Below are 115343 nucleotides of genomic sequence, written 5' to 3' on the forward strand. Positions count from 1 at the left end.
TCGGCGGCCTGCCCGGCAGCCTTGGCCGCTTCCTCGACCGCCTTCTGCTTCTCCTCGGCCGCCTTCGACGCCGTGTCGGTCGTGTCCTTCACGGTGTCCTCGACCGTGCCGGTGACCTTCTCGGTGGTCTCCTTGACGGCGTCGGACGACGAGGACTTCGCGCTCTCGGAGGCCGACGCCGACGGGGTGGCCGACGGCGACGGGCTCGCGCTCGCCGACGCGCCCTGACCGCCGGTGAAGATGCCGGAGATCGCGTCGCCTATGTCCTCCAGCAGACCGCCGCCGCTCTCCGACGGCGAGGGGCTCGGCGTGGCGGTGTCGTTGCCCGACTCCGAGCCGCCCGAGCCGCTCGCGGGGGCCGACGGCGTCGGCGTGGGCTCGTCGTCGGAACCTGAATCCGACGAAGAGTCGTTGCCGCCCGAGGAGTTGCCCGCCGTGGAGTCCGAAGTGCCGGTGTCCCCGGTCGAGGACTCCGACGGCGACGGCTCCGCCTCCTCGGACTCGCTCGCCGAGGCGGACGGTGACGGGCTCGCGCTCGCCGACGCCTCGCCATCGAGGGCCGCAACACATTCCTTGTACTCGTCCGCCGTCAGGCTCTTGGACGTCGGCTGGTCCTCGGCGAGCGCCAGCTTCGGTGTGAACCCCATCCCCATGAGGACAGCCGTCGGCATCGCCGCCAGGGCTATCGCCTTCCCGGCCGGCATCTGAATCCTGGTGAACAGCGGCTTCTTGGGTGCCGCATGGCGCGGCCCGGTTCTCACACGGGACTCGTCCACCCCAGTCCCGTGGGTCACCTCGTCAGCCGGCACTGTGCCTCCCGTTCGCCCCGTTCGCCGGGCTCGTTCCTGACAGATCGATCGGCTCACCCAGCGGATCGGCGCTCGGCCCGGTCAGGCCCTCGGGCGCGCCGCCCTCGCCCTTGCCGGTCTCCTCCGCCTCCGGTGCCGGCGGCTCACCCGGCACCCAGGCCACGGCCATCGCACCGCCGACCATCGCCAGCAGGAAGCCGATGAGGAAGCCACCCAGGTTGGACACCGGGATGGAGACCAGGGCCAGCAGGATCGCCGCTACGCCCGCGAAGGTGCGTACGTGCTTCTGAAACCAGAGGCTAATGCCGAGCACGACGAGCAGCACGCCGATGATCAGGGACCCGGCGCCCGCGGTGGTCGCCATCGCCAGCGTCAGGTGCCCGATCTTCAGATGGGCGTACGGGAAGTAAGCGATAGGGATTCCGCCGAGGAGGACGAACAGCCCGGCCCAGAACGGCCGGGTGCCCCGCCAGGCGCGGAACTGCAGCCTCCGGCGGCTGAACTGGCCGGTAGCGGCAGGAGTCTCGGCGCTCATGGAAAACAGCTCCCTGGTGCGGCTTTGCTGTGGTGGTGAGTTGTACTGGGTGTGAAGATTCCGCTTCTACGGTGGACGGGCGGGGGCGCCACCGGCTCCCCCGCCCGTCATCGAGTGCTTAGTAGCACTCCTTGACACCCGTCGACAGCGACATCTTCAGGCCGCTGAGCTTGAAGGTTCCGGCGGTGGTCGCCCACGCCGTCTGCTTCACGTCGGTCAGCGTGGCCTCGTCGGCCTGCTGCGCGAACCCGAACGGGTTCGAGGTCTCGTTCTCCTTCATGCCAGGACCCTTGTTGGCGTCCTTGGCGGCAACGCCGATGTCGATGTTCTTGAAGACGGCGTTCGCCTCAAGCTCCGCGACGTCGATGTACAGGTTCTCGGCCTTGACCGGCGTACCGCCGCCGCCCGCCTTCAGCGTCAGGCTGACGGAACCGAGCAGCGGGATGTTCGGCGTGACCACGGACTGGCACATGTTCGTGATCGTGGCGTCCCTGAAGGCCGAGACCGCGACGGGGTGAGCCGTCTTCTTGCCGTCGAGGGTGGTCCCCGCGTCAATGGCCCCGTACTGGGAGAAGCCTGTGCCGACGAGCTTGTCGGCCGTGACCTTGAACGACTGCCCCGACACGCTGAACGACGCGGCGAGGGCGCCCTGGCCGAGAGCGATACCTATACACGCCGTGGCGGCGACGCTGGGCACCATCACCACAGCGAACCGCTTCCATCTGGTCCCGCCACGCACCTGGGACTCCATATTTCCTCCTTCTCGGACGTACATCTCCTGGCCCTGACTGCCCCTGTCGAGTCGACGGCTCAGCCGGGCAGGGATGGGAGAAGTGCTACGTCCTCGGGAAGGGGAGCGCCCGCGCCCGGAAGCGCGAAACGCGCCTCGATCACCGGCGATCACCCCCGAGCGACAACCACTGGTCGCGCCTGACACGCATCACGCACAACCTTGCTGGACAGGCTTCGCCGGTAGGCGAAGACCCCCCTGCCCAAGAGCCGGCGCCACTGCCGCCGGCTCTACTCGGTGGGGACCCTTGACTCCCGTCGACCCAACCGGCTGTCGGGGTACGGGAATGGACCGAGCGTCGCCGATCGTGGTGCATTCTCGCCGCCCGCACAAGGGGGTTCGTTACTCACTAGTAACGGCCGGATAACCGAACAACGACCCTCGGGTCTCGGGTGGCGACGCTGGGTGGCTCCTGGGGGGTGGACAAAGCCGTTGATCGCTGGACAGATTCCGACAGATCAACGGCTCTGACTTACTCGCAGTAACAGCGGCCGCGATTACCAAGATTTGGTAAAGCGCGGCCGCACTGGTCCTCTGTGGGCGAATCTTTCACTCGGGCATCACATGCCCCGGCGTTTAGTGACTGGTCAGAACCGGGCCCTCGCCCCGGTCAGAACAGGGCGCGCGCCAGCGCCCTGCGCGCCGCCATGACTCGCGGATCCTCGGCGCCGACCACCTCGAAGAGTTCGAGCAGCCGCACCCGTACGCCCTCCCGCTCCTCGCCCGCCGTGCGCTGCACGGTGTCGATGAGCCGCCCGAACGCGTCCTCGACATGTCCGCCCACCAGATCCAGGTCGGCGGCGGCGATCTGCGCCTGTGCATCACCCGGCTTCTCGGCGGCGTCCTTGCGCACCTGCGCCGGGTCGAGCCCCTGCACCCGCTGGAGCAACTCGGCCTGGGCGAGGCCGAGTTTGGCCTCCATGTTGCCCGGGTCGTCGCTCAGCACGTTCTTGTACGCCTGTACGGCACCGCCCAAGTCGCCCGCGTCCAGGGCCTGTACGGCGGCTTCGAGCAGGGCGTCGTACGGCCCCGCCGGTACCGCGGGAGCCTGCTGCTCGGGGGCGCCGGGCTCGGCCTCGGCGTCGACGGCCAGGCCGGTGAGGCCGAAGCGCTGCTCGGCGACCTGGACGAGCTGGTCGAGCGTCTGCCGGATCTGCGCCTCGCCTGCGGCCCCCTGGAAGAGCGGCAGCGCCTGTCCCGCCACCACGGCGAAGACAGCGGGAATCCCCTGGATCCCGAACTGCTGCATCAGCATCTGATTGGCGTCGACGTCGATCTTGGCAAGGACGAAGCGCCCGTTGTACTCGACGGCCAGCCGCTCCAGGACCGGGCTCAGCTGCTTGCAGGGCTGACACCACTCGGCCCAGAAGTCGATGACGACGGGTACCTCGGTGGACCGCTGGAGGGCATCGCGCTCGAATCCGGCCTCGTCGACGTCGATGACGAGGTCGGCCGGGGAGACGGCTCCTCCCCCGCCGCCCTGCCGTGCCGCTTCGGCCCGCGCCTGCTCCGCCTTCGCCTTGGCCTCCTGGGCCGCCTTCACCGCGGCGAGGTCGACGACTCCGCTCATGGACATGTTCCGTGGCTGCATGAGTACATCCTCCCCGTTCTCGCGCGTGTGTGAAAAGCGTTGTGAAAGCCGGTCGCGCAGTGTTCGTTTCGGCGTCGGGTCCCCACCCCACACCAGTGGTTTCGCTACGACCCGTAGCGTAATGGCACCGGGTGCCTCCGTGCCCCCCCGGACCCGGTGATCTCCCTCACCGCCTCACAGGAACCGCCGGTTATGGTCATGGGATGCAGAGCCCCACTTCCGCCCCACGCGCCACAGGACGCCCGCGCAGCGCCGCCGCGGACACCGCGATCCTCGCGGCCACGCGGGAGGCCCTGGTTGAGCTGGGCTGGTCGAAGCTCACCCTGGGAGACGTGGCGACGCGGGCCGGGGTTGCGAAAACGACCCTGTACCGCCGCTGGGCGGGCAAGAATGCGCTCGTGGTCGATGCCGTCGCGGCGCTCTTCGACGAGCTTGAGCTACCGGATCGGGGAAGCCTCGCCGCCGACGTCGAAGGCGTGGTGCTGCAATTCGCCGCCCTCCTGGACCGCCCGGAGACCAAGACGGCGTTGATGGCGCTGATCGCCGAGTCGACGACGGACAACGCCCTCAGGGCTCGCATCCGCTCATCGATCGTCGACCGCCAGAAGCGGCTCGTCCTGGAGGGGCGCGCCCGCGCCCAGGGGCGCGGGGAACTACCGACGGAGAGTGACCCCGAGGCCGCGGCCCGTACGGCAGACCTGATCTTCGACGTGATCGCGGGCGCGGTGGTGCACCGGGCCTTGGTGAGTGCCGAACTAGTTGACGCGGAATGGGCCCAAGGCTTCACGAAGCTCCTGCTCAACGGCCTGACCGCATCGGCAACGGCCTGACCTCGACGTCCCTCCCCACGCCCCTCTTCGCTGTCCGCACCGCATGGCCGTGGCGTTCGGGGCGGCTCGCCGCGAAAGACGCAGCCACTTCCCCGATCGCCTTACACGGAGACAAAAGGGGCCGGGCGCGTGCACGTGCGCGTTGGTGACCAACTCGGAGACCAACTCTCTGAAAGTTCGAGGAACTTCGCGAACGCCATGACCTGACCGGGATGACGCCACCTACACCTGGATGTTCGACCCGTCCGGCAGGAGTTTCGTGGTCTCCGGCGTCCCCTCCTGGCGGGAGGCGGCCCGCACGTTCGAGGACCCGTCCTTGTTCGAGGTCTCCCAGCCCTGGCCCTCCGACTTCGCTGCAGGGTCGCACCGTAGGTTGAAACCCAGCAGGACGACCGGGGGCACCTGCTGCTGGAATGGGAGGGAGGACTGTGGACATGCCAGATTTCATCCGCCCGGGCCGACTGTTCCGGGTCGTCGGCTTCAACCCCTCGCACCGGCAGCTCTACCTTGCCAGCGAGGCGCTCGCCGTCGATGGGACCACGACACACGTCGAGGCTTACTTCGGTCACGTGGAGCTCATGCTGTTGCGGCCCTACTACCGGGACGGCGTGCACATCCGCCGGGCCACCGCCGAGGAGTTCGCCGTCCTGCGGGAACGGCACCGGCTTGGGCCGGAGGACCCCGAGTACACCTGGATGCTGGAGCCGGACGGCGACAGCTTCGTCGTCAGTGGCAAGCCGAGCTGGCGGGAGGCCGAGTACGAGCTGATGGGCGACCGGGAAGCCCTGTACGACGCCTCCAAGCCCTGGCCGCCGGACTTCCCCGCGGAGTCGGGCACCGTCGGCTGACGCCCCGACAACAGCTGAGAGCGCCCCCTGGCCACAGGGGGACGCCCTCAGCGCCGTACAAGAGCCTCACCGCCCCGCTCAAAGGCCTTACAGGCCCGAGTTACTTCGCCTCGCCCCCAGATGATGCTCCCGCACCATGTTCGTCGTCCCCGGCGCCCCAGGAGACGAGCCCACTGAGCGCCGCCCTGTCAGCCATCTCCGGAAGTTGCAGAGGACTGTGCCCCCGACCAGGTGTCGACCCGGCGAGCACAGCCGTGTCACGGGCGGCTACCGCCGCTGGAGCGCCTCCGTTGCGGCCCGCCTGATCGCCTTGGTCCTGCCCATCTGGGAGACGACGTGCAGCACCTCCTTGTCGGAGGTCGCACGGACGGCTCTCAACTGAAGCCAGTCGGACCAGCCGCCGATGAGTTCTCCGACGGCATCGGCCGGCACGCCGCCCTCTTCCAGCGAGGCCAGGACCCCGAGTTCGCGTGCCCGGCGTGCCGAGAAGGCGCGCACGTTCGGCGGGAGGATCTGCACCCATTGCTCGCGCTCGTCCTCGGGAACCCGTTCCAGGACGTTGCCGACGACCCCGGACGCCAGCGGCCCGTCCGGCTCCAGCGACACCGCATCAAACAGCAGCGGCAGCACGGCCGGAGTGTCCAGGGCAGCACGGTAGAGGGACCAGCGGTCATGCCCGTCGGTGAACGGGGCTTCGGCTTCGTACTGCCCGACAACCTCGGCGAGTTGCCGCAGCACCTCGCTCAGGGCCGGGGCGGGATCAGCAGCCATGCGTCGGTCCTCTCTACAAGCTGAGGGCGCCCCCTGCCAAAGGAGGCGCCCTCACCGCCGTACAAGCCCCTTGCCGGGCACGTGCGTTACTTCGCCGCGCCGCCCAAGTGGTGCACCCGCACCATGTTCGTGGTGCCCGGCACCCCAGGAGGCGACCCCGCCGTGATGATGAGGGTGTCGCCGGCATTGAAGCGGCCGAGTTTGAGGACTTCGCCGTCGACCAGGTCGACCATCTCGTCGGTGCTGTTGACGAAGGGGACGACGTGGGACTCGACGCCCCAGCTGAGGGTGAGCTGGTTGCGGGTGGACTCGTCCGTCGTGAAGGCGAGGATCGGCTGGGAGGCCCGGTAGCGGCACAGGCGGCGGGCCGTGTCGCCGGACTTGGTGAAGGCGATCAGGCCCCTGCCGCCGAGGAAGTCGGCGATCTCGCAGGCGGCGCGGGCGACCGAACCGCCCTGCGTGCGCGGCTTCTTGCCGGGGACCAGGGGCTGGAGGCCCTTCGACATCAGCTCCTGCTCGGCCGCGACGACGATCTTCGACATCGTCTTGACCGTCTCGATCGGGTAGGCGCCGACGGAAGACTCCGCCGACAGCATCACCGCGTCCGCGCCGTCCAGGATCGCGTTGGCCACGTCGGAGGCCTCTGCGCGGGTCGGGCGGGAGTTGGTGATCATCGACTCCATCATCTGGGTCGCCACGATCACCGGCTTGGCGTTGCGCCGGCACAGCTCGATCAGGCGCTTCTGCACCATCGGGACCTTCTCGAGCGGGTACTCGACGGCCAGGTCACCGCGGGCCACCATGACGGCGTCGAACGCCATCACGACGCCCTCCATGTTCTCCACCGCCTGGGGCTTCTCCACCTTGGCGATGACGGGGACGCGGCGGCCCTCCTCGTCCATCACCTTGTGGACGTCCTCGACGTCCTTGGCGTCCCGCACGAAGGACAGGGCGACCATGTCGCAGCCCATGCGGAGGGCGAAGCGGAGGTCCTCGACGTCCTTGTCGGACAGCGCCGGGACGTTGACGGCCGCACCGGGCAGGTTGATGCCCTTGTGGTCGGAGACGACACCGCCCTCGATGACGATCGACTTGACCCGCTGGCCCTCGACGTCCAGCACCTTCAGCTCGACGTTGCCGTCGTTGATCAGGATCTGGTCGCCGCGGGAGACGTCACCGGGCAGGCCCTTGTAGGTCGTCCCGCAGATCTGCTTGTCGCCCGGGACGTCCTCGGTGGTGATGACGAACTCGTCACCGCGCTCCAACTCCACCGGGCCCTCGGTGAAGGTCTCCAGCCGGATCTTGGGGCCCTGCAGGTCGGCGAGGACGCCGATCGCGCGGCCGGTCTCCTTGGAGGCGGCGCGGACACGGTCGTACCGTCCCTGGTGCTCGGCGTGGGTGCCGTGGCTGAAGTTGAAGCGGGCCACGTTCATGCCGGCCTCGATCAGCGCGACGAGTTGCTCGTGGGAGTCGACCGCGGGGCCGAGAGTACAGACGATTTTCGAACGGCGCATGGGGGCGATCCTATCGGTTTGTTTCGCTGCGGAATATTCCGTCTGGCGGAAAATGCAAAGGGGCGGGATGCCGCTCAGGTGAGATTCCGAGAACCATTCACGAGCGCATACGTCTGTGTCGCAATCTCCAGTTCCTCATCGGTCGGCACCACGGCGACGGCGACCCGCGCGGACTCCGGCGAGATCAGCCGCGGCCCGTCACTCCGTACGGCGTTCAGCTCGCTGTCGACGGCCAGGCCCAGCGCCTCCAGGCCCGCCACGGCAGCTTCCCGCACTGGGCTCGCGTTTTCCCCGACTCCCGCTGTGAAGGCGACCGCGTCCACCCGTCCGAGTACGGCGTAATAGGCGCCGATGTACTTCTTCAGCCGGTGAATGTAGATGTCGAAGGCCAGCTTCGCCTGTTCGTCACCCTCGTCGATCCGGCGGCGGATCTCCCGCATGTCGTTGTCCCCGCACAGACCGATCAGGCCACTCTTCTTGTTGAGGAGAGTGTCGATCTCGTCCGTGGACATTCCGCCAACGCGCATCAAATGGAAGATGACGGCAGGATCCATGTCCCCGGACCGCGTACCCATCACCAGCCCCTCCAAAGGCGTCAGCCCCATGGAGGTGTCGACACATCGACCGCCCTCGACCGCCGAGGCGGACGCACCGTTCCCGAGGTGCAGGACGATCACATTGACGTCGGCAGGGTCCTTGCCCAGCAGCTCGGCGGTCGCCCGGGAGACGTACGCGTGCGACGTCCCGTGGAAGCCGTACCGGCGGATCCGGTGCTCGTCGGCGGTCTTCACGTCGATCGCGTAGCGCGCCGCGGACTCCGGCATCGTCGTGTGGAACGCGGTGTCGAAGACGGCGACCTGGGGCAGGTCGGGGCGCAGCGCCTGGGCGGTGCGGATGCCGGTGAGGTTGGCGGGGTTGTGCAGCGGGGCGACCGGGATCAGCCGCTCGATCTCGGCGAGTACGGCGTCGTCGATCACGGTCGGCTCGGTGAAGTGCAGGCCGCCGTGCACCACCCGGTGGCCGATCGCGGCCAGCTCGGGCGAGTCCAGGCCGAGCCCGTCTCTCGTCAGTTCTTCCGATACGGCCTTCAGCGCGGCCTCGTGGTCGGAGATCGGGCCGGTCCACTCACGGGACTCGCCGGTGGTAAGAGGGGTGTGCTTGAGCCGGGAGGTCTCCTCACCGATCCGCTCGACCAGGCCCACCGCCAGCCGGCTGCCGTCGCGCATGTCGAGCAGCTGGTACTTCACTGACGAGGAGCCGGAGTTCAGGACGAGGACGCGGGACGAGCTCACTGTGCGGTTGCCTTCTCGCTCGGGGTCTGGGCCTGGATCGCCGTGATGGCGACGGTGTTGACGATGTCCTGGACGAGGGCGCCGCGGGAGAGGTCGTTGACCGGCTTGCGCAGACCCTGAAGGACCGGGCCGACGGCGATCGCGCCGGCCGAACGCTGCACGGCCTTGTAGGTGTTGTTGCCGGTGTTCAGGTCGGGGAAGATCAATACGCTTGCCTGACCGGCGACTTCGGACTCCGGCAGCTTGGTGCGGGCGACGGTCGGTTCCACGGCGGCGTCGTACTGGATCGGCCCCTCGATCTTCAGGTCGGGCCTGCGCAGCCGCACCAGCTCGGTCGCCTCGCGCACCTTGTCGACGTCGGCGCCAGAGCCGGACGTACCGGTCGAGTACGACAGCATCGCGATCCGCGGCTCCACGCCGAACTGCTGGGCGGTCGCGGCGGACTGGATGGCGATGTCGGCGAGCTGCTCGGCGTTCGGGTCGGGGTTGACCGCGCAGTCGCCGTAGACGAGGACCTTGTCGGCGAGGCACATGAAGAAGACGGAGGACACGATGGACGCGTCCGGCTTCGTCTTGATGATTTCGAAGCCGGGGCGGATCGTCGCGGCCGTGGAGTGCACCGACCCGGACACCATGCCGTCGGCCAGGCCCTCCTGCACCATCAGCGTGCCGAAGTAGTTCACGTCGGAGACCACGTCGTACGCCAGCTCCACCGTCACGCCCTTGTGGGCGCGCAGGGCGGCGTACTGCTCGGCGAAGCCGTCGCGCAGCTCGCTGGTGGCCGGGTCGATCAGCTGGGAGTCGCCGAGGTCGATGCCGAGGTCGGCGGCCTTCTTGCGGATCTGGTCGACCGGGCCGAGGAGGGTGAGGTCGCAGACGCCGCGGCGCAGCAGGACCTCGGCGGCGTGCAGGACGCGGGGCTCGGTGCCCTCCGGGAGGACGACCCGGCGCATGTCGGAGCGGGCCTGTTCGAGGAGCTTGTGCTCGAACATCATCGGGGTGACGCGGTCGCTGCTGGGGGCGCTGACCCGCTTCAGCAGGTCCCCGGTGTCGGCGTACCGCTCGAACAGGCCGAGCGCGGTCTCCGCCTTGCGCGGGGTGGCCGCGTTCAACTTCCCTTCCATGCCGAAGAGTTCGGCGGCCGTCGGGAAGCTGTTGCCGGAGACCGAGAGGACCGGGGTGCCGGGGGCCAGGCGGGCGGCGAGCGTGAGGATCTCGTCGCTGGGCACCTCGTTGAGCGTCAGCAGTACGCCCGCTATCGGCGGGGTGCCGGCGCTGTGCGCGGCGAGCGAGCCGACGACCAGGTCGGCGCGGTCGCCCGGCGTGACGACCAGGCAGCCCGGGGTCAGGGCGCTCAGGAAGTTGGGCAGCATCGCGCCGCCGAAGACGAAGTCCAGCGCGTCCCGGGCGAGCCCGGAGTCGTCGCCGAGCACCACCTTGGCGCCGAGGGCGTGGCTGATCTGGGAGACGGTCGGCGCGGAGAGGGCGGGCTCGTCCGGCACGACGTAGCAGGGCACCGGCAGCCGGTCGGTGAGCCGCTCGGCGATGCGGTCGCGGTCCTCGCGGGCGACCCGGTTGGTGACCATGGCGAGGACGTCGCAGCCGAGGCCGTCGTAGGCGCGGTAGGCGTTGCGGGTCTCGGCGAGCACGGACTCGGCGGTCTGCCCCCGGCCGCCGACCACCGGGATCACGGACGCGCCGAACTCGTTCGCCAGCCGTGCGTTGAGGGCCAGCTCGTCCGGGAACTGGGTGTCGGCGTAGTCGGTGCCGAGGACGAGGACGACGTCGTAGTCCCGGGCGACGAGATGGAAGCGGTCGACGAGGGTGGAGACCAGCTCGTCCGCGCCCTGCTCGGCCTGGAGCGCGGACGCCTCGTGGTAGTCCATGCCGTAGACCGTCGCCGGGTCCTGCGAGAGCCGGTACCGGGCGCGCAGCAGCTCGAACAGCCGGTCGGGTCCGTCGTGGACGAGCGGGCGGAAGACGCCCACCCGGTCGACCTGCCGGGTCAGCAGTTCCATGACCCCCAGCTCGACGACCTGGCGGCCGTCGCCGCGGTCGATACCGGTCACGTACACGCTGCGGGTCACGCGTGCTCTCCGTTTCGTCTGCTGGTTCGTCTGGGGGGTCCGTCTGGGGGTCCGTCTGCCGGGCTGTGGTCAGTCGGTTTTTCGGCTCGCGAAGATCGCCCACCGGGGTGAGCAGAACCCTCTTGACAATACCCTTGCCGGTGGATAAGGCGCCCGTCAGCTTCGGGGTAGGCACCTCACTCTGAGCGACGTGAAACAATCGGACTGGCTCACCGGTGTCAACAGCGAGCAGGAGACACAGCACGATGCGTATCGGAGTTCTCACCGCAGGCGGCGACTGCCCCGGCCTGAACGCCGTGATCCGGTCGGTCGTGCACCGAGCGGTCGCACACTACGGCGACGAGGTGATCGGCTTCGAGGACGGCTACGCGGGTCTGCTCGACGGCCGCTACCGCAACCTCGACCTTGACGACGTCAGCGGCATCCTCGCCCGTGGTGGCACCATCCTCGGCTCCTCCCGCCTCCAGCGCGACCGACTGCGCGAGGCCTGTGAGGGGGCCCAGGACGAGATGCGCGAGTTCGGTATCGACGCGCTCATCCCGATCGGCGGCGAGGGCACGCTGACGGCGGCACGCATGCTGTCGGACGTGGGCCTGCCGGTCGTCGGCGTACCGAAGACGATCGACAACGACATCTCGTCCACGGACCGCACCTTCGGCTTCGACACGGCGGTGGGCGTGGCCACGGAGGCGATGGACCGCCTCAAGACCACCGCCGAGTCGCACCAGCGCGTCATGGTCGTCGAGGTCATGGGCCGCCACGCCGGCTGGATCGCGCTGGAGTCCGGCATGGCCGCCGGCGCCCACGGCATCTGCCTGCCCGAGCGGGCCTTCGACCCGGGCGACCTGGTCAAGATGGTCGAGGAGCGCTTCGCCCGCGGGAAGAAGTTCGCGGTCCTGTGCGTGGCCGAGGGCGCCCACCCCGCCGAGGGCACCATGGACTACGGCCACGGCGAGATCGACCAGTTCGGCCACGAGCGCTTCCAGGGCATCGGCACGGCACTCGCGTACGAACTGGAGCGGCGGCTCGGCAAGGAGGCCAAGCCGGTCATCCTCGGTCACGTCCAGCGTGGCGGCGTACCGACCGCGTACGACCGTGTCCTCGCCACCCGCTTCGGCTGGCACGCGGTCGAGGCCGCGCACCGGGGCGAGTTCGGCAAGATGACCGCGCTGCGCGGCACGGACATCATGATGGTGCCGCTGGCCGAAGCGGTGACCGAGCTGAAGACCGTGCCGAAGGACCGTATGGACGAGGCGGAGTCGGTGTTCTAAGACTTGATCCGTGGTTCACCAGAGGGTGAGCTGTGGATTGCAGCCGGGGCGGTGTCCGGGCTTTCCGGCGTGGTCACGCATGGGGCGTGTCTCATCCGGGGTCGCTCGGGACCGCCGTCCGGCGGTTCGGGGAGCAGAGGTCGCACGGCGTTGCCGTGGGACTGCCGCATGGCCAGCACCGCGAACGGTGGTCTGGCTCGGTGCGGTTGACTCCCGCAGGGCTTCTTCCAGCCCTTCTCCGAAAGTGATCTGCGCGTGCCGGGACGCGGTCGTGTCCAGGTACGCGGTCTTGGGGTCGTCCACGTCGACGAAGCGGACGAACGCGGCCAGGGCGGCGGAGACCATGTCGCGCTTGCCGACGAGGCCGCACGCGGTGCACTTGTGCTCACGGTCGCGCAGAGTCTTGGAGACCCGTTCGCCGCACAGGCAGTGCTGCGACAAGGCCGTTGACCAGGTGGACGCCCGCACCAGTCTTCCGCCCGCAGCCCGGCATTCGCGGTCGAGCGCCGAGATCAGCATGCCGGGTGTGGTCTGTGATAGCCGCTTGCCCCACAGCCGGTACCAGGCGCGAATGTCGCAGTCCTCCACTACGAGCACAGCGCCGTGCGCGGCGATGATCTGCCGGGCTACCTGGCGGGCACGATGGCGTCGGTACTCGGCGGCCGAGGTGGCGTGTTCGGCCTGTCGGGCGCGCAGATCCCGGTAACCGACAGAGATCCGGTCGCGGCGGAACGCCTGCTTCGGCACCCGTCCGACCGGGCATCACGTGCCCCGCCGGGCACGGTGACCTGCTTGGGTGTCAGCCCCTTGGCGTCCCGGAGCTCAGCGCGTTTGGCTTGCTTCTTCGACAGGCCGTACTGCACGGTGTTGGTCGCACGGCGGGAGCGCTCCAGCGCCCGAGCACGGCCGCGCCGCTTTTTCGCCCCATTCTCCAACCGCGCCAATTCTTCGTCCGTGAGGATGATCTCGGAGGACTCCGGACGGCCTTCGGCGGGGTTGAGGCCGACGGGCAGGGAGACGACGGAGATGTTGGAGACGTTGCCGTCCACCCCGCCGATCCGGTCCATGGTGGCGGCCTGTTCACGCATCTGCTGTACGGCGGGGGCGGTGTATCCGGGGCCGAGGATCATCAAGTGCGCCTCGTACACCCAGCCGCCCGGCGCGGACGCCTTGCGGCGGCGTACGAGATCAACCTTGTGCCAGCGGCCGGGATTCGACAGGAAGTGCTCGACCCGCGCCCATTGGCCGGGCTGCTGCGGCACGCGCACCGGGAGCACCAGGTCACCCCGGCTGCCGTCCGGGCCGCCCGTGAAGACCATGGCGAGGGGGCCGGTGTGGTCCCACCATGTCGCCTTCCGCGTCGCGGGCTTGCCCGACACGGTGGTCTTGCCCGTGGGGACGCTGTCGGACGGCGCGGCCGGGGTGGGCATACGACGGGGCTGCATCAGGGTGCGCCGGCCGCCGTCGGTGTAGGCCATGACGTGGCCGTGCAGTGAGCCGACGAGGCGGAAGGTCTCCCACTTGTTGGCGGTGGTGTGGGAGCGGGCGCGGCCGGGGATACGGGTGAAGTCGTGCCCGCGGCCGGTCTTGGGGCGGCCGTGCCGGTGGCCGGTGTTGTCGGGGAACAGGTGGCGCTGGACGCCGTTCCACACCTCGTCGGCCATGTGCATGGCCAAGGCCTTGCTGGCGTGGTGCTTGAGGTGCCCGGCGTCTTCCAGGTGCTTGTACGCGCAGCGCTCCAGGGCCTCACGGGACAGGCCGAGGCGCTGCCGTACGGCCTTCGCCCCGGGCTCGTCACGCTCGTGGAGTGCTGCCCAGTAGGCATCGACCTTGGCGCGGGCGTCGCGCTGGACGGTCCGCTTGATCGACCACATCGCCCCGAACAGCTTCTCCAGCCGGGCGAGTTCGGCGGGATCGGTGACGGCCAGCGGTAGCACTATCACCGACACGATCCCGTCGTCGGGCTTGGTCCACTTCGGGGCCTTGTTCTTCCCCCGGGATTTCCGTTCCTTCTGGGCAGTCTGCGTCATGTCACCTCCCGTCACTGATTAGCTGACCTAAGAACTAATACTTGATTAGTCGAGCTAAGGCAAACCGAGGTAGTTTGGGATCCATGACCATCACGATTCCTGGATATGAAGACGCCCGGCAGGCGGCTGAACGGCTCAAGGTCACCGTCCAGCACGTCTACAACCTCAACAGCAGCCGCGCCGACTTTCCTGCCCCTGTCTACGTTGGCCGCACCCCCCTTTGGCCCGTCGACCGGCTCGACGCCTGGCGCGCAGCGCACCCGAAGCGCGGAGATTAGGGCCTGTCCGGCGGACCTTTCTGGGCCCGGCGCCCCTGGCACGGCTAGGTTGTCGAACTATCCACGTGCGCCCACGGCTGACCCCAGGCTCCCGCCCCCAGTACTGGCACCAAGGTCGGCCCGACGGTCACGCGAGCGACGGCCACCGATCGGTAGCCCACTCCAGCCAGCCTGACCACCCAGGAGGCGGAACTCCAACCCCATGGCCCTCGAGTTCCGCGACATCGGGCTCCTCGAACAGCGTCCTCCAGCGCACGAGGTCTGTCTCGCTCATCGCGAAGGTCTGATCAGGGGCGGTCGACTGGCGATGGGCGACCCGAGCGCGTTGGGTCTCGTGGTCCACCGGCACATACACAAGCTGACAGGACGCGCCCACAGACATCACCAACCAGCGGATCGCGGATCTCTCGTCACGAGACCAGCATCCGAAATCCAGGACCACGTTGGTTCCCAACCTCAGCGCCTCCAGACCAAGCCAGAGCAGCCGTCCTTCCAGCACATCGCGCTTCCCCTCCGGCTGCGGGTCGCCGAACAGCGGGATCATCCACTCATCCGGCGTCAGCCGCAGAGCGCTGTGCTCCTTGGCCAGCTGCCGAGCTCTCGTGGTCTTTCCGGCCCCTGGCAGGCCGACCGTCAGGAACAACGTCGTCACACCCAGATCCTTCACGAAGGCCAAGTGGGAGGATGACTGCTCTTGCTGCCGAGATCGCCGGGCCACGACGCGGCCCAGCAGCGCGATGACGTCCAGGGGCGGTGACACGATGGCAGGCACGCGCCACAAGACCACGCAGGAACCGCCCGTAGTGCTGCCGATCGGCTTCAACGCATGGCTGCTGGACTGCGCGCACCCGTGAAGGACTGTGACATCTGCCAGACCGAGTGGTGTCGTCTGAACGCGTGCAAGAAGTCCCAGAGCCTTCTACTACCGCGTGCACAGCCCGGTCGTCCTCATCGAGTACGACGCCCAGCCCCCCTGGCCTACGGCAACAAGGACAGCCAAGGTGACGGCGGCGGCATGGGCGGCCCGAACGGAACGCCCACCCAGCAGCACATCCACACCATCATCCGCACGCCGAACGGCGGCGACTACGGCGTGGACCTGCTCAGACGGTACCTGGAGAACGATCACTGAGCCGGGTCCAGAAATGGTCCAGGATCCGGTCGAGGAAGTCGCGGCCGAACCGGTCCGAGCTCCCTGAGCCGCCGCCCCAGCTGAGCGTGGCGACCATCCGCCCCTGATACTCCTGGTACAGCTCCTGGAGGGTGACCTCCAGAAGGTGCCGGTCCAGGGGCACCATCTTCCCGACCGGCCGGACGTACGCCTGCCAGCGCGTCGTCACAGCGCCGCGCAGCAGATCCGCCAGCTTCGGGTCGCGGCCGGTGACGGTGACGAAGTCGGGCAGCGACAGGCCGAGCAGGTCGGCGAGGGCGGAGGACTGGCGGTCGGTGCCGCGCCAGTCGTCGGTCTCCTCCATCCGGAGATATGCGACGAGTTCGACCCCGACGGTACGGGCGACGTCCTCGGGTGCCATCCCACGGGCGATGCGGTGCTCGCGCAAGGTCCGCGGCTGACCGATCAGTTCGCCCGGCGAGCACCACAACACACCCGCGAGTGCGGTGAGTTCGGGGCTGGTGGGGGTGAGGGCGCCGCGTTCCCAGGCGACGACGAGATCCAGGGTGACGTACGGCATGCCGTACAACGCCCGCAGGTCGTGGGCGACATGTTCGGGCCCCATGCCGAGCGCGGTACGGAGTCTGCGGGCGGCGGGGGCGTTGAAGGGGGGACCTGGCTGGTTCGGCAGAGCTTGGGGTCGGCGCACGCGCCACAAGCTAGGGGCGCGGGAGTGTGGTGACTACGGTCAGTTCGGCCAGGATCACGGATTGTAGGAACGTACGGTTTCGGCCACGGGTTCGGGTGTCCGGAGATCATCTGTCGGTGGTGCGCGGGCGATGGTGAGGATGGCTCCCGGGCGCCCGGACGGGCGCCCGGGAGGAGTGTGACGATCATGTACGAAGTGAATGGCAAGGTAGAGGGGCATATTCGCGAGCGGCTGCTGGCGCCCAACTTCTGGCACCTCGCGACGGTCGGCCCGGACGGGACGCCGCAGATCTCGCCCATGTGGGCGGATGTCGAAGATGAGTTCGTGATGGTCAACACGGCAATCGGACGTGTGAAGGAGGAGAACCTGCGGCGCAATCCGAACGTCTCCCTGTCCCACCACGACCCCGACAACCCCTACGACCGGGTGGAGATCCGGGGCAGGGTCGTACGGTTCGTCGAGGGCGAGGAGGCCGAGCGGTCGATGGACCGGCTCACGCAGAAGTACATCGGTCAGGAGCGGTATCCCTGGCTGCTGCCGGGGGAGCGGCGTGTGATGCTGCTGATCGAGCCGGTGCGGGTGCGGAGGGTCGTGGGAGTGGAGCCGTTCCGTCCAGGGGTGCTGCCTCAGGGGTGAGCGGGATCAGCCCTTGACCGCCCCGCCCAGCGCGAACCCTCCCCCCAGCCGCCGGGCGATCAGTACGTACAGCAGGATCACCGGCGTCGAGTAGACGATCGAGAACGCCGCCAGCTGCCCGTACACGACCGCCCCCCGGTTCCCGAAGAACTCGTTGATGCTCACCGCCGCCGGCATCTGGTCCGGCGTCAGCAGCAGCATGAACGGGACGAAGAAGTTCCCCCACATCATCACGAACGAGAACACGGTCACCACCGCCACCCCGGGTCCCATCAGCGGCAGCACGATCCGGATCAGCAACTGGAAGGACGACGCCCCGTCCGTCCATGCCGCCTCCTCCAGCTCCTTCGGCACGCCGTCCATGAAGTTCTTCATCAGCCAGATGGCGAAGGGGAGTTGGGAGGCCGCGAAGAAGAAGATCGTGCCCTGCATGGTGTCGATGAGATCGACCTGTACGAACAGCGCGTACACCGGCACCATGATCGCGGTGACCGGCAGGCACGTCGCGAAGAGGATCGTCAGCAGGAACGGGCGGTTCAGGCGGGAGCGGAAGCGGGACAAGGGGTACGCCGCCAGTGCCGCGCAGACCACCGTCAGCAGGGTCCCGCCGCCGCACAGGATCAGACTGTTCAGCAGCGGGGTGAAGGTGATGTCCTGGGTCAGGATCGCATCGAAGTTGTCGAACGTGAGGCCGTCGGGGGCCTTCACCTGAAGGTTCGCATCCGGGTCCACGGCGGACAGGACCACCCAGGCCAGCGGCAGGCAGAAGGCCGCGGCGACCACCAGCAGACCCGCGTCGGCGGCCAGCCTGTGCCGCTTGCGCCGGGACGTGAGCGTGAGTGCCATGGCGTCAGACCTCCGTCCGCAGCAGGCGCATGTACACGAGGGAGAAGACGGAGCCGACCAGCAGCAGGAGCAGGGCGACCGCGGTGCCGTAGCCGATCAGGCTGTTCTGGAAGGCCTGCTCGTACATGAACAGCGGGAGTGTCTGGCTCTTGCCGCCCGGACCGCCCCGGGTCATCACCCAGATCAGGCCGAACACGGACAGCGTCTGGAGGGTGTTGAGCATCAGGGTCGTGCCGATCGAACGGCGGATCATCGGCAGCGTGATGTGCCACATACGGCGCCAGCCACTCGCGCCGTCCACCTCGGCGGCCTCGGTGATCTCCTTGGGGATCTCGTTCAGCGCCGCCGAGTAGACCAGCATCGAAAACGCCGTGCCGCGCCATACGTTGGCGAAGGACACCGCGAGGATCGGCAGTGTGAACAGCCAGTTCTGGGACGGGAGATGGAGGAGGTCCAGGACGGCGTTCAGCGTGCCCTCGCGGCGGAAGAACGCGTACAGCAGAAAGCCGGCGACCACCTCCGGCAGCACCCATGCCGTGATCACGATCCCGCCGACCAGAGTGCGGACGGGTTTGGAAGCGCGCTGCATCAGTGCCGCCAGCGCCAGCCCCAGCGTGTTCTGGCCGACCAGCGACGACAGTACCGTGAACACCAGCGTCAGCCATACGGCGTTGAGGAACGCCTCGTCCTGGAATGCCTTACGGAAGTTCTCGAATCCGACGAAGGACGACTCGGCCTGTCCGGTGAGCTGGAGGTCGGTGAAGGCGATGTAGGCGCAGTAGGCGATCGGGCCCGCGAGGAAGAGGATCAGCAGGACGAGGGCGGGGGAGACAGGGAGAGCGCGGGTCAGGGCCCGGCCCGGGTGCCGTGTGGCGGCTGTCATGTACGGTCGCCGCCGTTCACTTCTCGACGACCTGGTCGCCGGCGGCCGCCTTGAGCGCTTCGTCGTAGCCGCCGGCCGCTTCGTCCACCGACATGTCACCCGTCGTCACGCCCTCCATCGCCTCCTGGATGGCCGTGGACACCTGCGGATACGCCTTGAAGGCGGGCCGGTAGTGCGTGCTGGAGACGAGGTCGGTGAAGAACTTGATGCCGGGCTGCGCCCTGACGTACTCGGGGTCGGCGGCGACGTCCTTGCGTACGGCGATACCGGAGTTGGCGATGTACCACTTCTGGGCGTTCGCCTTGGTCTGCATCGTCTCGATGAACTTGAAGGCGAGGTCGGGGTTGGCCGCCTTGTCCGGGATCGACCAGGTCCAGCCGCCGGACATGCTGACCTTGCCGGGAGCCTGGCCGTTCTGTGTGGGCATGGCGGCGAGTCCGAGTTTCTCCGACCACTCGGGCCATTCGTGCCCGCTGCCCTCCAGCCAGTCCTGCGGAAGCCAGGAGCCATCGAGGTTGATGCCGAGCTTGCCCTCGGGGAGCAGCTCGCCGCGGACGCGGGTGGCGAAGTTGGGGTCGAGGGCGTCGGCGACGTCCGGGCCGAGCTTCTCCTTGTAGACGGTCTCCACGAACGTCAGCGCGTCCTTGAAGCCCTGGCTGCCCGCGATCCACTTCTTCGACGACTCGTCGTACAGCGGGTCGGTCTTGCCGTCGTTCGTGCCGTACAGCAGCATCTCGAAGCCCTGCATCGTCGCGGTCTCACCGGCGGGCTTGCCCGTGTAGACGTTGAGCGGGGTGACGCCGGGGACCTTCTCCTTGATGGTGCGGGCGGCTGTGAGGACGTCGTCCCAGCTCTTCGGCTGCCAGTCGGCGGGCAGACCCGCCTTCGCGAAGATCGCCTTGTCGAACCAGAGTCCGCGGGTGTCCGTACCGTCCGGGACGCCGTACGTCTTCCCGTCCTCGCCCTGGGCCGCGGCCTTCGCCGTGTCGATGAACTGGTTCCAGTCCGGCCACTTGGCGAGATAGTCGTCCAGGGGTTTCAAGTACCCGCTGATGATGTCGGAGTTGATGAGGAAGGTGTCCTCATAGACCAGGTCGGGGGCCGTCTTCGGGGAGCGGAGCATCTGCTGGACCTTGGTGTAGTACTCCGAGTCCGGGGCCTTGATCGGGACGAGCTCGATCTTCTTGCCGGGGTTCTCCTTCTCGAACTGCTTCTTGATGTCCGCGAGGAACGTGTCCAGAACTTTGATGTTGTTGTCCGTGGACTGCTTGAAGGAGACCTTCACGGTGTCGGGGTCGCTGCCGGGTCCTCCGCCGCAGGCTGTGAGGGCGGTGGCGGACAGGGCGGCTGCGACAAGGGTGGGGAGAACGGCGGTGGGGCGCATGGGCACGACCTCCTACGGGCTCACTTCGTTGTGGCCGGGATGGCTGCCCGGTGAACGTAGGAGGAATGGTCTAGTCAGGTCAATGGCCCTGCAGCAGCTCTACTGGCCCTTCACCCACCGGTACTGCAACTCGGGCCGTCCCACGGTCCCGTACTGCGGGCTGCGGGCCGCTCGTCCCGCGTCCACCAGGTGTTCCAGATAGCGGCGGGCGGTGATCCGTGAGATGCCCACCGCCTCCGCGACGCCCGTCGCCGTCAGGCCGTCGCCGCAGTCCCGCAGGACCACCGAGACCCGCTCCAGTGTCGGGGCGCTCAACCCCTTGGGCAGGGCGGCCGGGCTCGGGGCGCGCAGGGTCGCCAGGGCGCGGTCGACCTCGTCCTGGCCGCTCGCCTCGCCCGCCGCCGCGTGGAACTCGGCGTATCTGACGAGCCGGTCCCGCAGGGTGGCGAAGGTGAAGGGCTTGAGGACGTACTGCACGACGCCCAGTGAGACGCCCTCGCGGACGACCGTCAGATCCCGTGCCGACGTCACCGCTATCACGTCCGCGTGATGGCCGGCCGCCCGCAGCGAGCGGGCCAGCTGCAGCCCGTGCACATCCGGCAGGTGCAGGTCCAGCAGCAGCAGATCGACCGGCGTACGGTCCAGCGCGCGCCGCGCCTCCGCGCCGGTGTGCGCCTTGCCGACCGCGACGAACCCGGGGACGCGGCCGACGTACATGACATGCGCGTCGGCGGCGACCGGGTCGTCCTCCACGACCAGGACCCGGATGGGCTGCTGGGCCGCTGTCATCCGCCACCTCCGGTCACCGCACGCTCGGACACCGGGCTATTCAACGGCAACCGCACCTGGAACTGGGCGCCGCCCCCGGCCGCCTCCGTCACCGTCAGCTCTCCCTCGTGCCGGGTGACCGCCTGCCGTACCAGGGCCAGGCCAAGACCCCGCCCGCCCGGCCCCGCCGGCTTGGTCGAGAAGCCGCGCTGGAAGACGTCCTCCGCGTGCGCGGGATCGACGCCCGCACCCGTGTCGCACACCCGCAGCACCAGCTCCGAGCCGCCTTCCGTGTACGCCGTCACCGTCACCCGCGCCCGCACGCTGCCCTGCGCCGCGTCCACCGCGTTGTCGATGAGGTTGCCCAGGATGGTCACCAGGTCCCGCGCGGGCAGAGACTCGGGGAGCAGCCCGTCGTCCAGACGGCTGTCCTCCGACACCACCAGCTCCACACCCCGCTCGTTCGCCTGGGCCGTCTTGCCGAGCAGCAGGGCCGCGAGGACCGGCTCGCTCACCGCGGCCACCACCTGGTCGGTCAGCGCCTGCGCCAGCTCCAGCTCGGCCGTCGCGAAGTCCACGGCCTCCTGCGCGCGGCCCAGCTCGATCAGCGAGACCACCGTGTGGAGCCGGTTCGCCGCCTCGTGGGCCTGCGAGCGCAGCGCCTGGGTGAAGCCGCGTTCGGAGTTCAACTCGCCCATGAGGGACTGGAGTTCGGTGACGTCGCGCAAGGTCACCACGGTTCCGCGGCGCTCGCCGCCCGACACCGGTGAGGTGTTCACCACGAGCACCCGGTCCGCCGTCAGATGCACCTCGTCCACCCGGGGCTCCGACGCGAGCAGCGCGCCGGTGAGCGGTGCGGGCAGACCCAGCTCGGCGACCGAGCGGCCGATCACCTCCTCGCTCACCCCGAGCAGCTCCCGCGCCCCGTCGTTGATCAGCGCGACACGGTATTGCCCGTCGAGCATCAGCAGGCCTTCGCGTACGGCGTGCAGGGCGGCCTGGTGGTAGTCGTGCATATTGCTCAGCTCGGCCGCGTTCATGCCGTGGGTGTGGCGTCGCAGCCGGGCATTGACGACGAACGTGCCGATCGCGCCCAGGGCGAGCGCGCCGGCCGCGACACCGATGAGCGCGGTCAGCTGGCCCTGGACCCGCCTGCTGATCGCCTCGACCCTGATGCCCGCGCTGACCAGGCCGACGACCTTCCCGCCGTCCCACACCGGGGTGACGGCCCGGACCGACGGGCCGAGCGTGCCCGTGTAGGTCTCGGTGAAGGACTCGCCCCTCAGTGCGCGGGCGATGTGACCGAGGAACGGCTGGCCGATCTGGGCCGGGTCGGGGTGGGTCCAGCGGATGCCTTTCGTGTTCATGATCGTCACGAAGTCGACGTCGGCGTCCTTTATGACCTGCAGCGCGTACGGCTGGAGCCGGGCGCTGGGGTCGGGGGTGCGGATCGCCTCCCGTACGGAGGGGGAGTCGGCCACCGAGCGGGCCACCGCCGTGGCCTGGCGCCGCGCCGCGTCCTCGGCCTGGTCGCGGTCGCTGACGTAGGTGAACAGTGCGTACCCGAGCACGACGATCGTGAGCAGCACGGCCTGCACGGCGAAGAGCTGGCCGGCCAGGCTGCGGGGTCTCGGGAAGCGCACGTGCATGTCGTCAGTGTGCCTCTCACGTTAAGCATGAACTAAATGAACGGAAGGGTGACCGCCCTCACAGGGCGGGAGATAGTCACGGCAGTCCGCGAAGCACCACTCCCGGGCAGATCCCCAAAAATCCCCGCAATCCCCCGGACGTGAGCCGCACGCCGGTGATGTCGACGACGTCGTCAAGGAGGGCCGCCGTGACCAGCGCAGCCGATACGGCACCTGCCGCACCCCGAGCCAAACGGGACCGCACCCACTACCTCTACATCGCGGTGATCGTCGCGGTCGCCGCAGGCATCGCCGTCGGTATGGCCGCGCCCGACTTCGCCGTCGAGCTGAAGCCGATCGGCACCGGGTTCGTGAACCTGATCAAGATGATGATCTCGCCGATCATCTTCTGCACGATCGTGCTGGGCATCGGCTCGGTACGGAAGGCCGCGAAGGTCGGCGCGGTCGGCGGTATCGCGCTGGCCTACTTCACGATCATGTCGCTGGTCGCCCTGGGCATCGGCCTGGTCGTCGGCAACCTGCTCGACCCGGGCACCGGCCTCGCGGTGACCGACGCGGTCAAGGAGGCCGGTCACGCCCAGGTCGACGCGGAGGCCAAGGGCACCACCGAGTTCCTGCTCGGCATCATCCCGACCACGATCGTCTCCGCCTTCACCTCGGAATCGGTGCTCCAGACCCTGCTCATCGCCCTGCTCGCCGGCTTCGCGCTGCAGGCCATGGGCCCGACAGGACAGCCGATCCTGCGCGGTATCGAGCACATCCAGCGGCTTGTCTTCCGCATCCTGGCGATGGTGATGTGGGCGGCCCCGATCGGCGCCTTCGGTGCCATGGCGGCCGTGGTCGGATCGGCAGGCGTGGGCGCGCTGAAGGATCTCGCCCTCTTGATGCTCGGCTTCTACACCACGTGCTTCCTGTTCGTCTTCATCGTGCTCGCCGCACTGCTGCGAGTGGTGGCGGGCCTGAACATCCTCTCCCTCTTCAAGTACCTGGGCCGCGAGTTCCTGCTGATCCTGTCGACCTCGTCGTCCGAGTCCGCGCTGCCGCGGCTCATCGCGAAGATGGAGCACCTGGGTGTCAGCAAGCCGGTGGTCGGCATCACCGTCCCGACCGGCTACTCCTTCAACCTCGACGGCACCATGATCTACATGACCATGGCGTCGCTGTTCATCGCCGACGCGATGGGTACGCCGATGTCGATCGGCGAGCAGATCCCGCTGCTGCTCTTCCTCTTCGTCGCCTCGAAGGGTGCGGCGGGTGTCACCGGCGCCGGTCTCGCGACCCTCGCGGGCGGGCTCCAGTCCCACAAGCCCGCGCTGGTCGACGGCATCGGACTCATCGTCGGCATCGACCGCTTCATGAGCGAGGCCCGCGCCCTGACGAACTTCGCGGGCAACGCGGTCGCCACGGTGCTGATCGGTACGTGGACGAAGGAGATCGACCGGGAGCGGGTGGACCAGGTCCTCGCCGGCCACGCCCCGTTCGACGAGCAGACCCTGCTGGACGACGGCGACGGGACGCCTGCGGAGGCGCCTGAGCAGGGTGGCGACAAGGAGCTGGCGAAGGCATAGCAGAAAGCTCCACATACCCCGAGCGGCCAGGTGCTCCCCCGTAGCCTGGCCGCTCGGCCCATTTCCTCCGGGCATGGGGGAGTCGCACGAGGTGGAGATCTCCATCGACGGAGCTCGTACGACGCTCCGTGCTGATCGCGGCCGAGCGGGAATCGGCGTCCACCGACGCCCGAGGACGTCCGCGCCGCTCTCGACGAACTCCTCTCCGACCGCGACCAGCTGACCCGCCGCCTGCTCGGTGCAGGAGGCGTGGGTGGTGTCGGCGAGTGACCGGACGGGCAGAGGCCCTTGCCCTTTCAGGCATGGCCTGTTGCCCTGGAGGGCGGAGCCCGTTGCCCTAGCCGACCCCGTCCAGCCGGGCCAGCTCCTCCGCGCTCAGCACCAGGTCCGCCGCTGCCGCCGAGTCCCTGATCGTCTCCGGCCGGCTCGCGCCCGGGATCGGGATCACCGTCGGGGATGCGGCCAACAGCCAGGCCAGGCACACCTGTTGGGGACTGACCCCGCGCTCCTTCGCCACGGCGTGGAACGCGCCGAAGCGGTCGGTCCCCTCCAGCCGGGACGGCCCGTCCAGCGAACTGCGGGAGATACCGCCGAGCGGGCTCCACGGCAGGAACGCCAGCCCCAGCTCGGCACAGAGCCGTAGCTCCGCCTCGCTGTCGCACACGGCAGGCGAGTACTGGTTCTGCACCGAGACCAGCCGGTCCCCGAGGATCGCGTGGGCCCGGCGGATCTGACCCGCGTCCGCGTTGGATACTCCCGCCAGCCGGATCTTGCCCTCGTCGAGCAGTTCGCGCAGCGCGCCGACGGACTCCTCGAACGGGACGGTGGGGTCCGGCTTGTGCAGCTGATAGAGGCCGATCGCCGCCACCCCGAGCCGCTTCAGCGAGGCCTCGGCGGCGGCCTTGAGATGCCGCGCGGAGCCCGTCACCGTCCAGCTGCCGTCGCCGGGGCGACCACGCCCGCCCTTCGTGGTCACCAGCACGTCCGCGGTGTCACCGCCGTAGGTCGCGAGGGCCCGGGCGACCAGCTGCTCGTTGTGGCCGGGTGCGTCGCCGGGCAGGTGATAGGAGTCCGCCGTGTCCACCAGCGTCACGCCCGCGTCGAGCGCGGCGTGCACCGTGGCCAGGGCGCGCGTCTCGTCCGGCCGGCCCTCGATGGACAGCGGCATGGCCCCGAGCCCGATCGCGCTCACGTGCAGGCCGCCAAGTGTGCGGTACCGCATGTTCAGTCACCCTTTCCCAGCGTTTCGGCGACCGCCTTCGGCAGCCACTGCCGTACATCGCCGAAGGTGAAACCGAGCCGGGTCGCCCGGGAGTTGTCCATGCCGTAGGAGCGGAAGAAGGAGAGCGGCGAGACCTCGCCGACCTCCACCCACTGGAGGACGACCTTGCCCTCGGGCAGCTGCGCGCTCACCGCCTTGCACAGCTCCTCGGTGGTCAGTACGCCGTGGGAGGCGGCGTTCACCGGACCGGTGAAGTCCTCACCGGCCGCCCACGCCAGGAAGTCGGCGATCTCCTCGACGTGGATGTAGGTGGCGGGCTGGTTCGCGGCGGGCACGGCGATCGGCTCACCGCCCCGGATGCGGGAGGCGTAGTGCTCCAGTCTTCCCGTGAAGTCGTCACCGCCCAGCACATGGGCCACCCGGACGGCCGTGTACGGGAACTCCGGGGCGGCGGCGAACACGGCCTCGGCCTGCCGCTTGCCCTCGCCGTAGTGGCGGTCGAGGAACTCCGGGTCGTTCCAGGGGAGTCCGAGATCGACGGGTATCTCGCGAGCGTCGACGGCGCCTTCCCGTACGAGCGCGATCGAGTCCTCGTACTCGTACACCTCGGCCGTGGACGTCATCACATAGCGCCCGGTGCGGCCGGCGAAGACCCGGCGGGCGAGCGCCGCCTGCCGTGGGGTGTAGCAGACCTGGTCGACGACCACGTCGAAGGTGCGCGAACCGAGCGCGTCCGTCAGGGACTTCTCGTCGTTCCGGTCGGCGACGAGGTGCAGCGCGCCGGGCGGAGGCGCCGACGAGCCGCGGCTGAGGACCGTCACCCGGTCCCCGGCGGCCAGCAACCGCGCGACGAGCCGCTTGCCGAAATAGCGGCTCCCGCCGATGACCAGTACCTCTCGGGCGTTTTCCATGACCATAATTCTCCCGGCGTATCCGCACCTCCTGAAGGGGGAAGCATGGGAGTTCCGGCCGCAGCGCCGAAAGAACCTCGGCATCTGCGCACGACAGCCGACGAAACATCGGTGGCCTTCGACGCGCTGGACCGGCAGATCCTGGAACTCCTCCAGACCGACGGCCGGATCAAGCTCAGCGAACTGGGCCGCCGGGTTCGGCTCAGCCCGGCGGCGGTCACCGAGCGGGTACGACGGCTGGAAGCGGCGGGTGTGATCAGCGGCTACGGCGCCCATGTCGCCCCGGCCCGCCTCGGCTACGGCATCCAGGCGTTCATCCGCGTGAACCCGCACGGCGGCTACAACCTCAAGCACCCCAGGACCCTGGAGCTGATGGAGCGTCCCGAGATCACCGAGGTGCACCATGTGATCGGTGAGGACTGCTGGATCCTCAAGGTCGCCGTCCGGGACACGGTTCACCTGGAGGAGGTCCTCGAAGCGGTCTCCGCCCTGGGCCGCACGACGACGTCGATCGTCCTGACCTCCCCGGTGCAGCGGAAACCGCTGTTGCCTTGACGTCGGCGTCAAGGACTACGTTCGTAGACATGCGAATCGGCGAGCTGGCCGCACGGGCCGGGACCACGACGCGGACGCTGCGGTACTACGAGTCGCGGGGTCTGCTGACCGCGCGGCGCGGGAGCAACGGATACCGGACGTACGACGAGGACGACCTGAAGCTGCTCCGGCAGATCCGGACGCTGCAGGACTTCGGGTTCGACCTGGAGGAGACACGGCCCTTCGTGGAGTGCCTGCGTGCCGGGCACTCCGAGGGCGACCAGTGCCCTGCCTCCCTCGCGGTCTACCGGCGCAAGCTGGACGAGCTGGACGCGTTGATCGGCGAGTTGCGGGCGGTGCGGGCGAAGATCGGCGTACGGCTGGCCCTGGCCGAGGGTGAATCACCGTTGTGCGAAATGGGAGGGCAGGGCCTGTGATCAAGGTGGAAGGCGTGGCCGAGGTGACCAACGCGGACTTCGGGGCGGAGGTGATCGAATCCGATCTGCCGGTGCTCGTGCAGTTCACCGCCGACTGGTGCGGGCCGTGCCGGCAGCTCGCGCCGGTGCTGAAGGACATCGCCTTCGAGGAGGGCGACCGGCTGCGGATCGTCCAGCTCGACGTGGACCGCAATCCGCAGACCACGATCGCGTACGGCGTGCTGTCGACGCCCACGCTCATGGTGTTCCGCGGCGGTGAGCCCGTGCGGTCGATGGTGGGCGCGCGGCCCAAGCGGCGGCTGCTGGAGGAACTCGCCGACGTGCTGTAGTGCTGTAACCGGCCGAAGACGAAAGAAATGCCCCGGACGCAATTGCGTCCGGGGCATTTCTTTGCGTATATTCAATGGTTCGCGACTTCAGGGCAATAGGGTCGCGGAGAAGTTCAACGAGCACAGTATATCCGGGCGGGAGTGGAATTGTCAAACAGCGAATTTCCAGACGATGAAATGCGCCGCGAGCAGGAATTCATCGACGGCCTGTACGCGCGCGTGGACGCGCTGCGCGGCGACACCGAGCACTCCGTCACGGACGCGCTGGCCCAGGGCAACACGCCCATGCAGGCCCGCCTGGAGCGGGACATCCTGGTCGCCGAACGCTCGGGTCTGCTCGCCGCGCTGAACGCGGTGGACGGCTCGCTCTGCTTCGGCCGGATCGACCTCACCTCCGGCGTCAGCCACCACATCGGCCGGATCGGCCTGCGCACCGACGACGCCGAACGCACCCCGGTCCTGATCGACTGGCGTGCCGATGTCGCCCGCCCCTTCTATCTGGCCACCGGCCACACCCCGATGGGCCTGCGCCGCCGCCGGCACATCAGCACCGACGGCCGCCGGGTCACCGACCTGCACGACGAATTCCTCGACGTCGGCGACGCCACCCGCACCGGCCACGAGGACCCGGCCGGCGACGCGGTCCTGCTCGCCGCGCTCAACTCGGCTCGCACCGGCCGGATGACCGACATCGTGCAGACCATCCAGGCCGAGCAGGACGAGATCATCCGCGCACCGCACCGCGGGGTGCTGGTGGTGGAAGGCGGCCCGGGCACCGGCAAGACGGCGGTGGCCCTGCACCGGGCGGCCTATCTCCTCTACGAGCACCGCGAACTGCTCGCCAAGCGGGCCGTCCTGATCGTCGGCCCCAACCCCGCCTTCCTCGGTTACATCGGCGAGGTGCTGCCCTCGCTGGGCGAGACCGGCGTGCTCCTGGCAACGGTCGGCGAGCTGTTCCCCGGCGTGAAGGCGACGGCGACGGACACGCCCGAGGCGGCTGCGGTGAAGGGCCGCGCGGAGATGTCCGACGTACTGGCAAGGGTCGTACGCGACCGCCAAGCCCTCCCCGACCCGGTGATCGCCATCGAGCACGACCGCGAGATCCTGATGCTCGACGACGGCCTGGTCGGCGTCGCCCGCGAGCGCACCCGCGCCGCGGGGCTCCCGCACAACGCGGCCCGCGAGCACTTCGAGGGCCATGTCCTCAACACGCTCACCGAGCTGTACGCCGAACGCGTCGGCACCGACCCGTACGACGGTACGAGCCTCCTCGACGCCGCCGACATCACCCAGATCCGCGACGAACTCGCCGAGAACCCCGAAGTCTGGTCCGCCATCGACCAGCTGTGGCCCAGGATCACCCCGCGCCGCCTGGTCGCGGACTTCCTGGCCGAGCCCGAGGGGTACGTCTGCGACGCCGACGCGGCCGCCATCCGCCGCCCGGTCACGCGCGCGTGGACGGTGGCGGACGTACCGCTGCTCGACGAGGCAGCCGAACTGCTGGGCGAGGACGACCGGTTGGCGCGGCTTCGGGCGGAACGCGAGCGGGAGAGGCAGGTGTCGTACGCGCAGGGCGTGCTGGACGTGTCGTACGCGTCCCGTACCTACGAGTTCGAGGACAAGCAGGAATCTGACCCTGATGCCTCCGAAGTCCTGTCCGCGCACGACATCATCGACGCCGAGCGGTTCGCCGAACGCCAGGAGGAGGACGACCACCGCAGCGCCGCCGAGCGCGCGGCGGCCGACCGGACCTGGGCGTTCGGGCACATCATCGTCGACGAGGCGCAGGAGCTGTCGCCGATGGCGTGGCGGCTGCTGATGCGGCGCAGCCCGACCCGGTCGATGACTCTGGTGGGCGATCCGGCGCAGACGGCGGAGGCGGCGGGGGTGGGTTCCTGGGCGAAGATCCTGGAGCCCTATGTCGAGGATCGCTGGGAGCACACCCGCCTCGGCGTCAACTACCGCACACCCGCCGAGATCATGGAACTCGCGGCTGCCGTGGTGCGCGCCGAGAACCCCGGCTTCGAGCCGCCGAGTTCGGTGCGCTCGACCGGGGTACGGCCCTGGGTGCGGGCCACCGACGACCTGCCCGGCGCGGTCGCCAAGGCGGTCGAGGAGCTGACCCCCGCCGAGGGCCGCCTCGCGGTCATCGCCCCCCGCCCCCTGCACCGCAGACTGGCGGCGCAGTTGGACGGGGTGACAGCGGGCACCGAGCCCGACCTGACGCGGACCGTCGTACTCCTCGACCCGCGTCAGGCGAAGGGGCTCGAATTCGACTCGGTGCTGGTGGTCGAGCCGGGTTCGTACGGCACAAGCGACCTGTATGTAGCCCTGACCCGGGCCACACAGCGGCTCGGGGTGCTGCACACAGGGCGGTTGCCGAATGCGCTAGGCCGGGCGTAGCCACACGGTGGCCAGCGGTGGCAGGGTCACGCGGATGCTTGCCGCGCGGCCGTGCCACCCCTGTGGCTCCGGTTTGACCGGGTCGGGGTTCGTCACGTCGCTGCCGCCGTACTTCGCGGCGTCCGTGTTGAGGGTTTCGTGCCAGGCGGGGACGGTGTCGGGGACGCCGAGTCGGTAGTCGTGGCGGACGACGGGGGAGAAGTTGGAGACGGACAGGAGGGGGGTGCCCTCCGTGTCGTACCTCAGGAAGGCGAAGACGTTGTCCTCGGCGGCGTCCCCGACCACCCACTGGAAGCCGGACGGTTCGGTGTCGAGCTGCCAGAGGGGCGGGGTGGCCCGGTAGACGGTGTTGAGGTCGCGGACCAGGTCCCGGACGCCGCGGTGGTCGGCCTCCGCGCCGTAGGCGGAGTCCAGTAGCCACCAGTCCGGGCCGTGTGCCTCGGACCATTCCGCGCCCTGGGCGAACTCCTGGCCCATGAAGAGGAGTTGTTTGCCGGGGTGGGCCCACATGAAGCCCAAGTACGCACGGTGGTTGGCGCGCTGCTGCCACCAGTCGCCGGGCATTTTCGACACGAGGGCTCGTTTGCCGTGGACGACTTCGTCGTGGGAGATCGGCAGGACGTAGTTCTCGCTGTAGGCGTAGACCATCGAGAAGGTCATCTCGTGGTGGTGGTATTTGCGGTGGACCGGCTCATTGGCCATGTAGTCCAGCGAGTCGTGCATCCAGCCCATGTTCCACTTCAGGCCGAAGCCGAGGCCCCCGAAGCCGCCCGGGCCCATGTGGTGCGTGGCGCGGGTGACGCCGTCCCAGGCCGTCGACTCCTCCGCGATCGTCACCACGCCCGGCACCCGCCGGTAGACCGTGGCGTTCATCTCCTGGAGGAAGCCGACCGCGTCCAGGTTCTCCCGGCCGCCGTGCTCGTTCGGCAGCCACTGGCCCGGCTCGCGCGAGTAGTCGAGGTAGAGCATGGAGGCGACGGCGTCCACCCGCAGCCCGTCGATGTGGAACTCCTCGCACCAGTAGATGGCGTTGGCGACGAGGAAGTTGCGCACCTCGCGCCGGCCGTAGTCGAACTCGAGGGTGCCCCAGTCGGGGTGGGCGGCCCGCAGCGGGTCCTCGTGCTCGTACAGCGTGCGGCCGTCGAACTCGGCCAGCGCCCAGTCGTCACGCGGGAAGTGTGCCGGGACCCAGTCCATCAGGACGCCGATGCCGGCCTGGTGCAGGGCGTCCACCAGGTACTTGAAGTCGTCGGGCGTGCCCAGGCGGGCGGTCGGTGCGTAGAAGCCGGTGACCTGGTAGCCCCAGGAGCCGCCGAAGGGGTGCTCGGCGACCGGCATCAGCTCGACGTGGGTGAAGCCGAGGTCCTTGACGTACGCCGGCAGCTGCTCCGCCAGTTGACGGTATGTCAGGCCGGGGCGCCAGGACGGCAGATGGATCTCGTAGACGGAGAAGGGCGCCTCGTGCGCGGGGACCTGACCGCGCCTGGCCAGCCACTCCTCGTCGCCCCACTCGTGGTGCGAGGCGTCCACGATGGAGGACGTGTTCGGCGGGATCTCCGTGCGGCGGGCCATCGGGTCGGCGCGCAGGGTCCGGGAACCGTCGGGGCGGGTGATCTCGAACTTGTACAGCTCACCCTCTCCTGTGCCGGGCACGAACAGCTCCCAGATCCCGGACGAGCCGAGCGAGCGCATCGGGTACCCGGTGCCGTCCCAGAAGTTGAAGGTGCCGGCCAGGCTGACGCCCCGCGCGTTCGGCGCCCAGACCGTGAAGCGGGTCCCGGCCACGCCCTGGTGAGTCATCGGCTGCGCGCCGAGCGCCGTCCACAGCTGCTCGTGCCGGCCCTCGCCGATCAGATACAGATCGAGATCGCCCAGCGCGGGCAGGAAGCGGTACGCGTCCTCGGTGTCCTGGACCGTCCCCTCGTACGCCACCAGCAGCCGGTACACCGGCACGTCCCGCAGCGGCAGCAGCCCCGAGAAGAACCCGTCCCCGTCGTCGTGCAGCTCCGCCCGCAGCTCACCGGCGACGACCGTCACGGACAGCGCATACGGCCGGAAGGCACGGAACGCGACACCGCCGGAGACCGGGTGGGCGCCGAGCACGGAGTGCGGGGAGTGGTGCGTGCCGCTCAGCAGGCGCTCGCGGTCACCGGCGTCGACGGCGGGGGAGACGGGTGCCTCCGGCGGTGGAGCGGAGTTCGGCGCGGGGTCCTTCCTGGCGGTGACCTTCGTCGGTGTGGCCTTCCGGACGGCCGCTTTCTGCGCCGGGATCTTCTTGGCAGCAGCCTTCCTCGTGGTGGTCCGCTGTGCCGGGGGCTGCTGCGCGGCAGCTTTCTGTGCGAGGGCCTTCTTCGCCGAAGTCTTCTTGGTCTCCGCGGTCTTCTTGGAGTCCGCCTTCTTCGCAGCGTTCTTCGTCGCCGCGGTCTTCTTCCCCGCGGTCTTCTTGACAGCCGCCTTCTGTGCCGTGGCCTTGGCGGTCGTGGCCTTCTTTGCCGCTTTCTTGGCCGCCTTCTTCGCAGGCGAAGCCGTCTTCGTCTCCTTCGCGGCGCTGTTCTCCTCTGCCGTCTTCTTCGAATCGTCGGACGGGGTGCGGGCGGTCACGGGCGGCGCCTCCTCGGCGAAGGTCAAGTGAGGTGGGTCTGGTGTGTCTGGTCTGGTCGGGTCAGCCGGACGCGGCGAGGCGGCGTACCGCGGACATCGGTACCGGGAGCCAGTCGGGGCGGTGCCGGGCCTCGTAGACGACTTCGTAGATCGCCTTGTCGGTCTCGTAGGCGCGCAGCAGCACCGCGTCGGTGCGCGGATCGCCGCCGCCGGCCTCGGCGTACCCGGAGCAGTACGCGGCCCGGCACGTCTGCGCCCAGTCCGGTGCGGGCGGGTCGGCTGAGTGGGCGGCGTAGTCGAAGGAGCGGAGCATCCCCGCGATGTCCCGCACGGGCGGCTGCGGCATCCGGCGTTCGGCGAGCGGCTTGGACGGCTCGCCCTCGAAGTCGATCAGCCGCCACTGACCGGCGGGCGAGCGCAGGCACTGGCCGAGATGGAGGTCGCCGTGGATGCGCTGGGCGGTCCAGGTGCGGCCCTCGGCGGCCAGGTCGGCCAGCGCCTCGAACGCGGAGAGCAGCCCGGGCGCGTAAGGACGCAGCGTGGGCACCGCCTGCGCGGCCGCGTCGAGCCGCTCGACCATGCCGTCGACCAGCAGATGCAGCTGCGTATGGCCGAGTGTCACCGTGGGCAGCGCTCGGGCCAGCGCGGTGTGCACCTCGGCCGTGGCACGCCCCAGCGCCCGGGCCTCGGCGGCGAAGTCCTCGCCCTTCGCCAGCTCACGCAGCGCCAGCTCCCAGCCGTCCGCCGCGCCCTGTATGAACGGCTGGAGCACGCCCAGCACATACGTCTGGTCGGCGAGGTCCGCCAGCATCCACGCGGTGGGCGCGGGCACCCGGGGGCAGTCCTCGCGGGCCAGCGCCAGCGGGAGCTCCAGGTCGGGATTGACGCCCGGCACGATCCGGCGCAACAGCTTCAGAATGAACGTATCTCCGTAGACGACCGACGAGTTGGACTGCTCGGCGGTCACCAGCCGGGGCACCAGTCCGGAGCGGATCTCCTGCTGCACATCCCGTTCGAAGCGCAGGGTGCCGACGCGGGCGCGGGTGCGCAGCGCCTCCAGGAGCACGTCGCCCGGCCGGGGGTCGTAGAGGGCGTCGTACACCGTCCGTCCGGCGAGCGGGCCCTCGGTCACATGCCCGATCAGCGCGGGCGCAAGCCGCGGCGGAAGCGCCTCGCGCTCGCCTATCAGCAGCTGGTAGCAGTCTCCGGGGTGGGGCGGGGCGCCCAGTGTGAGCGGCTGGTGGGCGCGCACCAGCAGATGGTGCAGGCCCAGCTTTCCGCCGGCCGGCAGCAGCTCGGTGGCCGCCACCGGCGAGAACCCGGTGACCGGGCGTCCCTTCCCCGCGAACCAGCGCTGTCGCGGCAGCCACTCCCTGAGCAGGGGATCCAGTGACGCAAGGAGACCTGACTCGGTCGTGACGGAACGGGTGACGGCTTCCGACATGGCGTCGCGTCCTTTCCCCGGAGTGGTCGGGGTGTTACTGATGCGTGCCCCGGGCGGGACGGGAGAAACCGCCCCGCCCGGGTTGACCGGCGGTGGCTACGCGGGGTCCTTGCGCAGGCGGAACCAGTAGAAGCCGTGACCCCCGAGGGTCAGCAGGTACGGCAGTTCACCGACGGCCGGGAAGCGTACGCCGCCGAACAGCTCGACCGGGTGGCGTCCCTTGAACCGGCTGAGGTCCAGCTCGGTGGGCTGGGCGAACCGGGAGAAGTTGTTCACGCACAGGACGAGGTCGTCCTCGTACTCACGCAGGAACGCGATCACCGCCGGGTTGGAGGACGGCAGCTCGGTGTACGAGCCGAGGCCGAACGCCAGGTTCTGCTTGCGGATCTCGATCATGCGGCGGGTCCAGTGCAGCAGCGACGACGGGGACGACATCGACGCCTCGACGTTCGTGACCTGGTAGCCGTAGACCGGATCCATGATCGTCGGCAGGAACAGCCGGCCCGGGTCGCACGACGAGAAGCCCGCGTTGCGGTCCGGGGTCCACTGCATCGGGGTGCGCACGGCGTCACGGTCGCCGAGCCAGATGTTGTCGCCCATGCCGATCTCGTCGCCGTAGTAGAGGATCGGCGAGCCCGGGAGGGAGAGCAGCAGGGCCGTGAACAGCTCGATCTGGTTGCGGTCGTTGTCCAGCAGCGGCGCGAGGCGGCGGCGGATCCCGATGTTGGCGCGCATACGCGGGTCCTTCGCGTACTCCGCCCACATGTAGTCGCGTTCCTCGTCGGTGACCATTTCCAGGGTCAGCTCGTCGTGGTTGCGCAGGAAGACGCCCCACTGGCAGTTGGAGGGAATCGCCGGGGTCTTGGCGAGGATTTCCGAGACCGGGTAGCGGGATTCCCGGCGTACGGCCATGAAGATCCGCGGCATCACCGGGAAATGGAACGCCATATGGCATTCGTCCCCGCCCGACGCATAGTCGCCGAAGTAGTCGACGACGTCCTCCGGCCACTGGTTCGCCTCCGCCAGCAGCACCGTGTCCGGGTAGTGGGCGTCGATCTCCTTCCGGACCCGCTTGAGGAAATCATGGGTCGCCGGAAGGTTCTCGCAGTTGGTGCCCTCCTGCTGGTACAGATACGGCACCGCGTCAAGCCGGAAGCCGTCGATACCGAGGTCCAGCCAGAACCGCAGGGCGGAGATCATCTCCTCCTGCACATTGGGGTTCTCGTAGTTCAGGTCCGGCTGGTGGGAGAAGAACCGGTGCCAGTAGTACTGCTTGCGGACCGGGTCGAAGGTCCAGTTGGAGGCCTCGGTGTCGACGAAGATGATCCGGGCGTCCTGGAACTGCTTGTCGTCGTCGGCCCAGACGTAGTAGTCGCCGTAGGGGCCGTCGGGGTTGGCGCGGGACTCCTGGAACCACGGGTGCTGGTCGCTGGTGTGGTTCATGACGAAGTCGATGATGACGCGCATACCGCGCTGATGGGCGGCGTCGACGAATTCCACGAAGTCGGCGAGATCACCGAATTCCGGCAGGACGGCCGTGTAGTCGGAGACGTCGTAGCCGCCGTCTCTGAGCGGTGACTTGAAGAACGGCGGCAGCCACAGGCAGTCCACGCCCAGCCACTGGAGATAGTCCAGCTTGGCCGTGATGCCCTTCAGGTCACCGACGCCGTCGCCGTTGCTGTCCTGGAAGGAGCGGACGAGGACCTCGTAGAAGACGGCTCGCTTGAACCAGTCCGGGTCGCGGTCCCTGGCCGGAGTGTCCTCGAAGGTGTCCGGGACGGGCTCGTTGACGATCATTATGTGGGTGACCCTCCGATCTGCGGGGTGGACGGTCGCAGGACGGTCAGGATGTGCGCGGGCCTCCTGCCCGGCTCGAGACGCACATAGTTGGCCCTGCCCCAGTGATAGGTCTCGCCGGTGAGCTCGTCGCGCACCGGCACGGACTCGTGCCAGTCCAGGCCGAGTTGCGGCATGTCCAACGAGACCGTGGCCTCCTGGGTGTGGTGAGGGTCGAGGTTCGCGACCACCAGAACCGTGTTCGATCCGCTCCGCTTCGAGTAGGCGATCACCGAATCCTGGTCGGCGTGGTGGAAATGGAGATCACGCAACTGCCGCAGCGCCGGATTCGCCCGGCGGATGGTGTTGAGTTGGGTGATCAGTGGGGTGATGGTGGCCCCCGCGCGTTCGGCCGCTTCCCAGTCGCGGGGCTTGAGCTGGTACTTCTCCGAGTCGAGGTACTCCTCGCTGCCCTCGCGCAGCGGAACCCTCTCGCACAGCTCGTAGCCGCTGTACACGCCCCAGGTCGGCGACAGGGTGGCCGCCAGCACCGCCCGCACCTCGAACGCCGGCCGCCCGCCCTGCTGCAGATACGCGTGCAGAATGTCCGGCGTATTGACGAAGAAGTTCGGCCGCATGTACGCCGCCGCCTCACCCGACAGCTCCGTCAGATACTCCGTCAGCTCCTGCTTGCCGTTACGCCAGGTGAAATACGTGTACGACTGCTGGAACCCGATCTGCGCCAGCGTGTGCATCATCGCCGGACGGGTGAACGCCTCCGCCAGGAAGATCACATCCGGGTCGGTGCGCCCGATGTCCGCCAGCACCCGCTGCCAGAACACCACCGGCTTGGTGTGCGGATTGTCCACCCTGAAGATCCGCACCCCATGGCCCATCCACAACCGCAGCACCCGCAGCGTCTCCGCGACCAGCCCGTCCATGTCCGCGTCGAACGCGATCGGATAGATGTCCTGGTACTTCTTCGGCGGATTCTCCGCATACGCGATCGACCCGTCCGGGCGGTGATGGAACCACTCCGGATGCTTGTGCACCCACGGATGATCCGGCGAACACTGCAACGCGAAGTCCAGCGCCACCTCCATCCCCAGCGAACGCGCCTGGGCCACGAACCAGTCGAAGTCCTCGAACGTCCCCAGCTCCGGATGGACCGCGTCGTGCCCGCCCTCCGGCGACCCGATCGCCCACGGCACCCCCACATCCTGAGCACTCGGGTCGAGGGTGTTGTTGCGGCCCTTGCGGAACGTCCTGCCGATCGGATGGACGGGCGGCAGATACACCACGTCGAAGCCCATGGACGCGATCACCGGCAGCCGCCGCGCCGCCGACCGGAACGTCCCATGCGGATACTCCGGCGTGCCCTCCGAACGCGGGAAGAACTCGTACCACGACCCGAACAGCGCCCGCTCCCGCTCCACCAGCAACGGCAACGCCTCCGACGCCGTCACCAACTCCCGCAGCGGATACCGCGACAGCACCCCGTCCACCTCGGGCGTCAGGGCCGCCGCCAGCCGGGAGGAGGCCGGACGGGTCTCGTCCCTGAGGGCGTCGACGGCGGCGAGGACGACCTCGCGCTCGCCGCCGGCCCGGGGCACACCGGTGGCCGCACGTTCGTACAGCCGGGCGCCCTCCTCCAGGACCAGGTCGGTGTCGATCCCGGCCGGGATCTTGATGTGGGCGTGGTGCCGCCAGGTGTTGACGGGATCGCCCCAGGCCTCCACGGTGAACGACCACAGGCCGGTCCGGTCGGCGACGACCTCGGCTCCCCAGCGGTCGGTGCCCGGCGCGAGCTCCCGCATCGGGGTCCACGGTCCCAGGCGGCCGTCCGGATCCTTCAGTACGACATTGGCGGCGACCGCGTCATGTCCCTCACGGAACACGGTGGCCGAGACCTCGAACGGCTCACCGGTGACGGCCTTCGCGGGCCGGCGCCCGAGCTGGACGATCGGGCGGACGTCGAGGACGGGTATGCGCCCGACGCCGGCCGTGCCGCCCGCGGAGGGTGGCTCCGGGGCCGGTGCGGCGGCGCCGTCGGGGCGCACGGCAAGTGATTCGGTGCTGGATGTCGGGGGTGATGACCAGTGGTGCGTGGCGGGCATGACCGCTCCTGTCCGCGTCAACGTGGGTGCGGGCGGATGGGGGTGGGGAGGTGGGTCCTGCGGACGTCTTCAAGGGTGCAGCTGTGGCGTGACTGTGGGGTGTACCGCAGGAGCCTTCCCACCCTATTCGGGTGGGCAATCCGGCACTTTGTTAACTACTCACGCGTATGTCTACACACAAGTCCGGCCCCGTTCGAGAGGAACGGAGCCGGTCTGGGCAATCTGTCGCAATCAGCGCGGTACTTGCAGGAGTTTGTTCGGCGAACCGAGGCCCCGCCCGGAGACCTTGCCGGACACCGCCCCGGAGACCAGCGCCCTGGCGACCTGCGAAGGCGGCGCCTTCCGGTGGTCCGCGAGATACAGCGCGGCCACGCCCGCGGCGTGCGGCGACGCCATCGACGTACCGGAGTAGGTCGCCCTGCCGGTGTTGCTCGCGATGGACGCCGAGGTGATCGACACGCCCGGGGCGAACAGGTCGAGGGCGGAGCCGAAGTTGGAGAAGCCCGCCCGTGCGTCCTTCTTGTCACTCGCGCCGACCGTGATCGCCTCCCGTACACCCGCGGGGGAGTACAGGGAGGCCGGCAGCCCGTCGTTGCCGGCCGCGACGGTGTACGTCACGCCGGACCTGATGGAGTTGCGTACGGCCGCGTCGAGCTGGGTGTTGTAGGAGCCGCCCAGGCTGAGGTTGGCGACCGCGGGCTTCCTCGCGTGTTTCGTCACCCAGTCGATGCCCGCGATGACCTGGGCCGTCGTGCCCGCGCCCGCGTTGTCGAGGACGCGTACGGCGACGACCTTGGCCTTCTTGGCGACGCCGTAGGTCTTGCCCGCGGCGATGCCGGCGACATGCGTGCCGTGTCCGTTGCCGTCCCCGGCGGACCTGTCGTTGCCGACGAAGTCCCAGCCGTGGCTCGCCCGTCCGCCGAAGTCCTTGTGGCCGATCCGGATGCCGGTGTCGATGACGTACACGGTCACACCGCTGCCCGCGGAATCCGGCCAGGTGTACGACTTGTTCAGCGGCAGGTTCTTCTGGTCGATGCGGTCGAGCCCCCAGGACGGCGGGTTCTTCTGCGTGTGGTCCAGGGTCACTCGGGTGTCCTGGACGACCGACGCGACGCGGGAGTCCGCCGCGAGCCGCTTCGCCTGTCTCTCGTCGGCCTGTACCGCGTAGCCGTTGAGTACCGTGCCGTAGGTGTGGTTTATTTTCGCCCCGTACTTCTCGGCCAGGCTCTTTCCGGCCGCCGACGGCGCCGTTGTTCCCCCCTTGAGCGTGACCAGATAACTTCCTCCCACGGAGCCGGGTGCACCGGCGCCGAGTATGTGCCCCTCTGGTGCGGCCTGCGCGGGCAGGGTCGTGGCCGAAATCGCCGCGGCACAGGTCACCGCGGTCAGGCCCCCCACCCAGCGCAGACGCCGAGTTCGCGTCCGTGTCATGTTCGGGCCCCCTCCTCAACTCCACTGGGCAGCCTCTCGTGCGGTGTGAAGCACCACAAGGTGGCCTGCGGGGGCGGAATCGGCCAGATCGGTCATGGGGTACCTGTGAAGTTCGGGGTGAGATGATCCGGCCCGTCCGGCGATTGCCCCCAGCGAGGGCGACACCATCACCGGTACCGTCGTCGGGGACGCTGACGCACACCGCCGTGCGTCATCCAGCGAAGCGTTGAGGTGGAATGTGAAGGCGATCCGTCGATTCACCGTCCGACCCGTTCTCCCCGAATCCCTCCAGCCGCTCAGCGATCTCGCGCGGAATCTCCGCTGGTCCTGGCATACGGAGACGCGCGACCTCTTCCAGTCCGTCGATCCGGAGCGCTGGGCCGCCTCCGACGGCGACCCGGTACGTCTCCTCGGCAGTGTGCCGCCCGGCCGGCTCGCCGAACTCGCCGAGGACCGCCCCTTTCTGCGCCGCCTCACCGCGGTCGCCGACGACCTGAACGACTATGTGACCGGCGACCGCTGGTACCAGACCCAGTCCGCCGAACTGCCCACCGCCGTCGCCTACTTCTCCCCGGAGTTCGGCATCACGGCCGCCCTGCCCCAGTACTCCGGCGGTCTCGGCATCCTCGCCGGCGACCATCTCAAGGCGGCCAGCGACCTGGGCGTCCCGCTGATCGGCGTGGGCCTCCTCTACCGCCATGGCTACTTCCGCCAGACCCTCTCCCGGGACGGCTGGCAGCAGGAGCACTACCCCGTCCTCGACCCCAACGAGCTGCCGGTCGCCCTTCTCAACGAGTCCGACGGAACCCCGGCCCAGGTCTCCATCGCCCTCCCCGGCGGCCGCTCGATGCACGCCCGCATCTGGCTGGCCCAGGTGGGCCGCGTCCCCCTGCTGATGCTCGACTCGGACGTCGAGGAGAACGACTTCGGCGAACGCGGCGTGACCGACCGGCTCTACGGCGGCGGCAGCGAGCACCGGCTGCTCCAGGAGATGCTGCTGGGTATAGGAGGTGTCCGGGCGGTACGGACGTACTGCCGCCTGACCGGCCATCCGGCGCCCGAGGTCTTCCACACCAACGAGGGCCACGCGGGCTTCCTCGGCCTGGAGCGCATCGCGGAACTCGTCGACGAGGGGCTGGACTTCGACGCGGCCCTGGAGGCGGTCCGCGCGGGCACCGTCTTCACCACCCACACCCCCGTCCCGGCCGGAATCGACCGCTTCGACCGCGAACTGGTCGCAGGCCACTTCGGCCCCGACGCCGAACTCCCGCGCATCGACGTCGAACGCATCCTCCACCTCGGCATGGAGACCTACCCGGGCGGCGAACCGAACCTCTTCAACATGGCCGTGATGGGCCTGCGCCTCGGCCAGCGCGCCAACGGCGTCTCCCTGCTGCACGGCAACGTCAGCCGGGAGATGTTCTCCGGGCTGTGGCCGGGATTCGACCCCGACGAGGTGCCGATCACCTCGGTGACGAACGGCGTGCACGCCCCGACCTGGGTCGCCCCCGAGGTCTTCCGGCTGGGCGCCCGGCAGATCGGCGCCCAGCGCACCGAGGACGCGCTGACCGTCGGCGGTTCGGACCGCTGGGACGCGGTGGCGGAGATCCCGGACCAGGACATCTTCGAGCTGCGGCGGGTCCTGCGCGAACAACTCGTCGTGGAGGTACGGCAGCGGCTGCGGGCCTCCTGGCGGCAACGCGGGGCCGGGAGCGCCGAGCTGGGGTGGATCGACGGCGTGCTGGATCCGGACGTGCTGACGATCGGGTTCGCGCGGCGCGTCCCGTCGTACAAGCGGCTGACGCTGATGCTGCGCGACCGCGACCGGCTGATGGACCTGCTGCTGCACCCCGAGCGGCCCATCCAGATCGTGGTCGCCGGAAAGGCACATCCGGCGGACGACGGCGGAAAGCGGCTGGTGCAGGAGCTGGTCCGGTTCGCGGACGACCCGCGGGTGCGCCACCGCATCGTCTTCCTGCCCGACTACGGCATGGCGATGGCTCAGAAGCTCTACCCCGGCTGCGACATCTGGCTGAACAACCCGCTCCGGCCGCTGGAGGCCTGCGGCACCAGCGGCATGAAGGCGGCGCTCAACGGCTGCCTCAACCTGTCCGTGCTGGACGGCTGGTGGGACGAATGGTTCCAGCCGGACTTCGGCTGGGCCATCCCGACGGCGGACGGCACGGGCACGGACCCGGACCGGCGCGACGACATAGAGGCCGCGGCGCTGTACGACCTGCTGGAACAGCGGGTGACGCCGCGCTTCTACGAGCGCGGACAGGGCGGGCTGCCCGACCGGTGGATCGAGATGGTCCGCCAGACCCTCACCCTGCTCGGGCCGAAGGTGCTGGCCGGGCGCATGGTGCGGGAGTACGTCGAGCGGCTCTACACGCCCGCCGCGCACGCGCACCGCGCGATGACGCCGGACTCGGCCCGGGAACTGGCGCTGTGGAAGGGCCGGGTGCGGTCGGCCTGGCATGCGGTGACCGTCGACCACGTGGAGACGTCCGCCGCCTCGGCCACCGCGCAACTCGGTACGACCCTCGGTCTGCGGGTCCGGGTCGGTCTCGGCGACCTCGCGCCCGACGACGTGGAGGTGCAGGCGGTTTCGGGGCGCGTCGACCCCGAGGACCGGATCACCGATGCGGCGACGGTGCCGCTGAAGCCGGTCGGCGGGCCGGATCTGGACGGGCGGTGGGTGTACGAGGGTCCGCTCTCCCTCGACCGGACCGGGCCGTACGGGTACACGGTGCGGATTCTGCCCGCGCATCGGTTGCTGGCGTCGAGCGCGGAGCTGGGACTGCTGGCGGTGCCTTCAGAGGACGTCGTGGAGGGGGCGGGGGTGCTGATGAGGTGAGCCTCAGAACTCCTCGTGCGGTGCGCACAGCCTGCGCAGGGTCGCGCCGAGGCGGCGGGCGTACGCATGCTGCAGTCCCCGTGTCGCCGGACCCCCCGCCCGCGCGTACCACTTCGCGCCCCGGCTGAAGGCGGACACCGTCAGCCAGACGGTGCCGTCGCCGGTGCGTTCGACGAGGAAGGCCTCCTCGCCGCACTCGGGGTGGCCGGTGAGGGTGCCGTACGCCCAGCCGGCCCTGCGGTGTTCCTCCACCGTCCAGACCACGCGGCAGGGGGCCTTGATGAGGCCGGCGAGGGTGACGGTGACGTCCACGCCGGGTTCCGCGCGGTCGGCGCTCGCGTCGATGCCCACGCCCATCGCGCGGTGCATCTCCCAGGTCAGGACCGCTTCGGACGCCCGGCGGAAGACCGGCTCGCCCTCGCCGATGCGGGTGCGGACGTTCATGGGGTGGAAGCCGGGCGGGCAGAAGCCGCGCTCCCGGGTCGCGCCGACGTCGTCGTACGTGAAGGACATGGAAGACAAGCGTAGGGCGGCACCCGGGAATGCCTTCGTTCCGGGTGCCGCCCGTCAACTTCGTGTCAGCTAGCCGACATTGACCGCGCTCCAGGCGGCGGCCACCGCCTTGTACTCGGCGCTGCCGGATCCGTACAGGTCGGAAGCGGCGCTCAGGGTCGCCGTGCGGGCGCCCGCGTACTTGGTCGTCGAGGTCATGTACTCGGTCAGCGCCTTGTACCAGATCTGGACGGCCTTGTCCCGGCCGATGCCGGTGACCGTGGAGCCGTTGGAGGTCGGGGAGTCGTAGCTCACACCGTTGATCGTCTTCGCTCCGCTGCCCTCGCTCAGCAGGTAGAAGAAGTGGTTCGCGGGGCCCGAGGAGTAGTGGACGTCCAGGCCGCCCAGCGAGGACGACCAGCTGTCGGCCGAGTTGCCGTCCTTGCTCGGCTTGTCCATGTGGCGCAGCGGGGAGCCGTCGCCGTTGATGTCGATCTTCTCGCCGATGAGGTAGTCGCCGACGTCGGAGGAGTTGGCGGCGTAGAACTCCACCGCCGTGCCGAAGATGTCGGACGTGGCCTCGTTCAGGCCGCCGGACTCGCCGCTGTAGTTCAGGCCGGCGGTGTTGGAGGTGACGCCGTGGGTCATCTCGTGGCCGGCCACGTCCAGCGAGGTGAGTGGCTTGACGTTGCCCTCGCCGTCGCCGTACGTCATGCAGAAGCAGCTGTCCGACCAGAAGGCGTTGACGTACGCGTTGCCGTAGTGGACGCGCGAGTAGGCGGCCTTGCCGTCGTTCTTGATGCCGCTGCGGCCGAACGTGCTCTTGTAGAAGTCCCAGGTCTCCTGCGCGCCGTAGGCAGCGTCGACGGCGGCCGTCTGGTCGCTGGACGCGCTGCCGAAGGTGCCGGTGCCCCAGGTGTCGTCGGCGTCGGTGAACAGCGTGCCGGTGCCGGAGGTGCCGCGGGCCAGGTTGTACGTCTTGTGGCTGCCGCGCGAGGTGTCGTTCATCTGGTACGTCGAACCCGACAGGGCCGTGCCGAGGGTGACCGTGCCCGAGTAGCCGCTCTTGCCGGTGCCGGTCTCGATGCCCTGGTACTCGTACAGCTTCTCGCCGGTGGCCGCGTCCGTGATGACGTGCAGCTCGTTCGGGGTGCCGTCCTCCTGGAGGCCGCCGACGACCGTCTCGTAGGCGAGGGTCGGCTTGCCGTCCGCCGCCCAGACGACCTTGCGGGGCGCGTTCTTCGCCTCCGACTTGGTGGAGCCCGCGGCCTTGGCGAGCTTCACGGCCTGCGTCTCGGCGGCCGTCTTGGTGATCTCGGGGGACAGGTCGGCGACCTTGATGGCCGCCTTCGTCGCCTTGGTGATGCCCTTGGTATTGCCGGACGCCGACTCGTGGACGACCAGGTCGCCGCCGAGGACCGGCAGGCCGGCGTAGGTGCGCTCGTAGCGCGTGTGGACAGTGCCGTCGGCGTCCTTCATGACGTCTCTGACGACCAGCTTCTCCTTGGCGCCGAGGCCTGTCTCGTCGGCCGTCTCGGTCGTCGCCGCGTCCGCCTGCTTGATCAGGGCGGTGCGGTCGGCCGGGGTGAGGGCCATCGGGACGGCGGCGACCTTGTCGGTGCCCGACGACTCGGGCTCGGCGGAGGCACCGGTGGTCAGACCGGTGGTGAGGAGGGCTCCGGCCGCGACCGCGGTGGCGATGGCCAGAGTGGTGCGCCTGTGACGCGCGTAGTGGGGGGTCTGGCGGGGCACACAAGCTCCTTATGTGGGGGGTTGCTCGGGAAGTTGTGCGGCGGTGGGGGAAGAGTGACACCAGGGGCGCGTACATGTCAGGATCCCGAAGTGATGTTGGCTGAAAGTCGACTGTCCGGTAAACATTTCCGGAATATGAACGCGGGTGCCGTCCCGGGGAGTTGAACCACCGGGACGGCACCCTGACTGTGAGCGTGCGCTTTCTGTTCTACGGTCTTACGGGAACGTCAGTTTCCAGCTGCTGATGTGTCCGGTGTCCACGGCCGCGTTGTCCTGGACCCGCAACTGCCAGGTGCCGTTGGCGACTTCGGAGGAGGCGTTCACCGTGTACGTGGTGTTGAGGTTGTCCGTGCTCCCGCCGGTGCCGTACGCCTTCAGCGTGTAGGCCGTGCCGTCGGGGGCGACCAGCTGCACCTGGAGGTCACCGATGTAGGTGTGGACGATGTCCACGGCGACCGCGAGGTTCGACGGCGCGTTGCCCGTCCGCCCGGACACGGTGATCGACGACGTCACCGCGGCCCCGTTGTCCGGAATCGCTACGTCCGCCGCGTTCTCGAAGGACGTACCGCCGCCCCCGCCACCACCGTCGGAGCGCGCGCCGACCGCGACGCCGGCCCACGCGTCCTGCACCGCCTTGTACTCGGCGCTCGTCGTGCCGTACAGCTCACCGGTCGCCGCGAGGGTGCCGGTGCGGGCGCCCGAGTAGTTGGTCGTGGACGTGAACTTGGTGGTCAGCGCCCGGAACCAGATCTTCTCCGCCTTGTCGCGGCCGATGCCGGTGACCGGAAGGCCGTCCGCGGTGGGCGAGTCGTAGGTGACACCGTTGATGGTCTTGGTGCCGCTGCCCTCCGACAGGAGGTAGAAGAAGTGGTTCGCGGGGCCCGACGAGTAGTGCACGTCGATCGAGCCGATGCCCGAGTACCACGCGTCCTTCGACGAGCCGTCCTTGCTCGGCTTGTCCATGTAGCGCAGCGGGGTGCCGTCGCCGCGGATGTTGATCTCCTCGCCGATGAGGTAGTCGCCGACGTCGGAGGCGTTGTTGGCGTAGAACTCGACGGTCGAGCCGAAGATGTCGGAGGTGGCCTCGTTCAGGCCGCCGGACTCGCCGCTGTAGTTGAGTCCGGCCGTGTTCGAGGTGAGCCCGTGGGTCATCTCGTGCGCGGCCACGTCGATCGACACCAGCGGGTTGGCGTTGCCCGAGCCGTCGCCGTACGTCATGCAGAAGCAGCTGTTGGACCAGAACGCGTTGACGTAGTTGTTGCCGTAGTGGACGCGCGAGTACGCGCCTACGCCGTCACCGCGGATGCCGCTGCGCCCGTGCACGTTCTTGTAGTAGTCCCAGGTCAGCGCCGCGCCGTAGTGCGCGTCAGCGGCTGCGGACTCCAGGTTGGACGGGCTGCCGTTGCCCCAGATGTCGTCGGGGCCGGAGAAGAGGGTGCCGGTGCCGGAGGTGCCGCGGTTGAGGTTGTACGTCTTGTGGTTGCCGCGCGCGCCGTCGGTGAGGTTGTACGTCGAACCGGACTGCGTGGTGGTCAGGTTGACCGTGCCGGAGTACACCGTGTTGCCGGTGCCGGTCTCGATCGCCTCCCACTCGTACAGCTTCTCGCCGGTGGTGGCGTCGGTGATGACGTGCAGTTCCTGCGGGGTGCCGTCGTGCTGGAAGCCGCCGACGACCGTCTCGTACGCCACGGTCGGTGTGCCGTTCGCGGCCCAGATCACCTTGCGGGGCGCCCGGTTGACGTCGGGGCTCTTGGCGTCCTCCGCCTTGGCGGCGGCCAGCGCCTGGTTCTCCGCCTTGGCGGCGGGGACGGCGGCGGTCGTGGTGGCCGGCTTGATGGCGGCGCGGGTGGCCTTGACGACGGCCTCGGTCGCGCCGGACTTCGCGGTCTCGACGACGAGGTCGCCGCCGAGGACGGGGAGGCCGTCGTACGTCCGCTCGTAGCGGGTGTGGACCGTGCCGTTGCCGTCCTTGAGGACATCGCGGACGACCAGCTTCTCCTTGGCGCCGAGGTCCAGGTCCTTGGCGGCCTCCGCCTTGCCGGCATCGGCCTCGCGGATCAGCTGCGCACGCTGGGCGGGGGTGAGCTTGACGGACTCTGCGCCCGGTATGACCTTGCCCGCAGCCGACGGTGCCTTCTCCGGGGCGGCGGTCGCGGCGCCCGACTGGACGGCCGCGGCGATCAGGGCGGCGGCGCCGACGAACACGACGGCGGCCGTTCGGGGAGTGGGTCTGTGGGGGGTGCGTCTGTCTGAGGAATTGCGTCTCAACACGGACTCCTTCTGGCAGGGGTGGGGCATTGCGCGGAACCACGTGCGGGAGCCGGTCGCCACAGCTGTGAGGTTGCTGTGACGTGGTGGTGGGAAGAGTGGCAGGTGAACGGCGGGTGTGTCAGGGGCGCGTCAAGAGATTGACTGGAAATCATCCGTTGTCCGGGAATTGCTGTTCGCTATACGGACGTGGTGCGGCTACGTCGTCCCGCGGTCCCCGTGCCACGTCCGCCACAGCCGCGCATACGCCCCGTCCGCCGTCACCAGCTCCTCGTGCGTGCCGAGTTCGGTGAGCCGGCCGTCCTCCATCACGGCCACCCGGTCGGCGTCGTGGGCCGTATGCAGACGGTGGGCGATGGCGATGACCGTGCGGCCCTCGAGTACGGCGGCCAGTGCGCGCTCGGTGTGGCGGGCGGTCGTCGGATCGAGCAGGGCCGTGGCCTCGTCGAGGATCAGGGTGTGCGGATCGGCCAGCACGACCCGGGCGAGGGCGAGTTGCTGGGCCTGCGGGCCGTCCGTACGGCAACCTCCGTCGCCGAGCGGGGTGTCCATGCCCTCGGGCAGGTCCCGCACCCAGGTGTCCGCGCCGACCGCGGTGAGCGCGGCCCACAACTCCTCGTCCGTGGCCGTCGGTTCGGCGATGCGGAGATTGTCGCGGACCGTGCCCAGGAACACATGGTGCTCCTGGGTGACCAGGACGACCTGGCGGCGGAGCTCCTCCGGGCCGAGGGCGACTACGGGTACTCCGCCCACGGTCACGGTGCCCGCGCTGGGTGCGTCGACGCCCGCCAGGAGTCTGCTGAGCGTCGTCTTGCCGGCGCCGGACGGGCCGACCACGGCCAGTCGCTCACCGGGACGGACGGTCAGGTCGACGCCGCCGAGCACCTCTCCGCCGCGGTCGTAGGAGTAGCGCACGCCGGTCACGTCGATCCGGTCGTCCACCGGGACGGGAGAGCCGGCGTCCTTCGTCCGCGGGGCCCGGGCCAGGCCCTCCACGCGGGCGAACGAGGCGCCGCTGCTCTGCAGTTGCTCGACCCGCATCAGGATCTCGTCCAGCGGATTGCTGAGCTGCTGCAGATACAGCGCCGCGGCGACCACCGCGCCCAGGCTCATCGCGCCCCGCTCGTGCAGCACCCCGCCGACCAGCAGCACCGCCGCCACGGGGACGAAGTACGACACCTCCACCGACGGGAAGAACACGGTGCGCAGGAACAGCGTGTGGAACCGGGCGCGACGGGACGTCTCCAGCGCCTCCCGGCTCGCCGTCACCCGCCGTCGCTCCAGCCGTAGCGCCTCCACTGTGCGGGCGCCGGACGCGGTTGCCGCGAGGATCTCCGCGACCTCCGAGTTGGCCGCGCCCTCGGCGAGATAGCCGTCGCGCGCCCGGCGCAGATACCAGCGCAGCGCGAACCGGATGCCGGTCAGGCCGACCAGCCCGCAGACGCCGAGCAGCGGGTCCAGTACGAACACCGCGCCCATCAGGAACAGCGCCTGCACGGAGCTGATGAGCAGTTCCGGCCCGGCGTCCCGCAGGGTGGTGCCGACGGTGGTGACGTCGGCCGTGCCGCGCGCCGTCAGATCACCGGTCCCGGCCCGCTCCACGACGGACGCGGGCAGCGCCAGCGTCCGGTCCACGAACTCCTCGCGCACCCGCGCCAGCGTCCGCTCCCCGAACCGGTGCCCGACGTACCGTGCCCAGCGCGCCAGTACCAGCTGCACGAGCGCACACACCACGATGGCCGACGCCAGCCGGTCCACGGCCGACACACCGGCCCCGTCCCGCACCTCGTCGATGATCCGCCCGACCAGCCACGGTCCGGCCAACCCGGCAATGGCGGCAAGGGAGTTGAGGGCCAGTACGGCGGCGAAGGCCCGCGCGTCAGCCCGTACGAGCCGTCCCATGGCCCGCCGGACGTCGGCGCGTTCGGCGACGGGAAGGTGTCCGGAAGAACCAGCGGTCACCGTACGGCCTCCTCGGCGGTGGTCTCGTCCTCGTCCCGGGCCACCAGCGCCCGGTAACCCGGCACCCCGTCCAGCAGTTCCCGGTGGCCGCCGACCGCCGCGACCTTCCCGTCGACCAGATAGCAGACGGTGTCCGCCCGGTCGAGGACGAGCGGCGACGTGGTCGTGACGACCGTCGTACGGCCGCTCCGCCCGGCGTGCAGCCGCTGCGCGACCCGTGCCTCGGTGTGGGCGTCCAGCGCGGACGTCGGCTCGATCGCCAGCAGTACCTCGGGGTCGGCCAGCAGTGCCCGGACCAGCCGGACGCGCTGCCGCTGTCCGCCGGAGAGGTCGCGGCCCCGCGCCTCGATCGGGGTGTCGAGCCCGTCCGGCAGGCCCCGCACGATGTCCTCGGCGACAGCCGTGCGCACGGCCCGCTCGATCACCTTCGCGTCCCCGCCCCCGACCAGCTCCCGCAGCGTCCCCGCGAACAGGTCCGCCTCGTGGTCGGCGACCAGGATCCGCTGCCGCACCTGCGCCAGCACGATCTCGTCGAGGCGTACGCCGCCCCAGGTCGCCGCCGACGGGACGTACCGGCCGAGCCGGTCCACCACGGCCTCGGCGTCGGCGGGCCGGGCGCCTGCCAGCGCGGTCAGCCGCCCCGGCAGCACCCGCACCCCGGACTCGGGATCGTGCAGCACCGACGGGTCGGCCGGGGCGTCGAGGGTGCCGGTGTCAGCCATCGGCTCCAGCCGCAGGAACCGTACGACGCGCCGCGCCGCCACCACACCGCGGCTCACCTGGTACCCCCACTCCACGAAGAACGCCACCGGCCGCACCAACACCGCGACATAGCCGTACACCGACACCAACTCGCCCACGGAGATAGTCCCTTGGGCGGCCAGCCGCGCCGCCAGCCAGGTCACCACGGCGAGGAACAGCGTCGGCAGCCCCACCCCGAGCGCCTGCACCCAGCTGGTCACCGCCCCGACCCGGTAGCCCTGCGCCCGCAGCCGCTGCGAGTCCCGCTGGAACGCGTCGGCGAACAGCCCCTTGCCGCCCAGGCCGTTGAGAACGCGCAGACCGCCCGCGAGGTCGGCGATCCGGGCGGTCAGCACGCTCTGCCGCTCCCGGTACTCCGTCTCCGCGCGCTGCAGCCGTCGCAGCAGCGGCCCGACGAGCAGACCGATCGTCGGCATGCCCAGCAGCACCACCACGGCGATCGGCACCGACACCGACAGCAACAGTCCCGCGACCACCAGATAGGCGACCAGCGCACCGAACCCGGGCCCGATCACGGTCAGCGAGTTGCTGATCGTGTTGACGTCGCCCACGCCGATCGTCATGACCTCCCCGGCCCCGACCCGGCGAGGCAGCGCGGCCCCCAGCCGGACCGCCTGCCCGACCAGAACCTTGACCGTGCGGAAGTTGGCGTCCATCCGCAGCCGGGTCATCGTGCGGTGCCGCATGATGCTCAGCCAGGCGTTGAACGCTCCCACCCCGACCAGCGCCGCCGTCCACCAGGCCAGCGCTCCGTAGTCACCCGGCTCCAGCCCTTCGTCGACGGCCCGGGACAGCAGATACGGCGACGCCGCCAGCAGCACCATCCACACGCTGGAGATCAGTGCCCCGGCGGCGGACCGCACCGGCTGCTGCCTGACCAGCCACCACAAGTACCGTCCGCCGCCCCGGCAGTCGGGCGTGCCGGGATCCTCGTACGCGTCGATCATTCGCTCATCCTCTGCCGGTGCATCAAGCCAGGCTGTCCCGCCAGGCCTGGTGCAGATCCGCGAACCGGCCCGTCCCCGCGATGAGTTCGCCGGGGCTGCCGTCCTCGACGATCCGGCCGTGCTCCATCACCAGCACCCGGTCGGCGATCTCGACGGTGGACAGCCGGTGGGCGATGACGACCGCCGTACGGCCGTGCAGGACCGTCGACATGGCGCGCTGCACGGCCCGTTCGCCCGGTACGTCCAGCGAGCTGGTCGCCTCGTCGAGGATCAGTACGGCCGGGTCGGCGAGCAACGCGCGGGCGAAGGCGACGAGTTGGCGCTGTCCGGCGGAGATACGGCCGCCGCGTTTGCGTACGTCGGTGTCGTAGCCGTCGGGCAGCGCGGCGATGAACTCGTGCGCGCCGATCGCCTTCGCGGCCCGCTCGATCTCCTCGCGCGTGGCGTCGGGACGGCCGATCGCGATGTTCTCGGCGACCGTGCCGGAGAACAGGAACGCCTCCTGCGTCACCATGACCACCCCGCGCCGCAGTTCGGGCACGTCGAGGTCGCGCAGATCGACGCCGTCGAGCAGGACCCGCCCGGCGGAGGGGTCGTAGAACCGGGCGAGCAGCTTCGCCAGCGTCGACTTGCCCGCGCCGGTCGAGCCGACCACGGCGACCGTCTGCCCGGCGGGGATGGTGAGGTCGAAGCGGGGGAGGACCTCGCCGCCGGTGCGGTACGGGGTGCTCGGTCTCAAGTGCTGGAAGCCGCTGGGGAGTCGACGGCTCGGGCACGGACGGCGTCTGGGCGAGCAGCCCGGCGATCTTCTCCAGCGAGGCGGCGGCCGACTGGTACGAGTTGAGGAACATGCCGAGCCGGTCGATCGGGTCGTACAGCCGCCGCAGATAGAGCACGGCGGCGGCGAGCACGCCGAGGGCCAGAGTGCCGCCCGCCACCCGGTACGCACCCCACAGCACGATGCCCGCGACCGCGGTGTTCGCGACCAGCCGGGACCCGACGACATAGCGGGCCATCTCCAGCAGCGCGTCGCCGTTGGTGCGCTCGTGCCGCGCGTTCAGGACGCCGAAGTCACGGTCGTTGACGGCCTCACGGCGGAACGCGCGCACCGGGCGGATGCCGTTCATCGTCTCCACGAACTTCACGATGACGGCCGCGATCGCGGTGGAGCGGATCCGGTACACCCGTCCCGCGCGCCGCTGATAGACCCGTACGAGCAGATACAGCGGCACGAACGACGCCACGGCGACCGCGCCCAGGCCCAGATCCAGCCAGAGCAGCATCACCGAGATGTAGACGAAGGACAGCACGACGGTCACCAGCTCCTGAAGCCCCTCGTTGAGGAGCTCACGCAGCGACTCGACGTCCGTCGTGGAACGGGAGATGAGCCGGCCCGAGGTGTACCGCTCGTGGAAGTCGATGCTCAGCGCCTGCGCATGCCGGAAGATGCGGCCGCGCAGGTCGAGCAGCACGTCCTGGTTGACGCGGGCGGCGGCGATGATGAACCAGTACTGCAGCCCGCCGGACGCCAGCGAGCACAGCAGACAGCCGGCGCCCACGGCGATCAGCGGCCCGTAGTCGTCGGCGCGGATCGCCGGTACGGCACTGTCGATGGCGTACGCCACCAGCAGCGGGCCCGCCTGCACGGCCGCCTGCTGGAGCAGCAGCAGGAACGTCGTGAGGGCGACCCTGGCCTTCATCGGGGCGAGCAGAGAACGCAGCAGCGTGGCCGTCGCGCCCGCAGGAGTGGGCAGGACGTCCCGGTCGAAGGGGTCGCCGGGGCCCGCCTTCCGAGGGAGGTCCTGCTGGTCGTCGTCTGCCGTGGGCACGGAGGTCGAGGGCGCGGTCACCGGTTGTCCTCCTCTTCCCCGGACGCTTCTCCGGACATCAGATGGGCGTACTCCGCGTTCGTCCGCAGCAGTTCGTAGTGCGTGCCCACGGCGGTGATACGGCCGCCGGAGAGCAGGGCGACGCGGTCGGCCAGCAGCACGGTGGACGGGCGGTGCGCCACGATGAGCGCGGTCGTGTCGGCGAGCACCTCCCGCAGGGCGGCCTCGACGGCGGCCTCCGTATGCACGTCCAGAGCCGACAACGGGTCGTCCAGGACGAGGAATCTGGGGCTGCCGACGACGGCCCGCGCGAGCGCGAGGCGCTGCCGTTGTCCTCCGGAGAGGCTGAGGCCCTGCTCGCCGACCTGGGTGTCCGTGCCCTGGGGGAGGGCGTGCGCGAACTCGGCCTGCGCGACGGAGAGCGCGCGGCGCAGTTCCTCGGCGCCGGCCTCGTCGTCGGCGCCCATGAGGACGTTGTCCCCGACGCTCGCGGAGAAGAGGGTGGGCTCCTCGAAGGCGACGGCGACGAGGGCGCGCAGCGAATCCCGGGGTATCTCGGTGATGTCGGTGCCGTCGAGTGTGATGCGGCCGGAGGTGACCTCGTGGAGGCGGGGGACGAGGGCGGTGAGGGTCGTCTTGCCGCTTCCGGTGGCGCCGACGAGGGCCATGGACTCGCCGGGGCGTATGTGGAGGTCTATGCGGTCGAGGGTGGGTGGGGAGTCGGCGGGGGCGTCGGGGTAGCGGAAGGTGACGGCGGAGAAGTGGATTCCTTCGTTGTTGGCTGCGGGTTTGTGGGGGCTTGTCGCGCCCACGCGGCGGAGCCGCATATGTGACAGCCCCGCGCCCCTTGGGGGCGCTTCTGCCTCCGGCGATTCGTCCATCACCTCGAAGTACCGCTCCGTAGCGGTCGCCGCCTCCTGACTCATCGCCAGCAGGAACCCGATCGACTCCACCGGCCACCGAATCGCAAGCGCCGTCGACAGAAACGCCACCAACGTCCCCGCCGACAACGCCCCGTCAGCCACCTGCACGGCCCCCAGCACCAGCGCCGCCCCGATCGCCACCTCCGGGAGGGTCACGATGATGGCCCAGATCGTCGCCAGCAGGCGAGCCTTCCGCAGCTCCGTCCCCCGCAGGGTCCGGGACAGTTCACGGAACGCTCGGGCCTGGCTCCGATGCCGCCCGAAGCCCTTGATGATCCGGATGCCGAGGACGCTCTCCTCGACGACGGTCGTCAGGTCGCCGACCTGGTCCTGCGCCCGCCGCGCGACCTCGGCGTAGCGCCGCTCGAAGATCACGCAGGTGATCAGTACGGGCACGGCGGGACCGAGTATGACCAGTCCCAGCGTCCAGTCCTGCGCCAGCATGATGGCCACGCCGACCAGGATCGTCACCCCGTTGACCAGCAGGAACGTCAGCGGAAAGGCCAGGAACATGCGCAGCAGCATCAGGTCTGTGGTGCCCCGGGAGAGGAGCTGGCCGGATGCCCAGCGGTCGTGGAAGGCGACCGGCAGCCGCTGCAGATGCCGGTACAGATCCGCCCGCATCTCCGCCTCGACATGCGACAGCGGCCGTGCCACCAGCCACCGCCGCAGCCCGAACAGCAGCGCCTCCGCGAACCCGAGCAGCAGCAGATACAGCGCCCCGAGCCAGACGCCCGCCGGATCCCGCTCCGCGACCGGCCCGTCCACCATCCACTTCAGGACGAGCGGAATCACCAGCCCCACGCACGAGGCGAGTACGGCGACGAACGCGGCGGTGAACAGCCGCACCCGGACGGGCCGCACATAGGGCCACAACCGCAACAGGGTTTTGACGGCGGAGCGTTCCTTGGTGGTGGCACGTGTCGTGGACATCAGCAGCGAGCCTACGGACCGGCACTGACAACGCCCACCGAGTTTTGGCCGGACCGGGATCGGCCGCTGGTCCTACGACCTGCGCGTTCGGCACATCGAACCAAGGGGGCCCGGGATGGTCGTACCCCCGCATCAACCGATCGGCCGATGCGCCTTCGAGCGCGACGGCCGATGCGGCGGACCCCGCCCCGCCGGGACCCTCGAAGCATGCCAGCCACATCTGTCATCGAAGTCAGTGGACTACGCAAGTCCTACGGCGGCCGGGCCGTCGTCGACGGGGTCTCCTTCACCGTCGGGGAGGGCGAGATCTTCGGGATCCTCGGCCCGAACGGCGCCGGCAAGACCACCACCGTCGAGTGCGTCGAGGGCCTGCGCGTCCCCGACGCGGGCCGCGTCCGGGTCGCCGGGCTCGATCCGGTCGCCGACCACGACAAGGTCACCCGCGTCCTGGGCGCCCAGCTCCAGGAGAGCGAACTCCAGGGGAAGCTCACCGTCCGCGAGGCGCTGGAGCTGTACACCGCCTTCTACCCGACCCCGGCCGACTGGCGCCCGCTCGCCGAACGCCTCGGTCTCACCGACAAGTTGACCACCCGGTTCGGCCGCCTCAGCGGCGGCCAGAAACAGCGCCTGTTCATCGCGCTCGCCCTGATCGGCAACCCCCGCATCGTCGTCCTCGACGAGCTGACCACCGGCCTCGACCCGCGCGCCCGCCGCGACACCTGGCAGCTCATCGAGGAGGTCCGGGACAGCGGGGTCACCGTCCTGCTCGTCACCCACTTCATGGAGGAGGCGCAGCGGCTGTGTGACCGGATCGCCGTGATCGACAAGGGGCGGATCGCCGCGCTGGACACCCCGGACGGGCTGATCCGCCGCTCCGCCGGTGCCACGGTGATCACCTTCACGCCGTCCGCGCCGCTGGACGAACAGGAGCTGAGCGCCCTGCCCGCGCTCGCCTCCGTCGAGCACAAGGACGGCCGGATCACCCTGTCCGGCAGTGACGAGACGGTCAACGCCGTGATCACGCTGCTCGCCCGCCACCGCATCACCGCCCACCAACTGCGCGTCAGCGACGCCACGCTGGACGACGCGTTCCTGGACCTCACGAAGACCACGACGGAGACCACACGATGAACACCGCCGTACTGCGCACCGAGGCCCGCCTGCTCGCCCGCGAACCCAGCAGCCTCTTCTGGATCGTGATCTTCCCGCCCCTGCTGGTGGCCATCCTGGGCGCCGTCCCGGCGTTCCGTGAGACCCAGGACGAGCTCGGCGGCCTGCGCATCGTCGACACCTACGTCCCCGTGGCCGTGCTGGCCGGCATGATCGTGGCCGGCGTGCAGTCGATGCCGATCGGCCTCACCGGCTACCGGGAGCAGGGCATCCTGCGCCGGATGTCCACCACGCCGGTCAAACCGTCGGCGCTGCTCTCAGCGCAGATGCTGGTGCACGCCCTGGCCGCCGTGCTCTCGGCGCTGCTCGCGCTCGCCGTCGGCCGCTTCGGCTACGACGTACGACTGCCCCAGCAGCCGTTCGGCTATCTGCTCGCGCTTGTGCTCGCGGTCCTCGTCGCGATCGCCCTGGGATCGGTGATCTCGGCCGTGTCCCGGACGGTGAAGATCGCGGGCACCGTCGGGACGGTGGTGTTCTTCCCGATGCTGTTCTGCGCGGGAGTGTGGCTGCCGGTGCAGGCGATGCCCGACGTCATGGCCGACATCGTCGGGTTCACGCCGTTCGGCGCCGCCGCACAGGCGCTGGGCGAGGCCATGGTGGGCGACTGGCCCGGCTGGACCCACCTGGGCGTGATGGCGGCCTGGACGGTGGTGCTGTCGGTGTCGGCGGCGCGCTGGTTCCGGTGGGAGTAGGCGGCCCGCCGTGCAGACTGGAGGCATGACCGCGGCGGACACGGACCTCGAGCGGCGCTGGCAGCTGGTCCGCACCAAGGGACCGTACGCGCTGCTCGCGGTCGGCACGCTGCTGTCCGTCGCCACCGTCGAACTGATGCCGAGCACGGCGGAGCGGAACGCGGTCGCGGCGCTGGTCGCCGCGGGTTTCGCACTCCAGCTGTGGTGGGGCCGGGCGAGCCGCACCCGCCCGGGCCCGTCCACCCTCGGCACCGTGTACTACGTCGTGCGCTGGGCGCTCAGCTTCGTGCTCACCTGGCTGAATCCGTTCTTCGCGTTCTACGCGGTCACCGGCTACTTCGACGCCGAAGAACTGATGCCCGGGCGCTACCTCCGGTGGATCGGCCCGTTCGCCTGCTCGATCGCCGTCTCGGGCTCGCAGGCCGGCGGGATGCCGTTCCACGACCCGGTGCAGTGGCCCGTGTTCGCCGGACTGCTGGTCGTCAACAACGTGATCCTGACAGTGGTCGGCCATCTCACGTCCCAGCAGGAGGAACGCTCCCGCGCCCGCGCCGAGACCATCACCGAACTCGAACGCACCAACGCCGCGTTGCAGCAGGCCCTCGACGAGAACGCCGCCCTCCACGCCCAACTCCTCGTCCAGGCACGGGAAGCCGGCGTCGCCGACGAACGCAGGCGGCTCGCCGCCGAGATCCACGACACCCTCGCCCAGGGCCTGACCGGCATCATCGCCCAGCTCCAGGTCGTCGCGAACGCCGGCGACCTGGAGACCGCCCGCACCCATCTCCAGCGCGCCTCGGACCTGGCCCGGCACAGCCTCGGCGAGGCCCGCCGCTCCGTGCACAACCTGGCCCCCGTGGCCCTGGAGAACGACGGCCTGCCACAGGCCCTGAAGAGCACGGTCGCCGAATGGGGCGAACGGACCGGAATCCGGGCCGAGTTCACCGTCACCGGCACCGCGGAACACCTCCACGACGAGGTCTCGGCGACCCTGCTGAGGATCGCCCAGGAGGCCCTGTCCAACGCCTCCCGCCACGCGCACGCCACACGTCTCGGCGTGACCCTGAGCTTCATGGGCGACGAGGTGGTCCTCGACATCCGCGACGACGGCCGCGGCTTCGACCCCCTCGCCGCCCGCGAACGCACCCACACCGGCGGCTTCGGCCTCGACGGCATGCGCGCCCGCGCCGAACGCATCGCCGGCGCGCTCACCGTCGAGTCCGAGCCAGGGCACGGCACGGCGCTGTCTGTTCGCGTACCGTTGGTCCGCCATGACCAGTGATATCTCGGTGCTGATCGTCGACGACCATCCCGTCGTACGCGACGGTCTGCGCGGCATGTTCGAGTCGGCCCCCGGCTTCACGGTCCTCGGCGAGGCCTCGGGCGGCGTCGAGGCCGTCGAGAAGGCCGCCGCCCTGGACCCGGACGTGATCCTGATGGACCTGCGGATGCCGGGCGGCGCGGGAGTCGACGCCATCCGCGAGCTGACGCGCCGGTCCGCCCGCGCGAAGGTGCTCGTCCTCACCACGTACGACACCGACTCCGACACCCTCCCGGCGATCGAGGCGGGCGCCACCGGCTACCTCCTGAAGGACGCCCCCCGCGACGAACTGTTCACCGCGGTCCGCGCGGCGGCGGAAGGCCGCACCGTCCTCTCCCCGGCCGTCGCCTCCCGCCTGGTCTCCGCGGTCCGTACTCCTGGGGCTCCCGGCAACGAACCCCTCTCCACCCGCGAGCGCGAGGTGCTGGCCCTCGTCGCCAAAGGCACCTCCAACCGCGAGATCGCCCGCGTCCTCTTCATCAGCGAGGCCACCGTCAAGACCCACCTCACCCACCTCTACGCCAAGCTGGGCGTCAAGGACCGGGCGGCTGCGGTGGCGGTGGCGTACGACCGCGGAATCCTCGGCTGATCAGGTGGCGGGGTACGGGAGGAGACCGTCCGCGACACGCTCCCAGGACGCCTTCAGCCCGGCCGGCAACTCCGGCCGGTCCGGCGCGAGATCGGCCTGCTCACGGGCGTCGGCGGCCAGGTGGTACAGATGGTCGACGCCCTCGGCGTCCTGGTAGCACTTCCAGTCCCCGCGCCTGAGCGCCCGGTTCGCCCGCACCCGCCAGAACAGGTCGCGTTCGGGCAGTTCCTCGCCCCGCAGCAGGTACCCCGCGAGACTCGTGCCGTCCAGCGGATACGCCGGGTCGGGCCGGGCGCCGCCCAGCTCCAGCAGCACGAACTTCTCACCGCTCAGGGCCAGTTGTAGGAGTAGCGCTCGCCGCCGTTGTCGCTGGCGAACAGCACCAGCGTGTGCTCCTCCTGTCCGGAGCGGCGTAGCGCGGCCAGGACCTCGCCGACGGCCGCGTCCAGGCCCTCCACCATATTCGTCCCAGCCCGACTTGGTGGGGCTGTGGTCGGGCAGTCGGCCGCAGTGCCACTTGCCGATCAGGGCGGTGGCGTAGCCCGCCTTCTTCAGCAGGGAGGCCAGGGTGGGATGGTCCGGGGCCAGCCCCTGGGCCCGGTCGGCGATGGGCTCGGCGAGCAGGTCGCCGACCCGGAGTACGCGTCCGTGAACCGCACGCCCTGCCGGGCCGGTCGGCCCAGCCGGGGTCGTCGCCGAGGATGACCAGGATGTTGGGGCGCTTGCCGGTCGAGGCGGTGGGGCGCGCCTTGAAGGGACGTTCGGCAGCGGCTTCGGCGGTCGTCGTCGTACCGGCGACGGCTCTCACGGCACCACCACTAGCCCACCACCCGCAGCAGCAACACCGCTCGTGCCGGCACCGTGATCGCCGCCCCCGCCCGATGCTCCACGCCGGGAGCCTCGTCCTGTTCCTCCCGCGACGTGTCGACGACCACCTCGTACCGCTCCGCCCACGGCGGCCCCGGCAGGACGAAGTTCACCGGCTGATCCCCGGCGTGGAGCACGGCGAGGAAACTGTCGTCGATGATCGGCGCACCGCGCTCGTCCCGGCCCGGGATGTCCCGCCCGGAGAGGTACATGCCCAGCGACGCGGCGGGCGCGTACCAGTCCCGTTCTGTCATCTCCGTGCCGCGGGCGGTGAACCAGGCCAGGTCGCGCAGCCCGTCGGCGGAGTGCGCCCGGCCGGAGAAGAACGCGCGGCGGCGGAGTACTGGATGCCGGTGCCGCAGGTCGATCAGGCGGGAGGTGAGGTCGAACAGGGCCTTCCAGCCCGGTTCTTCCAGAAGCCCCCAGTCGAGCCAGCTGATCTCGTTGTCCTGGCAGTACGCGTTGTTGTTGCCGCGCTGCGTCCGCCCCAGCTCGTCCCCCGCGACCAGCATCGGCACCCCCGTGGACAGCAACAGCGTCGTCAGCAGGTTCCGCAACTGGCGCCGCCTGAGCGCCCGTACCCGCTCCTCGTCCGTCTCTCCCTCGGCGCCGCAGTTCCACGCGCGGTTGTCGTCCGTGCCGTCCCGGTTGCCCTCGCCGTTGGCCTCGTTGTGCTTGCGCTCGTACGACACCAGGTCGCGCAGGGTGAAACCGTCGTGCGCGGTGATGAAGTTGACCGAGGCGTAGGGGCGCCGCCCGCCCCACGCGTACAGGTCGCTCGACCCCGACAGCCGGTACCCCAGATCCCGTACGTCCGGCAGCGCGCCCCGCCAGAAGTCCCGAACGGCGTTGCGGTACCGGTCGTTCCACTCCGTCCACAGGGGCGGGAAGGCGCCCACCTGGTAGCCGCCCGACCCCACGTCCCACGGCTCGGCGATCAGCTTCACCCGCCGCAGCACCGGGTCCTGGGCGATGACGGCAAGGAACGGGGAGAGCATGTCGACGTCGTGCATGGAGCGGGCCAGCGCCGCCGCCAGGTCGAAGCGGAAGCCGTCGACGCCCATCTCGGTCACCCAGTAGCGCAGGGAGTCCGTGATCAGGCGCAGCACGTGCGGCTGGACCACGTGCAGGGTGTTGCCGCAGCCCGTGTAGTCCGCGTATCGGCGCGCGTCGCTCTGCAGCCGGTAGTAGCCCCTGTTGTCGATGCCCTTCAACGACAGCATCGGGCCCAGCTCGCCCGCCTCCGCCGTGTGGTTGTAGACCACGTCGAGGATGACCTCGATCCCGGCCGAGTGCAGCGCCCGCACCATCCGCTTGAACTCGCCGACCTGCTGACCGGCCGTGCCCGTCGCCGCGTACGCCGCGTGCGGGGCGAAGTAGCCGATGGAGTTGTAGCCCCAGTAGTTCTTCAGGCCCCGGCGCAGCAGATGGTCCTCGTGCGCGAACTGGTGCACCGGCAGCAGCTCGACGGCCGTGACGCCGAGCTTCACCAGGTGCTCGACGGCGGCCGGATGCGCAAGACCGGCGTACGTGCCCCGCAGCTCCTCGGGGATCCCCGGGTGCAGCTGGGTGAATCCCCGCACGTGCAGCTCGTAGATGACCGAGTCCGCCCATGGCGTCTTCGGGCGCCGGTCGTCCGCCCAGTCGTCGTCGTCCTGGACGACGACGCCCTTCGGGACGTACGGCGCCGAGTCCCGGTCGTCGCGCACGGTGTCCGCGACCTGCTGCTGGGGCCAGTCACGCACATGGCCGTACACCTCGGGCGGCAGGCTGAAGTCGCCGTCCACCGCGCGGGCGTACGGGTCGAGGAGCAGTTTGGCGGGGTTCCAGCGGCCGCCGGTCCACGGGTCCCAGCGGCCGTGCACGCGATAGCCGTAGCGCTGACCGGGCATCACGCCGGGTACGAAGCCGTGCCAGATCTCGTGCGTCAGCTCGGTCAGCCGGACCCGGGTCTCCTTGCCCTCCGGCCCGAACAGGCACAGCTCGACCGCCTCGGCCCCGCCCGCCCACAGCGCGAAGTTGGTGCCGGCCACCCCGTCAGGACCGGTCCGGAACCGGGACCCCAGCGGCATCGGCGCACCCGGCCACACCGGCGCACCAGGCGGCACCGCCCGCCGCGCACCGTTCACGACGGCACGCTCGGTCACGGCTTCCTGTTCGGCAGCGCGCCCCTCGGCCACCGCCTCCTGCTCGGCTGCGCTGGACACCTGACAGCCTCCCACGGCTCGCGGAACGACCCGCAGGAAGAGCGTGCAGCGTCCCGGCCACGGCTCCCCGTCGTGTCGTCCTCCCCACTCTTCTGCCCAGAGCTTGGGTCGCACTCACGTTTCCCGGGAGCGGGCCCTGTCGTTGGGGTCGTTGTGAGGCACGTACATGGGCGCGCGCGGCGCGCGGGGGCCGCGCTGGCCGCCGTACTGACATGGGCAGGACTGCTGGCCGGAGCCGCCGGATGCACGTCGGACGACGGCTCGGGCGGGGCCGGCATCGACGCGGTGTTCGGCAAGGCCCGGGCACCGGAGGACGTCATTCGCGTCTCGCCGGACGACGGCAGCAGGGGCGTGAAACCCGACACGAGACTGCGGGTACGGGTGCCCAGCGGGCGCCTGGAATCGGTGCGGGTCGTCAAGTCCCAGGACGCGCAGGAGACCCCCGTCTCCGGGCACATCTCCGAGGACGGGCTGCGCTGGGAGCCCGACGACGAGAAGCTCGCGCTGGCCGCCGAGTACACGGTCGACGCGGTGGCACTGGACGGCCGGGGACGGCGCTCGGCACGGCACACGACCTTCACCACGTACGTCCCCGAGGAGCGGTTCATCGGGTACGTCGCCCCGGAGAACCGCTCCACCGTCGGCACCGGGATGATCGTCTCCATCGAGTTCAACCGGGAGATCGCCGACCGCGCCGCCGTCGAACGCGCCGTCCACGTCAGCGCGAAGCCCGCCGTCGAGATCCGCCCGCACTGGTTCGGCAACGGCCGCCTCGACTTCCGCCCCGAGCGCTACTGGAAACCCGGCACCCAGGTCACCGTCGCCCTGCGCTTCCGCGACATCGAAGGCGCACCCGGCGTCTACGGCCTCCAGTACAAGACGTTCTCCTTCACCGTCGGCCGCAGCCAGGTCTCCCTGGTCGACGCCCGCGCGCACACCATGGACGTACGCCGGGACGACGAGCTGCTCGCCACCGTGCCGATCACCGCCGGAGCCCCCAAGCACACGACGTACAACGGCAAGATGGTGGTCACCGAGATGCTCGACATGACCCGGATGAACGGCGCCACGGTCGGCTTCAAGAAGGCCAACGGCAAGGGCGAGTACGACATCCCGGACGTCCCGCACGCCATGCGCCTCACCGACTCCGGCACCTTCCTGCACGGCAACTACTGGGCGCCGGACACCGTCTTCGGCCGGACCAACGTCAGCCACGGCTGTGTCGGCCTGCGCGATGTGAAGGGCGGCGGCTCGGACACCCCGGCCGGCTGGTTCTTCGACCGCAGCCTCGTCGGGGACGTCGTCGAGGTCATCCACAGCAATGACAAAAAGGTCGCTCCCGACAACGGCCTCGGAGGGTGGAATATGGGCTGGAAGGAGTGGAAGGCGGGCAGTGCGGTGAAGTAGCGGGAGCATGGGGTGGGTTGGCCGACATTCTGTTGAAGTTCGGTACGGAACAGTGACAATCATGCGGTGACCATGCCGCTGGCCTTGTGGTTAATATGCGCCGAGCGCGCGGGACGCGCCGGGGGAGCGGGCCCGACCAGGCCCGGCGGGGGGTCCGGTGGACGGGCCCGGCGAGGGGAGAAAGAACTTGAACGTGCGGCCGATATCGGGGGCGTCGGTTGACGCGCGGGCGCGACGCAGGAAAGTGGCGGCACTGATGTGCGGGCTGCTTCTCGCCGTCACCGCGTGCGGCGGGGGTGGCTCGGAGCCGAAGTCCGGACCCGGCAAGGGCAAGGACTCCACCCAGGCCGAGAGCAAGCAGTCGCAGGCCGTCGTGACGATAGCCCCGAAGGACGGCGCCAAGTCGGTCGACACCAACGGCGCCCTCAAGGTCAGCGCCGCAAAGGGCCAGCTGACCGAGGTCCAGGTCAAGGACGCCAAGGGTACCGAGATACCCGGGAAGATCACCGACGGCGGGGCGAGCTGGACGCCGTCCACCCATCTCGCCGCCTCCACCACGTACAAGGTCCATGCGGTCGCCGAGGACTCCGAGGGCCGCGAGGCCGCCGAGGACGCCAGCTTCACCACCCTGACGCCGCAGAACACGTTCATCGGTGAGTTCACCCCCGAGGACGGCTCCAAGGTCGGCGTGGGAATGCCGTTCTCGATCCGCTTCACCCGGGGCATCACGGCGCCCGAGGACGTCGAGAAGGCCATCAAGATCAAGACCGAGCCCGCCGTCGACGTCGAGGGCCACTGGTTCGGCAACGACCGCCTCGACTTCCGCCCCGAGAAATACTGGAAGCCGGGCACGAAGGTCACCGTCGATCTCAACCTCGACGGCGTGGAGGGCCGCGACGGCGTCTACGGCGAGCAGGCCAAGACCGTCTCCTTCACCATCGGCCGCAGCCAGATCTCGGTCGTCGACGTCAAGAAGCACACCATGCAGGTCAAGCGGGACGGCAAGGTCATCAAGACGATCCCCGTCACCACCGGCAAGCCCGGCTACGACACCTGGAACGGCCAGATGGTCATCACCGAGCAGCTCACGGTGACCCGTATGAACGGCGAAACGGTCGGCTACGGCGGCGAGTACGACATCAAGGACGTCCCGCACGCCCAGCGCCTCACCACCTCCGGCACCTTCATCCACGGCAACTACTGGGGCGGCGGCGCCTTCGGCAACTACAACGCCAGCCACGGCTGCATCGGCCTGCGCGACGTCCGCGGCGGCTACGACAGCGGCGTCCCGGCCGCCTGGTTCTTCAACAACTCGATGATCGGCGACGTGGTGGTGGTGAAGAACTCCAACGACAGGATCGTGGACCCGGACAACGGGCTCAACGGCTGGAACATGCCGTGGAAGAAGTGGACATCCTGAGGGGCGTGAGGCGAAGCGCCCCGACAGGGGCGCGGGGAACTGCGCGACCAGCCACAACGGACCTGCACCTGGGCGACGACATTAGCGACCGTTAACCTGCCCACCATGACCGTAACCCTGGAAGTAGCCGAAGGCGTAGGCACCCTCCGTCTCGACCGCCCACCCATGAACGCCCTGGACATCGAAACCCAGGACCGCCTCAAGGACCTGGCCGAGGAAGCGTCCCGCAGGGAAGACGTACGCGCGGTGGTGATCTACGGCGGCGAGAAGGTTTTCGCGGCCGGCGCGGACATCAAGGAGATGCAGGCCATGGACCACACCGCGATGGTCCTGCGCGCCCGCGCCCTGCAGGACTCGTTCACCGCCGTGGCCCGCATCCCCAAGCCGGTAGTCGCCGCCGTCACCGGCTACGCCCTCGGCGGCGGCTGCGAGTTGGCGCTCTGTGCCGACTACCGCATCGCCGGGGAGAACGCCAAGCTGGGTCAGCCGGAGATCCTGCTCGGTCTGATCCCGGGCGCCGGCGGCACCCAGCGCCTGGCCCGGCTGATCGGCCCGTCCAAGGCGAAGGACCTGATCTTCACGGGCCGTCAGGTCAAGGCGGACGAGGCGCTGGCGCTGGGCCTGGTGGACCGGGTCGTCCCGGCCGCCGAGGTGTACGAGGCGGCGCACGCCTGGGCCGCGAAGCTGGCGCAGGGCCCCGCGATCGCCCTGCGCGCGGCGAAGGAGTCCATCGACGCGGGCCTGGAGACGGACATCGAGACCGGCCTGGCCGTGGAACGGAACTGGTTCGCGGGCCTGTTCGCCACCGAGGACCGCGAGCGCGGCATGCGCAGCTTCGTCGAGGAGGGGCCGGGGAAGGCGAAGTTCTTGTGAATCTCTCCCCCAAACTCCCCGCAGAGCCTTGCAATTGACGCGATGTCTGATCCGGGTCCCTCGATGGGGCGGTTTATGGGAGCCTTAAGGCAACCTTAAGCCTGTCTTGTCGAGGGAGTCCGTCGATTGCCTCCAGTCGAGCCTTCGCCGCAGTTCAGCAGGGCTGCAACCGGCTCCGAACTGCCCCTGGCATATGCCGATCCGCCGGTGCGGAATGGTGGATTCCGGGGGGCGTATTCCGCAGAGACGCCCCCGGAGGGCGTTCGGGGCGGCCATGATGGGGGCATGGCGGGGCTGGAGGGTATCGAACAGCCGCGGGGACACGGCCGTGCGACCGCGGCGCGCTGGTCGCCGGCGGCCGAGGACGAACACGCTCTCAAGGTACTGGAGTTGTTCGGCAACCCGACCGAGTCGGAGGTGTCGCTGCCGTCCCGCCCCGAGTCCGCGGCCACCGCACGCAGACTGACCCAGGTCGTCGTACTGCGTCAGTGGGGACTCACCCCCAAGATGACGGAGGACGCGGTCTTACTCGTGTCGGAACTCGTCGGCAATGCCGTGCGGCACACCGGCGCCCGCGTCTTCGGACTGCGGCTGCGCAGCCGCCGGGGCTGGATCCGCGTCGAGGTCCGCGACCCCTCCCGGGGGCTGCCCTGTCTGATGCCGGTCCAGGAGATGGATGTGAGCGGGCGAGGACTGTTCCTCGTCGACAAGCTCTCCGACCGGTGGGGCGTGGATCTGCTGCCGCGCGGGAAGACGACGTGGTTCGAGATGCGGGTCGCCGACAGATGACCACACCGCTTACCGGGGCTTGACCGCGCCTTGACCCCACCGCCAACCGGATCAATCGCGAGTTTTCGGACATAACGCCTCTTAAATGGTGCGGGTGACCACCACCGACCGACGGGCGGCGCTACGTGCCGGAGCCGGCCTCGTTGCTGCCGCGGGCGGGCTCGCCGCAGGGTGTGCCGCACCCGGCGCCACGGCTCAGCACACCCGCCCGCCCCGCCCGTCCGCCCGACCCCCCGCCCCCGGACCCCGCCGCTTCCCCCGGCACCCCGCCCAGATCACCCACGGCCCCCGCGACCGCCCTCGCGTCGCCCTCACCTTCCACGGCGCCGGCGACCCCGCCACCGCCCGCTCCCTGCTCGGCGCGGCCGAACGGCACGGCGCCCGGGTCACCGTGCTCGCCGTCGGCACCTGGCTGGACGAGCACCCGGAGCTGGCCCGCCGCATCCTCGACGGCGGCCACGACCTCGGCAACCACACCCAACGGCACCTGGACGTCAACGCCATGTCCGAGGTCGAGGCCCACGCCGAGATCACCGAATGCGCCGAGCGGCTGAAGCGGCTGACCGGATCGATCGGCACCTGGTTCCGCCCGTCCCGCGCCGCACGCGCCTCCCCGCTCGTCGAAGGGTTGGCCCGCACCGCGGGCTACCCCCACGTCCTCTCCTACGACGTGGACTCCCTCGACTTCACCTCGCCCGGCCCCGACGCCGTCACCGGCAACGTCATGGGCGGAATCCGGGGCGGATCGATCGTGAGCCTGCACTTCGGCTATGCGGACACGGTCGCCGCGCTCCCCGCCGTACTGGAAGAACTCGACCACCGCGGACTGCGCGCGGTCACCACCACGGAGCTGCTGAGCTGATGCACCGGAACCTCGCCAAACGCACCCTGATCGCGGGCGCCGCCCTCATCGCGCTCGCCGCCTGCGGCACCGAGTCCCCGGACCCGGCACCCCAGGCCCTCAACACCAAGGCGGCCGTACCCGCGCCGCCGAAGAAGACCGTCCAGGGCCTGCCCGGCATGCCGCCGGTCCTCGACCCGAAGGACGTCTACGCGGCAGACAGACCGAACCAACTCTCGCCCGTGGTCAAGGACTTCCCGTCCCGGGTCTACGTCCCCAACACCGAGTCCGACACGGTCTCGGTCATCGACCCGAAGACGTACGAGATCATCGAGACGATCCCCGTCGGCCGCCAGCCCCAGCACGTCGTGCCCTCCTGGGACATGAAGACCCTCTGGGTCAACAACAACCGCGGCCACACCCTCACCCCCATCGACCCCAAGACCGGCAAGGCGGGCAAGGAGGTCGAGGTCCACGACCCGTACAACCTCTACTTCACGCCCAACGGCAAGTACGCCGTCGTCATGGCCTCCCTCGACCGCGAACTCGTCTTCCGCGACCCGCACACCATGGAGCGGATCAAGACCGAACCGGTCACCTGCTACGGCGTCAACCACGCCGACTTCTCCGCCGACGGCAAGTACTTCATCGTCTCCTGCGAGTTCAGCGGCGAGCTGCTGAAGGTCGACACGGAGAAGATGGAGGTCGTCGGACAGCAGAAGCTCCCCTTCGACGGCGCCATGCCGCAGGACGTGAAGATCTCCCCGGACGGCAAGAAGTTCTACATCGCCGACATGATGGCCGACGGCATGTGGGTGCTGGACGGCGAGAAGTTCACCGAGCCCACCCTCCTGCCCACCGGCAAGGGCTGCCACGGGCTGTACGTCAGCCGGGACTCCCGCGAGATGTACGTCTCCAACCGCGGCGAGGGCTCCATCTCCGTCTTCGACTTCACGCAGAACAAGCTCACCAAGAAGTGGCACCTCCCCGACGGCGGCAGCCCCGACATGGGCGGCGTCTCCGCCGACGGCAAGGTCCTGTGGCTGTCCGGCCGGTACGACGCCGAGGTCTACGCCATCGACACCCGCACCGGCACCCAGCTCGCCCGCATCCCGGTCGGCGACGGCCCGCACGGCCTCGCGGTCTACCCACAACCGGGCCGCTACTCGCTCGGCCACACCGGCATCTTCCGGTGACGGTGAGGGTGACGCAAAGGCGTTTCCGTAAAGGCGCTCGAGCGGACACGCCGCCGTACGAGTGAAGATCCACAGCCCGCCGCCGCAGACACGGAATCGTGCCCCGCATGATCACAACTCGTCTGCGGCGGCGGGCCGTTGCCGCCGTCCTGTCCCTCGCGGCCGTCTTCTCCACGACGGCCGCCACGGTCCCCACGACGGCGCCCGCGAAGGCCGCCGCAGCTCCTGCCTGCCCCCAGTTCGACGACCCCGTCAAGGCGGCCGCCGACCGCCGTGTCGACGTCGACCGCATCACTCCAGCCCCGGTCTGGCGCAAGACCTGCGGCACGCTGTACCGCGCCGACGGCCGCGGACCCGCGGTCGTCTTCGAGGAGGGCTTCCTCCCCAAGGACGTCATCAACGGCCAGTACGACATCGAGAGTTACGTCCTCGTCAACCAGCCCTCGCCGTTCGTGTCGACGTCGTACGACCACGACCTGTACAAGAACTGGTGGAAGTCGGGCTACAACTACTACATCGACGCGCCCGGCGGCATCGACGTAAACAAGACCATCGGCGACACCCACAAGTGGGCCGACCAGGTCGAGGTCGCCTTCCCCGGCGGTATCCACCGGAAGTACATCATCGGCGTCTGCCCGGTGAACAAGACGACCAAGGTCGAGATCATGAGCGGCTGCCAGAGCAACCCGCACTACGAGGCATGGCACTGAGCAGGGGCCTCTTGAGTCTCCACCCACTGGAAGCTCCAGACTCGCGGACATGAGCGAAGACGGCACCGCACTGTTCACCATCGGCGAGCTGGCCAGGGCCACCGGGCTGACCGTGCGCACCATCCGCTACTGGTCGGACGAGGGCGCCCTGCCCCCGGTGACCCGGTCGACGGGCGGCTACCGCCTGTACGACGCCGGGTCCGTCGCCCGCCTGGAGCTGATCCGCACCCTGCGCGAACTGGGCCTCGGCCTGGACGACGTACGCAAGGTGGTCAGCGGCGAGCAGGACATCGCGTCCGTCGCGGCCACGCATGTGGCGGCGCTGGACGCGCAGATCCGGTCGCTGAAGGTGACCCGTGCGGTGCTGTCGACCGTGGCGCGACGCGGCTCGACCGCGGAGGAGATGACCCTGATGAACAAACTGGCGCGGCTGTCGGCCGCCGAGCGCAAGCGCATCATCGACGACTTCATGGAGGAGACCTTCGGCGGGCTGGACACCGCGGACCCCGACATCCGGACCCGGATGCGGTTCGGCCTGTCCGATCTGCCCGAGGATCCCACGCCGGAGCAGGTGGACGCCTGGGTGGAGATGGCCGAACTGATGCAGGACCCGGGTTTCCGCGCCCGGATGCGGAAGATGATCGAGTTCAACGCGGCGGACCGGGGACCGGACGTACCCGCCGGGACGTCCCTGTGGTTCATGAGCCGACTCGTGCAACTCGCGGGCGAGGCGCTGGAGCAGGGCGTCACCCCCGAGTCGCCCGAGGCCGAAGCCGTGCTGAACGGGCTGCTCGGCAACGCCGACCGGGCCGCCGTACTCGACCGCATGGAGTCAGCGGCACACGCCGAAGTGGCCCGCTTCCGGGAGCTGACCGCCCTGGTGCGGGGGACCGAACCGCTGCCCGCGCACCGCGAGGAGTTCGCCTGGGTGGTCGCTGCACTGCGTCATCGGGTGGCCCGATAATCTGACCCCGCACACACGGAACATGCATGACGAAGGGGCGGACCGGTGGCGGACATCGACGAGGCACGCAAGCAGTTCGAGCGGATCGATACGGACGGTGACGGCTTCATCACCGCGGCCGAGTTCAAGACCGCCCTCGCCCAGCAGGGCGACTGGAACGTCACCGAGGCGGTCGCCGAGGTGATCATCGGCAGCCGTGACCTCAACGGCGACAAGCTCCTGTCGTTCGACGAGTTCTGGTCGTACCTGAACAAGTGATGTGAGCCGGCGGAATAGCACGCCCGGTCCCGGAGTTGTTGCTCCCTGTCACACGCACTGTCAGGAGCAGCAACCCCGGAAGGGCCTGTCATGAAGATCGGCATCATCGGCGCGGGCAACATCGGCGGCAACCTCACCCGGCGGCTCACCGCCCTCGGTCACGAGGTCTCCGTGGCCAACTCACGCGGACCGCATACGCTCACCGCGCTCGCAGAGGAAACCGGCGCCACGCCCGTCAAGGTCGAAGATGCGGCACGGGGTGCGGAGATCGTCGTGGTCACGGTCCCCACGAGGGCGGTACCCGACCTGCCGGCCGGGCTGCTGGACGGGGCGGCGGACGGGTTCGCCGTCATCGACACCAACAACTACTACCCCAAGCAGCGGGACGGCAGGATCGCCGCCATCGAGGACGAGGGCCTCACCGAAAGCCGCTGGACGGAACGGAACATCGGCCACACCGTGATCAAGGCCTTCAACGGCACCTACGCCCAGGACATCCTGGAGCGCCCGCGCCCCGCCGGCGACCCCGACCGCATGGCCCTCCCCGTCGCGGGCGACGACGAGGCGGCCAAGCGGAAGGTACGGGCCCTGATCGACGACCTCGGCTTCGACACCGTGGACTCCGGCGGCATCGACGACTCCTGGCGCCAGCAGCCCGACACCCCGGTGTACGGCCTGCGGGCGGGCGTCGAGGCGGTGACGAAGGCACTGGCGGAGGCACCACGCGAACGCCCGGCAGCCTTCCGCGCCTGACACCTCACCCCTCAGACCCTCAGACCCAGACTCAGACGATCTCCAGGGCCCGGTGCGGCCCGTCCGGCAGCACGACATCGACCGGGTCCCCGGGCCGTACCACCCCGCCGCTGACGACCACACTCATGATCCCGGCCTTGAACCGCACGGCCCCGTCCGCGTCCCGCCCGACGACCTGCTTCAACAGCCCTTTCCGGAAGCCGTCGATCTGCGCACAGGGATTCCGCAGCCCGGTCACTTCGACGACGGCCTGGTCCCCGAGCCGCAGCAGCGTCCCCACAGGCAGCCCCAGCAGATCGATCCCGCGCGTGGTGACGTTCTCCCCGAGCTGCCCGGCCACAACCTCGAATCCGGCCGCCCGCACCTCCTCGAACAACTCCTCGTGAATGAGGTGCACCTGACGAAGATTCGGCTGCGAGGGATCCCGCTCCATCCGAGACCGATGCCTCACCGTCACCCCCGCATGAACGTCCCCCTCCACCCCGAGCCCTTCGAGCAACGTGATGCTCTCCCGATTCGGCTTACTGAACGAGTACGTCCCATTGCGGCTGACCGAACTGATGGTCCCACCCATGCCTGAAGCTCCCCACTTCTCCGCGGATGCCGTTGAACCACAGGTCGGAGCCTAGACGTTTGTGCGCGTTACGTATGTTCGGACGGCTCGTTGATCGGATTGTGTGTCAGCGAGCGACTGTGGGGGGCCGTGTGAAGACGGGTGAGGCAGCGGGGAACGGATGGTCCTGCGACCGGACTTCCGACAGGTATCCACTGACGAAAGGGCTGTGCAAGACGCACTACAGGCAGCACCTGAGAGGGCGAGATCTGGCGCCCATCAATCGTGAGCGGGCAACGGCTGAGGGCCGCACATGTTCTTTCGAGGGATGTGTGAGGGCTGTGTCTTCCAGAGAGCTCTGCACCGGCCACTACCAGCAGCAGAGCAATGGCCGACCGCTCACGCCGCTGCGCAAGAAGAGAGCCAATGGTGCCGTCCAGACGATGATCAAGCGTGGACTCATCGAGTGTCTGGGGTGCGGCGAGCACAAGCCCGTAACCGAGTACTCGCCTGTCAACGCCTCGGGCGCTCCACGGCCGTACTGCAAGCCATGCAACGCAGCGCGGGTCCGCCTCAGTAACTACAACGTGACCATTCGTGCGAGGTCTCATTTGCAACGACTGCAATGCCCATGGCCTTGGGTGGTACGAGGCCTTGCCGCCCGAGCTTCGCACCTTCGACCTGTTGAACGCATACCTGACGAACCCACCCGCCAAGCGGCTCCGGTGCGAACTGACTGCTTCAGCAGGCGGTTAGACAAATCAGGCGTTGTCGGCCCATGCCCGCAGCGCCGCCTTGCTCTCGAAGTCCGCCACGTTCTTGTCGATCGGGTTGCTCGTGTACTGGTGGAAGCGCCACTTCGCCTTAATGCGGGGTTTGCCGGCGTCGACGTAGTCGGCGATCCAGAGGCCGTCACCGGCGTATGAGGTGTCGTCGACGGTCAACCAGAAGTGGCGGTTGCAGTAGAGGATCACCCGATGGTTCGGCCGAAGCTCCTTCACCTTCCGGATGAACCGGTCCTTCTCCGCGTTGCTCGCGTGCGTGCCGTCGCCGGTCGTCTCCCAGTCGACGGCGAGGATGTCGCTGCCCTTCTCCGGGGCGTGCTTGACGAAGTACTCGGCCTGGGCGGTGAGGTTGCCGGGCCAGAGGAAGTGGTAGAAGCCGACGACCAGGCCGGCGTCGCGGCCCCTCTTCGTCTGGGCGGCGAGCTTCGGGTTGACGTACGAACGGCCTTCCGTCGCCTTGATGAAGACGAAGGAGAGGCCGTCGGTGTCGTAGGCGGAGGACTGGTAGGAACTCACGTCGATGCCGCGCAGCATGGGCACTCCCGGAAGTACTCGTGGGGGGACAGGAGTTGATGGATGTATGCCCCACCATGGCACGGGTGATCCGTCCGCGCGGCCGCGCGGCGGAATCTCACCCTCGGGTGCGCACCGGCATCAGCACTCGATGATGTTCACCGCGAGCTCGCCCCGAGCCGTCTCCTTGTACTTCACGGATATGTCGGCGGCTATTGATCATGGGTTTGACCCGTGGTTTTGGCGTGACCAGACTCGCCTTGAGCTACGTCAGGACCTTTCAGGGACTTCTTGCCGAGGGCTGACTACAGGTATCCCATGGTGCGTAACTTGCCTGCGGAAGTCGGGCTGTTGTGTTCGTGCAGGCGTTCGATGCCTTTGTTGGCCCCCGCACTCGTAATGCGTAGGTCTCGGGTTCGAATCCCGAAGGCGGCTCTTTTGGAACCCCAGGTCAGGCTTTTGACCTGGGGTTTTGTGTTGTTCGTGCTTTCTGGTCCGGGCTGGAGCGCGGGTGTCTACCTGCGCAGTCGCGATGCGTAGGTCAGAGGTTTGATGGCGAGGATGGTCCATGGGATTGGGCCTGAGGGCGTTGTCCTGACCTGCTGCTTTCGTCGAATGGCTGATGCCTGGTCAGTTCCGGCTGTCGAGGGGGTGCACGAGGGGAGCGCACACGGAGTACTCGTTGGAGTTGCGTGAGCGTGCGGTACGGATGTACCGCACCGCCGATCCGAAGCCCCAGATCAAGAAGCTCGCCGTCGATCTCGGCGTGCACCCGGAGGCCCTGCGCGGCTGGATCCGGCAGGCCGAGGCCGACGCCGGCGAGCGTGACGACCGGCTCACCACCGACGAGCGCGCCGAACTCTCCGCGCTACGCAAGGAAAACGCACAGCTCAAGCGGGCGAACGAGGTCCTGCGGACGGCCTCGGCTTTTTCGCGGCCCAGCTCGACCCGACCCGGCCCAGGTGACCGCGCTCCTCCACGAGCACCCCAGCCTGGGGTCGAGCCCGTACTCCGGGAACTGCACATCGACTCCTCCACCTACTACCGCTGGCGCCGGGCTGAGCGTGAACCGTGCGAACGGCGGCGCCGCGACGTCGAGCTGACCGAGCGGATCAAGGAGATCCACGCCGAGTCCGGCGGGATCTATGGCTCGCCGCGCGTGCACGCCGTGCTCAAGCGCGAGGGCGTCCACGTGGGGCGCAAACGGGTCGAGCGGTTGATGCGCGAGGCCGCGATCGCGGGGATCAGTCCGCGCCGGGGCGGCTTCACGCGCCGCGACTCCAAGGCCACACTCGCCCCGGACCTGGTCGAGCGGGACTTCACCGCACCGGCGCCGAACCGGCTGTGGGTCACCGACCTCACCATGATCACTACCGGTGAGGGGCCCTTGTGGCTCTCGGCGATCCGGGACGCGTTCTCCCGCCGCGTGGTCGCCTGGGAGACCTCCGCCCGCGCGGACGCCGGCCTGGTCCTGACCACCCTCGAGTACGCGCTCGCGAGCCGGGAAATCGAACCGGGCAAGCTGATCCACCATGCGGACCACGGCTGTCAATACACATCCGTGAAGCTCACAACTCGACTGCTACGAGCGGGAGTTGAGGCATCCATGGGCTCGGTCGGGGGCAGCTACGACAACGCTCTCGCGGAGAACCTGTGGATGATCATCAAGACGGAGTCCATCCGCGGCGCGTCTTCGCCACTCGGGCCGAGGCGAATCTCGTACTGTTCGAGTACATCGACGGCTTCTATAACTCCCGGCGCATCCAGAAGCGGCTCGGCTACCTCAGCCCGATCGAGTTCGAGGAGAAGCACTACGCCGGACCAGGCAACGGCCGAACGAACGAACCTGAAACCCCGTCAACCCGCCCTGACCAGCTGATCAGCACCTCCCGCACGCTGGGGGAACCTCAGCATCATCTGGCGCACGACACGTTCGGTGTGCCGTTCGACGAAATCAGCCGGATCTTGGACCGCAGCCAGGCGACCACGAGGAAGCTGGCGAGGAGGGCGGACAGGGTATGGGCGGCGGTTGAATCCTGACCGGTGTGGGCGGTCGAGTTCTGACCCACCGGGTCTGGTTGCCGGTTTCAGTCGGTGCCGTGTGTGGCGGTGGTGGGGACGCGTCCGAGTCGGCGTCCGCGCATGCGGTAGCAGTCGCCTTTGAGGGAGTGGACCTCGGCGTGGGGGACGAGGCGGTCGATCATGGCGGCGGCCACGGTCTCGTCGCCGAAGACCTCGCCCCAGCGTCCGAAGGGGCGTACGCCTGTCGTCCGGCGAGAACCTCGACAGGTTGGCGACGGTCGGGCCTGGAGCGGGCGGCTCTGCTTCGCCGGTCCCCCAGGAAGGCGCCCTTACCCGGGACGTGGAGGAGTCATCGCTGGAAGGGGACCGGGTTTCGACGGAGTTAATGCCTTGTCACCCTTGGGCGAACCTCTTCCACGCGCTTCGGATCCACTGTATACACGGGATATGAGTCGAGAAGACAACTCCCTTCGCGGCGACGCCCACGGCGGCGACGCGCTCACAGGTCAGCTGCGTGCGCTGATCGTCGAGGGTGTCTACCCGCCGGGGCACCGCCTGGTTCAGGATGAGATCGCGGACCGGTTCGGGGTGAGCCGCATCCCGCTGCGGGAGGCGATGCGCACGCTGATCGCCGAAGGGCTGCTGCGTTCCGTGCCGGGCCGGGGCACCTTCGTCACCGTGCTGGACCTCGCCGAGATCGACGAGATCTACGACCTGCGGCGCCTGGTCGAGCCGAGTTTCGCCGAGCACGTCACGGACCGGGTGTCGCGTCGGGACATCGGCAGGTTCGACGGGATGGTCGGCGACATGGACCGGGTCGGCGAGACCGGCGCGGACGCCTGGTCGCGCACGAACCTGGCGTTCCATCTCGACATGTACCGGATGGCCCGGCTCCCGATCCGCTACGACGTCATCTCGCGGATGTATCACCGGCTGGAGCCCTATTCGCGGTTCTATGTGCATGGCACCTCGGCCTACGAGCGCGTGCAGCGGGAGCACGCCGCGATGGTCCAGGCGCTGGCCGACGGGGATGCCGAGGAGCTCGCGCGGCAGATCGTCGCGCACATCGATGGCGGCCAGCAGGGGCTGCACGCGGCCTGGGAGAGCGGCAGCGGAACGATACAGGCCTACTGGGCGGAGGGGGCCCGGTGACGGCTGCGGCAATCGCCCTCAACACGGACGTCGGCGAGGGATTCGGGGTGTGGGGGCCCACCGACGAGGGGGCTCTGCTCGACCAGGTCACGGCCGCCAACGTCGCCTGCGGGTTCCACGCCGGCGACCCCGACATCCTGCGCCGCACATGTGAGGCGAGCGCCGCCCGGGGGGTCGCCATCGGCGCCCAGGTCTCCTACCGCGACCTGGCCGGCTTCGGCCGGCGTTTCATCGACGTACCGAAGGCCACACTCGTCAATGAACTCCTTTACCAGATGGGCGCGTTGGATGTGTTCGCGCGGCTGGCCGGGAGCCGGGTCAGCTATGTGAAGGCACATGGCGCGCTGTACAACGCGGCGGCGCACCACACCGGCCACGCGGCGGCGCTCGTCGAGGCGGTCACCCTGTTCGACCCAGGTCTGCCGCTGCTCTGCCAGTCCCGCACCGAGGTCTGGTCGCAGGCCGTCGCCGCCGGGCTGCGCCCGCTGGCCGAGGGCTTCGTCGACCGCGCGTACACCGACGAGGGGCTGCTGGTCGCGCGATCACAGCCGGGAGCGCTCGTCACCGACCCCGCGGAGGCGGCGCGGCGCGCGCTGCGGATGGCCAGGACGGGCACCGTGACGTCGCTTGGCGGCCGGACCGTGCGAGTCGCCCCGGACGGTGGTGCGGTGGCCGCGCTGTGCGTGCATAGTGACACCCCCGGCGCGGTCGCCATCGCGACCGTCGTACGGGCCGAGCTCGCGGCGCACGGGATTACGACCGGTCCGCCCGAGGGCGCGGCCTTGGCCGCCTCGCCCGTGGGAGCACGGTCGTGACCGTTGTTCGGCCGGTCCTGCGCCGCGCGGGCGACCGCGGCTGGCTGGTCGAGTGCGCCGGGCGGCGCCCCGCAGAGGTGGCGAGGGCTATTCGCGCCAAGGGTTGGGCGTCGGGGCTGCGCGAGGTGATCCCCGCCGCCGACACCGTCCTGGTGGTGGCGGAGCGAGGTGCCGGCTCGAAGGGAACCCTCGGCATGCAGCGGCTCGCCTCCGAACTGCGCGCGCTATTGACGGAGTTGAGCACCGGCTGGGCGACGGCGTCGGCCGCGGCCCCGCGCACGGTGGTGATACCCGTCCGGTACGACGGGCCCGACCTGGGCAGCGTCGCCGAGCGGGCCGGAATGGCGTCGGCCGAGGTCGCGCGCAGGCACGCGGACGCCGAGCACTCGGTCGCGTTCTTCGGCTTCGCCCCCGGATTCGCCTATCTGGACGGTGTCCCCGAGTCTCTGCGGCTGCCGAGGCTGTCCAGTCCTCGCGAGCGGGTCGACGCCGGGATCGTCGCCATCGCCGGGAACCAGACGGTGGTCTACCCGGGCGGAACCCCTGGGGGCTGGCATCAGATCGGCACCACCACGGCACGGCTCTGGGACGTGCGGAACGAACCGCCCAACCGCCTCCAGCTCGGCGACCGGGTCGTGTTCCAGGAGGTTGCGTCGTGAGCATCGCGCACAACATGGCGGCTACGACGGCCACCGCGTCCGCACAGGCCACCGCGTCCGCACAGGATTCCGGGCGGCGTGGCGGCACCCGCCGGCATTCCGACCCGATGACGGGGCTCAGCGGCCCGGCCGCGCGCACAGCGCCGACCCTCACCGTGCTCTCCGCGGGCGTCGCGGTCAGCGTGCAGGACCTCGGCCGGCCGGGGTTCGCGCACCTGGGCGTGCCGGCCTCCGGCCCGGCCGACCGGCGCAGTTTCACGCTCGCCAACCGGTTGGCCGGCAATCCGGAGAACACCCCGGCCCTGGAGGTCACCCTCGGCGGCCTCACGGTGACCACGACGGCCTCCCGCCATGTGGCGATCACGGGGGCGCCCGGCCCGGTCACGGTGGATGGCGTACGGCGAGCCGACCCGACCCTCGTCCGCCTGCGGGCCGGCTCCCGGCTCACGATCGGGCGCCCATGGGCCGGATGCCGGACCTACCTGGCTGTCTCCGGCGGAATCGAGACGGACCGCGTCCTGGGGTCGGTGTCCCGGGACTCCCTCACCGGGCTCGGATCCGAAGCGGTCCGCGCCGGGACGACCTTCGGGCTCGGACCGGCCCGTCCGGTCCCGGCGATCCCGCTGGAGCTGGCCTTCAGCATCGTTCCCACCGCGGGAGAGGTCACCGCCCGGTTCCGCTGGGGACCGCGGCACGACCTGTTCAGCGCCGCCGACCGGCGCAGGCTCGCCACCCAGACGTGGCGCGTCTCCGCCGCGTGCGACCGCGTCGGCGCGCGGCTCACCGGTCCGCCGCTGTCCGTCGGCTCCGTCGACCTGGCCAGTGAGGGGACCGTACGCGGCGCCATCCAGGTGCCACCGGCCGGCGAGCCGATCATCTTCCTCGCCGACCACCCCGTCACCGGCGGCTATCCCGTCATCGGGGTCGTCACCGACGCCGACACCGACCTCATCGGCCAGGCCCTGCCGGGGCACGGGCTGCGGCTCGTACCGGTGCCCTGAGACACCTCGACCCCCACCCCCCATCACCAACCTCATATGAAATGGAGTCAGCCATGACCGACGACCCGACCACCCTTCCCCCCTTCCATCTGGCCATCCCCGTCGACGACATCAACGCCGCACGGGACTTCTACGGCAAGGTCCTCGGCTTCTCCGAGGGCCGCTCGGACACCCGCTGGATCGACTGGAACTTCCGCGGTCACCAGGTGGTCACACACCAGGTCGGCGACGGCCCGTCGGCCACCCCGCGCGACGGGGTGGCCGGAACCAACCCGGTCGACGGCCACGACGTACCGGTGCCGCACTTTGGCCTGGTCCTCCCGGTGCCGGAGTTCCAGGAACTCGCCGAGCGACTCCAGGCCGTCGACACCGCCTTCGTGATCGAGCCCTACGTCCGTTTCCAGGGCGAGCCGGGCGAGCAGTGGACGATGTTCTTCCTCGACCCTGCGGGCAACGCCATGGAGTTCAAGGCGTTCGCCGACCTCGACCAGTTGTTCGCCGTCTGATCCGGCGGCGGAAGCGCAGTGACGACGGTCATCAGCAGGAGGTCCAGTCCCGCTGATGACCGTCGTACGGGGCTCCGGCTCCGTACACCCCATCCGCGCGTCCAGGCGCGGCGGCCCGCACGGCTGACAGCACATCCCGGCACAGGACACGTCCACGTCAGACCCGGAGGAAACCCATGACGAGCGTACCAACGACCAAGAAGGACGACCGGGGCGAGGAAACGCCCCCGGCAGACGCCACGAACGCGACGGCGACAGCGGCCGGCACGGCGGCGGCCGAACGCTTCAGCCCGCGCAGGGCGGCACTGGCGGCCGCGGCCGGCACGGCCATCGAGTACTACGAGTTCGGCGTCTACGGCTATCTCGCCGTCATTCTCGGCCCGCAGTTCTTCCCCGGCGACAACCCCACCGCTTCCCTGCTCGCGACGCTGGCGATCTTCGGCAGCGCGTTCCTGGTACGGCCGCTCGGCGGCATCGTTCTCGGCAGGCTGGGCGACCGGGTGGGCCGCAGGCCGGTGCTGATCGTCACGGTGGTCGGGATGGGCTGCGCCACAGCGGCCGTCGGGCTGCTGCCCACCGCGAAGACCGTCGGCCTGGCGGCGCCCGCCGCGTTGCTGCTGGTACGGCTGACGCAGGGGTTCTTCGCGGGCGGCGAGGTGACTGGTTCGGCCACCTACCTCGCCGAGTCCTCGCCACCCGGTAAACGCGGCTTCTTCGGGGCCTTCACACCGGTCGGCGTGGCACTCGGCGGCGGAACGGCGGCGCTGGTGGCGGGCGTCGTCACGGCCGTGCTGAGCGACGAGCAGATGGCGGCGTATGGCTGGCGAATCCCGTTCCTGCTCTCCCTCCCCCTGGTCGGCGTAGCCCTGGTCGCCCGCAACCGGCTGGAGGATTCCCAGGCCTTCCTCGCCGAGAAGGAACAGGACACGACGGCGAAGGCGCCGCTGACCGAGGTACTCACGCGGCATCGCGGCTCGGTGGTCAGGGTCACCCTGCTCGCCATCGGCTCCAACTGCGGGTACTGGGTCGGCCTGATCTTCATGAACGCCTATCTGACGAAGGAGCTGGGCTACTCCACGTCCGGCACGTTCTGGATCATGGCCGGCATCAGCTACTTCGTCGCCTGTCTCATGCCGCTCTTCGGGGGACTGTCCGACCGCTGGGGCCGCAAGAAGGTGATCGCGATCGGGTTCACCGGATACGCGGTCCTGGTCATCCCGACGATGCTGGTCATGGGACTCGGGAGCTTCCCGCTCGCGGTCGCCGCGATGGTGGTGCTGGCCCTGCCCATGCCGATCGTCCAGTCGGTGACGTACCCCACCTACGCCGAGCTCTTCCCCACCCGCGTCCGCTACACCGGCCTCTCCATCAGCTTCAACCTCGGCACCATCGTCGGCGGCGGCCTCACCCCCTACCTGGCGACCTGGCTCACCTCCACCACCGGCAACCTGCTCGCCCCGGGCTACCTGCTGATGGCGGCCGCGGTGATCGCCCTGCTCACGCTGCGCACGGTCGCCGAGCCGAGCCGGGGGGAGCTGGCGTGACGGTGCGCCCGGGCGGAACAGAGGCCGATCTGCGCACGGAACTGCCCCGCCACCGCGTGTGGCAGCACGGCGAACCGGTCGACGAGCCGTACGACGTCACGGCGTACCGGCGTGCGGACGCGGTGGGCTTTCTCCTCGGCCGTGGCCACGCTTCCGAGGGGCCGCTGCGCCGGGCCGAGGTGCCGGCGGGCCGTCCCCGGCGCGCTCGTGGCCCGCGCCATGGAGGTCACCGCCCGCTACCCGACCGGGCACGGTGCCCCGCGCACATCGGCGACCCGGCGGCGCTCGGCCCATGGAACCCGGTGACCTCCCGGTGTTTTGAGCCTGCGGGGTGACACCTCCATCTCGCCCGTGACACAGGGCCCGACGAACAGCGAAAGGTCCCGACCGCTCAGCGGCCGGGACCTTGGGGGTTGCGGTCCCCTGGCCTCGCACTGTGTCAGATTTTGATGACGTGGACGCCGGGGCCGCACAGCATGCGGAGATCTTCGGGGTCTGACGTCAGGACGGTCACGGGGGCGGATGAGGCGAGTGCGGTGGCGGCGACGATCGCGTCGAGGGCGTACTTGTGGCCGTGCAGGCCAGCTGCGGCGAGGAGTTTGCTGGCGTCGCGGGCGATGGTTTCGGTGGGCGGGACGATGTTGACGCGGGAGACGGCGTAGTCGAAGCGGGCCTGGTTGGTTTTGGGGTCGCGGGCTTCGACGAGGGTGACAGAGCTGGTGATGACGCGGATGTCCTCGGCCTCGGCGGCAGCCAGCCATTCGGTGAGTTCGTGGGTGCGTCGTACGAGTTTGGACAGGCCTTCGCAGTCCAGGACGAGGGTGCCGCTCATGCCGCGTCAGCCGAGCCAGCTGCGTCGCTGCGCAGGACCGCTCGCTTGGCATCGACCGCAGCCTGGTCGACCGGGCCGTGTTCGGCTTCGGCGTCCTCGATGAGTTCACGCAGCCGGTCGCGCTCCAGTTGGCGCTGGATGAGGCCCTCGACGTAGGCGGACATGCCGCGCTTGCCGGTGCGAGCCTTGAGTGCCGCGATGGTGCCTTCGTGGAGGGAGACGGAGACCGGGCGGACGGGACCTTCGCCGGGAGCGGGGTCGGGGGTGGTGGCCATGGAGCCATATTAACAAAACTCTTGTTATTGGGTGGGGTGACTCTGAGGCACTGCGGCTTGACCGGAGGCATGTGGCGGATTGCCTCGCGGGCTACGGATCCTCTGTGATCACTAAGCGCGACGATGCGTCCCGTGGGCTGACGTGCGAGGAACTGCTCGCTGCCCGTGACCGTGCACCTAGAGACGGCGAACCGCGCGCTGTCCCTCAGCCGGACGACGGGGTACGACCTTGCCAAGCGTGGCCGGTATCCGTGCACGGTCCTGCGGTTGGGCAACGCGTACCGGGTTGTCACCGCCGACCTGCTCAAGCTGCTTACGTCGACGCACCCGCGCGCTCCGGTATTGAAGAGCCCGGGGTCGTGACACCCGACGCGGAAACGAGCTCTCTCTCGTCGACCTGCTGTTGCTGCTGTGCGTGCCGCTGTGCACGTCGGCACGAGGGATGTGGGCGAGGAACCTGCGAGTGATGCCGACATCTCGTATGTGCGACCTCGACAAGGTGTGCCAGCGTAGTGTTCCCGCCCAACTGCCCAGACCGATTCTGCGCTCTGCCATGGGGCGGGGAGCGCAAGGGGAGCGCGGACGCCTATGGACGGTGCAACATGGCGTACGAGTAGCGGGACCGGGAGCAGTGCTCTGATCTGCGAAAACTGGACCTGATGCGATCATGGGGCACGACTCGACACAATCCCTGGCGCCCTCGTAATGCGTAGGTCTCGGGTTCGAATCCCGAAGGCGGCTCCATGGTAGACCCCAGGTCAGGCCTTTGACCTGGGGCTTCTTCTTTTCGTTGACCTTGGAATTCGGACCAAACGGACGCGCGCGGTCTACGCATCGCAATGCGTAGGTCGAAGGCATGGTCTCCGTGGTGATACCTAGGTCCTGGGCCTCTGAGCTGGAACTTTTCGGTAATGAGGGCATTAGCTGACGTGCCATCAAGGATCAGGTGTGGCCAATGTGCGGCCACGAGTGCAGCCACAATGCCGGGACGGCCATCAGGAGCCGCATTTCTGGGCTCAGTGTTGACCGATGCCTTGTACGTATTCCACAACCAGACACCCAACCCCATCAAGCAGGCACGGCAGCTGATCGCCGGCCTGAGTGCAACAGTCGCGATGCTCGGTCGGCGACGACCTTCGGCGGCGGGTCTGGGGTGTTGCGCGACGCTCGAATCGGCGATGACGGCGACACTCGTGGTGGCGAGGTGGATTCCGGCGATTCGGGTAGTCGCCGGAGGGGTTCGGGCAGTCATGTGCACTCTGTCGTCGTGACGTTCAGCTTGTCGTTCGCCGCGACGTACGTGGGGTTGAGAGCCACCGGGGTCGTCGGGGGGAGATTCGGGCAGGGTGCGATCCCCGCAGGGGTCGTGTGATCAGCTTCCGGCGCGCGGGCGAGCCACGGGCCCCTCACCACGATAGCGGCGCGTCCTCGGAATCATCCGACCAGCTGTACTGCGGTGGTCGGTGCTTCGGCAGGGGCAGTTGGTGTTGCACTGACCCGGCCTCTATCGGTTGGCCGCGCTCGCGACGCGGTTGGCGGGGAAGTGACATCCCACGCAACACCTCCGTGATCAAGGTGTTGCGACGACCACCTGAATCCGCCGTGCTTGACAGATCTCGGCGACCCACTGCTTGGGCTTTGGCGCGAACCCCTTGTCCTTCGGATTGCGCTCGACGATCTCGACGTCGATGCTTACTGACTTCGGCACGTCAAGGTGAGGCTGGGGCGTCGGGGGGCAGGCCGGTGCCCGCTATGAAGCCGTCGAGGGTTTCGGGGCGGTACCGGGGGCGTTTGAGCCGGTTGCGTACGAGGGCTTCGAGCCGGTCGAGAGCGACCACGGCGAGGTTGGCCAGACTGCGCTTGACGTGCGCCCATACCCACTCGACAGGGTTCAGGTCCGGCGAGTAGGCGGGCAGCAGGAAAACCGTCAGCCAGTCACGCTCGGCAGTCAACTCACGCATGGCGTGGGAGACGTGGGTGTTGAGCCGGTCCCAGACCAGCACGATCGGCGCCTTGACGAGCTGGTGGACGCCGTCGACCAAGTGCGATGAAGTCGCGCTCGTCCATGCTGCGGCGCTTGCCTTTGCCCGCGGGGTGGGTGCGCAGGCGGTGGCACAGCCGGGTGCGGGAGCCGGGCCGCATGGCGATCAGCCCGGCCACCGACAGGCGCCCTGAGCGGCGACCGCTCACCGTCACCTGCGGGGTGTGGCCGCGTCGGCCCCAGGTGCGTCCTTTGGGCGGCTGTCGCGTGAAGCCTGCCTCGTCCTCGAAGCAGATGTAGCCCCCGCAGGCCGCCCGGGCTCTTTTACCTCGGCCCAGGTCGCCTCCTTCCACAGGGTCACGGCCTGCTCGTCGCGCTCGGCGACCCGCCGCGCAGGGACCTGCGGGCTGAAGCCGAGCCGGTGCATCAGCCTCGTGGCTCCCGAAATGCTGTAGGAGATGTGGAACTTCCTGCCGATCAGTGTGGCTACCCGGGCGGCGGTCCACACGTGGTCCTCCACCCATCCGTGCGCGGCGGGTCCTTCATCAAGGTATGCGGCCAGCTTCTCCAGACAGCGCGGGGACAGCCGACATCGCGATCCACTCGGGCCGCGGGAGGCCAGCGCCTGCACGCCACCGTCCTGCCACAACTGATCCACTGGTAGGCCGACTTCGGGCTCACTCGCAGGCGCCGTGCCACCTTGGGCGGCTTGATCTTCTGCTCGAACAGCTCGGCCGCCTGCATCCGCACCATCTCCCGGCGCTGACGTCCCGCAGGGGTCAGCCCGCCCTCATCCGCATACCTCACACACCACGGAATACAGCCACTGCCCCAGGCCCAGCAGGGACTTCAAGAAAGCTCACCCTGACGAGCCGAAGTCGGTAAGGACGTGTCGCGCTCGACTACCGCGTTCTTGAACCCCTCGTCGACAGCGCCTTCTCCAACCGGTCGGAGTCGGCGGCGACCTTGTCCCGCAGGTGCGATGCCCGGCGGCGTTCTCGTGCGCGGACGCCGTGAGCACCGCGACCGCGGTCACCAGCCCCCAGCACGTTCCACGCGGTGATCACCGGCTCGATCAGCGCCCGCTGTTCATCGGATGAGGCGGTCTTGTAGGGCTTGCGCTCGCTCACGGTTTCGGCCCAGCACACCCAAGCCCGCCGACCAGCCAAGACGCCCCAGCCCCACCCCTTCAGGCGACGACAAAACAGTCACCAGATCTCGTACCGCTCTCTGGCAGCGGAGTGCGATGGCCGGCCGCCCGGTGATCTGGGGACGGCGGGATGAGGGGCGTGGCGCCAACTTTCTTACAATTCCTTACAAGGTGGAGATTTTTCCTTTCCTTGCCGTTCGCCCGGATGGCGGGTGGGCTCCCATTGGGTCGACTGCCGCCTATTTGTAGTCCCCTTTGCGATGCGTCGATCTTTTGATCGGTGAACCATGCCTGTTTCTTTGCTTGTTGGTGATCACTTGTGAGGTGCTTTGGCCCAGTTGATTCTCTTGGGAATTCATTGACATTAAGGGATTCCTCAGGTTTTGATCACCCGGCTGTGAACGGCAGTGAAGGATCTGTGGTTGCGGGGGTCGGGCTATGTGGCGTGCCGGAAGACGGCTGAGATGGCTGGCGGCATCTGCGTTGTTGGTGCAACTGGTGGGCGCGGCGGGCGCCCACGCGGTCGCCGACGCCCCCGTACGGAAGGCCTCCTCGGCCACGGATGACCCGGCTGACCTGTCGCCCGAGGCGGTCGCGTCGCGCCAGGCAGCGGAGTCGGGTTCGCCCGTCGCCGTGGACGCCGAGACGACGCCCACCCAACTGGTCACCGCCCAGCCGGACGGCACGTTTACCGTTGAGTTCGACCCCGAACCGGTGCGGGTGCGGCACGCCTCGGGGTGGGTGCCCGTGGACACCGACCTCGCGACCACCGCCGGCGGCCAACTCGTCCCGAAGGCCGCCGCCGTGGACGTCGCCTTCTCCGGGGGCGGTGCGCACGACCCGCTGGCGCGGATCACGAAGGACGGCAAGACCTACAGCGTCGGCTCGCCCTGGACGCTGCCGACGCCGACGCTCGACGGCTCGACGGCGACGTACGCGGACGTCCTGACCGGCACGGACCTGGTGGTGCAGGCGACGCCGGACGGCTTCAGCGAGAACCTGGTCGTCAAGTCCCGTACGGCGGCGGACAATCCGGAGCTGGCGAGCGTGCGCTTTCCCGTCTCGGTCGTTGGTGTCTCCGCGTATGACACTCACTCCGGCGGGGCCGCGTTCGTCGACGCCCAGGGGCAGCCGGTGTTCACCACCGGCGCCGCGATGATGTACGACTCATCAGTGACGACCACGGCCACCGCGTCCAAGACGGTGTCCCGGGCCTCGTACACCGTCACAACCGCCGCCGCGCAGACGGCCGTCGCCGACGAGGACGTGCTCGACGGTCCCGTCCCCGGCGCCCGCGCGAGGGCCATGGACGTGACCGCCTCCGACAGCGCGCTGACACTGAAGCCGGACAAGGCGTTCCTCGACGACCCGGACACCACCTACCCGGTGGTGCTCGACCCGCAGACGACCAGCGCGTCGCTGTCCGGGTGGACGACGGTGTGGACGAGTTCGCCGTCGACGTCGTTCTGGAAGACCTCGCACGCGCTGGGTGTCGGCTACGACGCGTGGGTGGACAACAAGAAGGCCCGCTCGCTCTACCAGTTCGACACGCACACCCTCGGCGGCAAGAAGATCCTCTCGGCGACCTTCAGCGCGCTTGAGGTGTGGTCGGCCAACTGCACGGCGAAGAGCGTGCAGTTGTGGCGCACGGGGTCCATCGCCTCGGGCACCACGTGGAACGCCCAGCCGTCCTGGTCCTCGCAGGTCGACTCGGTCTCCACCGCCAAGGGCTACTCGTCCTCCTGCCCCGGCGGCAACGTCTCCTTCGACGCGACCGGCGCGGTCAGTTACACCGCCGGGCAGTCCGCCTCGACCACCACGCTCGGGCTGCGGGCCGCCGACGAGAGCGACGAGATCGCCTGGAAGCAGTTCGCCTCGCCGTCGGACACCAAGCCGACCCTGTCGGTGACGTTCGTGTCCAAGCCGTCCACGCCGACCGGGGTGAAGCTCTCCAGCCCGAACCTGGCCTGCGCGACCACCCGCGCCACCGCCGCTATGATCCACGACACGACCCCCATGCTCGCCGCCGCGCCCAAGTCGTCGGACGGTTCGCAGTCCACGCTGCGGCCCAACTTCCAGGTCTACAAGTACGACCCCAACGTCACCGATCCGCTGGCCGGTTCGGGCAGCCCGTCGGCGTACACGACCTCCGGGACGACCGGGACATGGACGACGCCGACGCTGACGAACGGGCAGACGTACTGGTTCCGCGCCCGCAGCGAGTACAAGTACTCCTTCAACGGCACGACCGGCTACATGTACTCGTCCTGGACCAGCGGCTGCTGGTTCCGCATCGACACCTCGGCGCCGGTGCAGCCGGACGTGGACTCGACGACGTACCAGGAGTGCGCGAGCCCGGACACCCCGGACGACTGCACGGCTTACGGCGGCGTGGGCGCGCCCGCGACCTTCACGCTCAAGGCCAACGGGGCCTCGGACGTGGTCAAGTACACCTATCAGCTCAACGACGACGCGGTGCGGACCAAGTCCTTCTCCACCGCGACCACCAGCTACGCGGTGTCGCTGGCGCCCGACGTGCGCGGCGTGAACACCCTCACCGTGCAGACCTGGGATGCGGCGGGCAACGCCTCGACCAGCTACACCTACGTCTTCAAGGTCGCGCCGGGCGCGGGCCCGGTCGCCCACTGGTCCCTGGACGAGGGCACCGGCACCACAGCCACCGACGACATCGGCGCCAGGACGGCCACCCTGGCCGGTTCGGCCGGCTGGTCCTCCCTCGCCCGGCTCGGCACATCCCTTCAGGCCAACGGCACGTCGTCGTACGCGGCGAGCAGTTCGTCCGTCCTGGACACCACCAAGAGCTTCACGATCTCGGCGTGGGCCCGGCTGACCGGCAATTCCCACAACGCGGTCGCCGTTGCCCAGGCGGGGGTCATCGGATCGACGTTCGCGATCTACTACTCGACCGCGTACAACGCGTGGGTCTTCAACCGGTACACCACGGACGTGGCCGCGCCGACGATCATTCGCTCGATCGGCACCACCACGCCCGAAGTCGGCGTGTGGACCCACCTGATGGGCGTCTACGACGCGCAGGAGCAGACCATCCAGCTGTACGTCAACGGCGTGCCGCAGGGTGACCCGGTCGCCTTCACCACGCCCTGGCAGGGCACCGGCGGCCTCCAGATCGCCCGTGGCCAGTACGGCGGCGCCTTCACCGACTACTTCCCGGGCCAGGTCGACGACGTGACGGCCTGGAACCGGATCCTGTCCGAGGAGGAGATCGCCGACCTCCAGGCGATGACCGACGCGTCCACCGGCCACGCCCAGCCGGCGCTCGCCGCCGACTGGAAGCTGGAGGAGACCTCGGGCACCGGCGCCGCCGACTCCTCCGGGTACGGCCACACCGCGACCGTTGCGAGCGGCGCCACCTGGAGCACTGACACCGACGGCGGCAAGGGCAACCTCCTGTCCCTGAACGGCACGTCGAGCGCGAACGCGACCGCGACGGGGCCGATCGTGGACTCCCAGGGCGACTTCACGGTGGCGGCCTGGGCCAAGCTCGACGCGGCCTCGCTGTCCGACACCTCTGTGGCCCACCACATGCGGATCGCCACCCAGTCCGGCGGCGTCCGCGACTCGTGGGGCCTGTGGTACGACCAGGCGGCGGGTTCGTCCCAGGGCATGTGGGTGTTCGGCCGCACCACCGCCGACTCCACCAGCGCCACGGTCGTGACCGTGCCCGCCAACATCGCCTCGGCCCAGCTCGTCGACCCGGGCGACTGGACCCTGCTGACCGGTGTCTACGACGGCGCCCATCACCAACTGTTCCTGTACGTCAACGGAGTTCGCCAGGGCGCGCAAGGCGACACGGACACGGACACCGACACCGGCGACGGCATCGTCTTCACCTCGCCGTGGCAGGCCACCGGCACCTTCAACATCGGGCGCGGCCGGATCAGCAATGGCACGTACAGCGACTTCGCCGACGGTCTCGTGGACGACGTACGGGTGTGGACGGGCGTGACGTCCGACACCGACATCAATCAGATGTACGTCAACGAGGTGCCCATTCCGCTGTAGACGACAGCGCTCACACGGCTTCAAAAAACCTTCGACACACGGTTCGACACGTGGGGAGTTCAGTCATGGGCGGGCTAGGGCACAGACGGCGGGGACAGTTGCGGCGGATGCGGCTGTGGGTCGTCGGGGCCACGGCGAGCGCTGTGGTGGCCACCAGTCTCGGCACCGCGCCCGCGGTGTGGGCGACCCAGCGCCACGGCCACCACATCGTGGCGGCACAGGCGGCCAAGAACGGTACGGCGGTCGCCTTCAAGGCGAAGACGGCCGAGAAGAAGGACCCGGCGAAGGCCGCCGCCGCCCGTACCGCCAAGGTCCTTTCCCGGCACGTGAGCTGGCCCACCGCCTCGGCCAAGACGCTCCCAGTGGTGGCGAAGTCCGCCAAGTCCACCCTGGTCGGCCGCCTCCCCGTGAAGGTGACCGCGCCCGGCAAGGGAACGGCCCCCACGAAGGTCACCGTCGAAACGGCCCCGCACAAGACGGCCACCGCCCTCGGCATCCATGGCGCCGTCCTCTCCCTCACCCGCGCCGACGGCAAGAAGACCGCCGCCAAGGCCCGCTTCACGCTGGACTATTCGGGCTTCGCGCACGCCTACGGCGGCGACTACGCCTCCCGGCTGTTCCTGGTCCGCCTGCCCGCGTGCGCGCTGACCACCCCGAAGCTCAAGAAGTGCCGTACGACGACCCCGCTGCCCACGACCAACGACACGTCGAGCCAGACCCTCACCGCCACGGCCCCGCTCGCCGCGTCCGGCATCACCGCGATGGCGGCGACCACCGGCGCAAAGTCCGGTGCCGGTTCCTACGCGGCGACCCCGCTCAACCCGTCCGCGTCCTGGAACGCGGGCGGCTCCAGCGGTGACTTCACGTGGTCGTACCCGCTGTCGGTGCCGCCGTCCAACGGCGGCCCGTCGCCCAACCTGGCCATCACCTACGACTCCCAGAGCGTCGACGGCCGTCTGCCCTCGACCAATAACCAGCCCTCCTGGGTCGGCGAGGGCTTCGACCTGACCACGGGGTACATCGAGCGGTCGTACGACTCCTGTGACGACGACGGGCAGTCCGGCAAGAACGACGAGTGCTGGGCGAACGACAACGCCACGCTCGTCCTCGGCGGCAAGTCCAGCCCTCTGATCAAGGACTCGTCGACCGGCGCGTGGCACGCGAAGACCGACGACGGCGAGCGCGTCACCCACTCCACGGGTGCCACGAACGGCGACAACGACGGCGAGTACTGGACCGTCACCACGCCGGACGGCACCCAGTACGTCTTCGGCAAGAACCACCTGCCGGGCTGGGCAACCGGCGACGCGGTCACCAACTCCACCTGGTCCGCCCCGGTGTTCGGCGACGACTCGGGCGAGCCGGGCTATGACCAGGGCACCAGTTTCTCCGGCCGTTCGCTCACCCAGGCCTGGCGCTGGAACCTCGACTACGTCGTCGACCCGCACGGCAACGCCATGTCGTACTGGTACACCAAGGAGACCAACTACTACGCCAAGAACGGCACCACGGCCGACAACGGCACGGTGTACGACCGCGGCGGCTATCTCAGCCGGATCGACTACGGCATGACCTCCTCCACCGTCTTCGGCACCGCCCCGGAGAAGGTCTCCTTCACCACCGCCGAGCGCTGCCTGGTCACCAGTACCGAGGACTGCTCGTCGCTGACCTCGTCCACCTCCTCCGACTGGCCGGACGTGCCGTACGACCAGATCTGCGCCTCGGGCAAGGTGTGCAGCGCCACCGGGCCGACCTTCTTCTCCCGCAAGCGACTCACGGGCATCACCACGAGCGTGTGGGACGCGAGCCTGGCCACCCCCGCCTACCGGGCCGTCGACTCCTGGGCGCTGGCCCACTCCTTCCCCGACCCAGGTGACGGCACCTCGGCCGGGCTGTGGCTGAAGTCCATCACCCGTACCGGCAAGGACGGTTCGACCACCGCCATGCCGCCGGTCACCTTCGCCGGCATCCAGCTCTACAACCGGGTGGACACCACCCACGACGATATCGCCGCGCTGGTCAAGTGGCGGGTACGGACGATCACTTCGGAGACGGGCTCGGTCCTCACCGTCAACTACTCCGACCCGCAGTGCGTCGCCGGTACGACCATGCCGAGCGCGCCCGACTCCGACACCCTGCGCTGTTTCCCGACGTATTGGCAGCCGCCGTACACGGCGGATCCCCAACTGGACTGGTTCCACAAGTACGTGGTCACCCAGGTCACCGAGTCGGACCCGACGGGCGGCGCCCCGCTGAAGGAGACCGACTACACCTACGACGGCTCCCCGGCCTGGCACTACGACAGCGACAACGTCACCGCCCCCGCGAAGCGCAAGACCTGGTCGCAGTGGCGCGGCTACGGCAGCGTCACCACCACCACGGGCGACGCGCAGTCGACGCGGACGAAGACCGTCGCCACGTACTTCCGCGGCATGGACGGCGACAAGCAGTCCGACGGCACCACGCGCAGCGTCAAGGTCACCGATTCCACGGGGACTTCGGTCACCGACTCCGACCCGCTGGCCGGCAACGTCCGGGAGTCGGTCACCTACAACGGCTCCACCGAGGTCTCCGGCACGATTACCGACCAGTGGATCCACCAGACGGCCACGGACGGCAACCGCAGCGCGTACTTCACCCGGCCGGCGGCCGTGCACTCCCGTACCGACCTGTCCTCCGGCGGCACTCGCGACACGCTGGTCTCGACGACGTACGACCCGACGACCGGGGCGGCGCTGACCGTCGACGACTCCGGCGACACGGCCGTCACGGGCGACGAGCAGTGCACGCGCACCACGCTCGTGAACAACACCACCGACTGGCTGATGGCGTTCCCGGTGCGGGTCGAGACCGTCGACGTGGCCTGCGATGCCACCACGACCCGCCCCGACGACGTGGTCTCCGACGTCCGCACGCTCTACGACAGCCAGTCCTACGGCACCGCCCCGACCCTTGGCGACGAGACGTCGACGCAGCGCCTGTCGTCGTACAACAGCGGCAGCCCGGTCTACCAGACGGTCACCACGACCCACTACGACACCCAGGGCCGCGTCGACTCGGTCTCGGACGCCGACCAGACCGTGGTGAGCAAGACCACCTACACCCCGACCACGGGGGGCCCGCTGACCAGTGCGGTGACCACCGACGCCAAGGGCTACGCGACGACCACGAACTTCGACCCCGCACGGGGCCTCGCCACCTCGGTCATCGACCCCAACAGCAAGCGCACGGACTACGCCTACGACGGCCTCGGCCGCCTGACGTCCCTGTGGCTGGCCAACCGCAGCAAGTCCTCGGGCCAGAGCGCGAGCCTCGTCTACACCTACGCGATCTCCAACACTGCGGCCTCCGCGGTCTCCACGGGCAAACTCAACAACGACGGCACGACGTACGACACGACGTACGCCCTGTACGACGCGCTGCTGCGCCCGCGCCAGACGCAGACACCCGCACCGGGCGGCGGCCGGGTCATCGCCGAGACCAAGTACGACAGCCGCGGGTTGGCCGTCGAGGCGGACGCCGACTACACGGATACGAGTTCACCCTCCGGGACGTTGGCGAACATCACCTCCGCAGTCCCGTCCCGGACCCTGACCACGTTCGACGGCGCGGGCCGCGCCACGGCGGAGGACCTCTACGCTCTCGGCACCAAGCGCTGGACGACCTCCAGGGTGTACGGCGGTGACCGCGTCACGGTCACCCCGCCCAAGGGCGGCATCGCGACCACGACGCTGACCGACACGCTCGGCCGCACGGTCGAGACCCGGCAGTACGACAACGGCACGCCGTCGGGTTCGTACACGTCGATCAAGTACACGTACGACGCGAAGAGCCGGCTCAAGGAGGTCGTCGACGACGCGGGCAACACCTGGTCGTACGGCTATGACCTGATGGGCCGCAAGATCACCTCGACGGACCCGGACACGGGCACGACGAACACGGCGTACGACGAGCTGGACCAGGTCAGCTCGGTGACGGGCGCGGTCGGCACGTCAGACGAGAAGACGCTCAGCTACTCCTACGACATCCTCGGCCGCAAGACCGACCTGTACGACGGCACGACCAAGGACGCGGCGCACGAACTGGCCAAGTGGACCTACGACTCGGTGGCCAAGGGCGAGCCGACGTCGTCGATCCGGTACGTGGGCGGCTCGTCCGGGAAGGCGTACGCCACACAGGTCGGCGCCTACGACGCCCTGTACCGCCCGACGTTGACCCGGGTCATCGTCCCGTCGGTCACGGGTGAGGAGGCGTTGGCGGGCACGTACTCGTCGACGACCGGCTACAACCTCGACGGCACCGTCCAGGTCACCTCCGACCCGGCCGCCGGCGGGCTGTCCTCCGAGTCGTTGACGTACGGCTACAACGACCTGAGCATGCCGACCACGCTGAGCGGCGCCACCGGTTATGTGCAGAACACGAGTTACACGAAGCTCGGTCAGGTGGCCCAGCTCACACTGGGGGTTTCGTCCTCGGACACAGCCAAGTGGCTTCAGATCACGAATTCTTACGAAGACGGCACGCGCCGCCTCCAGCGTGAGCTGGTCACGGACGACGCCCAGAGCGCGCCCGTGCAGGACACGTCGTTCACCTACGACGACGCGGGCAACCCGACGAAGGTCGCCACACACGCCGACGGCACCGACGACGTGCAGTGCTACCGCTACGACGGTCACGACCGGCTGAGCGAGGCGTGGACCGCGACGGACGGCTGCTCGGCCGACCCGTCCACGGCGGTCCTCGGCGGCCCGGCGCCGTACTGGCAGAGTTTCCACTACGACGACCTGGGCAACCGCGACACTCAGACCAACCACGCGACGACGGCGGGCGGTTCGGACGCGACGACGTCGTTCGTCTACCCGCCCAAGGGCACGGCGCAGGCGCACACGCTGACGTCGTCGAGCACGGTCGTGGGTTCCACGACGACCACCGACTCGTACACGTACGACGGTTCGGGCCAGACCCACACCCGCACCCTGGGCGGCAAGACCCAGACGCTGGACTGGGACTCCGAGGGCCACCTGGCCAAGGTGACCAACGCGGACGGGACGTCCGCCTCCTACCTGTACGACGCGGACGGCGACAGGCTGCTCTCGCGCGACGACTCGGGTACGACGCTGTATCTGGGCGACACGGAGGTGCACCTGGCCAAGGGTGCGACAACGACCACGGGCGTGCGCTACTACGAGTGGGCGGGCCAGACCATCGCGGTGCGCACCAGCACGGGCGCCCTGCAGTGGCAGGTCACGGACGCGCACGACACCGCGGAGACCGCGGTGGACGCGACGACGCAGACGATCACCCGGCGGCGGCTCGACCCGTTCGGCAACACCCGTGGTACACAGCCGACTTCGAGTGCGTGGCTGGGTGACCAGGGCTTCGTCAGCGGGGTGCAGGACACCGTCACGGGCCTGACACACCTGGGGGCGAGGGAGTACGACTCGACGATCGGCCGCTTCGTCTCGGACGACCCGGTCCTGGAGCTGACCGACGCCCAGCAGATCGACGGGTACACGTACGCGGCGGACAACCCGATCACGGGCAGCGACCCGACGGGCCTGGACGACTGGGCCAGCGACCCGACGATGAACGTCTGTGCCATCGACTGCCAACCGGAAGGCTCGTCCGCGCTGGTCGACACCGGCGCAGTCAACGACAGCAGCTCGGGAACCCACCACGGCGGTGGGGGCGGTGGCGGAAGCTCCCACCACAGCTGCGGTTGGTCCTTGTCCTGCTATGCCAAGAAGGCGTACCACGTCGTGGAGCGGCATCCGGTGATCGCGGCCGTGGTCGCCACGGCGGTGGTGGTCGGCGCGGTCGCCTGCGTGGCGGCGACGGCGGGCGCGTGCGCCGCGGTGCTCGTGGCGGGGGCGGAGGGCTTCACCGCGGGTGCTGAGATCGGCGGCCTCGGGGCCGCGGTGACGGGGGCGGCTGCCGGGGTCATCGGCGAAGGCGGCGCAGTCGTCGCCGGCGCCGTGGGGATCGCGGGAGCGGGGGTGGCGGCCGTTTCCAAGGGAGCGAAAACAGCCGCCACATCCGAAGCCGCTCATGAAACGGGTGCCGCGTCGGCGAGCGCCGACGCCGCGGAGTTGTCCGCCACACCGCCCGCCGACAACTACACCCCTGGTGGGGGCGCCGTCAGGCACACACATACGTCGACGTCCATCGGATCCGACTCGGCAACCATGAGCGTACGAGAGCACGCCAAGAATGCGGGTCATCATGACGTGATCGTGCATGGATCGACACGCGGAGTGCTCGGCGTGGACGGGCAGGACACGAATCCCCTCCAGATCGTCGAGGCAGTCAGAGGAAATCCGCATTACCAGGGTGGATGTGTGAGACTCCTTGTCTGTCATTCCGGTGTATCCGGTGTGGGGCAGGATGTCGCCAATGGTCTGGGCGTGCCGGTCTGGGCTCCTACCACCAAGGTCGGCGTCATGCCGAGTCTCGGGTCGCAGGAACCGTTCCTGGAGCCTGGGGGGACCTGGCGGATGTTCCTTCCCATGGCGGGAGGTGCACACTAGCCATGCTGAGAGTCGGGTTTGTCCGAGAGTTCTTCGAGGGGCCGGTCGATCTTCCGGGAATCCATGAACTCACGCGCTCGGATTCCGGGGAATGGCGAGAGATCGCGACGTTCGCCGTCGCGTACCTTGCCGGCTCCCCGGTGGTTGCCGAATTCACCGAGACCGAGCAGTGCCTGCTGGGCTGTGGCGAGAATCTCGTAGGCTGCTCGTCCTTGTTCACCGATGGGTCCTGGGTCTGGCGCCGCGACCTCGGGCATTACGTGGGACGCCACGGCGTGCTGCTGCCGTCGGAATTCGTCGAGCGGATGCAAGGGTTCGGCTGGAAGCCGCCTGCAGATGCCGTCGACGCCTCGCTGGCGCGCCTGGCATTGCAGACCGCCTGGCAGGTCGACTGACGTGTGCATCGGCATGACGGGTCGGATCACGGATATCAGCCGCCGCGGTAATTCGTCGGCGCGGTACTGAGGATGGGGACAGGGAAGTGACAGGTTCACGCACGGAACGCCGTTCCGCCGGCACCCAGACCATGCTGGACGTGCTGCTGCGCTGGACATGGATCCGGCGCCGCACGGCCGCGAGGGACATCACCGACTTCGACGGCGGGCAGCCGCTGCGGGTCGTCGGGTTCACGCAGAGCATCGGCGGGGCGGTCAAGGTCTCGGTCGGCAAGGGCAAGCAGATCGCGCGGCTGAGGCAGGGCTATCTTCGGCTCGCCGCGGGTGAGCCGCCGCTCTGGAAAGACGCGCGAGGCGACCGGAGCGTGACCCTTCAGGCGCCGTTCCGGCTGAAGCCGGCGGGCGGGAAGGTCCGGCTGGCGCCGAAGTTCGAGCGGTACGAACTGGTCACGGGCGCGGGGACGTACGACCTCGCGGTGCCGAAGGAGGACGGGGAACTGGTGCGGCACGCGTTCGGCGGCGGGGCGGGGCTTCGGTGAGCGGCGGGGTGAGTCCCGCGCGGGCCAGGGTGTTGGAGTCGAGGCAACACCCTGGCCCGCGCGGCCGACCGAGGGCGTCCGCGACGGCCGCGCGAGTTGAGCGTGTCACTTGAGCCCGGCTTCCGAGAGTCGCTGAGGGCTCGGTTCCGGTGCCGAAGCAGCATCATTGCGGCTGCCCTGTAGGTCGGTGACAATGACGTTCCGGCCCCCGGAACACCCGTGGGTGTGGCCATGTGCGGCCACAGTGCGGCCGGACACCTTTGGACGGGGTAACACAGGGTGTCACGGTGGAACTGTAGGCCGACATGTCCCGCTTGCCGGTACGTGCCTTCAGGGCGGCGATGGTGCCTTCGTGCAGGGACACGGAGGCCGGGCGGACGGGGCCTTCGCCAGGAGCGGGGGAGGTCGCCATGGTTGAAGTCCGTAGGCGTCAGATCCTCATGATCAGGGATGGTCTTGGCCGGGATTCGGCAGTGGGAGAAGGACGCCAACGGAATGGGTCCCGTGGCGGTCAGGTGGAATGCGGCTGAGAGGGATATCCAGTCGATCTCGGTGAGGACCGGATGCGGGGGTCCTGCGGACCCGCCGCGCGGCGCCCTCGCAGTGTCGGCCCTTTCCCGCCCGTGCTCCGATCTTGTCGATAGCCTTGCGGGAGCTGCGAGTTGGGGGAGTCCTGGGTGGAACCGTTGATGAGTACGGCGCTCTGGGCCGTCGGCACGGTCGCTTCGGGCGCTCTTTCCGGAGCGGGCGGAGAGATGGGCAGGCGGACCTCGGAGAGGCTCTACGGCCTGCTGGGTCGCGCACGTACTGAGGACGAGGGAGCGGGCACCGGTTCCGGAGACGGTGAGCAGCAACCCACCCTGCCCGTCACCGGGCTAGAGCAGATGGCAGCCACGCTACGGCTGATGGAAGTCGCCCGTAGATCCCCGGAGTTCGCCCGTGATCTCGCGGAGTGGGTCCGTGAGGCATCCTGGCTGGCGCCGCGTGCCGTGCCTGCCGTGGCTCACGGCGCCTCCCGTCCGCAGATGCTGCCGCCGGCGACCGCGGTGTTCACGGACCGCGAGGACGTGCTCGCGTGGATCACGGCACTGCTCGATCACGCGGACCCCATACCGGGGGCGCCGACGATCGCCGTCCTCACCGGGCCGGGTGGTATCGGCAAGACCGCAGTCGCCGTTCACAGCGCGTACGCACTGCGGGAGCGGTTCCCCGACGGGGTCCTGTTCGTGGACCTGGCCGGCGCGTCCTCCGGTACGGCTCTGTCTCCCTCCGAGGCGCTTGCGCGGCTTCTGGGAGGTCTCGGGTTTCCGCCCGCCGAGGTGCCCGGTGATGAGGCCCGTCAACGGGATCTGTACCGCGACTGCATGGCCGACCGGCGCATGGTGGTCGTACTGGACAATGCCCATGCCGACGCGCAGGTCGTCCCGTTGCTCCCGGCTTCGTCCGGGTGCCTCGTCCTCGTGACGAGTCGGCATCGGCTGGGCCGCCTGGTGGCCGAGCACGGCGCTCGTCCGCAGGTCCTGAGGCCGCTGTCGACCTCGGATTCCGTCCTCCTGCTCCGGCGGGTCGCGGGGAGCGAACGACCGGCGGCTCCGGACGCGGTCGTTGAGGCCGTGGCTCAGGCTGCTGGTGGTGTTCCTCTCGCACTGTGCACCACGGGCGCCGGTCTCGCTGTCCGGGAGCACTTGGCCTGGGAGCGGGTGGCGCGACAGTTGACCGAACGGATCCACGGCCAGGGCCAGGGAGGCGACGCCATGCCATCGGGAAGCACCGACGACCCAAGTGGTTCCGCCGATCCTGTTCGCCACGCCCAGGATGCCTCGTACAACGAGCTGACTCCCGAATGCGCCGCCTTCTACCGTGCGATCGCGGTGTGGGCGTGGCCGACCGTGTCCGTCATGTGCGCGGCGCAGGCCGCCGGCGTGGAGGAGTACCAAGCCCGGGAACTGCTGGAGCAGTTGGCCAGGGTGCACCTGCTGGAGGAGGTCGGGGAGGAGCGCTACCGCTTCCACGACCTGGCGCGGGCGCACGCACGTGAGCTTGCGGTGGCACAGGACGGTCATGGCCGTATCTCCGCCGGGGTCCGTCGGGTGACGGTCGCGTATCTGCGGTGGGCGGCCGAAGCGGACTTCCGGGTCATGCCGTTGCGCTGGCGGCTCGGCCCCGCCTATCGGGGACTCGTTCTTCCCGAGGATCGTGATCCGGCGGACGGCAAGCGCGCGCTGGCGGATCTGCGCCGCGAGCGTGAGAACCTCGCGGCCGTCATCCGGGCGGCCGATCACCACGGCTTCGACGACCTCTTATGGCAGTTGTGCGAGGCGATGTGGGGTCTGCATCTGCTGCTCGGCTTCCATGCCCAGTGGATCGACACGCATCTGCTCGGAGTCGAGGCCGCCCGGCGCTGCGCCGCGGAGTTCGGTGACCGGCGTGCGGTGGGCCGGATGCTGGTGCAACTCGCGTTCGGGTACATGGGAGCCGGGCGGGCGGACGATGCCGAGGAGGCCCTCGCTCAGGCCGTGGTCGCGGACGAGGCCTGCGGCCATCATCGCGGGCAGGCGAGTGCCGTCGAGGCTCTGGGGCTGCTCCGTCTCAGGCGGTGGCGGTATACGGAGGCCCAGCGGTGCTTCGAGGAGGCACGGGAGATCCTGAGGCGTGTCCGGGAGGGCGACGACGGGTGGAAGGACCTGCCTCGTGCCACGGCCCTGCTGGAGCACCACATCGGCCGTGCCCAGACGAAGCAGCGGCACTTCGCAGCCGCCCTCACCCGGCTCAACGACGCGCTGGTACGGTTCCGCGGGCTGCCCGACGGTGGCGACGCCTACAACGAGGGCCGGGTCTACATGAGCCTGGGCGAGCTGCACATGGACGCGGGGGACACGGACCTCGCGCGCGTGAGCTTGGACAAGGCCATCAAGGCCATGGAGACGGCAGGCGCGGGACTGCAGCTTGCAGACGCCTTCGAGTCGAGGGCCCGGTGCCATCGTCTCTCGGACCGTCCGGCGGATGCGGCGGAGGATCTTCGTACCGCCGCTGTGCACTACGAGGAGAACGGTGACCGGATCGGTGCCGAGCGGATCCGGGTGGGGCTCGCCGAGTTGGAGGCGTGAGATCCGGCCGGCGGTGGGGACGACGGGATCAGTTCGACGGTGACGGGGTGTGCCGTGTCGCCTGTGCGTACGGTGATCTCGGGGAGGGCCTCGTACAGGGGCCTCCCGCTCGCGAGCCAGGCGTAGAGCGCGGAGGCGTGGGCGGTCGGATCGCACAGGTCGGGTCGTCCGTCCGGATCCGGGGTGGCGGACAGGCGTACGAGGTCTCCCGAGCGGGTGTGCACGAGACAGCGGTCGGGCCCGTCCATGTAGGCGACCAGCCGACACGTTCGCGGCGGGCCGGCAGGCCAAGGTGCCGGTCCTCTTCGGCACCACCCGCACGGAGGGACGGTACTTCGACTACTTCGACTTCGATGGCAAGGGGCAGCCGCTGACGGCGGAGCAGTACCCCCGGACCATGCGCGACTGGTTCGGCGAGGACATCGCAGACGAGGTGCTGGCGCGCTTTCCCTGACCGGCTACCCGACCCCCACGCTCGCGCACGCCGCCGCCCGCGGCGACCGGGACTACTCCTGCCCGACCGCCCGCGTCAGCCGACAGCTCGCCCAGGGTGCCCCGGTGTACCAGTACGAGTTCGCGGACGTGACCGGTCCGCCCGCCGAGAACCTCCGCAACCAGAACACCGACTACGACTTCGGGGCCACGCACACCAACGACCTCCAGTACCTCTTCCGGCACCACGGACATGAGGCGCCCTTCAGCGCGGGGAGCGGCAGCTCTCCCGGCAGATGATCCGGTACTGGTCGTGGTTCGTCGCACACGGAGTCCCCCGTGCCCCCGGCCTTTCCGACATGGCCGACCGGCGCGTCCGGCCGGGCGAGGTGATGGTCCTTCGGACCGCGTCGGCCGACGGCCCCAGCCTGTCCGGTGACTTCATCGCCGCTCACCATTGCGCGCTGTGGGACGCGGTCGCGGCCACCGGCTGACACCTTCCCGACGCCGCCACCCCCGGTGCCGTTACCGCAGAAAGGGGCTCCCCTTCCGTGACCAAGTGCGCCAGATCGCGGGGGAGAGAGCAGGGCCTGACTGCCTGCGCTGTCGTGAACGTAGGGGAGAGACCAGCCGCTGCTGCACACGGGAGTTTTCCGCAGCACTCGTGTATCGAATGGCGCCCCTCAGTCTGATTCAGGGGGTCGATTTGATACATCCGCATGGTGGCGGCGGAGTTCCCGTCGTTGACTATGTGCCACGAACCCGCAGGTCAGACGCCCACGCGAGGGGATTCCCCAGGGAGTTTCCAGGGACTTTCCGCCGCGTGAGCAGGAATGGCCCCGACAGCACTGAAAGACACGAACGCGCAGGTCAGGGCCCACCCCATCAGCACTCGATGATGTTCACCGCGAGCCCGCCCCGAGCCGTCTCCTTGTACTTCACGCTCATGTCGGCGCCCGTGTCCTTCATCGTCTTGATGACCTTGTCGAGGGACACCTTGTGGGAGCCGTCCCCGCGCATGGCCATCCGCGCGGCGGTCACCGCCTTCACCGCGGCCATGCCGTTGCGTTCGATGCAGGGGATCTGGACGAGGCCGCCGACGGGGTCGCAGGTGAGGCCGAGGTTGTGTTCCATGCCGATCTCGGCGGCGTTCTCGACCTGTTCGGGGCTGCCGCCGAGGACTTCGGCGAGGGCGCCCGCCGCCATGGAGCAGGCGGAGCCGACCTCGCCCTGGCAGCCGACCTCGGCGCCGGAGATGGAGGCGTTCTCCTTGAAGAGCATGCCGATGGCGCCGGCGGCCAGCAGGAAGCGGACGACGCAGTCCTCGTCGGCGCCGGGTACGAAGTTGATGTAGTAGTGCAGGACCGCCGGGATGATGCCGGCCGCGCCGTTCGTGGGGGCCGTCACGACCCTGCCGCCCGCCGCGTTCTCCTCGTTCACCGCCATCGCGTAGAGCGTGATCCACTCCATGGCCAGGGCCTTGGGGTCGCCCTCCGAGCGCAGCTTGCGGGCCGTGTTGGCGGCCCGCCGCCGTACCTTCAGGCCGCCCGGCAGGATGCCCTCGCGGGACATGCCGCGTGCCACGCACTCCCGCATCACCCGCCAGATCTCCAGCAGGCCCGCGCGGATCTCCTCCTCGGTCCGCCAGGCCCGCTCGTTCTCCAGCATCAGTGCGGAGATCGACAGGCCGGTCTCCTGCGTGAGGCGCAGCAACTCGTCGCCCGTGCGGAAGGGGTACTTCAGGACCGTGTCGTCGAGTTTGATGCGGTCGGCGCCGACCGCGTCCTCGTCGACGACGAAGCCGCCGCCCACGGAGTAGTAGGTCTTGGAGAGGAGTTCGGCGCCGGAGGCGTCGTGCGCCCAGAGCGTCATGCCGTTCGCGTGGTAGGGGAGTGTCTTACGGCGGTGCAGGACCAGGTCCTTGTCGAAATTGAAGGCGATCTCCCGCTCGTCGAGCAGCCGGAGCCGGCCCGCCGCCTTGATGTCCTCCACCCGCTGGTCGGCGGTCTCGACGGCCACCGTGCGCGGTGACGCGCCCTCCAGTCCGAGCAGTACCGCCTTGGGCGTGCCATGGCCGTGTCCGGTCGCGCCCAGGGAACCGTACAGCTCGGCCCGTACGGACTCGGTGGAGTCCAGGACGCCTTCGCCCCGCAGCCGGTGGGCGAACATGCGGGCCGCGCGCATCGGGCCCACGGTGTGAGAGCTGGACGGGCCTATGCCGATCGAGAACAGGTCGAAGACCGAGATGGCCACGGGGACTCCTCAAAGCGGGGGTGGTGGGGCACCCGGCATTCCGGCGATCAGGGCCGGGTGGCCGGGTGTCCCACCAGGGGGGACTTACTTGTTCAGGCCGGGATACAGCGGGTGCTTGTCCGCGAGCGCGGTGACCCTGGCCTTGAGCGCCTCGACGTCGTACGACGGCTTCAGCGCCTCGGCGATGACGTCCGCGACCTCCGCGAAGTCCTCGGTGGTGAAGCCGCGGGTGGCGAGGGCGGGGGTGCCGATGCGGAGGCCCGAGGTCACCATCGGCGGACGCGGGTCGTTCGGGATCGCGTTGCGGTTGACCGTGATACCGACCTCGTGGAGGCGGTCCTCGGCCTGTCGGCCGTCCAGCGCGGAGTTGCGCAGGTCGACCAGGACCAGGTGCACGTCCGTGCCGCCGGAGAGCACGTCGACGCCCTCCGCCTGCACGTCCTCCCGCACCAGACGGTCGGCGAGGATGCGGGCACCCTCCAGGGTACGGCGCTGCCGCTCCTTGAAGTCCTCCGATGCGGCGACCTTGAAGGCGACCGCCTTGGCGGCGATCACATGCTCCAGGGGACCGCCCTGCTGACCGGGGAACACCGCGGAGTTGATCTTCTTCGCCAGCTCGGCGGTGGAAAGGATCACTCCGCCGCGCGGGCCGCCCAGCGTCTTGTGGGTGGTCGTGGTGACCACGTGCGCGTGCGGGACGGGGTTCGGGTGCAGCCCGGCTGCCACCAGACCGGCGAAGTGCGCCATGTCGACCATCAGATACGCGCCGACCTCGTCCGCGATCCGGCGGAACGCGGCGAAGTCCAGCTGCCGCGGGTAGGCCGACCAGCCGGCCACGATCAGCTTCGGCTTGGACTCCTTGGCCAGCCGCTCGACCTCGGCCATGTCGACGACACCGGAGTCGTCCACGTGGTAGGCGACCACGTCGTACAGCTTGCCGGAGAAGTTGATCTTCATGCCGTGGGTCAGGTGCCCGCCGTGCGCGAGGTTCAGGCCCATGATCGTGTCACCGGGCTTGAGCAGCGCGAACATCGCCGCCGCGTTGGCCTGGGCGCCCGAGTGCGGCTGCACGTTGGCGTGTTCGGCGCCGAACAGGTCCTTGATGCGGTCGATGGCGATCTGCTCGACCACGTCCACGTGCTCGCAACCGCCGTAGTAGCGGCGGCCCGGGTAGCCCTCGGCGTACTTGTTGGTCAGGACCGAGCCCTGCGCCTCCATGACCGCGACCGGCGCGAAGTTCTCCGAGGCGATCATCTCGAGCGTGGACTGCTGGCGGTGCAGCTCGGCGTCGACGGCGGCGGCGACGTCCGGGTCCAGCTCGTGCAGGGGGGTGTTGAGGACAGACATTCGGTACGACTCCTCAGCCGGCGGAAAAGGCGGTGTACTCGTCGGCGGAGAGCAGGTCGGACGGCTCCTGAGCGACACGTACCTTGAACAGCCAACCGCCTTCGAAGGGCGCGGAGTTCACCAGCGACGGGTCGTTGACCACATCCTCGTTGACCTCGGTGATCTCGCCGCTGACGGGGGAGTACAGGTCGCTGACCGACTTCGTCGACTCCAGCTCGCCGCAGGTCTCGCCCGCGGTCACGGTGTCACCGGCCGTGGGGAGGTCGACGAAGACGACATCGCCGAGCGCGTTGGCCGCGTGCTCCGTGATGCCGACTGTCGCGACGCCGTCCTCGGCGGCCGACAGCCACTCGTGCTCCTTGCTGTAGCGCAGCTGCTGGGGGTTGCTCATGGCCTGAATTCTCCTGTACGCGGGGGAGTGCTGGTGAATGGGGGACTGCGGAAGACGGTTGTGAGCAGGGAGGATGTGCCCGGCATCACAGCCCAGTGTCTACTTCTGGCGCTTGTAGAACGGCAGCGCCACGACCTCGTACGGCTCGTGGCTGCCGCGGATGTCCACACCGACCCCGGCCGTACCGGGCGCCGCGTGCGCGGCGTCGACATAGGCCATCGCGATCGGCTTGCCCAGGGTGGGCGAGGGGGCGCCGGAGGTGACCTCGCCGATCACCTCGCCGCCGGCGACGACGGCGTACCCGGCGCGCGGCACCCGGCGGCCCTCGGCGACGAGCCCGACGAGGACGCGCGGCGGGTTCGCCTGGGCCCGGGCAGCAGCCTCGGTCAGCGCCGCGCGCCCCACGAAGTCGCCTTCCTTCTCGAACTTCACCACCCGGCCGAGCCCGGCGTCGAAGGGCGTCAGCCCGGTCGACAGCTCATGCCCGTACAGCGGCATGCCCGCCTCCAGGCGCAGGGTGTCCCGGCAGGAGAGGCCGCACGGGACCAGGCCCGCGCTCTCGCCCGCCTTGGTCAGCGCCTGCCACAGCTCGACCGCGTGCTCCGGCTTCACGAACAGCTCGAAGCCGTCCTCGCCGGTGTAGCCGGTGCGGGCGATGAGAGCGGGGACGCCGGCGACGGTGCCGGGCAGGCCGGCGTAGTACTTCAGTCCGTCGAGGTCGGCGTCGGTGAGCGACTTCAGGATGCCGGGGGACTCGGGGCCCTGGACAGCGACGAGGGCGTAGTTGTCCCGGTCGTCGCGCACCTCGGCGTCGTACTCCTCGGAGCGCTCGACCAGCGCGTCCAGGACGGTCTGCGCGTTACCGGCATTCGCCACGACCAGGTACTCGGTCTCGGCCAGCCGGTAGACGATCAGGTCGTCGAGGATGCCGCCGTCCTCGCGGCAGATCATGGTGTAGCGGGCGCGGCCGGGCTTGACGGCACCGATGTTGCCGACGAGGGCGTAGTCCAGCAGGGCGGCGGCCTGGGGGCCGGTCACCGTGATCTCGCCCATGTGGGAGAGGTCGAAGAGCCCGGCCCGGGTGCGTACGGCGAGGTGCTCCTCGCGCTCGGAGCCATAGCGCAGGGGCATGTCCCAGCCGGCGAAGTCGGTCATCGTCGCGCCCAGCGAACGATGCAGGGCATCGAGCGCGGTGTGACGCAGAGGCGTACTGCTCATCGGATCTGCTCCCAAGGCATGACAGGCGAGGAAAGTTCCTCCCCATCTGTCATCGGAACCTGAGAGGTTCGCCGTGACCGGTGGAGATCACGGTTTGCACCTTGGGTGGAGCCACTGCGGCAGCGGCCCGCTTTTCAGATGTGCCTCGCCCGCGCGGTAACGGGGCCTGAGAGATTCAAGGGAGGGACTTGCTCCTTCGGCGCCCCAGCGACAGCGGTGCTGGGAACTCTCCCGCGCGGATTCAAGCGGCCGGTATGCAGTTGGCGCGCACATCATTGCACGCATCCGCCGACCGCGGCAGGGGGACCTTTCAAGACGACCGTCCACAGGGACCGCTCAGGTTCACAGTCGGGCTCAGTGGCCTGTAGCAGGCTTGTTGCGGGAAGCGGACGTAAACGGGAGACGCCGCGTATTACCTTCTCTTTACACTCGACGGGGATGGGAACTCCCGACCCCAGGGGAGGACGATCACGGTGAAGAGGATCACGGCGTACGCCACCAGCTCGGCCCTCGCGCTGCCCGAGCAGCACACGGCCCCGGCCAAGGAGGCCTGCGGCGCGCACCGGGCGCCTGTCGTCCGGGATCTGCGCGACCGCGCCGGCCGCAGCCCGCACGCACTGCTCTTCGGCCCCAAGGACCTCGTCGTGATCACCGGCCTGCCCGGAAGCGGAAAGTCCACGCTGATGGCGCGCACGGTGAAGGGCATCCGGATCGACTCCCAGGACACCCGCGACCGCTGGGACACCCGCGCGCCCCGCTTCCTGCCGTACGCGGTCTACCGCCCTCTGGTCCGCCTCGCGCACTACACCGGACTGCGCCGCGCCCTGCGCACCGGCACCGGAGTCGTCGTCCACGACTGCGGTACGCAGTCCTGGGTGCGCCGCTGGCTGTCCCGCGAGGCCCGCCGCCGCGGCGGCACCCTGCACCTCCTGCTGCTCGACGTTGCGCCCGGCACCGCCCTGGAGGGCCAGCGCGAACGCGGACGCGGCGTCTCCCGCTACGCCTTCCTGCGCCATCGCACGGCGGCCGCCCGGCTGATCCGCTCCGTGGAGCGCGGCGATCTGCCCGACGGCTGCGGCTCGGCGGTCCTGCTCGACCGCAACGCGGCGGACGTGCTGCGCAGGATCGGCTTCACGGGCTGACCCCGGTATTCCACCCGCTAGCCTTTGAGCCACAGCAGTGATCTCGGCAGGCGGTTGACAGAAGATGGACTTCCCAGGGGACTTCCCGGACTTCCCGGCACAGGCGCACCCCCACCCGCACGGGGGCTGGCCCGGCAACGAGCTGGAGGAGGTGCTCTCCGCCTCCCTCAACGTCCCGGGGGCCGGCGGACGGATCATCGAAGTCCTCGGACGCAGCTTCGTCTGGGTCCCGCTCCCGAACGGCGGCGGCCCGGACAGTGTTCCGCTCGACCTGCCCACACTCGAACTCGGCGGCCAGGCCTACGTCCCGGTGTTCAGCTCCGAGGAACAGTTCCGCCAGATCGCCGGCTCCCACATGTCGTACACGATCGCTCCCGCGGTGGAGTTCGCCCGCGGCCTGCCCCCGCAGGTCGGCATCGCGGTGAACCCCGACGGCGTGGTCGGCATCCCCCTCCCGCCCCCCGCCGTCGCCGAACTCTGCCGCGTGGGCCGCACCCCCCTGGACGGCCTCACCACCGGCGGCCGGGTCAAGCTCTACGAACCGGACTGGCAGGACGACCCCGTGGACTTCCTGTCCGCGGCGGCCACCGAGTTCGACCGGACCGGCGTGGTGACAACGGCCCGCCGTTGCCTCGCGGCGATCGAAACGGCCGATCCGGTCATGTTCGTGGGCGTCGAACTCTCCCAGTGGGAGGGCGACATCAGGGCCCTTCCACTGGACGCGCTGGGCCGAGCCCTGGCGAAGGTCCCCGTGAAGTGGCCGGTAAACCTGGTTCTCCTGGACGTAACACAAGACCCGGTGGCCGAGTGGATGCGCAACAGGGCCCGCCCCTTCTACCAACGGTGATTGCAACACCCCAGGGGCGCGGGGCTGTATCGATGTGCGGCTCCGCCGCGTGGGCGCGACAAGCCACAACGGACCCGCACTCGCCGACGTGCAACAAGCCCCGAGCTCTTGGGCGCTTAAGCTGGTTCCATAATCCGGGGAACCTCCAGTGAAGGGGCGGTACAAGGTGAGCGCCAGCATCGCGACCGGCCAGGTCGAGCACATGCTGCGCCAGGTGACGCCCGGGCGTTACGACGCCTACGAGGCACTGCTGCGCGCCCTCGCGACCCCCTCCGCCGGCCAGGTCTGGATGCTCCTCTGGCACGGCCAGGCAGGCTCACCGGACGCGCAGTACGGAAACATGGAGGTCGACGGCCACGGCTACGCCCCCTGTGTCACCTCCGCCCAGGAACTCTCGGCCAGCGGCTGGAACCGCTCCTACGAAGTCGTCGACGGAGTGGACGTCGCCCGCACCCTCTACCCCGACCACTACGGCCTCTGGCTGAACCCGCACGCGCCCGGCGGCGGTGTCGGCATCCCCTGGCTCGACCTGCGCCGCATCGCCACCGGCCTGGAGCGGCAGCCCGCGGGGCCGCTGCGGCTGTCGGAGCCCGGCATCGAGATCCCGCAGTTCTACGCCCTGCTCGCGCAGAACGCCCACCGCACTCCCGCGGTCCGCACCCTGCGCCGCGCCTGGGTGCAGCCGGCGCTCGGGGCGCCGTACCTCGCCATCGGCCTCGATGTATACGACACCAGCCCGGCCGCCGTGGACTCGGTGCGGGCGATGATGCAGCAGTCCATCGGCGCGGTCCCGGACGGCCTGCCGGTGTCGACGGTCGCCATGTCCGACGAGTACGACCCGGTCGCGATGTGGATGCGGGCCCAGGCCCGCCCCTTCTACGACCGCGAGGCCCACGCGGCCCCCGCCCAGGCCCCCGCCGCCGGGTACGGCTACCCGCCGGCTCACGGCGGATACTGAACACATGGTGCGCGGCCACCCTCCGCCACAGGGGCGGAACTCTTCTTCGCGCGTAGACCGCGACGGAAAGCCCTGACCCGCGCCGGATGCCCGACTTGTCCTCGTCCGGCCCCCGTTACCCGCTGTCCGGATAACGGAACCCTGGACGCCGCATCACGGTTACGCATCCTTTCACCGCCAAGTCTGGCAACGCGTCGCCAAAGCGTTGAAGACTCCCGCACCAGGGGTGTTCGAAACCCCAGTACACGGACTGATCACGCCGCCACAGCGGCACGTGCGGGCCGGTTACCACCGGTTGAGAGGGGTCCCTGCCAGATGACGGCACCATTGCACGAGCCGACCGCCGAGGCGGCCCCGAGCGCGGCCGAGGAAGCGGCGGTCGCAGGCACCGGCGCCAAGGCCGTACAGGGTCGCTCCCTGGGCCGGATCGCCTGGGAGCGCCTGAAGCGGGACAAGCTCGCTCTGACGGGCGGCGTCGTGGTGCTCCTCCTCGTGGTGGTCGCCCTGCTCGCGCCGGTCATCACCAACCTGCTCGGGCAGGATCCGAACGAGTATCACGAGGAGCTGATCGACCCGCTGTTCGGCACCCCCACGGGCTCGCTGGGCGGCATCAGCGGCGACCACCTGCTGGGCGTCGAGCCGGTCAACGGCCGCGACATCCTCGCCCGCATCCTCTACGGCGCCCGGATCTCGCTGCTGGTCGGCTTCCTGTCGGCCGTCGTCGCCGTCGTCCTGGGCACCGTCCTCGGTATCCTCGCCGGCTTCTTCGGCGGCTGGATCGACTCGGTCATCAGCCGGGTGATGGACGGTCTGCTGGCCTTCCCGCAGCTGCTCTTCATCATCGCGCTGGTCTCCGTCATGCCGAACGACATGCTGGGCCTGACCGGGTCCAGCGTGCGCGTGTTCGTGATGATCCTGGTCATCGGCTTCTTCGGGTGGCCGTACATCGGACGCGTGGTACGCGGTCAGACGCTTTCTTTGCGCGAACGCGAATACGTCGAGGCCGCCCGCTCCCTGGGCGCCGGGCGGCTGTACATCCTGTTCAAGGAGCTGCTGCCCAACCTCGTCGCACCGATCATCGTGTACACGACGATGATGATCCCCACCAACATCCTCACCGAGGCGGCACTCAGCTTCCTGGGCGTGGGCGTCAAGCCGCCCACGGCCTCGTGGGGGCAGATGCTTTCGAGCGCGATCGACTACTACGAGTCGGATCCCATGTACATGGTGGTCCCTGGTGTGGCGATCTTCATCACTGTCCTCGCCTTCAACCTCTTCGGCGACGGCGTGCGTGACGCGCTGGACCCGAAGGGCTCCCGCTGAACTGCCGTACCTAAAGCGTCCCGTGGCACTGACACGGGGTCTCTCATCAAACCGGAGGATCCGAGATCGTGACTACCAAACGCACCTCAGGGCGGCGTAAGCAGGCATTTGCCGCTGTCGCCGCGGTCGCCGCGCTGCTGACCACGGCGGCGTGCGGCGGTGGCGACAGCGACAACGGCGAGGGCTCGAAGACCGGCGCGGCCGGCTTCGACGCCGCCAACAACAAGGTCGCCCAGGCCTCCCTCGCCAAGAAGGGCGGCACGCTGAAGTTCGGTGGCGCCCAGGACGCCGACTCGTGGGACACCACGCGCGGCTACTACGGCTTCATGTGGAACTTCGCGCGCTACTACAGCCGCCAGCTCGTCACGGGCAAGGCGGAGCCCGGCAAGGCCGGAGCCGAGCTCACTCCGGACCTCGCCACCGACACCGGCAAGGTCTCGGACGACGGCAAGACCTACACGTTCACCCTGCGTGACGGCGTCACCTGGGAGGACGGCAAGCCGATCACCTCCAAGGACGTCAAGTACGGCATCGAGCGCGTGTGGGCGCAGGACGTGCTGTCCGGCGGTCCGGTGTACCTGAAGGACGTGCTCGACCCCAACGGCGAGTACAAGGGCCCGTACAAGGACACCTCCAAGGACAAGCTGGGTCTGAAGGCGATCGAGACGCCCAACGACAAGACCATCATCTTCAAGCTGCCGCAGGCCAATTCGGACTTCCCGGACATGCTGGCCCTGATCTCGGCGTCCCCGGTCCGCCAGGACATGGACACCAAGTCCAAGTACGGCCTGAAGCCGTTCTCCTCCGGCCCGTACAAGTTCGAGTCGTACAGCCCGGGCAAGGACCTCACGCTGGTCCGCAACACCAACTGGAAGCAGGCCTCGGACCCGATCCGCAAGGCGTACCCGGACAAGATCACCGTCCAGTTCTTCTCGGACGCCAACCAGCTGGACCAGCGTCTGATCAGCGGTGACCTGGACCTCGACATCAACCAGACCGGCATGTCGCCGCAGGGCCGCACCACCGCCCTGAAGGAGCACAAGGCCAACCTGGACAACCCGGTCTCCGGCTACATCCGCTACGCGGTCTTCCCGCAGAGCGTGAAGCCGTTCGACAACATCGAGTGCCGCAAGGCCGTGATCTACGGCGCCGACCACGTGTCGCTGCAGACCGCGCGCGGCGGTCCCATCGCCGGCGGTGACATCGGCACCAACATGCTGCCGCCGTCGGTCCCGGGCTCCGAGGGCCAGAAGTACGACCCGTACGAGATGGCGGGCGCCAACAAGAGCGGCAACGCGGCCAAGGCCAAGGAAGCGCTGAAGGCCTGCGGTCAGCCGAACGGCTTCAAGACCACCATCGCCGTCCGCAACAACAAGCCGGTCGAGGTGGCCACCGCCCAGTCCCTGCAGGCGTCGCTGAAGAAGATCGGCATCAACGCCGAGATCGACCAGTTCGACGGCTCGCAGACCACCGGCATCATCGGCAGCCCCTCCAACGTGAAGAAGAAGGGCTACGGCATCATCATCATGGGCTGGGGCCCGGACTTCCCGACCGTCCAGGGCTACGGCATGCCGCTGTGGGACAGCAAGTACATCCTGGAGAGCGGTAACAACAACTTCGCCCTGATCAAGGACAAGACGATCGACGGCCTGTTCGACAGCTACATCAACGAGCTGGACGAGGCGAAGAAGACCGAGATCTCCACGGAGATCAACCACAAGGTGATGGAGGGCGCTTACTACATGCCCTTCGTCTTCGAGAAGTTCATCAACTGGCGCTCCGCCCGACTGGCGAACGTCTACACCACCGACAACTACAGCGGTATGTACGACTTCGTCAACCTCGGTCTGAAGTCCGCAAGCTGACACCCGGCACACCCGCCATACGGCACGAAAGGCAGGTGAAGGCCGGCGCAGCGTGAACGTGGGCCACCGGACGACCTCCGGTGGCCCACGGTCCGCGGCGGGCCGAGAGCTGTGCTCGCTTACCTCATCAGGCGGTTGTTCGCCGCCGCAGTGATGCTCGTGGTCATCATCCTGGTGGTCTTCAGCATCTTCTTCCTCGTCCCCAAGTGGGCGGGCGTCGACATCGCCTCGAGTTTCGTGGGCAAGCAGGCCGACCCCGCCGCCGTCGAGGGGGTGCGTCAGAAGCTGGGTCTGGGCGACCCGATCTACGTTCAGGTCTGGGAGTTCTTCAAGGGCATCTTCGCCGGCCGCACCTACTCGGGCGGCGGCGACACCATTCACTGTTCCGCACCGTGCTTCGGCTACTCCTTCCGCAGCGAGCAGGCCATCTGGCCGGTGCTGACCGACCGCTTCCCGGTGACCCTGGGTCTCGCGCTCGGTGCCGCCGTGCTGTGGCTGGTCTTCGGTGTGGCGGCGGGTGTGCTCTCCGCGCTCCGGCGGGGCACCATCTGGGACCGCAGCGCGATGGTCGTCGCCCTCAGCGGTGTCTCCCTGCCCATCTACTTCACCGGCATGCTGAGCCTGGCGATCTTCGCCTACGGGCTGAACTGGATCGACGCGTCGTATGTGCCCCTGGAGGACAGCTTCGGCGGCTGGTTGGGCGGCATGATCCTGCCGTGGATCACGCTGGCGTTCCTCTACGCGGCGATGTACGCCCGGATCACCCGCGCCACCATGCTGGAGATCCTCGGCGAGGACTACATCCGCACCGCCCGCGCCAAGGGCCTCAAGGAGCAGACCGTCATCGGCAAGCACGCCATGCGCTCGACGATGACGCCCATCCTCACGATGCTCGGCATGGACCTCGGTGCCCTCATCGGCGGCGCGATCCTCACCGAGTCCACGTTCAACCTGCCGGGCCTGGGCCGGGCCGTGCTTGACGCCATCCGGAACCAGGACCTGCCCGTCATCGTGGGCGTCACCCTGATCACTTCTCTCGCGGTGCTCTTCGCCAACCTCGTGGTGGACATCCTGTACGCCGTGATCGACCCCCGAGTGAGGCTGGCATGACCGAACTCAGCAAAACCGGCGCGGCAGTCGGGGAGCCCACCGGCACCTCGCCCGCCCCGACCGCCTTCCTCGAAGTACGCGATCTGAAGGTGCACTTCCCGACCGACGACGGCCTGGTCAAGTCCGTCGACGGGCTCAGCTTCCAACTGGAGAAGGGCAAGACCCTCGGCATCGTGGGCGAGTCCGGCTCCGGCAAGTCGGTGACCTCGCTCGGCATCATGGGCCTGCACACCGCCGGCCAGTACGGCAAGCGCAAGGCGCAGATCTCCGGGGAGATCTGGCTGGACGGCACCGAGTTGCTGTCCGCCGACCCCGATCAGGTGCGCAAGCTGCGCGGCCGTGACATGGCGATGATCTTCCAGGATCCGCTGTCCGCGCTGCATCCGTACTACACGATCGGTCAGCAGATCGTGGAGGCGTACCGCATCCACCACAACGTCGACAAGAAGACCGCCAAGCGGCGCGCGGTCGAGATGCTCGACCGGGTGGGCATCCCGCAGCCGGACAAGCGCGTCGACAGCTACTCGCACGAGTTCTCCGGCGGCATGCGGCAGCGCGCGATGATCGCCATGGCGCTGGTCAACAACCCCGAGCTGCTCATCGCGGACGAGCCGACGACCGCCCTCGACGTGACCGTCCAGGCGCAGATCCTCGACCTGATCCGCGATCTGCAGAAGGAGTTCGGCTCCGCGGTCATCATCATCACCCACGACCTGGGCGTCGTCGCCGAACTCTCCGACGACATCCTGGTGATGTACGGCGGCCGCTGCGTGGAGCGCGGCCCCGCCGAGAAGGTGTTCTACGAGCCCCGCCACCCCTACACCTGGGGCCTGCTGGGCTCGATGCCGCGCCTGGACCGTGAGCAGCAGGAGCGGCTCATCCCGGTCAAGGGCTCCCCGCCGTCCCTGATCAACATCCCGTCCGGCTGCGCCTTCAACCCGCGCTGCCCGTACGCCGACATCCCCAAGGACGACGTCACCCGCACGGTCCGCCCCGAGCTGGCCGAGGTCGGAAGCCAGCACTGGGCCGCCTGCCATATGACCAGGGAGCAGCGGGAGCGGATCTGGACCGAAGAGATTGCGCCGAAGCTGTGAGCGAGGACAAAGTGAGCATCCCTCAGAGCGAAGGCACGGTGATCACCAAGGGCGACGCCGCCCCCGGCGAGACCCTGCTGAAGGTGACCGGGCTCCAGAAGCACTTCCCGATCCGCAAGGGCCTGCTCCAGCGGCAGGTCGGCGCGGTGCGCGCGGTCGACGGCATCGACTTCGAGGTCAAGTCCGGCGAAACCCTCGGGGTGGTCGGCGAGTCGGGCTGCGGCAAGTCGACGATGGGCCGGCTGATCACCCGGCTGCTCGAACCGACCGCCGGGAAGGTCGAGTTCGAGGGCAAGGACATCACGCACCTGGGTGTGAGCGGGATGCGTCCGCTGCGCCGCGATGTCCAGATGATCTTCCAGGACCCGTACTCGTCGCTGAACCCGCGCCACACCATCGGCACCATCATCGGCGCCCCCTTCAAGCTCCAGGGCGTCACGCCCGAGGGCGGCATCAAGAAAGAAGTGCAGCGGCTGCTGTCGGTGGTGGGTCTCAACCCCGAGCACTACAACCGCTATCCGCACGAGTTCTCCGGCGGCCAGCGCCAGCGCATCGGCATCGCCCGCGCGCTCGCGCTCAACCCGAAGCTGGTCGTGGCGGACGAGCCGGTCTCCGCGCTGGACGTGTCCATCCAGGCGCAGGTCGTCAACCTCCTCGACGACCTCCAGCAGGAGCTGGGCCTGACGTACGTGATCATCGCGCACGACCTGTCGGTCGTCCGGCATGTGTCGGACCGGATCGCGGTGATGTACCTCGGCAAGATCGTCGAACTCGCCGACCGTGAATCGCTGTACCGGGCGCCGATGCACCCGTACACCAAGGCGCTGATGTCGGCCGTGCCGATCCCGGACCCGCGGCGCAAGAACGCCAAGAGCGAGCGCATCCTGCTCAAGGGCGACGTGCCCTCGCCGATCGCCCCGCCGAGCGGCTGCCGCTTCCACACCCGGTGCTGGAAGGCGACGCAGATCTGCACGACCACCGAGCCGCCGCTGATCGAGCTGAAGCCCGGCCAGCAGGTCGCCTGCCACCACCCGGAGAACTTCGAGGACCAGGCACCGCAGGACACCGTTCTGCTCACCGCGGCCAAGGAGGCGGCGGAGCTGGTGTCGGACGAGGTGCTCGCGGAGTCGGCGGAGACCAGCGCGGCGGTGGCGGCGGAGGTGGAAGCGGCTGCGGACGCGGCGCCCGAAGGCCCTGCGGATGAGGCGCCCGCCAAGGAGAAGTGAGCCCCCTCAGCGAGCCCCCTGAGTGAGCCCCCGCCTTCATTCGTAAGGCGGGGGCTCACTGCTGGGTGAGGTGAATATGGGGGTGCTCCAGCAACTGTTCACCCCGTCCGTCCAGCACACGCTCGACCTGATCGGCATCTTCGTCTTCGCCATCTCCGGCGCGCTGCTGGCCGTCCGCAAGAACTTCGACGTGTTCGGCATCGCCGTACTCGCCGAGGTCACCGCGCTCGGCGGCGGGCCTCGGCCTGTTCTGCGTCGCGGGCACGACGAAGGCGTACGAGTACGGGCTCGGCCTGACGGCCTCGGCGACGCTGGGCCCGGCGACGGCCGTCGGCGGGGGCGTGCTGCGGGACGTCCTCGCCAACGAGGTGCCGTCGCTGCTGCGCCGGGACCGCGATCTGTACGCGGTCCCGGCGATCGTCGGCGCCACGATGGTCGTCCTGTGCGTCCACTACGACGTGCTGACCCCGCTCGCCGGCGGGTTCGCGGCCGTCACGGCCTTCGTACTGCGGTTGCTGGCGATGCGCTTCCACTGGCGAGCGCCGCGCGCGTGGAATCGGCGCTCGACGGTACGCGAGGAGTGACCTGCATCTGCCGGGTCAGCCACTCGAAGGCCGGGACCACCTGCGGCCGCCACAGCGCCATCGTGTGACCGCCCGCGCTGCGTGGCACGAACACCACATCCACGGACGTCGGCGGCCTCGCGGCCCGCTTCAGGGCCATGGCCGCCTCGTACCCGTCGTGCGGCTGGCCGGAGAGGTAGAGCGCGACCGGAGGCGGGGTGTGGGCCTTGAGCAGCAGCAGATACGGGTTGTTCGCGCGGCGCAGGGCCGGGGACTTCGCGGTGAGCGCGGCGCGCTCGGCCTTCGGGTCGTTGTAGCCGGACATGCTGACGGCGGCCCGGTAGCGGTCGGGATGGGCGACGGCGAGCTTCGTGGCGCAGTGCCCGCCCGCCGAGTACCCGGCCACCGCCCAGCCCTCGGGCGCGGACTGTGCCCGGAAGTTGTCCATCACCATCCGCGGCACATCGACACTCAGCCAGCTGTCGGCGTTCACCTTGCCCGGGACGTTCGCGCAGCCGGTGTCCACGCCGGGCAGCAAGGTGGTGCGCGGCGCCACCAGGATGAACGGTGCGACGCGGCCACTGCGCATCAGCGGAAACAGCTGCTCATGCGCGTCCAGCGTCCTGAACCACGCCCTCGCCGAGCCGGGATAGCCCGGCAGCAGCTCCACCACCGGGAACTTGTGATCCCGGTAGGCGGGCTGGTCGTACTGCGGCGGCAGCCAGACGTAGACCTCGCCGCGCACGCCCGAGACACGGCCCGTCAGATGCGTGACGCGCACACCGCCGGCCGCATCCATGCCCGGCCCGAGGGCGGGGGCGAACGACTGGCGGACAGGGGGCAGGTCTTTGAGTGAGATGCCGCCCGTGCCGTCCGGCCCGAGGTTGGCGGCCTGTTCCACGTGGTTGCCCGTGCCGAGCAGATCGCCCCAGTTGTCGTACAGCATGTTCTGGTTGTTGACCAGCACGAAGACGAGCGCGACGGCCG

95 protein-coding genes, 1 tRNA gene, 6 pseudogenes and 1 riboswitch (2 of these 103 running past the window's edge) are annotated in these 115343 nt (G+C 69.3%); of the genes and pseudogenes, 53 read left to right on the plus strand and 49 right to left on the minus strand.

The genetic code is table 11. The features are described 5' to 3' along the window. The 4 genes from QQY66_RS35165 to QQY66_RS35180 form a co-directional block, all read right to left on the minus strand. Nucleotides 1–809, minus strand: the 5' portion of a protein-coding gene (locus QQY66_RS35165; protein ID WP_301984359.1) for a hypothetical protein. Its footprint begins 520 nt before the window's first position; the window shows 809 of its 1329 coding nt (coding positions 1–809); it begins with the start codon at nucleotides 807–809; its stop codon lies beyond the left edge, outside the window. After that, nucleotides 799–1344 (minus strand): DUF6114 domain-containing protein, encoded by a 546-nt coding sequence (locus tag QQY66_RS35170; RefSeq protein ID WP_301984360.1) that lies wholly within the window; start codon nucleotides 1342–1344, stop codon nucleotides 799–801. The genes QQY66_RS35165 and QQY66_RS35170 overlap by 11 nt, the downstream gene beginning before the upstream one ends. Nucleotides 1345–1462: 118 nt before the next feature. Continuing rightward, nucleotides 1463–2095, minus strand: a complete 633-nt coding sequence (locus QQY66_RS35175; protein WP_301984361.1) for a DUF6230 family protein — start codon at nucleotides 2093–2095, stop codon at nucleotides 1463–1465. Nucleotides 2096–2744: 649 nt separating this feature from the next. Then, complete coding sequence (locus QQY66_RS35180; RefSeq protein ID WP_301984362.1) at nucleotides 2745–3725, minus strand: tetratricopeptide repeat protein; 981 nt, start codon at nucleotides 3723–3725, stop codon at nucleotides 2745–2747. 203 nt (nucleotides 3726–3928) lie between these two features. Between QQY66_RS35180 and QQY66_RS35185 the strand changes: the two genes are divergently transcribed. Continuing rightward, nucleotides 3929–4555: a TetR/AcrR family transcriptional regulator gene (locus QQY66_RS35185; RefSeq protein WP_301984363.1), complete on the plus strand. Its 627-nt coding sequence runs from the start codon at nucleotides 3929–3931 to the stop codon at nucleotides 4553–4555. 222 nt (nucleotides 4556–4777) lie between these two features. Here the strand turns inward: QQY66_RS35185 and QQY66_RS35190 are convergent, their stop codons facing one another. Further along, entirely contained in the window at nucleotides 4778–4957 is a 180-nt protein-coding gene (locus QQY66_RS35190) for a hypothetical protein (RefSeq protein ID WP_301984364.1), read from the minus strand. 32 nt (nucleotides 4958–4989) lie between these two features. Here QQY66_RS35190 and QQY66_RS35195 point away from each other — a divergent pair, with 32 nt between their 5' ends. Continuing rightward, nucleotides 4990–5403: a hypothetical protein gene (locus QQY66_RS35195; protein WP_301984365.1), complete on the plus strand. Its 414-nt coding sequence runs from the start codon at nucleotides 4990–4992 to the stop codon at nucleotides 5401–5403. Nucleotides 5404–5670: 267 nt separating this feature from the next. On the opposite strand, the gene QQY66_RS35200 is transcribed toward QQY66_RS35195, so the two are convergent. The 4 genes from QQY66_RS35200 to pta form a co-directional block, all read right to left on the minus strand. Beyond that, nucleotides 5671–6174, minus strand: coding sequence for a hypothetical protein (locus QQY66_RS35200; RefSeq protein ID WP_301984366.1), 504 nt, complete (start codon nucleotides 6172–6174; stop codon nucleotides 5671–5673). A gap of 86 nt (nucleotides 6175–6260) precedes the next feature. Further along, nucleotides 6261–7688 carry a pyruvate kinase gene (pyk, locus tag QQY66_RS35205; protein WP_301984367.1) on the minus strand — a complete coding sequence of 476 codons (1428 nt, stop codon included), beginning with the start codon at nucleotides 7686–7688 and terminating at the stop codon, nucleotides 6261–6263. 74 nt (nucleotides 7689–7762) lie between these two features. After that, on the minus strand, nucleotides 7763–8980 hold the full coding sequence (locus tag QQY66_RS35210) for an acetate kinase (RefSeq protein WP_301984368.1): 1218 nt from the start codon (nucleotides 8978–8980) through the stop codon (nucleotides 7763–7765). Next, nucleotides 8977–11067, minus strand: a complete 2091-nt coding sequence (gene pta / locus QQY66_RS35215) for a phosphate acetyltransferase (protein ID WP_301984369.1) — start codon at nucleotides 11065–11067, stop codon at nucleotides 8977–8979. The genes QQY66_RS35210 and pta overlap by 4 nt, the downstream gene beginning before the upstream one ends. A 245-nt stretch (nucleotides 11068–11312) precedes the next feature. Here pta and QQY66_RS35220 point away from each other — a divergent pair, with 245 nt between their 5' ends. Next, entirely contained in the window at nucleotides 11313–12338 is a 1026-nt protein-coding gene (locus QQY66_RS35220; RefSeq protein WP_301984370.1) for an ATP-dependent 6-phosphofructokinase, read from the plus strand. 626 nt (nucleotides 12339–12964) lie between these two features. Here QQY66_RS35220 and QQY66_RS35230 read toward each other — a convergent pair. After that, nucleotides 12965–14368 (minus strand): hypothetical protein, encoded by a 1404-nt coding sequence (locus QQY66_RS35230; protein WP_301984371.1) that lies wholly within the window; start codon nucleotides 14366–14368, stop codon nucleotides 12965–12967. Nucleotides 14369–14451: 83 nt separating this feature from the next. Here QQY66_RS35230 and QQY66_RS35235 point away from each other — a divergent pair, with 83 nt between their 5' ends. Next, the gene (locus tag QQY66_RS35235) at nucleotides 14452–14646 is read left to right on the plus strand and encodes an AlpA family transcriptional regulator (RefSeq protein WP_301984373.1); all 195 of its coding nucleotides are present in this window, start codon (nucleotides 14452–14454) and stop codon (nucleotides 14644–14646) included. 127 nt (nucleotides 14647–14773) lie between these two features. On the opposite strand, the gene QQY66_RS35240 is transcribed toward QQY66_RS35235, so the two are convergent. Together QQY66_RS35240 and QQY66_RS35245 are read right to left on the minus strand one after the other, a co-directional pair. After that, nucleotides 14774–15298, minus strand: a complete 525-nt coding sequence (locus QQY66_RS35240; protein WP_301987607.1) for an ATP-binding protein — start codon at nucleotides 15296–15298, stop codon at nucleotides 14774–14776. Between the two features lie 451 nt (nucleotides 15299–15749). Beyond that, the gene (locus tag QQY66_RS35245) at nucleotides 15750–16475 is read right to left on the minus strand and encodes a helix-turn-helix transcriptional regulator (protein WP_301984374.1); all 726 of its coding nucleotides are present in this window, start codon (nucleotides 16473–16475) and stop codon (nucleotides 15750–15752) included. Nucleotides 16476–16652: 177 nt separating this feature from the next. Here QQY66_RS35245 and QQY66_RS35250 point away from each other — a divergent pair, with 177 nt between their 5' ends. Further along, nucleotides 16653–17102 (plus strand): PPOX class F420-dependent oxidoreductase, encoded by a 450-nt coding sequence (locus QQY66_RS35250; RefSeq protein WP_301984375.1) that lies wholly within the window; start codon nucleotides 16653–16655, stop codon nucleotides 17100–17102. 6 nt (nucleotides 17103–17108) lie between these two features. Here the strand turns inward: QQY66_RS35250 and QQY66_RS35255 are convergent, their stop codons facing one another. From QQY66_RS35255 to QQY66_RS35275, 5 genes are all read right to left on the minus strand, one after another. After that, on the minus strand, nucleotides 17109–17948 hold the full coding sequence (locus QQY66_RS35255) for a carbohydrate ABC transporter permease (RefSeq protein WP_301984376.1): 840 nt from the start codon (nucleotides 17946–17948) through the stop codon (nucleotides 17109–17111). A 4-nt stretch (nucleotides 17949–17952) separates the two neighbouring features. Beyond that, nucleotides 17953–18831 carry a carbohydrate ABC transporter permease gene (locus QQY66_RS35260; protein ID WP_301984377.1) on the minus strand — a complete coding sequence of 293 codons (879 nt, stop codon included), beginning with the start codon at nucleotides 18829–18831 and terminating at the stop codon, nucleotides 17953–17955. A gap of 16 nt (nucleotides 18832–18847) precedes the next feature. Further along, on the minus strand, nucleotides 18848–20215 hold the full coding sequence (locus tag QQY66_RS35265; RefSeq protein WP_301984378.1) for an extracellular solute-binding protein: 1368 nt from the start codon (nucleotides 20213–20215) through the stop codon (nucleotides 18848–18850). 99 nt (nucleotides 20216–20314) lie between these two features. Continuing rightward, complete coding sequence (locus QQY66_RS35270; protein WP_301984379.1) at nucleotides 20315–21004, minus strand: response regulator; 690 nt, start codon at nucleotides 21002–21004, stop codon at nucleotides 20315–20317. Then, the gene (locus QQY66_RS35275) at nucleotides 21001–22632 is read right to left on the minus strand and encodes a sensor histidine kinase (RefSeq protein WP_301984380.1); all 1632 of its coding nucleotides are present in this window, start codon (nucleotides 22630–22632) and stop codon (nucleotides 21001–21003) included. Before QQY66_RS35275 ends, QQY66_RS35270 begins: the two co-directional genes overlap by 4 nt. 188 nt (nucleotides 22633–22820) lie before the next feature. Between QQY66_RS35275 and QQY66_RS35280 the strand changes: the two genes are divergently transcribed. After that, entirely contained in the window at nucleotides 22821–24200 is a 1380-nt protein-coding gene (locus QQY66_RS35280; RefSeq protein ID WP_301984381.1) for a cation:dicarboxylase symporter family transporter, read from the plus strand. 337 nt (nucleotides 24201–24537) lie between these two features. On the opposite strand, the gene QQY66_RS35285 is transcribed toward QQY66_RS35280, so the two are convergent. Further along, nucleotides 24538–25422, minus strand: coding sequence for an aldo/keto reductase (locus tag QQY66_RS35285; protein WP_301984382.1), 885 nt, complete (start codon nucleotides 25420–25422; stop codon nucleotides 24538–24540). A gap of 2 nt (nucleotides 25423–25424) precedes the next feature. After that, nucleotides 25425–26333 carry an NAD-dependent epimerase/dehydratase family protein gene (locus QQY66_RS35290; protein WP_301984383.1) on the minus strand — a complete coding sequence of 303 codons (909 nt, stop codon included), beginning with the start codon at nucleotides 26331–26333 and terminating at the stop codon, nucleotides 25425–25427. Nucleotides 26334–26378: 45 nt separating this feature from the next. On the opposite strand from QQY66_RS35290, the gene QQY66_RS35295 reads away from it, so the two are divergent. From QQY66_RS35295 to QQY66_RS35310, 4 genes are all read left to right on the plus strand, one after another. Continuing rightward, the gene (locus QQY66_RS35295; RefSeq protein ID WP_301984384.1) at nucleotides 26379–26888 is read left to right on the plus strand and encodes an Lrp/AsnC family transcriptional regulator; all 510 of its coding nucleotides are present in this window, start codon (nucleotides 26379–26381) and stop codon (nucleotides 26886–26888) included. Between the two features lie 29 nt (nucleotides 26889–26917). Continuing rightward, a complete protein-coding gene (locus QQY66_RS35300) occupies nucleotides 26918–27304 on the plus strand; it encodes a MerR family transcriptional regulator (RefSeq protein WP_301984385.1) in 387 nt (128 codons plus the stop codon). After that, nucleotides 27301–27633 (plus strand): co-chaperone YbbN, encoded by a 333-nt coding sequence (locus QQY66_RS35305; protein ID WP_301984386.1) that lies wholly within the window; start codon nucleotides 27301–27303, stop codon nucleotides 27631–27633. The genes QQY66_RS35300 and QQY66_RS35305 overlap by 4 nt, the downstream gene beginning before the upstream one ends. Nucleotides 27634–27810: 177 nt before the next feature. Further along, entirely contained in the window at nucleotides 27811–30036 is a 2226-nt protein-coding gene (locus QQY66_RS35310) for a UvrD-helicase domain-containing protein (protein WP_301984388.1), read from the plus strand. On the opposite strand, the gene glgB is transcribed toward QQY66_RS35310, so the two are convergent. The 5 genes from glgB to QQY66_RS35335 form a co-directional block, all read right to left on the minus strand. Continuing rightward, nucleotides 30022–32637 (minus strand): 1,4-alpha-glucan branching enzyme, encoded by a 2616-nt coding sequence (gene glgB, locus QQY66_RS35315; RefSeq protein WP_301984389.1) that lies wholly within the window; start codon nucleotides 32635–32637, stop codon nucleotides 30022–30024. The two genes, QQY66_RS35310 and glgB, sit on opposite strands and share 15 nt — an antisense overlap. A gap of 61 nt (nucleotides 32638–32698) precedes the next feature. Beyond that, nucleotides 32699–34081 carry a maltokinase gene (locus QQY66_RS35320; protein WP_301984390.1) on the minus strand — a complete coding sequence of 461 codons (1383 nt, stop codon included), beginning with the start codon at nucleotides 34079–34081 and terminating at the stop codon, nucleotides 32699–32701. Nucleotides 34082–34177: 96 nt separating this feature from the next. Further along, nucleotides 34178–35878, minus strand: a complete 1701-nt coding sequence (gene treS, locus QQY66_RS35325; RefSeq protein WP_301984391.1) for a maltose alpha-D-glucosyltransferase — start codon at nucleotides 35876–35878, stop codon at nucleotides 34178–34180. Then, nucleotides 35878–37974, minus strand: a complete 2097-nt coding sequence (locus QQY66_RS35330) for an alpha-1,4-glucan--maltose-1-phosphate maltosyltransferase (RefSeq protein ID WP_301984392.1) — start codon at nucleotides 37972–37974, stop codon at nucleotides 35878–35880. The genes treS and QQY66_RS35330 overlap by 1 nt, the downstream gene beginning before the upstream one ends. 231 nt (nucleotides 37975–38205) lie before the next feature. Beyond that, a complete protein-coding gene (locus tag QQY66_RS35335) occupies nucleotides 38206–39405 on the minus strand; it encodes a S8 family peptidase (protein WP_301984393.1) in 1200 nt (399 codons plus the stop codon). Nucleotides 39406–39643: 238 nt separating this feature from the next. On the opposite strand from QQY66_RS35335, the gene QQY66_RS35340 reads away from it, so the two are divergent. Continuing rightward, nucleotides 39644–42262 carry a glycosyltransferase family 1 protein gene (locus QQY66_RS35340; protein ID WP_301984394.1) on the plus strand — a complete coding sequence of 873 codons (2619 nt, stop codon included), beginning with the start codon at nucleotides 39644–39646 and terminating at the stop codon, nucleotides 42260–42262. A gap of 3 nt (nucleotides 42263–42265) precedes the next feature. Here QQY66_RS35340 and QQY66_RS35345 read toward each other — a convergent pair whose 3' ends face one another. From QQY66_RS35345 to QQY66_RS35375, 7 genes and pseudogenes are all read right to left on the minus strand, one after another. Then, nucleotides 42266–42775, minus strand: coding sequence for a DUF1990 family protein (locus tag QQY66_RS35345; RefSeq protein WP_301984395.1), 510 nt, complete (start codon nucleotides 42773–42775; stop codon nucleotides 42266–42268). 69 nt (nucleotides 42776–42844) lie between these two features. Beyond that, nucleotides 42845–44506, minus strand: coding sequence for a M4 family metallopeptidase (locus QQY66_RS35350; protein WP_301984396.1), 1662 nt, complete (start codon nucleotides 44504–44506; stop codon nucleotides 42845–42847). Nucleotides 44507–44722: 216 nt separating this feature from the next. After that, nucleotides 44723–46804, minus strand: a complete 2082-nt coding sequence (locus QQY66_RS35355; protein WP_301984397.1) for a M4 family metallopeptidase — start codon at nucleotides 46802–46804, stop codon at nucleotides 44723–44725. Nucleotides 46805–46972: 168 nt separating this feature from the next. After that, entirely contained in the window at nucleotides 46973–48676 is a 1704-nt protein-coding gene (locus QQY66_RS35360; protein WP_301987608.1) for an ABC transporter ATP-binding protein, read from the minus strand. 56 nt (nucleotides 48677–48732) lie between these two features. Beyond that, complete coding sequence (locus QQY66_RS35365; RefSeq protein WP_301984398.1) at nucleotides 48733–50445, minus strand: ABC transporter ATP-binding protein; 1713 nt, start codon at nucleotides 50443–50445, stop codon at nucleotides 48733–48735. Between the two features lie 22 nt (nucleotides 50446–50467). Further along, nucleotides 50468–52295: pseudogene (locus QQY66_RS35370) on the minus strand (ABC transporter ATP-binding protein). Further along, a complete protein-coding gene (locus QQY66_RS35375; RefSeq protein ID WP_301984399.1) occupies nucleotides 52292–54130 on the minus strand; it encodes an ABC transporter ATP-binding protein in 1839 nt (612 codons plus the stop codon). Before QQY66_RS35375 ends, QQY66_RS35370 begins: the two are co-directional and overlap by 4 nt. A 207-nt stretch (nucleotides 54131–54337) precedes the next feature. On the opposite strand from QQY66_RS35375, the gene QQY66_RS35380 reads away from it, so the two are divergent. Genes QQY66_RS35380 through QQY66_RS35395 form a run of 4 tightly spaced genes read left to right on the plus strand, consistent with a single transcriptional unit; the run spans nucleotide 54338 to nucleotide 57902 of the window. Then, a complete protein-coding gene (locus QQY66_RS35380) occupies nucleotides 54338–55261 on the plus strand; it encodes an ABC transporter ATP-binding protein (RefSeq protein WP_301984400.1) in 924 nt (307 codons plus the stop codon). Continuing rightward, nucleotides 55258–55992: an ABC transporter permease gene (locus QQY66_RS35385; RefSeq protein ID WP_301984401.1), complete on the plus strand. Its 735-nt coding sequence runs from the start codon at nucleotides 55258–55260 to the stop codon at nucleotides 55990–55992. The genes QQY66_RS35380 and QQY66_RS35385 overlap by 4 nt, the downstream gene beginning before the upstream one ends. A 25-nt stretch (nucleotides 55993–56017) precedes the next feature. Continuing rightward, nucleotides 56018–57274 (plus strand): sensor histidine kinase, encoded by a 1257-nt coding sequence (locus QQY66_RS35390; protein WP_301984402.1) that lies wholly within the window; start codon nucleotides 56018–56020, stop codon nucleotides 57272–57274. After that, nucleotides 57264–57902 (plus strand): response regulator transcription factor, encoded by a 639-nt coding sequence (locus QQY66_RS35395; RefSeq protein ID WP_301984403.1) that lies wholly within the window; start codon nucleotides 57264–57266, stop codon nucleotides 57900–57902. The genes QQY66_RS35390 and QQY66_RS35395 overlap by 11 nt, the downstream gene beginning before the upstream one ends. On the opposite strand, the pseudogene QQY66_RS35400 reads toward QQY66_RS35395, so the two are convergent. Then, nucleotides 57903–58710 (minus strand): annotated as a pseudogene (locus QQY66_RS35400) (sulfatase). 10 nt (nucleotides 58711–58720) lie between these two features. After that, a complete protein-coding gene (glgX, locus tag QQY66_RS35405; RefSeq protein ID WP_301984404.1) occupies nucleotides 58721–60976 on the minus strand; it encodes a glycogen debranching protein GlgX in 2256 nt (751 codons plus the stop codon). 153 nt (nucleotides 60977–61129) lie between these two features. Between glgX and QQY66_RS35410 the strand changes: the two genes are divergently transcribed. The 10 genes from QQY66_RS35410 to QQY66_RS35455 all read left to right on the plus strand — a co-directional run bounded on the left by QQY66_RS35410 (nucleotide 61130) and on the right by QQY66_RS35455 (nucleotide 70187). After that, entirely contained in the window at nucleotides 61130–62383 is a 1254-nt protein-coding gene (locus tag QQY66_RS35410; RefSeq protein ID WP_301984405.1) for an Ig-like domain-containing protein, read from the plus strand. Between the two features lie 187 nt (nucleotides 62384–62570). Then, entirely contained in the window at nucleotides 62571–63803 is a 1233-nt protein-coding gene (locus QQY66_RS35415; protein ID WP_301984406.1) for an Ig-like domain-containing protein, read from the plus strand. A gap of 105 nt (nucleotides 63804–63908) precedes the next feature. Then, nucleotides 63909–64676, plus strand: a complete 768-nt coding sequence (locus tag QQY66_RS35420; RefSeq protein WP_301984407.1) for an enoyl-CoA hydratase/isomerase family protein — start codon at nucleotides 63909–63911, stop codon at nucleotides 64674–64676. Between the two features lie 285 nt (nucleotides 64677–64961). Next, nucleotides 64962–65465, plus strand: a complete 504-nt coding sequence (locus QQY66_RS35425) for an ATP-binding protein (RefSeq protein WP_367667020.1) — start codon at nucleotides 64962–64964, stop codon at nucleotides 65463–65465. Between the two features lie 85 nt (nucleotides 65466–65550). After that, complete coding sequence (locus tag QQY66_RS35430) at nucleotides 65551–66327, plus strand: polysaccharide deacetylase family protein (RefSeq protein WP_301984408.1); 777 nt, start codon at nucleotides 65551–65553, stop codon at nucleotides 66325–66327. Next, entirely contained in the window at nucleotides 66327–67502 is a 1176-nt protein-coding gene (locus QQY66_RS35435; protein ID WP_301984409.1) for a YncE family protein, read from the plus strand. The genes QQY66_RS35430 and QQY66_RS35435 overlap by 1 nt, the downstream gene beginning before the upstream one ends. 107 nt (nucleotides 67503–67609) lie before the next feature. After that, on the plus strand, nucleotides 67610–68212 hold the full coding sequence (locus tag QQY66_RS35440; protein ID WP_301984410.1) for an ADP-ribosyltransferase: 603 nt from the start codon (nucleotides 67610–67612) through the stop codon (nucleotides 68210–68212). A gap of 49 nt (nucleotides 68213–68261) precedes the next feature. After that, nucleotides 68262–69176 carry a MerR family transcriptional regulator gene (locus tag QQY66_RS35445; protein ID WP_301984411.1) on the plus strand — a complete coding sequence of 305 codons (915 nt, stop codon included), beginning with the start codon at nucleotides 68262–68264 and terminating at the stop codon, nucleotides 69174–69176. 45 nt (nucleotides 69177–69221) lie between these two features. Next, the gene (locus tag QQY66_RS35450) at nucleotides 69222–69434 is read left to right on the plus strand and encodes an EF-hand domain-containing protein (RefSeq protein ID WP_301984412.1); all 213 of its coding nucleotides are present in this window, start codon (nucleotides 69222–69224) and stop codon (nucleotides 69432–69434) included. 90 nt (nucleotides 69435–69524) lie between these two features. Continuing rightward, complete coding sequence (locus tag QQY66_RS35455; protein WP_301984413.1) at nucleotides 69525–70187, plus strand: NADPH-dependent F420 reductase; 663 nt, start codon at nucleotides 69525–69527, stop codon at nucleotides 70185–70187. Nucleotides 70188–70218: 31 nt separating this feature from the next. Here QQY66_RS35455 and QQY66_RS35460 read toward each other — a convergent pair whose 3' ends face one another. Together QQY66_RS35460 and QQY66_RS35465 are read right to left on the minus strand one after the other, a co-directional pair. Then, nucleotides 70219–70761 carry an MOSC domain-containing protein gene (locus QQY66_RS35460; RefSeq protein ID WP_301984414.1) on the minus strand — a complete coding sequence of 181 codons (543 nt, stop codon included), beginning with the start codon at nucleotides 70759–70761 and terminating at the stop codon, nucleotides 70219–70221. Between the two features lie 740 nt (nucleotides 70762–71501). Further along, on the minus strand, nucleotides 71502–72059 hold the full coding sequence (locus tag QQY66_RS35465; RefSeq protein WP_301984415.1) for a glycoside hydrolase family 25 protein: 558 nt from the start codon (nucleotides 72057–72059) through the stop codon (nucleotides 71502–71504). Nucleotides 72060–72412: 353 nt separating this feature from the next. On the opposite strand from QQY66_RS35465, the gene QQY66_RS35470 reads away from it, so the two are divergent. The 3 genes and pseudogenes from QQY66_RS35470 (at nucleotide 72413) to QQY66_RS35480 (ending at nucleotide 74078) form a co-directional block, all read left to right on the plus strand. Continuing rightward, nucleotides 72413–72473 (plus strand) — tRNA-Ser (locus QQY66_RS35470). Nucleotides 72474–72747: 274 nt separating this feature from the next. After that, nucleotides 72748–73665, plus strand: a pseudogene (locus tag QQY66_RS35475) (IS3 family transposase); the annotation flags it as partial. 26 nt (nucleotides 73666–73691) lie between these two features. Next, nucleotides 73692–74078, plus strand: coding sequence for an IS3 family transposase (locus QQY66_RS35480; RefSeq protein WP_301984416.1), 387 nt, complete (start codon nucleotides 73692–73694; stop codon nucleotides 74076–74078). A 47-nt stretch (nucleotides 74079–74125) separates the two neighbouring features. Here the strand turns inward: QQY66_RS35480 and QQY66_RS35485 are convergent. Then, nucleotides 74126–74293 (minus strand): annotated as a pseudogene (locus tag QQY66_RS35485) (ATP-binding protein); the annotation flags it as partial. A gap of 214 nt (nucleotides 74294–74507) precedes the next feature. Between QQY66_RS35485 and QQY66_RS35490 the strand changes: the two are divergent. From QQY66_RS35490 to QQY66_RS35520, 7 genes are all read left to right on the plus strand, one after another. After that, nucleotides 74508–75212 (plus strand): GntR family transcriptional regulator, encoded by a 705-nt coding sequence (locus QQY66_RS35490; RefSeq protein WP_301984417.1) that lies wholly within the window; start codon nucleotides 74508–74510, stop codon nucleotides 75210–75212. Further along, nucleotides 75209–76027 carry a LamB/YcsF family protein gene (locus QQY66_RS35495; RefSeq protein ID WP_301984418.1) on the plus strand — a complete coding sequence of 273 codons (819 nt, stop codon included), beginning with the start codon at nucleotides 75209–75211 and terminating at the stop codon, nucleotides 76025–76027. Before QQY66_RS35490 ends, QQY66_RS35495 begins: the two co-directional genes overlap by 4 nt. Further along, nucleotides 76024–76686 (plus strand): allophanate hydrolase subunit 1, encoded by a 663-nt coding sequence (locus QQY66_RS35500; RefSeq protein WP_301984419.1) that lies wholly within the window; start codon nucleotides 76024–76026, stop codon nucleotides 76684–76686. Before QQY66_RS35495 ends, QQY66_RS35500 begins: the two co-directional genes overlap by 4 nt. Further along, entirely contained in the window at nucleotides 76683–77687 is a 1005-nt protein-coding gene (locus QQY66_RS35505) for a biotin-dependent carboxyltransferase family protein (RefSeq protein WP_301984420.1), read from the plus strand. The genes QQY66_RS35500 and QQY66_RS35505 overlap by 4 nt, the downstream gene beginning before the upstream one ends. Nucleotides 77688–77740: 53 nt before the next feature. Beyond that, nucleotides 77741–78193: a VOC family protein gene (locus QQY66_RS35510; RefSeq protein ID WP_301984421.1), complete on the plus strand. Its 453-nt coding sequence runs from the start codon at nucleotides 77741–77743 to the stop codon at nucleotides 78191–78193. A 176-nt stretch (nucleotides 78194–78369) separates the two neighbouring features. After that, nucleotides 78370–79737 carry an MFS transporter gene (locus tag QQY66_RS35515; RefSeq protein WP_301984422.1) on the plus strand — a complete coding sequence of 456 codons (1368 nt, stop codon included), beginning with the start codon at nucleotides 78370–78372 and terminating at the stop codon, nucleotides 79735–79737. After that, a complete protein-coding gene (locus QQY66_RS35520) occupies nucleotides 79734–80072 on the plus strand; it encodes a hypothetical protein (protein WP_301987789.1) in 339 nt (112 codons plus the stop codon). Before QQY66_RS35515 ends, QQY66_RS35520 begins: the two co-directional genes overlap by 4 nt. A gap of 104 nt (nucleotides 80073–80176) precedes the next feature. On the opposite strand, the gene QQY66_RS35525 is transcribed toward QQY66_RS35520, so the two are convergent. Together QQY66_RS35525 and QQY66_RS35530 are read right to left on the minus strand one after the other, a co-directional pair. Then, nucleotides 80177–80569 (minus strand): type II toxin-antitoxin system VapC family toxin, encoded by a 393-nt coding sequence (locus QQY66_RS35525; RefSeq protein WP_301984423.1) that lies wholly within the window; start codon nucleotides 80567–80569, stop codon nucleotides 80177–80179. Then, nucleotides 80566–80844: a hypothetical protein gene (locus tag QQY66_RS35530; RefSeq protein ID WP_301984424.1), complete on the minus strand. Its 279-nt coding sequence runs from the start codon at nucleotides 80842–80844 to the stop codon at nucleotides 80566–80568. The genes QQY66_RS35525 and QQY66_RS35530 overlap by 4 nt, the downstream gene beginning before the upstream one ends. A 159-nt stretch (nucleotides 80845–81003) precedes the next feature. Between QQY66_RS35530 and QQY66_RS35535 the strand changes: the two genes are divergently transcribed. Then, nucleotides 81004–81207 carry a hypothetical protein gene (locus QQY66_RS35535; RefSeq protein WP_367667098.1) on the plus strand — a complete coding sequence of 68 codons (204 nt, stop codon included), beginning with the start codon at nucleotides 81004–81006 and terminating at the stop codon, nucleotides 81205–81207. 1207 nt (nucleotides 81208–82414) lie between these two features. Here QQY66_RS35535 and QQY66_RS35540 read toward each other — a convergent pair. From QQY66_RS35540 to QQY66_RS35555, 5 genes and pseudogenes are all read right to left on the minus strand, one after another. Further along, complete coding sequence (locus QQY66_RS35540) at nucleotides 82415–82552, minus strand: hypothetical protein (protein ID WP_301984426.1); 138 nt, start codon at nucleotides 82550–82552, stop codon at nucleotides 82415–82417. 1 nt (nucleotide 82553) lies between these two features. Continuing rightward, nucleotides 82554–83040 (minus strand): annotated as a pseudogene (locus tag QQY66_RS35545) (transposase). Then, nucleotides 83037–83345 carry a winged helix-turn-helix domain-containing protein gene (locus tag QQY66_RS35550; protein ID WP_367667021.1) on the minus strand — a complete coding sequence of 103 codons (309 nt, stop codon included), beginning with the start codon at nucleotides 83343–83345 and terminating at the stop codon, nucleotides 83037–83039. The pseudogene QQY66_RS35545 and the gene QQY66_RS35550 overlap by 4 nt, the downstream one beginning before the upstream one ends. After that, complete coding sequence (locus tag QQY66_RS50550; RefSeq protein WP_367667022.1) at nucleotides 83312–83578, minus strand: helix-turn-helix domain-containing protein; 267 nt, start codon at nucleotides 83576–83578, stop codon at nucleotides 83312–83314. The genes QQY66_RS35550 and QQY66_RS50550 overlap by 34 nt, the downstream gene beginning before the upstream one ends. Nucleotides 83579–83727: 149 nt before the next feature. Then, nucleotides 83728–83955, minus strand: coding sequence for a hypothetical protein (locus QQY66_RS35555; protein ID WP_301984428.1), 228 nt, complete (start codon nucleotides 83953–83955; stop codon nucleotides 83728–83730). Between the two features lie 509 nt (nucleotides 83956–84464). Here QQY66_RS35555 and QQY66_RS35560 point away from each other — a divergent pair. From QQY66_RS35560 to QQY66_RS35580, 5 genes are all read left to right on the plus strand, one after another. Further along, a complete protein-coding gene (locus QQY66_RS35560; RefSeq protein ID WP_301987610.1) occupies nucleotides 84465–88019 on the plus strand; it encodes a LamG-like jellyroll fold domain-containing protein in 3555 nt (1184 codons plus the stop codon). A gap of 65 nt (nucleotides 88020–88084) precedes the next feature. Beyond that, nucleotides 88085–94546, plus strand: coding sequence for an RHS repeat-associated core domain-containing protein (locus tag QQY66_RS35565; protein ID WP_301984429.1), 6462 nt, complete (start codon nucleotides 88085–88087; stop codon nucleotides 94544–94546). A 2-nt stretch (nucleotides 94547–94548) separates the two neighbouring features. After that, nucleotides 94549–94941 carry a hypothetical protein gene (locus QQY66_RS35570; RefSeq protein ID WP_301984430.1) on the plus strand — a complete coding sequence of 131 codons (393 nt, stop codon included), beginning with the start codon at nucleotides 94549–94551 and terminating at the stop codon, nucleotides 94939–94941. A gap of 86 nt (nucleotides 94942–95027) precedes the next feature. After that, nucleotides 95028–95480: a hypothetical protein gene (locus QQY66_RS35575; protein ID WP_301984431.1), complete on the plus strand. Its 453-nt coding sequence runs from the start codon at nucleotides 95028–95030 to the stop codon at nucleotides 95478–95480. Nucleotides 95481–96169: 689 nt separating this feature from the next. Beyond that, a complete protein-coding gene (locus QQY66_RS35580; RefSeq protein WP_301984432.1) occupies nucleotides 96170–98587 on the plus strand; it encodes an NB-ARC domain-containing protein in 2418 nt (805 codons plus the stop codon). Here the strand turns inward: QQY66_RS35580 and QQY66_RS35585 are convergent. After that, complete coding sequence (locus QQY66_RS35585) at nucleotides 98518–98835, minus strand: hypothetical protein (protein ID WP_301984433.1); 318 nt, start codon at nucleotides 98833–98835, stop codon at nucleotides 98518–98520. The genes QQY66_RS35580 and QQY66_RS35585 overlap by 70 nt on opposite strands. A gap of 44 nt (nucleotides 98836–98879) precedes the next feature. On the opposite strand from QQY66_RS35585, the gene QQY66_RS35590 reads away from it, so the two are divergent. The 3 genes from QQY66_RS35590 (at nucleotide 98880) to QQY66_RS35600 (ending at nucleotide 99513) form a co-directional block, all read left to right on the plus strand. Then, a complete protein-coding gene (locus QQY66_RS35590) occupies nucleotides 98880–99041 on the plus strand; it encodes a hypothetical protein (RefSeq protein ID WP_301984434.1) in 162 nt (53 codons plus the stop codon). A 104-nt stretch (nucleotides 99042–99145) separates the two neighbouring features. Continuing rightward, nucleotides 99146–99319, plus strand: coding sequence for a hypothetical protein (locus QQY66_RS35595; RefSeq protein ID WP_301984435.1), 174 nt, complete (start codon nucleotides 99146–99148; stop codon nucleotides 99317–99319). A gap of 59 nt (nucleotides 99320–99378) precedes the next feature. Beyond that, the gene (locus tag QQY66_RS35600) at nucleotides 99379–99513 is read left to right on the plus strand and encodes a hypothetical protein (RefSeq protein ID WP_301984436.1); all 135 of its coding nucleotides are present in this window, start codon (nucleotides 99379–99381) and stop codon (nucleotides 99511–99513) included. Nucleotides 99514–99904: 391 nt separating this feature from the next. On the opposite strand, the gene QQY66_RS35605 is transcribed toward QQY66_RS35600, so the two are convergent. From QQY66_RS35605 to gcvT, 4 genes are all read right to left on the minus strand, one after another. Next, nucleotides 99905–101272: an L-serine ammonia-lyase gene (locus QQY66_RS35605; RefSeq protein ID WP_301984437.1), complete on the minus strand. Its 1368-nt coding sequence runs from the start codon at nucleotides 101270–101272 to the stop codon at nucleotides 99905–99907. 84 nt (nucleotides 101273–101356) lie between these two features. After that, a complete protein-coding gene (gene glyA / locus QQY66_RS35610; RefSeq protein ID WP_301984438.1) occupies nucleotides 101357–102619 on the minus strand; it encodes a serine hydroxymethyltransferase in 1263 nt (420 codons plus the stop codon). A gap of 13 nt (nucleotides 102620–102632) precedes the next feature. Beyond that, nucleotides 102633–103010 (minus strand): glycine cleavage system protein GcvH, encoded by a 378-nt coding sequence (gcvH, locus tag QQY66_RS35615; protein ID WP_301984439.1) that lies wholly within the window; start codon nucleotides 103008–103010, stop codon nucleotides 102633–102635. A gap of 99 nt (nucleotides 103011–103109) precedes the next feature. Next, a complete protein-coding gene (gene gcvT / locus QQY66_RS35620) occupies nucleotides 103110–104228 on the minus strand; it encodes a glycine cleavage system aminomethyltransferase GcvT (protein ID WP_301984440.1) in 1119 nt (372 codons plus the stop codon). A gap of 144 nt (nucleotides 104229–104372) precedes the next feature. After that, nucleotides 104373–104472, minus strand: a riboswitch (glycine riboswitch). A 229-nt stretch (nucleotides 104473–104701) separates the two neighbouring features. On the opposite strand from gcvT, the gene QQY66_RS35625 reads away from it, so the two are divergent. The 9 genes and pseudogenes from QQY66_RS35625 (at nucleotide 104702) to QQY66_RS35665 (ending at nucleotide 114377) form a co-directional block, all read left to right on the plus strand. Further along, entirely contained in the window at nucleotides 104702–105370 is a 669-nt protein-coding gene (locus QQY66_RS35625; protein ID WP_301984441.1) for an AAA family ATPase, read from the plus strand. A gap of 64 nt (nucleotides 105371–105434) precedes the next feature. Then, nucleotides 105435–106217, plus strand: a complete 783-nt coding sequence (locus QQY66_RS35630; protein ID WP_301984442.1) for an enhanced serine sensitivity protein SseB — start codon at nucleotides 105435–105437, stop codon at nucleotides 106215–106217. 166 nt (nucleotides 106218–106383) lie between these two features. After that, nucleotides 106384–107175, plus strand: a complete 792-nt coding sequence (locus tag QQY66_RS35635; RefSeq protein WP_301984443.1) for an enhanced serine sensitivity protein SseB C-terminal domain-containing protein — start codon at nucleotides 106384–106386, stop codon at nucleotides 107173–107175. Nucleotides 107176–107490: 315 nt separating this feature from the next. Further along, nucleotides 107491–108498, plus strand: a complete 1008-nt coding sequence (locus QQY66_RS35640; protein WP_301984444.1) for an ABC transporter permease — start codon at nucleotides 107491–107493, stop codon at nucleotides 108496–108498. A gap of 68 nt (nucleotides 108499–108566) precedes the next feature. Then, nucleotides 108567–110363: an ABC transporter substrate-binding protein gene (locus QQY66_RS35645; protein WP_301984445.1), complete on the plus strand. Its 1797-nt coding sequence runs from the start codon at nucleotides 108567–108569 to the stop codon at nucleotides 110361–110363. Nucleotides 110364–110474: 111 nt separating this feature from the next. Then, entirely contained in the window at nucleotides 110475–111473 is a 999-nt protein-coding gene (locus QQY66_RS35650; protein ID WP_301984446.1) for an ABC transporter permease, read from the plus strand. After that, nucleotides 111470–112567: an ABC transporter ATP-binding protein gene (locus tag QQY66_RS35655; RefSeq protein WP_301984447.1), complete on the plus strand. Its 1098-nt coding sequence runs from the start codon at nucleotides 111470–111472 to the stop codon at nucleotides 112565–112567. The genes QQY66_RS35650 and QQY66_RS35655 overlap by 4 nt, the downstream gene beginning before the upstream one ends. Before the next feature lie 11 nt (nucleotides 112568–112578). Continuing rightward, nucleotides 112579–113793 carry an ABC transporter ATP-binding protein gene (locus QQY66_RS35660; RefSeq protein ID WP_301984448.1) on the plus strand — a complete coding sequence of 405 codons (1215 nt, stop codon included), beginning with the start codon at nucleotides 112579–112581 and terminating at the stop codon, nucleotides 113791–113793. 82 nt (nucleotides 113794–113875) lie between these two features. Further along, nucleotides 113876–114377, plus strand: a pseudogene (locus QQY66_RS35665) (trimeric intracellular cation channel family protein). On the opposite strand, the gene QQY66_RS35670 reads toward QQY66_RS35665, so the two are convergent. Next, nucleotides 114286–115343, minus strand: partial view of an esterase family protein gene (locus QQY66_RS35670; RefSeq protein ID WP_301984449.1) — the 3' portion only. 151 nt of this gene lie beyond the right edge of the window; only the last 1058 of its 1209 coding nucleotides appear in the window; the start codon falls outside the window, past its right edge; the stop codon is at nucleotides 114286–114288. The pseudogene QQY66_RS35665 and the gene QQY66_RS35670 overlap by 92 nt on opposite strands.

Origin of the sequence: Streptomyces sp. DG2A-72 (assembly GCF_030499575.1) — a bacterium.
GTDB lineage: Bacteria > Actinomycetota > Actinomycetes > Streptomycetales > Streptomycetaceae > Streptomyces.

Bases quoted from the DNA above. Each gene is read 5' to 3' on its own strand.
- QQY66_RS35170 (WP_301984360.1), bottom strand. From the start codon at position 1,344: ATGAGCGCCGAGACTCCTGCCGCTACCGGCCAGTTCAGCCGCCGGAGG.
- QQY66_RS35175 (WP_301984361.1), bottom strand. From the start codon at position 2,095: ATGGAGTCCCAGGTGCGTGGCGGGACCAGATGGAAGCGGTTCGCTGTG.
- QQY66_RS35180 (WP_301984362.1), bottom strand. From the start codon at position 3,725: ATGCAGCCACGGAACATGTCCATGAGCGGAGTCGTCGACCTCGCCGCG.
- QQY66_RS35185 (WP_301984363.1), top strand. From the start codon at position 3,929: ATGCAGAGCCCCACTTCCGCCCCACGCGCCACAGGACGCCCGCGCAGC.
- QQY66_RS35195 (WP_301984365.1), top strand. From the start codon at position 4,990: ATGCCAGATTTCATCCGCCCGGGCCGACTGTTCCGGGTCGTCGGCTTC.
- QQY66_RS35200 (WP_301984366.1), bottom strand. From the start codon at position 6,174: ATGGCTGCTGATCCCGCCCCGGCCCTGAGCGAGGTGCTGCGGCAACTC.
- pyk (WP_301984367.1), bottom strand. From the start codon at position 7,688: ATGCGCCGTTCGAAAATCGTCTGTACTCTCGGCCCCGCGGTCGACTCC.
- QQY66_RS35220 (WP_301984370.1), top strand. From the start codon at position 11,313: ATGCGTATCGGAGTTCTCACCGCAGGCGGCGACTGCCCCGGCCTGAAC.
- QQY66_RS35230 (WP_301984371.1), bottom strand. From the start codon at position 14,368: ATGACGCAGACTGCCCAGAAGGAACGGAAATCCCGGGGGAAGAACAAG.
- QQY66_RS35235 (WP_301984373.1), top strand. From the start codon at position 14,452: ATGACCATCACGATTCCTGGATATGAAGACGCCCGGCAGGCGGCTGAA.
- QQY66_RS35250 (WP_301984375.1), top strand. From the start codon at position 16,653: ATGTACGAAGTGAATGGCAAGGTAGAGGGGCATATTCGCGAGCGGCTG.
- QQY66_RS35255 (WP_301984376.1), bottom strand. From the start codon at position 17,948: ATGGCACTCACGCTCACGTCCCGGCGCAAGCGGCACAGGCTGGCCGCC.
- QQY66_RS35260 (WP_301984377.1), bottom strand. From the start codon at position 18,831: ATGACAGCCGCCACACGGCACCCGGGCCGGGCCCTGACCCGCGCTCTC.
- QQY66_RS35265 (WP_301984378.1), bottom strand. From the start codon at position 20,215: ATGCGCCCCACCGCCGTTCTCCCCACCCTTGTCGCAGCCGCCCTGTCC.
- QQY66_RS35270 (WP_301984379.1), bottom strand. From the start codon at position 21,004: ATGACAGCGGCCCAGCAGCCCATCCGGGTCCTGGTCGTGGAGGACGAC.
- QQY66_RS35275 (WP_301984380.1), bottom strand. From the start codon at position 22,632: ATGCACGTGCGCTTCCCGAGACCCCGCAGCCTGGCCGGCCAGCTCTTC.
- QQY66_RS35285 (WP_301984382.1), bottom strand. From the start codon at position 25,422: ATGCGGTACCGCACACTTGGCGGCCTGCACGTGAGCGCGATCGGGCTC.
- QQY66_RS35290 (WP_301984383.1), bottom strand. From the start codon at position 26,333: ATGGAAAACGCCCGAGAGGTACTGGTCATCGGCGGGAGCCGCTATTTC.
- QQY66_RS35295 (WP_301984384.1), top strand. From the start codon at position 26,379: ATGGGAGTTCCGGCCGCAGCGCCGAAAGAACCTCGGCATCTGCGCACG.
- QQY66_RS35300 (WP_301984385.1), top strand. From the start codon at position 26,918: ATGCGAATCGGCGAGCTGGCCGCACGGGCCGGGACCACGACGCGGACG.
- QQY66_RS35310 (WP_301984388.1), top strand. From the start codon at position 27,811: ATGCGCCGCGAGCAGGAATTCATCGACGGCCTGTACGCGCGCGTGGAC.
- QQY66_RS35320 (WP_301984390.1), bottom strand. From the start codon at position 34,081: ATGTCGGAAGCCGTCACCCGTTCCGTCACGACCGAGTCAGGTCTCCTT.
- treS (WP_301984391.1), bottom strand. From the start codon at position 35,878: ATGATCGTCAACGAGCCCGTCCCGGACACCTTCGAGGACACTCCGGCC.
- QQY66_RS35330 (WP_301984392.1), bottom strand. From the start codon at position 37,974: ATGCCCGCCACGCACCACTGGTCATCACCCCCGACATCCAGCACCGAA.
- QQY66_RS35335 (WP_301984393.1), bottom strand. From the start codon at position 39,405: ATGACACGGACGCGAACTCGGCGTCTGCGCTGGGTGGGGGGCCTGACC.
- QQY66_RS35345 (WP_301984395.1), bottom strand. From the start codon at position 42,775: ATGTCCTTCACGTACGACGACGTCGGCGCGACCCGGGAGCGCGGCTTC.
- QQY66_RS35355 (WP_301984397.1), bottom strand. From the start codon at position 46,804: ATGCCCCACCCCTGCCAGAAGGAGTCCGTGTTGAGACGCAATTCCTCA.
- QQY66_RS35360 (WP_301987608.1), bottom strand. From the start codon at position 48,676: ATGGGACGGCTCGTACGGGCTGACGCGCGGGCCTTCGCCGCCGTACTG.
- QQY66_RS35365 (WP_301984398.1), bottom strand. From the start codon at position 50,445: ATGATCGACGCGTACGAGGATCCCGGCACGCCCGACTGCCGGGGCGGC.
- QQY66_RS35375 (WP_301984399.1), bottom strand. From the start codon at position 54,130: ATGTCCACGACACGTGCCACCACCAAGGAACGCTCCGCCGTCAAAACC.
- QQY66_RS35380 (WP_301984400.1), top strand. From the start codon at position 54,338: ATGCCAGCCACATCTGTCATCGAAGTCAGTGGACTACGCAAGTCCTAC.
- QQY66_RS35385 (WP_301984401.1), top strand. From the start codon at position 55,258: ATGAACACCGCCGTACTGCGCACCGAGGCCCGCCTGCTCGCCCGCGAA.
- QQY66_RS35390 (WP_301984402.1), top strand. From the start codon at position 56,018: ATGACCGCGGCGGACACGGACCTCGAGCGGCGCTGGCAGCTGGTCCGC.
- QQY66_RS35395 (WP_301984403.1), top strand. From the start codon at position 57,264: ATGACCAGTGATATCTCGGTGCTGATCGTCGACGACCATCCCGTCGTA.
- QQY66_RS35420 (WP_301984407.1), top strand. From the start codon at position 63,909: ATGACCGTAACCCTGGAAGTAGCCGAAGGCGTAGGCACCCTCCGTCTC.
- QQY66_RS35425 (WP_367667020.1), top strand. From the start codon at position 64,962: ATGGCGGGGCTGGAGGGTATCGAACAGCCGCGGGGACACGGCCGTGCG.
- QQY66_RS35430 (WP_301984408.1), top strand. From the start codon at position 65,551: ATGGTGCGGGTGACCACCACCGACCGACGGGCGGCGCTACGTGCCGGA.
- QQY66_RS35435 (WP_301984409.1), top strand. From the start codon at position 66,327: ATGCACCGGAACCTCGCCAAACGCACCCTGATCGCGGGCGCCGCCCTC.
- QQY66_RS35440 (WP_301984410.1), top strand. From the start codon at position 67,610: ATGATCACAACTCGTCTGCGGCGGCGGGCCGTTGCCGCCGTCCTGTCC.
- QQY66_RS35445 (WP_301984411.1), top strand. From the start codon at position 68,262: ATGAGCGAAGACGGCACCGCACTGTTCACCATCGGCGAGCTGGCCAGG.
- QQY66_RS35455 (WP_301984413.1), top strand. From the start codon at position 69,525: ATGAAGATCGGCATCATCGGCGCGGGCAACATCGGCGGCAACCTCACC.
- QQY66_RS35460 (WP_301984414.1), bottom strand. From the start codon at position 70,761: ATGGGTGGGACCATCAGTTCGGTCAGCCGCAATGGGACGTACTCGTTC.
- QQY66_RS35465 (WP_301984415.1), bottom strand. From the start codon at position 72,059: ATGCTGCGCGGCATCGACGTGAGTTCCTACCAGTCCTCCGCCTACGAC.
- QQY66_RS35490 (WP_301984417.1), top strand. From the start codon at position 74,508: ATGAGTCGAGAAGACAACTCCCTTCGCGGCGACGCCCACGGCGGCGAC.
- QQY66_RS35510 (WP_301984421.1), top strand. From the start codon at position 77,741: ATGACCGACGACCCGACCACCCTTCCCCCCTTCCATCTGGCCATCCCC.
- QQY66_RS35515 (WP_301984422.1), top strand. From the start codon at position 78,370: ATGACGAGCGTACCAACGACCAAGAAGGACGACCGGGGCGAGGAAACG.
- QQY66_RS35525 (WP_301984423.1), bottom strand. From the start codon at position 80,569: ATGAGCGGCACCCTCGTCCTGGACTGCGAAGGCCTGTCCAAACTCGTA.
- QQY66_RS35530 (WP_301984424.1), bottom strand. From the start codon at position 80,844: ATGGCCACCACCCCCGACCCCGCTCCCGGCGAAGGTCCCGTCCGCCCG.
- QQY66_RS50550 (WP_367667022.1), bottom strand. From the start codon at position 83,578: ATGGTGCGGATGCAGGCGGCCGAGCTGTTCGAGCAGAAGATCAAGCCG.
- QQY66_RS35565 (WP_301984429.1), top strand. From the start codon at position 88,085: ATGGGCGGGCTAGGGCACAGACGGCGGGGACAGTTGCGGCGGATGCGG.
- QQY66_RS35570 (WP_301984430.1), top strand. From the start codon at position 94,549: ATGCTGAGAGTCGGGTTTGTCCGAGAGTTCTTCGAGGGGCCGGTCGAT.
- QQY66_RS35580 (WP_301984432.1), top strand. From the start codon at position 96,170: ATGAGTACGGCGCTCTGGGCCGTCGGCACGGTCGCTTCGGGCGCTCTT.
- QQY66_RS35585 (WP_301984433.1), bottom strand. From the start codon at position 98,835: ATGGACGGGCCCGACCGCTGTCTCGTGCACACCCGCTCGGGAGACCTC.
- QQY66_RS35600 (WP_301984436.1), top strand. From the start codon at position 99,379: ATGGCCGACCGGCGCGTCCGGCCGGGCGAGGTGATGGTCCTTCGGACC.
- glyA (WP_301984438.1), bottom strand. From the start codon at position 102,619: ATGTCTGTCCTCAACACCCCCCTGCACGAGCTGGACCCGGACGTCGCC.
- gcvH (WP_301984439.1), bottom strand. From the start codon at position 103,010: ATGAGCAACCCCCAGCAGCTGCGCTACAGCAAGGAGCACGAGTGGCTG.
- gcvT (WP_301984440.1), bottom strand. From the start codon at position 104,228: ATGAGCAGTACGCCTCTGCGTCACACCGCGCTCGATGCCCTGCATCGT.
- QQY66_RS35630 (WP_301984442.1), top strand. From the start codon at position 105,435: ATGGACTTCCCAGGGGACTTCCCGGACTTCCCGGCACAGGCGCACCCC.
- QQY66_RS35640 (WP_301984444.1), top strand. From the start codon at position 107,491: ATGACGGCACCATTGCACGAGCCGACCGCCGAGGCGGCCCCGAGCGCG.
- QQY66_RS35655 (WP_301984447.1), top strand. From the start codon at position 111,470: ATGACCGAACTCAGCAAAACCGGCGCGGCAGTCGGGGAGCCCACCGGC.